The organism is Algoriphagus sp. Y33, assembly GCF_014838715.1.
Lineage (GTDB): Bacteria > Bacteroidota > Bacteroidia > Cytophagales > Cyclobacteriaceae > Algoriphagus.
Genome location: NZ_CP061947.1, coordinates 6,002,468 through 6,117,810, shown reverse-complemented (window position 1 = coordinate 6,117,810; position 115,343 = coordinate 6,002,468). Strand labels below are relative to the sequence as shown.

Genomic DNA, 115,343 nt, shown 5'->3' with positions numbered 1-115,343 from the left:
GTCTCAACTCTTCATGATAATCATGTAATGCATCATAAACGGGCATTATCGCTCCTCCGGGATATCCGAAGATTATTTCCGCATTCTCGGCAATGAGTGACCTAACAACTATGTCAGCTCCTCTTATCATTGAATCCTTCATGGGCTTAGAATTTGTCTGTTACGCAACCTTCGGATGCGGTAGATACTAATTTGTTGTATTTCTTTAATGTCCCCTGCAAGTCAGAAACGTCTTTCTGCTTCCAAGATTTTTTTCTTTCGGCTAATTCCTCCTCGGAGACTGCCACGGAAAGCTTCAATCCTTCAGCATCTATGGTGATAATATCTCCATTTTGTACCAATCCTATAGGTCCGCCGCTCCAAGCCTCAGGGGTAACGTGCCCCACCACAAATCCGTGTGTGCCACCAGAGAATCTTCCATCAGTGATCAATGCAACATCCGCTCCCAATCCAGCCCCTATAATCATGGAGGTAGGTTTTAGCATTTCCGGCATTCCGGGACCTCCTTTTGGCCCTATGTTCCGGATGACAAGCACTTCACCTTTTTGCACTTTGTGATCCCGGATTGCATCATTCGCTTCCTGCTCCGAATCGAATACATGGGCGGGCCCCGTAAATGAGCTGCCTTCTTTCCCTGTGATTTTTGCCACAGCTCCTTCCGGTGCCAAGTTCCCCTCTAGTATACACAAGTGTCCTGTGGCTTTAATTGGTGTTTCTAATGGGTGAATCACATTCACCATAGAAACTGTGACCGGCTCTATGTCTTTTAGGTTTTCCTCCAATGTTCTTCCTGTCACAGTCATACAGTCACCATGCAAGAATCCATTAAGCAGCATGTACTTCATAAATGCCGGAACACCGCCCTGCTCATGCAGATCTTCCATCATGAATTTACCCGATGGTTTGAAATCACCTATCATGGGAGTCTTGGCATTGATCGCTTTAAAATCCTCAATAGTAAAATCAACACCTGCGGTTCTTGCTATTGCGATGATGTGCATTACTGCATTTGTACTCCCCCCCAAAGCAATGGCAACTGTAACCGCGTTCTCTATGCTTTTTCTGGTAATGATATCACTGGGTTTGATATCCTGTTCCAACAGTATTCTCATGTATTTATTAACCTCGCGGCACTCTCGGAGCTTCTCCTGAGAATTGGCAGGATAGGAAGCCGAATAAGGAAGAGACATCCCCATTGCTTCTATCGCAGAAGACATGGTATTTGCGGTGTACATTCCACCACAAGCGCCTTTCCCGGGACATGCATTGCGGATGACACCATCATAGTCCTCATCTGAGATATTCCCATTTACCCGCTTACCAAAGGCCTCGAAAGCAGATACGATATTCAGCTTTTCACCTTTATAATTGCCTGAAGCTATAGTGCCCCCGTATACCAAAATACCGGGTCTATCGGTTCGTATCATCCCCATTAATGCTCCCGGCATATTCTTGTCACATCCAGCGACTGCCACGCAACCATCGAAAGAATGCCCTATGACAAATGATTCAATGGAATCAGCAATCACTTCTCTTGAAACCAATGAGTAGCGCATTCCCAATGTGCCCATGGTAGTCCCATCAGAAATCCCTATGGTATTAAAAACCAAACCGGTCAGATCATACTCCTGTGAGGAGGTTTTGATCAGACCGGCGAAGTCGTTCAGGTGCATATTGCAGGGATTACTCTCATAGCCACAACTGGCTATCCCTACAAATGGCTGTTTCATTTTCTTGTCACTCATCCCGGTGGCATACAACATTGCCATGCCTGCCGGATGCTCAGGATTGTCGCTTATTTCCCAACTGTGTTTTTTCAGGGTCATATTCATGGGGGTATAAAAAAAGTGCCTCAGGTTAGTGAGGCACTTCAGATTTTTTTTTATTTCATTATAAAGAATAGTCTAGTGCCTCACATTTAGAATCCAATGAGAATAATTACGCTTAGCAAAATGACTACTTTATACATACTGTTTTTCGAGCTTGGTTTCGACGTTATGCCGAAGTACGGGACAAACTTAAAACCGAATTTTCAGACTTACAATATTTAATTTTACATTTTTCTAGTATCTCAGATAAAAAATGTATGGAAATTTTATTTTTTCAAAATATAAGTTCACAACACCCTCAGTTTTCCCCTGTTTTCCAGCAAATGATTTGTTCAAAATTTCAATTCTCAAAATTTTGTACTGATTTTTGATTTTCTCAATTATTAACAAAAGTTATTCTCTTTTTTTTAATAAGAAAAATGATATACCACATTTCCTTCAACAAATGCTAGATTTTTTACCGAATTATCAACGGAGGAAAATCACTATCCCCTAAAATTTGTTCTAATTTTGATCAAACTTCAAATTCAATGATTTCATTTCCAAACGCTAAGATCAACCTAGGCTTACATATCACTGCAAAACGAAAAGACGGTTACCATAATATTGAGAGCTGTATGATCCCGATCCCACTTACCGATGCCTTAGAAATGATCACTGACAGCAAAAAAACAATTTTTACAGCTAGTGGCTTCGATATCCCGGGAGATTCGAAGGACAATCTCATTCTCAGAGCTTATCAGCTGCTGAAGAAAGATTTTCCAAACTTGCCTCATGTATGCATCCATTTGCATAAAAACATCCCAATGGGAGCCGGGCTTGGCGGTGGATCAGCAGATGCGGCATTTGCATTAAAGTTGATGAATAATCTCTTTGACCTGATCTTAGATGATTTCTTGCTGGAAGAATATGCGGCCCAACTTGGAAGTGATTGTGCTTTTTTTGTAGAAAACACTCCTAAAATTGCCAGAGGAAGAGGCGAGCTACTGGAACCCGTGGAATTAGACCTTTCCGGAACCCATTTGGTTTTGGTCAATCCCGGAATTCATATAGGTACCAAAGAAGCTTATGCGGGAGTCACTCCTGCTCCCCCCAAAATAAAACTTGAAGAGGTTTTAAAAGATAAAAGCAGATGGCAGAGCGATCTTGTAAATGACTTCGAAGCCAGTATATTCCCCAACCACCCCGAGATCGCTGCCATAAAAAGTAAACTCTATGAAAACGGGGCTTATTATGCTGCCATGTCAGGTTCCGGTTCTTCGGTTTTTGGGCTTTTTGAGGAGAAGCCTACTTCACTTGAATGGGAAGACAGCTATTTTAAGTTTGAAGAAATATTATAAAACACTGAAAGTAAGCTTGCTACTTATTTTATTGTATTTTATATTTGTAAAATATAAATACAAAATACAATGGCGACTTACACTAGTACCCTACCCGATGACCTCCTTCGGAGGCTTGCAGATTATGCCAAAAAGCTTTCTCTTCCAAAAAACAAATTGGTAGAAAATGCCCTCAATCTCTATCTCGACCATCTCAAGAGAGCTGAATATGTCAAATCATATAAGCAGGCGGCTCAAGACGATGACATTCTCATGGTGGCAGAAGAAGAAATGGACAATTACCTAAAGCAGATTGAAGATGAAGCAAGGTGAGATCTGGATGTCCGATCTCAATCCCGTGATGGGATCCGAGCAGGCCGGCAGAAGACCGGTTGTTATTCTGAGCGGAAATCTGATGAATAAATTCCTGCAGGTGGTGATTACCGCTCCTTTGACTTCCAAGGTCAAAAACTATCAGGGAAACCCAATCCTAGCACCATCTCTAAAGAATGGTTTGAGGCTGAAATCTGAGTTGATGGTTTTTCACATCCGATCCATTTCTAAGAATAGGCTGATCGAAAAAATAGGAGAAATTTCAAATGAGGAGTTAAAAATGGCATTGGCGACTCTTAAGGATATTACAATGCTCTAGATTTTTATCATCCCAGTGGACGTACAGGTTTCCTCCTTCTGTTCAAGTAATTCAAAACGGGATAGCTCAACACCGACATCAAAATGATCCCAGTACCCAAGTAAAACTGCGGAGTCATTTTTTCGCTTTCTCCAAAAATCAACACTGCCAACACAATCCCATACACAGGTTCCATATTTACTGTCAGGTTAATGGAAAAGACCGACAATCTCTTCATCAACTCCACCGACACAGAAAAAGCATACACCGTGCAAATCCCACCAAGAACAAGGAGCCAAAACCAATCGTAGCCGCCCCATGCCAAATTCAATCCTTCCCCTGTCAGGAAACCGGAATAAATAGGCATAAATAATACAGTAAATAAGCATGCCCCAGCCATCTCATAAAACGTAATCTGATAGGGGTTATGCTTATGGGTAATCTTGCTATTCAAAACAGAAAAAACCGCACCACAAAATGCTGAAGCCAAAGCCATGCCCAATCCCAACCAATAGCCTGATTCAAAGCTGAAAATCACCAGCAAGCCTGAAATCGCCATCAGGCCAAGCCCTACTTCATACCATTTGACTTTGGTACTATTGAACAATGGCTCCACAAATGCTGTCCACAGCGAGATCGTCGCCATCCCCGCCAAACAAACGGAAGCAGTGGAAACTCTGGCTGACCAGAAAAAGAGAATCCAGTGCATAGCAATCACAAACCCTACCCCCATGACTTTAATCATGTCCGGAAAAGGCAGGAGCAGATTTCTCTTTTTCAACAAGAATAACACTGCCACTCCCACAGCCGCAATCAAGGTTCTATAAAAAACCAATTCTATTGCCGGTAAACTGATCAGCAATCCCAGAATAGCCGTAAATCCCCAAATGAGTACAATCAAATGGAGCATTAGGTAATCCTTAATCGTAGCGTTCATTTAGCGTGGGACTGTTTTATAGAGCAAAAGGCCGGTTGCAGCAAAAATGATATTGGGCAGCCAGACTGCAAAAATCGGGTATGAGGTGCCGTTTTCAGCAAAGGTTCTGGACAAAATAAATAAGATGATGTAAACAAATGCGAGCAAAAAGCCCATAGCAATTTGGAAACCCGAACCTCCACGGGTTTTTCTTGCCGACATGATCACCCCAATAAAAGTCAGAATTATTGCAGCAAAAGGTGACATAAATCTCACATAACGTTCAATTTTATAAAACTCGACATTATCTGCTCCACGCTCTTCCAATATCTTAATCTGCCTCCCCAAGTCAGGAAGCTTCAAAGTCTCATGGTGCTTCTCGGGCAAATCAAAATCTTCCGGCCGAATAGAAAGCGTAGTATCAAGATCCTCTCCTACCGTATAGACTTCTCCCCGTTCGTTTAGTTCCCGCAGTCTCCACTTGCGAAGAGTCCAAACCCGCTTGGCGGTATCCCATTCTATTCGGTCCGAAGAGAGCTTGGCCAGCAATTCTCCATCTTTAATAGTCTCCAAAGTGAAATGATACCCTGTATTTGCAGTGTTATAAAACCGGCTTATGTAGGCGTAAGAATCCGCTCCTACTTTGATATGAAGATTAGACTCGGAGGAAGTTTTCTCTTTGTCCAAATAGGTCATTCGGAATTTTGTTACTCCCGCAGTAGCGCCGGGAAGAACCCATCCGTTCAATAAAAAGCTAGCGCCGCCTATCATGGCTGCGGCAAAAAGGAAAGGCCTTAGCATTCTCATAAAACTTACTCCACTGCTCAGTATAGCTATGATCTCCGTCCTTCCTGCCATTTTGGAAGTGATAAAAATAACCGAAATAAACACAGTAATAGGAGTTAAAAGATTGTTCAAATACAAGCCATAATTAGCCATGTATTTAAAAATCTCACCGGAAGGCACTTCATTCCTAATGTAAGTGTCATTCTTTTCCGTAAAATCCAAAACCAAAACTACCAGAACCAGCATGACCACTACAAAAAAGTAGGTCTTGAGAAAATCCTTGATTATCAGTTTGTCCAGTAGTTTCATGTGTTTATATTTTGTCTTTCAAAGGCCACATGGAATCTCACACGGTTTATAATCATCCCAATGTGTGACTTTTGAGTCATGTCTGCCTGACGGTAGGCAGACTCGATTTCATATCACAGTCTTGTACTCACTTTTTTCACCATTTGATCTTTCCAAACGGCAAAATCACCGGCAAGGATATGTTCCCTAGCCTGGCCCACAAGCCAAAGGTAAAAACTCAGATTATGAATACTCGCAATTTGCGCAGCCAAAATCTCCTTACTGATCGTCAAATGCCTCAAATATGCTTTGGTGTAAAAAGTACTAACATAGCCTCCTATTGCCGGATCAATCCCGGTAAAATCATCCTTCCACTTTTCGTTACGAATATTAATGAACCCCTCAGAAGTGAATAGCATGCCATTTCTGGCATTTCTCGTAGGCATCACGCAATCAAACATATCCACACCTAAGGCAATGCATTCCAAAATATTGGCAGGCGTGCCCACACCCATCAAATACCTGGGCTTATCCTGTGGCAAAATATCAGTGACCAACTCCGTCATCTCATACATCATTTCGGCCGGCTCTCCCACTGAAAGTCCGCCGATGGCATTACCTTGCCGGTTAGTCGAAGCGATGAATTCGGCACTTTGCTTACGCAGATCCTTATACACAGATCCCTGTACAATAGGGAAAAGCATCTGGTTGTATCCATACCTCCCTTCAGTTGCATCAAAACGTTCAATGCAACGAGTCAGCCAGCGATGGGTCATTTCCATGGAATTCCTCGCATAGCCATACTCACATGGATAGGGGGTACACTCATCAAAGGCCATAATGATATCCGCTCCTATTGTCCGCTGGATATCCATGACATTTTCCGGTGTGAAATGATGCTTGGAACCATCTATGTGGGACTTGAACATCACACCATCTTCCTTGATTTTACGGGTGCCTGAAAGTGAAAAGACCTGATAGCCTCCACTATCGGTCAAGATTGGTTTCTCCCATCCATTGAATTTATGGAGTCCGCCGGCTTTTTCAAGCACATCAAGACCGGGACGTAAATACAAATGATAGGTGTTCCCAAGTATAATTTGAGCCTTGATATCCTGATCCAATTCCCGCTGATGAACAGCCTTCACAGAACCCGCAGTACCCACAGGCATAAAAATAGGAGTTTGGATATCACCATGATCGGTTTTCACTACACCTGCTCTGGCTTTACTTTTGGAATCTTGATGGGCTAAGGTAAACTTCATGTCGCTAATGGGTTGCTGGAGAGACATTCTACACATTGTCTCAATCAGCCTACAAAAATATACGCTTATTCTTAAATGGTTTGCTGAATTTGATTTTATATTTGCCGAGCAAAAGCGACCTATGGGCCTATTTTTACTTTGGTTTTTCTTCGGTATCGGAATACTTATACAAGCAGTTTACCTCTTGTTTATTTTTGGGAAGACAGCCTTTTATGCCTACAATCCCCCCCCATCTACATCCAAAAATGAAGCAGGCGTAACTGTGGTAATCTGTGCGCACAATGAATTTTCCAATCTCAAGACACTCATCCCTAAGCTTTTCGAACAAGACTATCCACTCTTCGATGTCATGATCGTCAATGACCGGTCTTCAGACAGAACCAATCGACTATTGGAGAACATGATGGAGAGTTACCCCAAACTTCGGTCCGTCACGATCAAGTATACCCCCCAGCATGTCACAGCCAAGAAGTATGCACTAACGCTTGGCATAAAAGTATGCAAGCATGACATCATTCTCTTGACTGATGCAGATTGCATGCCCGAGACCAACCAGTGGATTAGAAAAATGACAGCTCCGGTGAGAAATCAGGGTAAAACTTTTGCCGTTGGATTTTCAGGATATAAACAAAAACCCGGGTTCTTGAATAACTGGATTCAATTCGAAACTTTGCTTACGGCACTTTATTACATTTCTTTTGGGCTATGGAATAAGCCCTTTATGGGGATTGGAAGGAATCTATGCTATCGTAGGGATTTCTTCTTGAATGTAAAAGCGTTCAAAGGAATTTGGCATATTGAAGGAGGCGATGATGACCTTTTTCTAAACCAGTATGTGAGCGGTAGAAATACCGCAATAGTTTTGGACCCGGAAGCGAACACGATTTCCAAACCAAAAGAAACGCATAAAGAGTATCTTGTTCAGAAAAAAAGACATCTGCATGTGGGGAAATACTATCGTGGAGTAGACAAGCGGAAAATTGGATTATACTCCTTTTCCCATGCATTATTCTGGCTTGGAGGAATAGGATTACTTATTTATACCGGTTTAGCCCACAGCTGGGAACATTTTTCCATAGTTTTCGGTATTATCCTACTGAGGTCTATTCTTATAACGCTTACTTTCAAAGCGGCGGAGAAAAAGATCCAAGGAACTAAACCACCGAAAAACATCTGGATGCTGGATTTCTTGTATTTAGGTTATTTTTGGATTTTAGGGACTATATCCCATCAGGCAAAAGACATCCAATGGAAATAAACGAACGCGGTTTTTCTAAAAAAGCACTCGAGGATTTTGAGTTAATTGATCAGGCTGTACAACAGAAAGATCAGCAGGCGTATGCCTCTTTGATGAAGCGCTATAAAAAGGCCGTTTACTACATGATCTTAAAAATGATCCGGGATGCGGATGATGCTGAAGATCTTACGATGGAGGCTTTCGCCAAAGCTTTTAAAAACCTCCATCGATTTAAGAAGGATTATACCTTTTCTACCTGGCTGTTCCGCATAGCTACCAACAATACTATTGATTTCATCCGAAAGAAGAAGCTCAAAACCATGAGTCTGAATACAACCATGTCTGATGATGGAGGAAACTCAGTCACCATTGACGTGGAAGATGATGACAATAATCCACAGGATGAGTTCATCCGCACGCAACGGATCGAGATGGTGAGGATTTTCGTGGACAAGCTACCTGCTAAATACAGAAAACTGGTACAGCTACGCTATTTTGACGAGCTTTCTTACGAGGAAATTGCACAAGAACTTGAAAAACCGTTGGGAACTGTGAAGGCACAACTCCACCGATCCAGGGAATTACTTTACGAAATTGCCGCCGGCAAACAAAAACACATTTGATGAACTCTGGTACCCAGCTTATCCATTCCTATTTCCCTAACCTTTCTGAAGCTCAGCTTGCACAATTCGACAAGCTTCAAGAGCTATACGAGGATTGGAACTCCAAAATCAATGTGATCAGCCGCAAGGACATGGAGCATTTCTATGTGCATCATGTGCTGCATTCTTTGGGAATAGTGAAAGTAATGCCATTTGAGCCCAGGTCGAAAATATTGGATATCGGTACGGGTGGTGGTTTCCCCGGGATTCCGTTGGCGATTATGTTTCCCGAGACACATTTCCATTTGGTGGATTCTATTGGGAAAAAGATCACAGTGGTGAAGGATGTGGTGAAGCAGTTGAAACTTTCCAACGTGGAAGCCCAGCAAGCAAGAGCTGAGCAGCTAATTCGCAAATACGACTTTGTGATCAGTAGGGCTGTGACCCGTATGGCTAATTTTTATCCATGGGTGAAAAACAAAATCCGTAAAGAAGACATCAATGAGTATCCCAATGGCATCCTTTATCTCAAAGGCGGTGAAGTCGATGAAGAAATGGAGGAATTGGGCAAGTCCTATGTCGTTTACCATCTCGAAGACTACTTCAAAGAAGAGTTTTTTGAAACCAAAAAGGTGATTTATATGCCTTGGGAGGATAAGAGATAAATTCCTGTACCTCTTGAGATACACAAAACCTCTCAATTTGTACCTTAGAAGATACAATAAATTAAAATATATGCATCTTCGAAAGTACAATGCAGCAACTCATTCGTAGATATCAAAACTTACTTCCGGGAATTCAATTGGATTTCGAGAGAACTCTTTCGGCTAAAGTCAACTTCAAAATGCGGACATGAATGTCACACACCCTTCGAAAGGCGACTTTATGGTTAGCAGCGAAATCCTTTTAGAAATAGGCGGTAAGAATAAAACCCCATTTCACTAGCTAAACTGTACAAATTTGAAATCAAGTCTGTACAATTTCAAAATGAAACATGTACAATTTCAAAATACAACTTGTGCAATTTCAAAATTAGACGTTAATTTGTAGCAAATGAACGTTATTAATCGACGGATATACAGCGCAGTACGGGAATATCAAAATAAATACCCCATACTTGCAATCACCGGCCCACGACAGTCAGGAAAGACAACGCTTTTACGTACCCTCTTCCCTGACTATCGCTATGTCAGTCTCGAAAATCCAGACAACCGGGACTTTGCTCTGAAAGACCCGAATGGATTTCTCAACGAATATGATGATCAGGTTGTTTTTGACGAAGTGCAACAGGCTCCGGCAATTTTTTCCTACCTGCAGACCATCGTGGATAACAGATCTGACAAAATGGGAGGTTTTATTCTTTCCGGTTCGCAAAATTTTCACCTGATGGAGCGAATCACTCAAAGTCTGGCGGGAAGAGTGGCTATATTTAAGCTTTTACCTCTAGATATCAAAGAGTTAGAAGCATCGGACTTATTAGCAGACGACCCTTTTAGTCAATTGATTCATGGGTTTTATCCAGCTATGTATGATCGAAAGATTTCGTCCAGTGTATTCTACCCGAATTATGTCCAGACATACGTTAACCGCGATATCACTGAACTAATGGTCGTAAAGGACCTGAGGCAGTTTCAAAACTTCTTGGGGCTATGCGCCACTCGGGCAGGTCAACTATTAAATCTAAGTGCCTTAGCAAACGAAGCGGGGATCACCCAGCCCACAGCCAAATCCTGGCTCTCTGCCCTGGAATCCAGTTACATCACATTTCAATTGTATCCCTTTCATAAGAATTTCAGCAAACGGGTGGTAAAGACACCCAAACTCTATTTTTACGACACTGGGCTATTGTGCCACTTACTCAAGATCACCAAGAGAGAAACGTTACTTACCCACCCCGTCAAAGGGGCGTTATTTGAAAATATGATAGTAGCAGAATTCTTCAAGCAAATGCATCATAGTTATCAAAATCAAAGTCCATGGTTTTGGAGGGACAACCATGGCAATGAAGTAGATCTACTGCTAGATCAAGGGCTTAGCCTGGACATTTATGAAATCAAAGCCAGCAAGACAGTCCTAACAGAAAACTTCAAAAGCTTGGCGAAGTTCGAATCGATTTCTACCATTCCTATATACTCAAAAGGACTGGTGAATGCTGGAAGTCTGAACCAAAAAAGATCTTATGGAAACGTGATTTCATGGAAAGATTTTCCGGAATTCTCCTAATCTTCATTTTCACCTGAAAACCAATCTACCTCCTCAGAGATTAAAAGTCCCAACGTGATACCCATGACTTGTAATTCAAGCTAGGTGCCAGGAAGGCAGTGGTGAAAAGGCTCGCCAAGTCCAGCTTTTAGAGATAGCAAGAAAATCGTGATTAAGCTGTGCCTTCTGTGTACACAGTGGTTAAATTCGACTCGGATAAAAATTCCCCGACAATTACCCCCACTCCACTTGTCTCCTTTCAGAGATTAGCCCTAATTTGAAGTCTCAATTCCCCAAGCTGTATGTATTTAATTTTTGACACCGAAACCACAGGTCTTCCCCGCGATTACAATGCCCCCATGTCCGATGTGGACAACTGGCCAAGGCTAGTCCAACTCGCATGGCAACTGCACGATGCTAAAGGGAATCTGATTTCGAATCACAACTACATCATCAAGCCCGAAGGCTTTACCATTCCCTACAATGCGGAGAAAGTGCACGGGATTTCGACCAAGCGTGCTTTAGCCGAAGGCCATGACCTGAAGCAAATCCTTGGAATCTTTGAAGGAGATGTGAAGCAAGCCAACTATTTGGTGGGACACAATGTCGAGTTTGATGTCAATGTAGTAGGCTCGGAATATTACCGGGCGGAAGCTACTATGCCGCTGACGGCAAAACAGCTGGACACAAAAGATATCTCTACGGAGTTTTGCGCACTACCTGGCGGTCGGGGCGGCAAATTCAAATGGCCTACACTAACGGAGTTGCACCAAAAACTTTTTGGCAAAGGCTTTGGTGACGCCCACGATGCGGCTTATGATGTGGATGCTACAGCCCGCTGTTTCTTTGGATTGATCGCCCAAGGAGTACAAGCACCCGAGGCTGGAATTACAATCCCTGAAGTAATCTACGAAGCTCCAAAGCTGGAGGAAGCTAATTTTGCGCAAGCAAAAGATGCTCAAAAAGCCGCCGCAAAAGATGTACTGAAACAGGCAGGTAAAGCGGATATCTCTGATCTTACTGACATTCCATTTACACACCTGCATGTCCACAGCCAATATTCGGTACTTCAGGCTACTTGTGAGATCCCTGCGATGGTAGCTCGGGCAAAAGAGCTCGGAATGCCTGCAATTGCGATGACGGATCATGGTAATATGATGGGCGCTTTTCACTTTGTGAAAGAAGCTATCGGTAAGGACATCAAACCTATTTTGGGGTGCGAATTCAATCTATGTAGAGACCGAAAAAATAAATCCAACAAAGACGATGGCTACCAAACCGTCTTAATAGCAAAAAATAAAGCGGGGTACCACAACTTGGCGAAATTGGCTTCCTACGCCAATATTGAGGGATTTTATTATTTACCGAGAATAGATAAAGAGGTCTTGGTTCAATACAAAGGAGACCTAATCGCTACGACCGGCGGACTTTGGGGAGAGATACCATTCTTGATTTTGAATGTGGGAGAGACTCAAGCTGAGGAAGCTTTTGTGTGGTGGAAAGAGCAGTTTGGAGAGGATTTCTATGTAGAGCTAAACAGACATGGAGTTCCGGAAGAAGAAAAGGTAAATGAGGTACTCTTGGAGTTTGCCAGAAAATATGATGTGAAATATTTCGCCGCAAACAATGCCTATTATGCTGATAAGCCAGATGCAAAAGCACATGATGTACTCCTATGTGTGAAAGACGGGGAACTCTACGACAAACCGAAAAAGTACATTGGCAAGCGGGGACGTGAGTTCCGCTACGGCTTCCCAAATGATGAGTTTTACATCAAGACTCCGGATGAGATGAAAAAACTCTTCGCGGATCTGCCGGAAGCGATCGAGTGTACCAATGAGATCACTGAGAAAATCGAGACCTATAAACTTGCCCGGGAAGTGCTTCTTCCTGCATTTGAAATACCTGAAGAATTCAAACATGCAGAAGATGATGTGGATGGGGGAAAACGTGGGGAAAATGCCTTCTTAAGACACTTGACTTACGAAGGGGCAAAAAAGCGCTATAAGGAGATCACTCCCGAAATCGAAGAACGTTTAGACTTTGAGCTCGCCACTATCCAAAATACCGGATACCCCGGTTACTTCTTGATTGTACAGGATTTCATTGCGGAAGCAAGGAAAATGGGAGTTTCGGTTGGCCCGGGACGGGGATCCGCAGCAGGATCTGCCGTGGCCTATTGCACGGGTATCACCAACATTGATCCAATCGAATACAATCTCCTTTTTGAGAGATTCCTTAACCCGGATAGAGTTTCACTACCCGATATTGATATTGACTTTGACGATGAAGGCCGTCAAAGCGTGATTGATTATGTAATCAAAAAGTACGGTTCTAATCAGGTAGCCCAGATCATTACTTACGGTACGATGGCTGCAAAATCAGCCATCCGGGATACAGCAAGGGTATTGAATCTTCCACTTGCAGAAGCAGGGCGATTGGCCAATTTAGTACCTGATATTAAATTGAAAGCACTTTTTGGCTTGGCCGGCAATAGAGCTGCACTTTCGGACAAACTGAAAGGTCAGGGCGAAATGATTGCAAAAGCTGATGAATTGATCCGAATCTCGAAAGGCCAGGACGAATCAGCCAAAACCATCAATCAAGCCACAATGCTGGAAGGATCTGTGCGAAATCTTGGTATCCACGCCTGTGGAGTGATCATCACTCCTTCTGACATTACCAATTTTGTCCCGGTAGCCTTGGCCAAGGATTCAGACATGGTTTGTACGCAGTTTGACAACTCTGTGGTAGAATCAGCAGGTCTGCTTAAAATGGACTTTTTGGGTCTGAAAACGCTGACTCTTATAAAAACCGCAATCCGGATTGTAAAGGAAAGGCATGGTATCGAGCTAAACGCAGATCATTTCCCTATTGATGATGTGAAGACTTATGAGCTTTTCCAGCGAGGTGAGACAGTAGGTATCTTCCAATATGAATCTGCCGGGATGCAGAAATACATGCGCGAACTGAAGCCTACGGTTTTTGCGGATTTGATTGCAATGAATGCTCTTTACCGACCGGGACCGTTGGCATATATACCTTCCTTCATTAAGCGTAAGCATGGGACTGAAACCATCGAATACGATCTGGAAGACATGAAGGAATACTTGGAGGAAACCTACGGAATTACGGTTTACCAAGAGCAAGTGATGCTTTTGTCGCAAAAACTCGCCGGTTTCACCAAAGGTGAGGCGGATGTATTGCGTAAGGCAATGGGTAAAAAGCAGAAAGATGTACTGGATAAGATGAAGCCAAAGTTCGTAGAGCAGGCTTCTGCCAAAGGCCATGATGCCAAGAAATTGGCGAAGATCTGGACTGATTGGGAAGCATTTGCTTCTTATGCCTTTAATAAATCCCACTCCACCTGCTATGCGTGGATTGCCTATCAGACGGCCTATTTGAAAGCCCATTACCCGGCTGAATACCTTGCTTCGGTGCTGAGTAATAACATGAATGACATCACTCAGGTGACATTTTTCATGGAGGAATGTAAGCGGGCAGGAATCCCCGTATTGGGACCGGATGTAAACGAATCCAAAAATGGATTCACAGTAAATGCTGCGGGAGAAATCCGGTTTGGAATGGCCGCGATCAAAGGAGCCGGCTCAGCAGCCGTGGACGCAATCATCGTGGAGCGTGAAAAAAACGGACCTTATAAAAATATTTTCGATTTTGCGAAGCGCGTAAGTTCCAAAGCCCTGAACAAGAAAACCATGGAAGCTCTCGCGATGGCAGGAGGTTTTGATTGCTTTCCTCAACATCACAGAAGGCAATATTTGGAATCTGCGGATGGGGATTTGAATTTGATCGAGAAGGCAACCAAGTACGCCCAGAAAGTACAGCAAGAAGAAGAAAGCAATCAGGTGAGTCTTTTTGGTGGGGGAGCAGGTAGTATGGAAGTTCCTCTTCCTACCATTGCTCCGATGGAACCTTTCACCCAACTGCAACAATTAAATATTGAAAAGGAAGTAGTCGGGCTTTACATATCGGGGCACCCACTTGACCAGTTTAGATTGGAAATCGAATCGTTTACCAATGCTTCTTTGCCTGATCTGAATGACTTGGAAAGCTTAAAAAGCCGAAGTGATATCAAACTGGCAGGTTCAGTCTCCAGTTTTGCCCATAGAACTACCAAAAACGGAAAGCCATTCGGAACACTTACGGTGGAAGATTATCAAGGGGCATTTACCTTCTTTCTGTTTGGAGATGATTACGTGAAGTTCAAAGAGTATTTTATGCCCGGTTGGTTTTTATTCATCAGTGGATCGGTAGCAGGCAAGCGCTGGGCAGAAAATGAACTGGAATTTAAAATCGGCAACATCACGCTTCTAGACGAGATTCGTGGCAAAATGGTAAAAGGTCTTCGGGTTAATATTGACTTGGATGATTTAACACTTGATTTGATGGAGAAACTGCAGGCAATCACAGAGAAGTATAAGGGAGATGCCAAGCTGTATTTTGATGTAGTGGATCGTAAGGAAAATATCGCTTTAGAGCTTTTCTCTAAAAGATTCTCAATTGATCCTAGTGCAGAAATGATAAAGGAACTGAAGGAAATACCTGAGGTGGCTTACCGGGTGGTTTAGGAGAATTCTCGGCTTAAGTTCTACTTTCTTAAGAGAATACATAGTTTCATGAATAGTATCAAGTAGTTAGGGCATGCTGAAAAACGCCAATAATAGATCAAAAGCTATCATATTGAATGATTAATCCATTTTTGCTGAGAACGGTTTTTCAGCAAGTGCAAGCTTATTGACCATAATAGGTCTTTATCCATGCATCAGAAAATCCCAAAATCGGGATTTTCAAGCTAGCCCTAGTTAGTAGCTAGATGTAAGGCAGAGAATATTTTGAGTCTTGGCACTTATTCCTAATACTCTTCTATATCACTTGGTATTCATCTACTAAGGACCGCCGTCAAGAATGATAGTATTGTGTACAATATATAAGCTAGTTTCTATCGTTTTCCTCAATGCCCCATAGGCAAAAAAAATAAATCCTTCGGAACTTATTAATACGCTATTGGCTTTTGCACATATATTTGAAATCTCAGAAATTAAAAACCAAACATACAATGGCAAAAGCAATAGAAATTACTGACGCAAACTTTGAAGAAATTATCAAATCCGAACAACCAATCCTAGTGGATTTCTGGGCAGAATGGTGTGGTCCTTGTAAAATGATCGGTCCCGTAGTGGAAGAATTGGCTGGAGATTACGATGGCAAAGCAGTGGTAGGTAAAGTAGATGTGGATGCAAATCCAGCTGTAGCTCAGGCTTTCGGTATCAGATCTATCCCAACACTTCTTTTCTTCAAGGGTGGTGAAATCGTGGACAAGCAGGTTGGGGCAGTTCCAAAATCTGTTTTGTCACAAAAATTAGATGCGCAACTTTAAGAGTTGACTATATTGCATACAGAGCCGCAAGGAATTCCTTGCGGCTTTTTTTATCTTCATACGTTATGGCGGAGCAGTTAATTTCTTTAGATGATTTTTGGAGTTTACGGAATCAGTTTCCTGTGATAGATGCGCGCAGCGAAAGAGAGTTTGACCAAAGCCATATACCAGGCTCCATTAACATTGCCATCCTTAATAATAATGAGCGAATTCAAGTTGGGACACTTTATAAAGAACGAGGTCCAGAAGAAGCAACTATTAAAGGGTTTGAGTTAGTCGGTCCAAGATTTCATTTAATTTTAAAAGACGCTATAAAGCGATTCCCTGAGAAAAAAATAATAATCTATTGTTGGCGCGGCGGGATGAGGAGCCATATTCTTTCTTGGTTATTAAGCATGGTGGGCTTTGAAATCTTCCGCCTTGTTGGAGGCTATAAAACTTATAGGACCTACAGTTATGAACTGGTCCGAAAAGATTGGAATCTAATTGTTTTAGGAGGAAAAACAGGAAGTGGAAAAACTAGATTACTAAAAAAACTCAATGAAGCTGGTGAGCAAATCATCGATCTCGAAGGACTTGCAAATCATAAGGGTTCCGCATTTGGGGCTATTGGACAACCCGTCCAACCTTCAGTGGAGCAATTTGAAAATGAATTTGCAGAAACTTTACAAAATCTTGACCCCGATAAACCCAGCTGGGTGGAAAATGAAAGCCGAAAAATCGGAAGACTAATTCTCCCTGATAAATTCTACCATCAGATGCTTACCTCACCACTGATCGATATTTACAAGACTGACCAAGAACGAATTGATTTGATTGTAAAAGAATATGCAAGCTTACCTCAGGATGAGTTGATTCTCGCTGTTTTACGTATCAAAAAACGTCTGGGGGGATTGCGAACATCCCAAGCGATACAAGCAATTATTGATGGAAATCACGAAGACTGGATCTCAAACATGCTAATCTACTATGATAAGGCTTATACATTTGATCTTGATAAACATCCTGATGGGAAAACGATCCAGTTAGACCTTTCCGGAATTGATGAAGACAAGGCTACACAAATACTACTTGAAGCAAAATCCCAATTTTATGGAAAATACACCTACCCGACTGACCGAGTGGAGTGAAGGCTCAGGCTGTGGTTGCAAAATCGCACCAGCAATTTTAGACCAAATATTAAGTTCAAGTGGATCCTTTTCCCAATCCGACCCAAATTTATTGGTAGGCAATTCGGGAAAGGATGATGCTGCCGTTTATCAGGTGTCAGAAGATTTGGCTGTCATCAATACAGTGGACTTCTTCACTCCTATCGTAGATGATCCTTTTGACTTTGGAAGAATTGCAGCTTCAAATGCACTTTCGGATGTCTATGCTATGGGTGGTAAACCGATTTTCGCGAATGCTATTCTAAGTTGGCCGGTAGAAAAACTTGCGCCTGAACTCGCAGCCAAGGTAATGGAAGGAGCAAAATCTATTTGCAAAGCTGCGGGAATCGAATTGGCCGGTGGACATTCCATAGCTGCAAAAGATCCGATTTTCGGGCTTTCAGTAAATGGCGTTGTCCATCCCCATAAAATCAAAAAGAATCAAGGCGCTAAAGCCGGAGACATCATTTACCTGACCAAACCACTTGGTGTGGGCGTATTGGCTACGGCACTAAAGCGCCAAAAGATATCTGATAAGGACTACATCAGCTTAATCGATACTGCTTGTAGGTTGAATTCCATAGGAGAAATAATCGGCAATCACGAAGAAGTTCATGCCATGACAGATGTGACAGGTTTTGGGCTTCTGGGTCATTTGATAGAAATGTGCGAAGGATCGGGACTTTCCGCAGAGATTGCTCTCTATAAGCTCCCCATGATAGCAGGTGTTCAAGAATACATCAATCAGTTTATTTTTCCTGACAATACTTATCGTAACTGGAATGCTTACAGCGCCAAAACAAAAGGAGTGGTGGGCATGGACTTGGTCAAACTTTGTGATCCTCAAACTAGCGGAGGGCTAATGCTGGCTGTAGATCCTGGAAACCGGAACTGGTTTGAAGAAGCTATGAAGCAGCACAGTCAAGTGATTTGGGAGATAGGTCGCTTCACTGAAAAGAATGAGCAGGTGGTAGAAGTTTTACAATAAGTTTCATTTCAGTTCCTTATATTAATATGAAACTGAAAATAAACCCATCATGTCCAACCTACAAACACTCTTTACTGTTACATTTCTAGTTTGTTCATTCTCACTTTTTGCGCAGCAAGCCCCAGAAGGAACGACGAGTGAATTGGTAATTCTCAATGTAAAATCCGGAGAACAAAAAACTGTCCTTAAGGAAGTAAGGCACTTTGAAGCGCCAAATTGGTCAAGAGACGGAAAATATCTCATTATCAATTCTGGTGGGCAACTTGAAAAAGTAGATTTTGCAGGAAAAAAGTTAGGCAAAATCTTACCTGATAAAATCACCCGTGCAAACAATGATCACGGACTAAGTTTTGACGGTAAATTACTGGTGGTCAGCAAAAGTGATGAGAACTTTGGTTCCCGGATTTATACCGTTCCTATAACTGGTGGTGAGCCAAAATTAATCACCCCAAATCACCCTAGTTATTGGCATGGAATCAGTCCGGATGGACAAATATTAGTTTACTGTGCACAGCGAAATGGAGCTTGGGACATCTACTCAATTCCTACTGCTGGAGGTACAGAGAAAAGGCTCACCACTTCAGAAGGACTAGACGATGGTCCAGAGTATTCCTATGACGGAAAATGGATCTATTTCAACTCAAACCGTACTGGTAGAATGCAAGCTTTTAGAATGAAGCCAGATGGATCCGGAACTGAGCAGCTGACTCACGATGAACTGGACAATTGGTTTCCACATCCATCGCCCGACAATAAATCAGCTGTAATCATTTCATACCTAGAAGATCAAAAAGGAGCTCATCCTTTTGGCAAGGATGTCAAGCTTCGTTTGCTGAATGTGGAGACAAAAGGAATAAGAGACCTAACAGAAGTATTCTATGGTGGTCAGGGTACAATCAACGTCCATAGCTGGTCACCCGATGGTGAATGGATAGCTTTTGTGAGGTATCACAAGCCTTAATCAAATCAAAGGAGAAACTCCTCCCGATACCATAAATTTCATCACATCAGAGCTTTTCACTCCCACTAGCGGAGTTACTTTGTCTTTGGGAACCAAGAATACATTTCCCGAAACATTGTAGCTATGCGGGAAATAAACGGCTACCATCTCCGGTTCGCCTACAATATCCATGCTTTCCTGAGTAATAAATCCCAACCTGATAAGAGTGTCGCTGAGCTGTACTTTGACAGGAGATGAAAATTTCTTTTTATCGCCCACAAAAGCCCCCATCAAATCCTTGATGCTGGTATAGATTAGGTTCACGAGCGGAATTCTGATCAAACCACGCTCGAACCAATCAAAAATGGGCTTGGCAAAGAAAAGGCTTGCGAGATAACCTACAAAAGTGATCAAAGCCAAAACCATCAAAATCCCGATTCCGGGCAGTGGTACCGGAATCAGATTATCCAGAAAAAGGATGGTTTGATAGATAATATAGAGTGTCACTGCCACCGGTGTGACGAATAGCAGCCCTCTAAGAAAGTACGATATGATTCGTTTGTATGTAAATGCCATGGATGTAAAATGAAAATCCCGATTATTACTCAATAATAATCAGGATTTCTACTTCAAGATACTTTCTCTCCGAATTAATCCGGAAGAATTTTAACTTTTACGCTTTTGAAATAGATTACTGACTTGGGATCGTGAGCCTGAAGGGCAATAGTTCCGCGATCTAGTTTTTTAGTACCTAGATCTCCTTTACGGTTTTCATCTTTCGATTGATCGTAAATATTGATCGTTTCCCCGTTGATTTTCACAGTCACCACATCACCTTCTACGATAATATGTTCAGTGTACCATTCTCCATCCTCCACATAGACTTCTTTTACGTCTTGGAAAGAATAAACGCTGCCTGTTTTTCTCCAATCACTATGGCTTTGATTTACTTGAATCTCATAGCCTACATTTGGCCAGCCTTCTTCTTGGTATTGGGTATGGATGAAAATACCGGAATTTGCCCCAGGCATGGTTTTCACTTCAGCAATCACTTCGAAATTATTGAAGTCATGATCTGCTACATCTCCAGCATAGAAAGCATGTCCGCGCGGACCTGCCACTTTGATCACTCCATCCTCTACCTGAAAGGATTGAGATTGTTCAGAAATTTTCCAACCATCCAGGTTTTTGCCGTTAAAGAGTTCAATCCATTCGCCGGTCTGGGCAGAGACCGAAAATGTAAGTGCCAGAAAGCAAAAGCAGGTAACTAAGATTTTCATAAGAGTCAGGGTTATTGATGAACTAGTTTGAAGGTCAAAAGTTACTAGGTAATGGACAAAAATCAATTACCGTTAAAAACAAAAGCCCTGAGATACAATCCCAGAGCTTTTGTCTATATTCTAATCTTAATGTGATTACAAATCAATACCCATAAAGGACATAAAAGCGAGCCCCATTAATCCGGTTAAGAGCATAGTAATGCCCAAGCCTTTCAAACCATTTGGCACATGGGAATATTTTAGCTTCTCACGGATAGCAGCAAGTGCCACTATAGCCAAAAAGAAGCCTGTTCCAGAGCCGAACCCATAAACTGCGGATTCAGCAAGTGTATAATCTCTCTGTGCCATGAAAAGTGATCCACCTAGAATTGCGCAGTTAACCGCTATCAAAGGAAGAAAGATCCCCAAAGCTCCATAGAGAGCAGGAGCAAATTTCTCAACCACCATTTCTACAAGCTGGACCATGGCAGCGATGATGGCAATAAACATGATAAATCTCAAGAATGTCAAGTCAATAGAGGCAAGGCTACCACTTACCCACGACAAAGCTCCTTCTTTCAATACATACTCATTCAAAAGCCAGTTGACAGGCACGGTCACCGTCAAAACGAATATTACAGCCGCTCCAAGTCCTACTGCTGTACTTACTTTTTTGGACACTGCCAAGAATGAACACATCCCTAAAAAGTAAGCGAAAATCATATTGTCGATAAAGATCGACCGGATTCCTAAATTAATTAATTCCATTTCTTCAGCTGATTTTAATGTTCAACATAGCCTGTTTTGGTACGCTGGATCCAAATAATTAACCCAAGTACCATAAATGCTCCCACTGGGGAAACCATCAGCCCATTAGTGGCCAATTTGAAGTCAGGTCCGAATAAACCTGAAATATATTCGTACACAGGCACGCCAAATACTGCTCCTGATCCCAACAATTCTCTAAAGAAGGCTACTGTAAGTATAATCCATGAATAGCCCAAAGCTGATCCAAAACCATCAAGAATAGAATCATAAGGCTTATTGCCTAAAGCGAAAGCCTCAAGACGTCCCATTACAATACAGTTAGTAATAATCAACCCTACGAATACGGAAAGTTCTTTGTACATATCATATGCAAAAGCCTTCAATACCTCATTAACCAAGGTAACCAAAGTGGCTACTACAGCTAACTGAACGATGATACGTACTCTGCCGGGAATTGTATTTCTCAGTAATGAAATCAGCAAATTGGACATCACCACCACGAAAATCACAGCGATGGCCATTACCAAGGTAGGTTTCATTTGCGTGGTGACAGCCAATGCAGAACATATACCCAATACCTGAATGGTAATTGGGTTGTCATCAATCAGCGGATCACTAACAAGTTTTTTTCTGCGTTTGGAAAGCAGCGCCTCTGCAGGCTTTTTTTCAATAGTTTCAGCACTCATATTTAAATAATTCTTGAGTTGATGTTTCGATTAAAGCACAGCTACTGCTGAGGAAGATTTCTGACTCTTAATGTATGCTTCATAATGCCCCAAATAATTTTTAAGCATATTATTTACACCTTTAGCAGTAATCGTTGCCCCAGACATCCCGTCCACTTGATGGGGGTTATCAGAATAATCTTTCCCTTCGCCCTTTTGCATTTCTACTGCGATTAATTCGCCGGATTCATCATAGATAGTCTTACCTACATAACGTTCTTGTACTCCCTGTTCAGTAATTCTCGCCCCCAGCCCCGGAGTTTCTCCAGCGTGGGCCAAGGTAATTCCTCCCACGGTGTTCATATCAGTTTCCAATGCGACATAGCCCCAGATTGCATCCCATAGACCTGCACCATACAGTGGAAAAATATAAGATTTAACCTTATCATTATCCCCTTCTTCATGGTAAATAAACACAGGATAAAGTCTTTCTTCTGCCGGCTTTTTATAATTTTTTGCAATATCCACACCTTCAGCAGTGACAGTGGCCCCGTCTCTCTCAGTCACTTCCTCCCCATTGACGTCTACCACGATAGAGGCAATATGACTTTCATAGTACTTATTCACCTCTTCAGGTTTCATTGCATCGATTTCTTCCACAGGAATCACCGCACCCAAGATTTGCTTCTTAGTGTCCAGGGCAATGGCTTCCTTCTGCATTGGCCCCAGCACTTGCGAGGTACCGGATAGAAGTAATCCCAAAACTACCGTCAAGATGACGGAGAATGTAATAATATAAGCGTTAGACTGTTGCACGTTGTAACCTCCTTGTTTTGTTTGCCTTAACTACATAATAATCGATCAATGGGGCGAACACGTTCATGAATAGAACCGCTAGCATAATTCCCTCAGGATACGCCGGGTTTGTCACACGTATGATCACAGTGAGCATACCGATCAAAAGACCGTAAATCCACTTCCCTGTCTCAGTTTGTGAAGCAGATACCGGATCAGTTGCCATAAAGACAATTCCGAATGCCAGACCTCCCATTACCCAGTGATACTGAGGGGGTAATGCCATGTATTCATTTACCGCCAAAAGGTTCATCACAAATCCCATGATATAAGCACCCGCAAATCCTGAAACGATAATTTTCCAGCTTGCCACACCGGTCGCAACAAGTATGAATGCTCCGATCAATACCATCAAAGTAGAAGTTTCTCCAATCGACCCCGGAATCCACCCCATGAAAAGATTAGCAAATTCATATAGACCCGAACCGAGCACACTGTTATGACTAGCTAATGCCTCTACAGCAGTTTGTGTTCCATCTACTCCTGCATTGTATACAACGGAAAGAGCCGTGGCTCCTGAAAAACCATCTACTGCGGCTTTGTCTCCTAGATAAGTCCATACCTGGTCACCGGAAATCTGAGCAGGGTAAGCGAAGTACAAGAATGCTCTTGCGGTCATGGCTACGTTAAGGATATTCATCCCTGTCCCACCAAACACTTCTTTTGCAATCACTACTGCGAATACAGTGGCCAAAGCCACTTGCCACAGTGGAGTGGTAGCAGGTACCACCAACGGAATAAGCATCCCTGTCACCAGAAAACCTTCATTAATGGGGTGTTTTCGGATCACTGCAAAAACTGCTTCTACAATACCCCCTGCAGCATAAGCTACGATGATAATAGGTAAAACCAATTGTACTCCGAGCCAAGTTTTGTCACCGAAATCTTCCCAAAGCCCCGCTGTTCCTCCGGTAGCCAATAAATGCTGGTGTCCAGTGTTGTAAATACCAAAAAGCAAACAAGGAATCATGGCGATTACCACCGTGATCATCATCCGCTTTAGATCAATCGCATCTTTTACCTGAGCTCCTTTAATACCTGTAGTATGCTTAGGGCTAAACATAAACGTCTCCCCCGCCTCAAATGCGTAATATAGACTTTCAAGCTTTCCCCCTTTTTCGAAAAGTGGCTTCTGCTTGTCCAATAAATCTCTTAGAAACTTCATATGGATTAACTGTATTGGATTAATTCAATTCCTTTTCTCACCAACTCCTGCACAGGATGTTTTGAAACATCCACAAACTCGCAAAGAGCTAAATCTTCTTCCACGATCTCATAGATCCCCAATTCTTCTATTTCGTCAAAATCCTCAGCCATAATAGCTTTCAAAAGATAAACCGGAAGAATATCCATCGGAGTTACTGATTCAAATACACCAGTCTGCACGAATGCTCTCTCCTCTCCCCTGCCATTAGAATCCAAAACGAATTCTTTTTTCGGCGTAAGGAAGGACAGCAACCCCAATGCCCTGTGGTAGCTCAGTCTAGTGGTAGGCTTTGCCCATCCCATAAACTCATAATAATCTCCCTCAGGAATAACTGTGATCTGATTATGATAATATCCTAAGAATCCTTCTAGGGCGATTTTTTCACCTGTAAGTACATTTCCGGAAACCACTCTAACATGACCTGAATTAAGGTTACCTTTTACAAAAGTGGAAACACAAGCTCCGCTGTAGGTTTTTACATAAGCAGCTTTTGTCAGCTCAGAGCCGGTCACCGCGATCACTTTGGAAGCATCATAAATACCTTCCAAAATAAATTTACCAATCTGAGCTACTCCATAAGGAGAGACAGTCCAGGCAATTTCACCCTTGTTGATCGGATCAAGATGGTGAATCTGTACACCTACGTTACCGGCAGGATGTGGTCCTGAGAATTTATTTATTTGCGCGCCTTTCAAATTTGAAAAAACCGCAGGGGTGGCCTTAGAACCATCTACATTTAAGTGAACTTTGCCGCTTGTAAGTTTTGCCAAAGCTTCGATGCCCGCTTGAAGATATCTCTCTTCTCCCTGCAATGCAAAAGCATAATCAGGAGCTAAGGGGTGTGTATCAAAAGCAGATATGAAAATACTCTTTGGAGTATCAGCAGGATTTGCAACTATGCCGAAAGGTCTTTGGATGATATTGGGCCATGCGCCACTAGCTGCTAGCTTAGCTGCCAAGGCATCTCTGTCGAGAGAAGCGATATCAACTTGGCCAAACTGCTCGTGGGTGATGGTAGCATCCGCCAAAATACCGATCTCAAGCAATTTGCGACGATCCCCTCTTTTCACTTCGACAACTTTGCCGGAAACAGGTGCCGCATAAATTACTTGATCCAATGCTTTGTCGATCAGGATCGGAGTACCTGCCTTTACGGTATCTCCTTCATTGACAAGAACTTTCGGGCGTTGCAGCCCGATGAAGTCTGTCGGCTTAATTGCGAAGGTTTGAGCAGGGGTGAAATCAGCTAGCTCTTGCTTAGCCTTTCCCACCATATTGATGTCAAAACCTTTCTTAAGCTTCACTATTTTAGACATATCTGTTTTTGAACTATGAGCTTTTGAAAAACGCCCCAAATCTAATAAATAACCTTTTTAATTTGAGGGTATATGAACTTTAATGTTTGAACTTTTGGAAGAATGGCTTCCTAAGATTTTAAATAACTCTATTTTATATGGAAAGCACTCCTTCTTCAAGTGATTCCACATAGGATTTCACTTGCTCCATCAACCACATGGGCGTGGAAGTCGCTCCGCAAATTCCTACTTTTTCATCTTTATGAAACCAGTCAGGATTGATTTCTGTCTCGTTTTCTATAAAGTAGCTTCTAGCATTTTGTCCAAGGCAAACCTGATAAAGTGCTTTACCATTGGAGCTTTTCTTGCCTGACACAAATAAGATTACGTCATTTTCCTGAGAAAAACGATGTAACTGCGGCTCACGATTAGAGACTTGGCGACAGATCGAATCATTTGGATTGAATGTATCCCTGTTCACTTCTTGTTTGGCGGCCTGGATACGCTCTTCGATTTTCTGAGAAATCTCATAAAAGCCTTTCGTACTTTTCGTGGTCTGACTGAAAAGCGTCACAGGCCTGGAGAAATCTATTTTATCCAAATCGGAATCCTCCATCACCACAATAGCTTTTTCCAGTGTTTGACCGGTCAAGCCGATTACCTCAGCATGGCCTTTTTTGCCATATATGACAATCTGGCCTTCCTCACGTTCCATCTTATCAAAAGCACTCTTCACCCTGTGCTGAAGCTTCAACACTACGGGGCAGGAAGCATCAATTAACTCAATATTATTTTCTATGGCAGTTCTGTACGTTTCCGGAGGTTCTCCATGAGCCCGTATTAATACCTTACAATCATGCAATTCTGAAAGTTGCTCACGATCTATCACTACCAAGCCCTTTTCACTAAGGCGGGAGACCTCCATATCATTGTGTACGATATCACCTAGACAATACAGCTGATCGCTTTGCTCCATCTCATCCTCGGCCATCTTGATGGCAAACTCAACACCGAAGCAATACCCTGAGTTTTTATCAATGGTTACCTGCATAGCTCTGTTGTTTATCAATGATTTGTCGTGCCGTGTGGACTATCTTCCCCACTTGCTCTGCAAAGGTACTATTACTAGTATCCACCTCCACCGCATCAGGCATTTTCTTAAGAGGGCTTTCTGATCTGGAAGAATCTACCCGATCCCGCTCGGCCAAGTTGTCTTTGATGTCTTCAAGATCGACTAGCTCCCCTTTTTCCAACAATTCCGCTTGTCTTCTGATTGCTCTTGTTTCCAAATCGGCTGTCATGAACACCTTCAGATCTGCATCAGGAAAAACCACTGACCCAATATCTCTGCCGTCCATTACCACTCCTTTTTTCTTTCCAAGACGCTGTTGCTGGGCTACCAACTCTTTTCTGATAGCAGCTACGGTGGCTATTTCACTCACTTTATTGGAAATTCGCATGGTACGAATTTCATCTTCTACATTCAATCCATTCAGATAGGTCTCTTGTTTAAGAGTATCAGGATTGAGGTGAAAAGAAATTTCCAGTGATTTCAACCCTTTTTCCACATCATGCGGATTGGCAGGAGAAAGAAAGTGATTCAAAAAATGTAAAGTCGCCGCCCGATACATTGCCCCGGAATCGATGTAGGTATATCCCAGATCCTTTGCAACTGCTTTGGCCGTGGAGCTCTTCCCACACCCCGAATATCCATCAATGGCGATGACGATTTTATTCATTCAAAAAACCTGCTTGATTCGTTTTTTTATTACTGCGCAAATATAGTAGTTTTAATCTAAACCAATCCCCAACCCATGGCGGTGAATCGCTTATACAGATTCTATCCAATTAATTTTCCTTTACATTTTCATGCAAATTCCAGGTCAACTCGTAGATATCCCAAACCGAGAGATTTATACAGTTTCTCTCACAATTGAAGACGGTAGGATTTCCAAACTGGAAAAAATCCAAACTGACTCTTCCTTGCCTTATTTGATGCCGGGATTTATTGATGCTCATGTGCACGTAGAATCTTCAATGTTGGTGCCTTCCGAATTTGCCCGGCTGGCAGTGGTGCACGGCACTGTGGCTACAATATCCGATCCGCATGAAATCGCCAATGTCTGTGGAATGGAAGGGGTGGAATACATGATAGCCAACGGAAAACAGGTCCCTTTTAAATTCTATTTCGGTGCGCCTTCCTGTGTACCTGCAACACCTTTCGAGACGGCAGGTGGAGAAATCAATGTAGCTGATATAGAAAACCTGATGTCACGTCCCGAAATTCATTACTTGGCAGAAATGATGAACTGGCCTGGAACAGTGAATCGGGACGAACTGGTGATGGAGAAAATCCACATCTCAAAGAAATACGGCAAACCCATCGACGGACATGCACCTGGACTGAAAGGCGAAATGGCAGAGAAATATGTCAGTGCCGGCCCAAGTACCGATCATGAATGCTTTACAGCGGAAGAGGCGTTAGGAAAATTAAAGCTAGGAATGAAAATCGCTATCCGCGAAGGTTCCGCTGCCAAGAACTTCGAAGCACTAATCGATCTTATTGATGAATATCCAGAGATGATTATGTTTTGTTCGGATGATAAGCACCCCGATAATCTTGCCATTTCGCACATCAATGCCCTTGCTGCCCGGGCTGTTGCAAAGGAAAAAGATATTTTTCACGTGCTCCAAGCTGCATGTCTTAATCCCATTGCACACTATTCCATGAACGTGGGACAATTAAAAGAAGGGGATCCCGCTGATTTTATTTTAGTAAAAGATTTAAAAGATTTCCAAGTCATGGGTACGTATATCAATGGGGAGAAAGTGGCTGAAAATGGCAAGACATTGATCCCTTCTATCAAAAATGAAATCATCAACAATTTCAATACTTCACTTAAGAAACCAGAAGACTTTCAGCTCAAAGCCAGGGGATCGAAAGTCAGAGTGATTGAAGCCCTAGACGGGCAACTGATCACTCCGGAAATCAGTGGAGAGATCCTGATCAAAGAGGGTTTTGCCGAATCAAACCCATCCCAAGACATCCTAAAAATCACCGTAGTCAACCGCTACGAAGATGCTTCACCGGCGGTAGCCTTTATTAAAAACTTTGGATTGAAAACCGGAGCAATCGCTTCTTCGGTAGGTCACGACTCACATAATATCATAGCAGTCGGTATCGATGATAAATCCATTTGCAAAGCAGTCAATCTAATTATAGAAGCTAAAGGTGGAGTTTCTGCCGTATCAGCAACTCGGGAAGAAATCCTGCCCCTTCCTGTCGGCGGAATTATGTCTGCCTCCGATGGATACGAAGTGGCAGCAGCATATACTAAGATCGATAAACTGGCCAAAGATATGGGCGCAACGCTAAACTCTCCTTTTATGACGCTGAGCTTTATGGCATTACTAGTGATCCCTGACCTGAAACTCAGTGACAAGGGTTTATTCAATGGGCAGAGATTCGAGTTTGAAGAAGTGTTTTCAGAAAACAGTCCGAAGACAGGTGACCGAATGACCTTGACCTAAAGCGAAGCTTATTCTAAGACGCTCATTTTTGTCTAAAAAGTCAGGCATTTTATTATGAAAGATAGAGACATCGATGTTTTATCTCAAATCCAAAAAGCCCATTCAATTGGAATGTAGAAGGACAAAATTTCAAGAAACCTGCCAGATTTTGAAAATCTGGCAGGTTTAGTGCATCAATACTCCGAAGTAAAATGGAACTCTATCTCAGGATAGTTGTCCATCACCATCTGAAGCCAGGCTTTTGACTCGGCCATAAAAACCAGCTTACCGTCCTTATCATGAGCGATGTGACGGTTTTTGGAGCGGACAAATTCATCCAGCTGTTTTTTGTCCTTACTTGTGATCCAGCAGGCTTTATAGAGATTCATCGGGTGAAACTCCACGGTGGCGTTGTATTCATTTTTCAATCGAAACTGGATTACTTCAAACTGGAGCTGTCCCACTGTACCCACTACCTTTCTAGAACCCATATCAAAGGTAAAAAGCTGTGCTACTCCTTCTTCCATCAGTTGCTTCAAGCCTTTTTCCAGTTGCTTGGTCTTCATGGCATCCTTGTTCACCACTTCACGGAAGATCTCCGGAGAGAAACTCGGAATACCTACAAACTGCATATCCTCCCCATCAGTCAGCGTATCACCGATTTTCAGATTTCCGGTATCATAAAGACCTACAATATCTCCCGGAAATGCTTCGTCGATCATTTCCTTATCCTGGGCCATAAATTGGGTCACATTAGAAAAGCGTAAGGGTTTTGGCCCACGCACATGATTGTATGGCTTATTCCTTTCAAAAGTTCCGGAGCAAATTCTTAAGAATGCGATTCTGTTTCGGTGATTTGGATCCATATTGGCATGGATCTTAAATACAAAACCCGAGAACTTTTTTTCATCAGGCTTTACTTCACGATCCTCCGTCCTACGACTTTTGGGAGCCGGAGCTATTTTGATAAACGTATCCAGCATCTCATTGATCCCGAAATTATTTACAGCTGAGCCAAAGAAAACCGGAGCAACTTTCCCCTCCAAGTACTCCGTAGGATCAAAATCGGGATAAACCCCCTCAATCAATTCCACATCTTCCCGGAGTTGGTCTGCATAGCTTTTCCCTATCAGTCCTTCCAGTTCCGGATCATTCACGTCTTCAAATGATTTCCGCACATCACTTAGCTTTCGCTGAGAAGGTGTAAAAAGGTTGAGTTTATGATCAAACAAATTATAAACACCTTTAAAAGTTTTACCCATCCCTATAGGCCAGGAAAGCGGCCGACACTGAATGTTGAGCTTTTGCTCCACTTCCTCTATCAGTTCATAAGGATCCCGTCCTTCTCTATCGAGCTTATTGATAAAGCAGATCACGGGTGTATTTCTCATACGACAAACTTCCATTAGCTTCTCTGTCTGAATCTCCACACCTTTCACGCAGTCAATCACCATGATTACAGAATCGACAGCTGTCAATGTACGGTAAGTATCCTCCGCAAAATCTTGGTGTCCGGGAGTATCGAGTAGGTTGATCTTGATGTTCTTGTATTCGAATCCCATGACAGAAGTCGCTACTGAGATCCCCCTTTGCTTCTCTATCGCCATCCAGTCAGATTTTGTAGCGGTATCGATTTTATTCGATTTCACAGCACCCGCTGTCTGTATTGCACCTCCAAAAAGCAACAACTTTTCCGTCAAAGTGGTCTTTCCTGCATCCGGGTGGGCAATTATGGCAAAAGTTCTTCGCTTCTGGATTTCTTCTTTCAAACTCATGGGAGACATCAAATTAAGGGTGCAAAGGTAAACAAAAAATAGGTGGGAAGGAGGGAATCTTGAAAGTTGAAATTTTGACTTTTGATTTACGAAGGACGATTTACGAGATTTTCGATAGTGTTAATATCTTTCTACAATTTTGAGCTTTGTGACATAAAGAATAAAATCCAAGGCCAGAGGTTCTTAGTCTGTTAAAACTTCATTATTCCTCATTCTAAATTCACCATTAAAAAGCTAACCATTATCAAAAATGCCCGAAGTTCCAATTGAACTCGTAAATCCAAAATCGTATATCTGAAATCAATACTCAAGGATTCCCTCGGTAACAAACTGCGAAGCTCCTTCATGACTTCCATGAATCAAAATCCTAAAAGTAGTCCCTTTCCCCACTTCGGAATTTTTGACGAAAATTCTCCCTCCATGATAGCCTTCCACAATTCTCTTGGCAAGTGTCAAGCCCAGCCCCCATCCTCTTTGTCTAGTCGAAAATCCAGGATTAAAAACACGCTTATACATCCTCTTCTCCATTCCTTTACCTGTGTCGGTGATATCCACGATTACAAATTTGTCACTGTCCTGCAGGATAGAGATATCAATTTTCCCTTTTCCCCGCATTGCATCCACCGCATTTTTACAGATGTTTTCGATAACCCACTCAAAAAGCGGCTTGTTCATCATGGCTTCCAGATCTTTAGAATCGGCATGGATATTCAACTCCACCTTAGTAGAAATTCTTGGCCGTAAATAAGTGATTGTATCTTCGATCACTTCATAAAGATTCTCCGCCTGAATCACAGGCTTGCTTCCAATGCTGCTGAACCGTTCTGTCACCATCCTCAATTTCACCACATCCTTGTCCATTTCAGTGATAATCTCTTTATTTTCATCCCACACAGGGGAATTCCTCAGGTAATCTATCCAGGCCATGAGCGAGGCGATTGGGGTTCCAAGTTGATGGGCAGTTTCTTTTGTCAGTCCGGCCCAGACACGGTTTTGCTCGGCAATTTTGCTTTGATTGAAAAGTGCATACGCCAAAACGCCGAAAATCATGATAATCCCCAACTGCACATAGGGGTAGTACTTCAAATTAATCAGCAATTCAGAATTCCTATAATAAACCTGAATGTCAGCCTCCGGAAGCAATATAGGTTCATATTCCGCACGCATTTCTTCAAGCTCCTTCCTTAGCGTTTCCAATGAATCTTTGGCATTTGAATTCTTCTTAAAGGGAATATTCCTAAATTCTATTGGATTTGCAGAAACATCTACCATAATGATAGGGATGGAATAATTCTGCTGAATAATCTCCTGATTAATAAAAGTCAGATTTTCCATGGTAGTGGCCGCATATTCCAATGCACTGGATAGCAACTCTATCTGCCGTCTTTCTCTCTCACGCAATTCCTCCACCAAGCTATTTGTGTACCAAATTGAGCCGGCTCCTATTATCAAGGACGCCGCAATCACCAGCCATTTGACTTGCTTTTTATTTGTATAGAAATCTAAAGAGGTAAGGTCTTGAAATCTTTTTTTCATTTATCAAATATGAATTACTATCGTTACTAACTTCCCAATCACATAGATAGTATGAGTTGGAGATAGATTTTATCAGTTGGGAAGGTATCGACCTTTGGAGTAAATTTATACTTTAATTCAAGCAGAGAAAATTAAACAACTGAAATATGAAAACGAACGACATCGGATTAGAAATCAAAGAAAGTAAGGTGTTGGTAGAAAAGCTTAATGACTTGCTCGCCAATTATCAGGTGTATTACCAGAATTTGAGAAATTTTCATTGGAACGTCACGGGCCAAAACTTCTTTGAGCTTCATGCCAAATTTGAAGAGCTATACAATGCTGCCAATGAAGCTGTGGATGTGACTGCTGAACGGATCCTGACATTGGGAGCAAGACCGCTTTCCTCGTACCAAGAATATATCGATACTGCCACGATCAAAGAAGCCAAAGAGGTCAGTGATCCTACCAAAATGGTGGAGACCGTGAAAAGCAATTTGAACACCTTGTTACAACTGGAAAGAGAAACATTGGAGGCTGCTGGAGCTTCGGGCGATGAGGGAACTTCCTCCCTGATGAGTGATTATATCACTGCTAAAGAAAAGGTCGTTTGGATGCTTTCTGCATATTTGAGATAGGAACGCTCAAAACAAAAATCCCGATCAGAAGTAGATCGGGATTTTCTGTTCTATTTCATTTTTACAGCGTCTTGATTCTAGGCTCTAAAATCTAGATTCTTAATTATCCGTCTTGATCCACTTCCAAAGTGTTTTATAACTCGGTTTTGTCCCATGCATAAGTATTCCAATTCTGTAGATTTTCCCTGCCACCCATGTAGTGAACAGAAAGCCGGCAATCAAAAGCCCCATGGACAGCATTAGCTCCCAAATTGGCACCCCATAGCTCATCCTTCCCATCATCGCAATTGGTGAGGTCAGCGGAATCACTGAGAGCCAGAAAGATGTTGTACTGGAAGGGTCATTCAGCACAAACACAAATAGTCCCATATAGGCGACAATCAAAGGAATAGTCACTGGCAGCATAAACTGCTGTGCATCCGAAGGTGCATCTACAGCAGATCCTATAGCGGCAAACAAAGCTCCGTAGAGCAAATATCCTCCCAGAAAGTAAAACACAAAACTCAATACTATCTCTACGTAGTTGATACCGGAGATCACCTGAAGAATATCCCCCATATCTGTATCTTGGGACAAGCCCTGAGCCAATTCCGGATTGGCAAGTTCCATCGCTTGCTGCTGTGGCATTTGCATTCCCAGAAATCCTGTCACAATCGTAGTCAATGTACCTATGAGTACTATCCAAATCAAAAGCTGCGTTAGCCCCACGCCTGCTATCCCTATGATCTTGCCCAGCATCAGTTGAAAAGGTTTCAGGGAGGAAACTAATATCTCAACTATGCGACTTGATTTTTCCTCGATCACCCCTTGCATAATCTGATTGCCATAGATGAAAATAAACATGTAAATCAAAATGCCCGCAACAAACCCAATTGCATAATTAACGGTGGCATCACTCACCGTCTCCATACCCTGTTCATCCAGCTTGATCGATTTGATAGCTACTTTTGTTCTTACCTCATTGATGATTTTGGGATCAATCCCACTTTCAAAAAGCCGTTGTTCTTCGATTTTCTTTCGAAGATTGTTCTCCAAGTAGCTGATCAAACTCATGCTTGGATTATCCTCCCCATAAAATGAAATCCCCGTAGGATCCTTTATGTCAAATTTCGGGATATGCAGAAAACCATAGCGATTTCCCTCCTTCACTAGATTTTTGGCTTCTTCGGGGTTTGCATCCGAAAATGAAAAAGCATATTGTTCTGAACTCTCCAGAAAAAACAGTTTGTTTTCGTCCACCACCTCGATGATCCGTAAGGCCTGATTATCCTCTTCTTGCAAAGCTATCCAAACAAAAATCCCCATGATGGCAGGAAAAATCAACGGAGTCAGCAAGGTGACTAGTAAAAATGATTTCTTTTTGACACGCGATACATACTCACGCTGAATCACTAACCATATTTTATCCATTCTCTGTGGATTTTACCTGGTGGATAAAAATTTCTTCCATACTGGGAATTAATTCTTGAAACCGATTCACTTGCCCGTATTGCATTAATTCATTTAACAGTTCATTGGGATCCTTCCCACTCAGCGGCAGGGTAAAACTATAGCTCCCCTCATCCTCTTTTGATATCCACTCAGTAGGCAGATCCCTAGTGAGGTGATCCAGCGTAATGGAATAGACTTCAGGTCTATAGATAGATTTCACCTGTTTAATTGTGCCATCCAGAATTTTTTTTGAGCGATTAATCATAGCCACCTGGTCGCAAAGCAGCTCTACAGATTCCATTCTGTGTGTACTGAGAATGACAGTTGTTCCCTTGTTTTTTAGTTCAAGAATTTCATTTTTAATAACCTCTGCATTTACGGGGTCAAAACCCGAAAATGGTTCATCCAGGATTAAAAGAGGAGGATTGTGAATAATGGTAGAAATAAACTGGACTTTCTGAGCCATTCCTTTAGAGAGGTCCTCGATTTTTTTGTCCTTCCAAGTCCCCATTTCAAGTTTATCCAACCAATATTTGATCTTTATCTTGGCTTCTTGTGGGCTAAGTCCTTTGAGTCTTGCGAAGTAAAGCATCTGGTCCCACACTTTCATTTTCTTATACAGTCCCCGCTCTTCGGGTAAATACCCAATCAACCCAATATGCCTAGGGGCCAAGAGCTCACCTGCTATATAAACCTCACCGCTATCTCCATCAATTATCTGATTGATTATACGGATTAAGGTAGTTTTTCCTGCACCGTTTGGACCGAGTAGACCAAACACTACGCCTTCGGAGACATTCAGATACACATCCGTCAGTGCCCTATTGGGCCCGTAGGATTTATTAAGCTTTTCTATTTTCAGCATGTTCCAAAAAACAGGAATTATTCTACAATTAAAGATCCTACTCCGACATCAATGATCAATTCCATCAATCTCGGATCGTCAGCATCGTAGCCTTTGGTGACATAGATCCCTTTTTCCAAAGTTTTTAAATATTTCGGCAAAGAGGTTTTACACATAGCCGTTGTTCTCATTTTAATTTTGATGGGAAAAGAGTCCGAAGGTAAGTGTAGATGGAGGGATCCTGCACCTACGGCGGCAATCACATGACTTGCATTGGGCATTCCTTCAGAAAAGGACAAATCAATTTTACCATAGTTTACCTCAAAGATCATCTTTTTGGCATTGGTGAAATTGGCCTTTTGAACCACAACTGTCCCCATATTCAAAGTCACCAGCAAGGTGTCCATCTGAACTTGGTTTGGAGAATCGCTACCGTAACCTATAGTCACATCAGCACTTGCACTTTTTACTTTCAGCTGATTGATAGTCAGGCTTGACAAGTCAAAATCAGCCTTACCCATCCCAAGATTAAAATCAAGATGATAAAGGTAATTGGTACTTAAGCCTACGTCCCAACTATGATCAAAATCCTCTGAAGATCCTGAAAAAAGTTTTGAAGTGATACTCTTTCCCAGATTCTCCGACTCAATATTTTTATGAATCAGAGAGGTCTGAAGCACACGCTTGGATATTTTCTTAGAAAAAACAGGGATAATATTCATCTTATCCAGATGACCATGAATATTGACGGGATCTGAAGACCTTGTTTTTCTCAATTGAGTTGCACTTTTATAAGTAGTGAACTCAAGAGCAACCATATCAAAACCTTCTTTTTCCGTCGATCTAAATTCCTTGACTAGTTGCGCCCTACTCACAGCTACCCATCCAATCATCATCAGAAAAAGCAGACACAATTTTCTAAGCATACGGTAAGGTTACGAGGCGACTATAAAAAGGTTTTTTAAAAATATAAAAAAAGCCAGAATTGCTTCCGGCTTAATTTATATTAAAAGAACTCTTTCATCTTATCGAAGAATGATTTTTCGCTGTTTCCGGGGTCAGGTTTAAAATTATCCGAATCCCGAAGACCTTCCAAGGCCTCCTTTTCCTCTCTGGACAAATGCGTAGGCGTCCACACATTTACCATGATAAGCTGATCCCCCTTAGCATACCCATTGATATCTTTGATTCCCTTACCTTTCAACCGTAGCATTTTGCCACTTTGAGTTCCTTGATCAATCTTGATCTTAACTTTTCCTTCAATAGTGGGAACTTCCACAGAAGCTCCCAGAGCAGCATCGATAAACGAAACATATAAATCATATATCACATTGTTTCCGTCCCTCTGCAGAACTTTGTCTTCAATTTCCTCGATAACAATAAGTAGGTCTCCGGGAATTCCGCCGGGAATCTCGTTTCCCTTCCCTGACATACTGAGCTGCATTCCTTCCGCTACTCCACCGGGAATATTAATGGAAATGACTTCCTCTTTTACTATAAGACCTCTGGAATCTGCATCTACAGGCTTTTTGTCAACTATTTGACCGCTTCCTCCACAAACCCCACAAGTACTGGCAGAAACCATTTGCCCTAGCATGGTATTGACCACTTTCTTCACTTGTCCGGATCCTTGACAGGCAGAGCAAGATTTGAAAGTCACTCCATCCGCTATCAAATGACGCTTCACTTTGATCTTCTTCTCTACGCCATTGGCTATTTCAGCTAGAGTCATTTTCATCTTCACTCGAAGATTTGTCCCTTTCTTGGTACGTCGGCTACCGCCGCCACCTCCGAAGAAAGAACCAAAACCTCCGCCCCCACCGCCGAAAATATCGCCGAACTGGGAGAAGATATCATCCATATTCATTCCGCCGCCGCCAAAGCCTCCGGCACCGCCTACTCCCTGATGGCCAAACTGATCGTAGCGCTGTCTTTTCTCAGGATTGCTTAGCACCTCGTAAGCCTCTGCCGCCTCCTTGAATTTATCTTCAGCTTCAGGATTATCAGGATTTTTATCCGGGTGAAATTTAATCGCCAGTTTCCTGTATGCCTTTTTTATTTCATCAGCAGATGCTGACTTTGCAACCTCAAGTACTTCGTAATAATCTCTTTTCGCCATAATATTATGCTCCTGTCACCACTTTTGCGTAGCGTACTACTTTATCTCCCAAAACGTAACCTTTCTCTATCACATCTATTACTTTCCCTTTCATATCATCACTTGGTGCCGGTATCTGGGTTATTGCCTCTTGGGTCTCTGCATCAAAAGGCATACCTATAAGCTTATCCATAGGCTTTAGCCCTTTGGATTCAAGAATTTTGGCCAATTTTTGGAATATCAGAAGATTACCCTCCCGGACTTTAGACGCTTCAACTTCATTCTCACTTGCTCTGAACGCACGCTCGAAATCATCGACTACAGGAATCAGATCTTTTATCACTTCCTCAGAGGCAGTCGTTATCAGATCCAATCGCTCCTTAGCTGTTCTTTTTCTGTAGTTTTCAAAATCGGAATACAGACGAAGGTATTTATCTTTCAGATCGGCTACTTCGTATTCCAATTTATTCTCTTCTGATTCGGCTTGAGGTTCTCCACCTTCAAACTCTACTCCGGCAGAAGTGTTTTCAGCCGTTTCTTCGTTCAAATTCTCGTCCTTAAGATTCATTTCCTGATCCACTTGTTCTTTATTATTCATAACTGAAATAGACAATAGTTGGCAATATGGCTTTATCAATATTGTTGCCATTGCACTTTCCCTGACAAACTGACATCTTAACCTTCTTGGATAGTCTGCCAGATTAAGTCTTTGAGACTGTCAAGATTGTACTGAGAGACTGAAGAAAGAAATACATGGGGAACTCCTTTCGGCACTTCCTTTTCCATTTCTTTCATGAGTTCTTCATCCAGCATATCTGCTTTGGATATAGCCAAAAGCCTTCGCTTATCGAGAAGTTCCGGATTATACTTTTCTAATTCACCTAGTAATATCCTGTACTGCTCTGCTATATCAGCAGCGTCGGCCGGTACCATAAATAACAATATAGAATTACGCTCAATATGTCTTAGGAATCGAATCCCCAAACCTTTTCCTTCAGCTGCCCCTTCGATAATTCCCGGAATATCTGCCATCACAAAGGATTGGTCTCCCCGATAGGCCACCACGCCAAGATTTGGAACTAGCGTAGTAAATGGGTAATCTCCTATTTCAGGTCTAGCTGCCGAAATAGATGACAGCAAAGTGGACTTGCCTGCATTTGGAAATCCCACCAACCCAACATCTGCCAAAAGTTTCAACTCAAGGATTATCCATTCTTCAATACCTTCTTCGCCAGGCTGAGAGTAATGAGGAGCCTGATTAGTGGAGGTCTTGAAATGGTCATTCCCCAAACCTCCTCTCCCGCCTTTCGTCAGAATTACTTCCTGACCATCTTCTGTGATCTCAAAGCGTTTCTCTCCGGTCTCAGCATCCCTTGCAATAGTCCCCAATGGTACTTCTAGAATAATATCCTTTCCGTCTGCTCCAGTTCTTCTCCCTCCTTCACCACTTTTACCCGCCTCAGCTATCACATGCTTTTTGTATTTCAAATGCAGCAAAGTCCACACTTGCGTAGTACCTCTTATTATAATGTGTCCACCCCTTCCTCCATCACCACCATCGGGACCTCCTTTAGGAACATGCTTTTCTCTTCGAAAATGCGTCGATCCAGGTCCGCCTGCACCTGATCTAGAGCAGAACTTTACGTAATCTATGAAATTTGAATCAGCCATTTTTGATAAAGAAAAAGGCTAAGCTTAAAAGCCTAGCCAACTATGAATTGCAAAATTAGGAAAATAAAGGGAATCAGTAGCTATCTATCACCGAAGTGATGTCAGTGAAGATTTGGTCAATTTCTCCTACACCATTGATTTTCTTAAGCTTGTCTTGTGAAGCATAGTAATCGGCCACAGGAAGTGTTTCGTCAAGATAAACTTTAATACGTGTATTGATTTTCTCATCGTCTTGATCATCCACCCGGTTAGAGGTTTTGCCTCTCTCCTTGATTCTAACTCTCAACACCTCTTCGGGAACGTCAAGAGCAATCATTCCACTGATTTCGAGATTATGGTGCGAAAGCATTTCATCCAGTGCTTTTGCTTGAGCCGTCGTCCGTGGAAATCCGTCAAAAATAAACCCTTGAGCATTTTTGGTTTCATTGATCTTATCCTCAACCATTCCGATCACTACTTCGTCAGGCACCAAACGTCCCTCATTCATGTACTTCTTCGCGAGCTGGCCCAGTTCCGTACCCTCACCAAGATGCTTTCGGAAAAGATCCCCGGTGGATAAGTGTGTTAGTCCATATTTCTCAATAAGTTTTTCACTTTGAGTGCCTTTGCCTGCACCCGGAGGGCCAAATAATACTATATTATACATTCGTAAGTCTATTATTTAAGGAGTACTGAGTTGATAAATACCGGGCAAATTCCTGCCCAAACCATCGTAATCAAGGCCATAACCAACCACAAATTTATTGGGAATTTCAAAACCGACATAATCCAACGTGTAATTAAACTGAAAAGCATCCGGTTTATGAAGCAATGTAACGACCGAAAGTTTGGCGGGATTTAATTCAAAAAGTGCCTTTAACAAATAATCCATGCTGATTCCGGTGTCCACTATATCCTCCACAATAAGAACATTTTTACCTTCGATTTTTTCTTCCAATCCCAAAATAGAACGAACACTTCCAGTAGATTCAGTTCCTGAATAGCTGCTGACTTTGATAAATGCAGCCGTAAGAGGCAAATCAATATGCCGGCAAAGATCAGCCATGAATACAAAGGATCCATTCAAAACCCCGAGCATTATCAACTCTTCTCCTGCAAAATCCCGTGCGATCGCTTGCCCAATCTGAGAATTGCGTCGACTAATTTCCTCAGCACTTAGGCAGATTTCAAACTCCTTATCTTTAATTTTCACTTTCATTCCATCATATTTATAATCTTTCCATTAAATACGGATAAATATCCAACATCGCTTCCAAATCGGCTAAGGAGACTTTTTCATCAGGTGTATGCACATTTTCCTCCGCAGCACCAATAAAGCACCAATCTATCGCATAAGGAGAAAACTGAATTTCTCTCCCATCGCTGCCTCCATACTCCTCTACTTCAAGCTGAAATGGAATCCCGCTCTCTTTTGCCATGTTGATAATTTTATCAATAAACTTTTTTCTGGGAATGAACTTGTCCCGGATAGAGATTACAACCCCATTATGAAAACCAACCCCTTCAGTAATCCAAGTAATGTCGGCAATTAACGCTTGCTTAATGGGAGAGATTCTCTGTATAAATTTGATCAAAAAAGGCATACTACCACCGCCATGCTCCTCATAAGTGGTAAAAACCACCCAACCATCAGAAAGAGTTTCACAAAGTTTCAACGCAGTATACACTCCCAGTCTATTGTCCAAATAGGCCGCTTGAATGAATTCCCCATCTATTCTGATGTCCTGCACAAAGGAAAGCCGTGTTCCAGGGTCAATCCCACGTGGAAAATCATGAGAAATATCATTTTCATCACCCTTTAATTTACAATTTATTTCACCTAAAGAGTCCCTACCAACTAATTTAGTACCTTCAACTATCTCGGGGCCTCCAACGCTAATCAGTTGATTATTATACCTTGACATGAAGCCGATGGTATCTATATGGGCGAAAACAGCGGTTCTAGGCTCTCCGAATTTCAGTAAAACACAGTCATGAAATTTTTCACCAAAATAGATTTCGGGTATAACATTCCAATAATTCTTTCGTTGGTCTATATATTGCAGGAGGAAAGCGGAGATTTCAGACTCATCACCTGAAACACTATGTTTCTTGAGGATTTCGAACAAAAATTTCATTTTGGCATAAATTATGTTAATATTTCATCACTATATTTGAAAAAAGACAAGAATTAATTTTTTATCCACAATTGGGTTTTAAATTATTCAGCTAGATTTGTAGTAAATTAAAAGTTTATAAATTTGTATTCACATCAATCAACACTTAAAATTTGAACAAAAATTTTTTGTTATGAAAAAACTAATACTATCAACAATTATGGCAAGCGCTCTGGCATTCGGAGCTAATGCACAGGAATTCGACAAGTTCTCTCTTGAAGTGGGCGGAGGTTTTAATAAACCTATGGCACCAATCACCCCCGGATTCCTTTCTCCTTCTTTGAACCTCGGTCACATGGAAGTAGGAGCCAGGTATATGTTCAACGAGAAGTTTGGTCTGAAAGTAGATTATGGCTTCGGATCAACGAAAGAATCAGGAGCAGATGATGCGGCTACAGGTACATTTGATACCAGATACTACCGCTTGAACCTTCAGATGGTCACCAATTTAGGCAGAGTGATGAATTTCGAATCATTCACCAGATCGATTGGCCTCTTGGGTCACTTTGGTGCAGGCATTGGAAATGTGAAGCCTCAAGAAAATCTTTACAGTGGTGAAACTGACAAAGTCTATAATTTCATCGTAGGACTTACTCCTCAACTGAAATTAGGCAAGAGTGTCGCCTTAGTAGGTGACATCAGTACCATCATCAACGGTCGCCAATCGATGAGATGGGATGGTGCTTCTATAATAGGCCCTGCTGATCAGGGATACTATGGTGCAAATGGCACTTGGTGGACAGGTTCAATTGGACTTCAGTTTTACCTAGGTAAAAATGAAGAGCATGCTGACTGGTACATTGCAGCTGACAAATACGCTACAAAAGAAGAGCTTGCCACTCAGATCAACGGAATCAAAGATATGTTGAAAGATTCTGACGGTGATGGTGTTCCTGATTATTTGGACAAAGAACCTAACACTCCTGCCGGAGCACGAGTTAACTCTTCCGGTATGACTTTGGATTCTGACGGTGATGGTACTCCTGATCATATGGATAAGTGTCCATTCCTTCCTGGCCCGGCATCTACTAACGGATGTCCTGTTGAAGAAGTAGATGAGCAGGTTGATTTCTTTAAGAAAGCTATCAACGACGGTTATGTAAATGTTTACTACGCTTTCGATAGCTCTAAACCACTTGGATACTCTATTAGCGCAGCTAGCTATGTATCTAACTTCCTTAAGAAAAATCCGGGTGTAAGTGTTGAAATCAAAGGTTATGCTGATGAATTAGGCCCTGAGGATTACAACATGAAACTTTCAGAAAGAAGAGCTAAGTCTGTCTATGATATCCTAGTAGCCTCTGGAGTAGATGCTTCAAGACTTTCTTACAAAGGATACGGTGAAGACACCAGCGTAGACAAATCTTCTGCTGATGCTAGACAAATGGCAAGAAGAGCTAGCTTCGAAGTGAAGTAATTAGCACAGAAATACACATATAGCAAAAGAGCTCGATATTGTATCGGGCTCTTTTTTTTGCTTTCATTATTGTAATGAAGAATGGGCTGATTTTTTTGAAGGATAACTTTCTGGCATTAATTTATTCCATATTACATTCCGCTGATAAGCAGATCCTTATCTTATCCATTACCCCTGTCAAAACAAATACAGATTACCGGCAATGATACCAAAATCTCAATCCGGCTACATAGAAGCCCACAATCTTCGAAACCAATCAGCAGTGAGCACAAGAGGTATATTCCCAAAATTATTTCACTGAAAAAATATATTGATAAAGCGCATTATTACACCTGCTTTTCAATCTACTTTTGAGAGATTTTTGCGAGCAAAAAAAGCTTTCAAACAAAAATCTATGCACTATGATCCTTCAAAGTATCCTTCTCCTTGCCGGACTCTTGTTATTGGTAAAAGGAGCTGACTGGCTTGTAGATGGGGCCTCCGTTTTAGCAAAAAAACACAAAGTCTCTGACCTTGCTATAGGCCTGACGATTGTAGCTTTTGGCACTTCGGCTCCCGAACTGGTGGTCAACTCCGTTGCGTCTGTAGGTGGCTATCCTGATATTGTCTTTGGTAATATCATCGGTTCCAATAATTTCAACTTATTTATCATTCTTGGCATTGCCGGACTCATTACTCCGCTTGCAGTAAATTCAAGTTCAGTATGGAAAGAAATCCCCTTTTCTCTTTTAGCTGCCATTGTCCTATTATTCCTTGCAAACAATTATTTGAGTGAAGAAATCCCAGGACTTTCGAGAATAGATGGAGGTATATTGATCCTCCTGTTTGCAGGTTTCCTATATTACGTTTTCACCCAACTCAAATCGGAACCAACTCAGGAAGAAATACAAGTTAAAAACTATCCCAATCTGAAGATATGGGGATTAATCCTCATTGGATTGGCAGGACTTGTTATTGGAGGCAAAATAGTGGTAGACACCGCAGTATCTATGGCTCAGTCACTTGGAATAAGTGAGAAAATTATTGGGCTTACTATTGTAGCAGCAGGCACTTCTCTCCCTGAACTAGCCACATCAATAGTCGCGTCAATGAAAAAGAACAATGATATCGCAATCGGCAATATCATCGGCTCTAACATATTCAACATATTTCTGATTTTGGGCGTTAGTTCACTGATCCAACCGCTGAATTTTAAACCCGCATTCAATCAGGATATTTACATACTTATAGGAGGAACGGTCTTTTTATTCCTTGCCATGTTCGCAGGTAAGAGGAAAACACTGGATAGATGGGAAGCCGCATTACTATTAGTCATGTATTTAGGTTATACCACATACTTAGTCGCTTTAGAATTATAGCCACTTATTTCAGACTTTATGATACCGTTCTCAATTTTTTCCATTGAGCTACCCATTACCAATCCAGTACTCAAGTTTCTGGTGATTTTACTCATCATTCTTCTAGCTCCACTTTTACTTAACCGTATAAAAATCCCTCCTTTACTCGGGCTGATTATAGCGGGAGCAATAGTAGGCCCTAATGGATTAGACATGATCGAAAGAGACGGCGGCATTATTCTTTCGGGAACTGCAGGGTTGCTTTATATCATGTTTCTGGCCGGGCTCGAAATAGACCTTGTTGACTTCAGGAAGAACAGTAAAAAGAGCTTTGTTTTCGGAATGTTCACATTCTTGATTCCTATGGGATTGGGGATTTTAGCGGGTTTGTACCTGTTGGATTTTGGCTGGGCAACTTCGATTTTACTTGCCAGTATGTTTGCTTCACACACGCTTATCGCCTATCCAATGATTTCAAAAATGGGTATTGCAAAAAACAGGGCAGTGAACATTACTGTAGGAGGAACTTTAATCACTGATACCCTAGCTTTATTGGTATTGGCAATTATAGTCGGTATGGCCCACGGAGAAGTTAATGCAGCTTTCTGGACTAAGCTCGGACTCTCACTTTCTCTATTTGTCATCATAGTTTGGTTTGTCCTTCCGCAAATTGGACGCTGGTTTTTTAAGAAATATGAGGGCAACGTGTCTCAATACATATTTGTATTAGTATTGGTTTTTGCAGGAGCTGCTTTGGCAGAATGGGCTGGAGTCGAGGCTATTATTGGAGCATTTATGGTCGGACTAGCAGTAAATCCATTGATCTCACATACGTCTCCGCTGATGAACAGGATAGAATTTGTAGGTAATGCGATTTTCATCCCTTTTTTTCTGATTGGAGTTGGTATGTTGGTCGATTTTCGTGCATTTTTCCAAAGCAAGGAAACAATTATTGTGGCGATAGTAATGACACTCGTAGCGACTACTGCTAAGTATCTTGCTGCTTTGGCTACCCAAAAAACCTTTGGCTTTACAAAAGATGAACGCAAGATCATGTTCGGCCTGAGCAATGCACAGGCCGCCGCCACTTTGGCTGCTGTGTTGGTCGGCTTCAATACGATCATTGGCACAGATGCAAGTGGAGAGCCTATGAGACTGCTTTCAGAATATGTACTGAATGGCACCATTGTCATGATTCTGGTGACTTGTACCATTGCTTCTCTAGAAGCCCAGAAAGGAGCCAAACGAATTGCCATGTCCGAGTCTCCACTTAATGAAGAGAAGAGTGAAGATATTGCAGAGCGTATACTGATCCCCGTCCGAAATCAAGAAACTTCAGACGAACTCATTCATCTGAGTATGATGCTGAAGTCGCCACAGAAAAAAACAGGACTGTATGCATTAAGTATCATCAACCCGGAAACGGAGGATACAGGAGCTGAGATGAAAGCTCAAAAAACATTGAATCAGGCTAGCAAAGTGGCAGGGTCTACCGATCATTTCCTATATGAACTATTGCGCTACGATACCAATGTGGAGCATGGGATTTCCAGTGTGATTCGTGAAAATAAAATTACTGATCTAGTTCTTGGACTCCACGAAAAGCGTGGGATGGATGATAGTTTTCTTGGAGATCTGACTGAAGGACTACTCAGCAAATGCGCGACAACTACTTTTATTTACAAGCCGTACCAACCATTTGACACACATAAACGACATTTGGTATTCATTCCTCCAAATACGGAGAAGGAACTGGGCTTCCCATTTTGGTTGGTCAAAGTCTGGAATATTGCCAGAAATTCAGGAGCCAGGATGATTTTTTACACAGGAGAAGAAACAAGGACATCTCTCTTGGAAATTCTCCAAAGACACCCTATACGCGTTGATTTCCGCCCTTTCCCCACTTGGGAAGAACTGGACAAACTAGACATTTTACTCAAACCTGATGACAACATTATTATGGTGCTCAGCCGTCCCGGTGAAACATCTTATCACCCAAAAATGAGGCAAATCCCTCATCTGATCAACATGTGGCTCAAAAACCACAGCTTTATTCTAATCTACCCTAATCAACCAAAAAACGGTGCAATGCCAGTGATGGACATGATACATGGCTCATTGATTGGACCTATTGAGAGGTTGGACTGGATCGGAAGAACTGTCTCTAATCTTTTAAAAAGAAAATAGGCACCGGAACTAAACTGTAAGCTTTAATCAGTCTGTCCTTCAAAATACACCTTTGGTCATTTTTATGCTGATTTTCCTAAAAAATCGAAATATATTTTCATGATTCTAAATGAAGACATGATTTGATTTGGAACTATATTAACCCAAACCTATACCTAACCAGACATCTAATGTCCACTTATTACCATTTACCATTTCGAAAAATTACAATTTCGATTATACTGAGTATCCTTTTTTGCCCTCCTGCTTTCTCACAGCAAGAATCCAATATCAAAATTACGGGGGTCGTCCTCGAAGAAGGTTCAAGCACCCCGCTGCCCTATGCCTCAATTGGCATTTATAATACAGCAGACAGTCTTATTTCCGGAGGGCTTTCAGATGACAGCGGCAAGTTTCAAGTGGACATTTCCATTGGAGAATATTATGCGTCTGTTGAATTCATGGGTTACGAGCCTTTTAAAACTGGTTTGTTTACAATTTCCGGAAATTCATCCTTACAGGACTTGGGACAAATCCATATGAAAACCACTGCTGAAAACCTTGATGAAGTAATTGTTCAGGGCGAAAAAACCATTATGGAGCTCTCATTAGACAAGCGAATTTTCAATGTGGGAAAGGACCTGGCAAATGCCGGAGGCAATGCAAGCGATATCCTGATGAGTCTTCCTTCCATTGCGGTAGATCCGGAAGGAAATGTACGCTTAAGGGGTTCGGACAATGTCCGAATACTCATTGATGGGAAACCCTCCGGGTTGGTGAGCTTCAAAGGCAGTGCCGGCCTGCGTCAGTTGCCTGCCAATATGATTGAGCGGGTGGAAGTCATCACTAATCCCTCTGCACGCTACGAAGCCGAAGGGATGGCAGGGGTAATTAATATTATTCTAAAAAAGGATAATAACCAAGGATTTAATGGTTCATTCGAATTGGTCGGCGGCTCTCCTACCAATCTGGGCTTCACAGCAAACCTTAATTACAGACACAAAAGGATTAATTGGTTTATCAATTACAGCCTTACCCATCGCCGAGCCCCAAATGTGGGAGAGTTATATCAGGAAACGTACGGAGAAGACACTACTTTCATCTTAAACCAAAGAAATAAAGGATTGGTAAAAAGCCTTAACAACAATATTAGGGGTGGCTTGGATTATTACTTCAGCGAAAGCAGTATACTCACACTCTCCTACCTGTGGAGAAGAAGCGATGCTCACAGAATTACAGACATTCGCTACGAAGACTCTTGGAATACTTTGGGCAATCTCCAGAGTTATACGCTACGGAAACAGGATGAAACGGAAGAGGAACCCAACTCGGAAATTTCTATGAACTACAAGAAAACCTTCGACCGCAAAGGACATGAACTGACAGGAACACTGACTTATTTGAATTATTGGGAAAATTCCGATCAACTATTTACCCAAGACGGGTACACACCTCAAGGGAACCCAATCGCAGGCTCATCGGTACTCCAAACTTCCCTGAACGATGAATACGAAAATCAATACCTTGCTATGCTTGATTATGTCCAACCATTTGGCAAAGAAGGAAAATTCGAGAGTGGGTTTCGGACAAGTTTTAGGGAAATGAAGAACGACTACCTTGTGCAGCAAGCAAATGAAAGTGGAAGTCTTGAGCCTATTCCCGGTCTGGACAATATTTTTCTATACGATGAAAACATTCTCGCAGCCTATGGTATCATTGGAAATAGCACTAACAAATGGAGCTATCAAGGCGGGCTTAGAATAGAATATACAGATGTAGAAACTACATTGGAAAAAACCATGGAGGTAAATCCCAGAAAATATACAGATCTCTTTCCCAGTGCCCATCTGACCTACAATATTTCAAAAGAAAATGCCTTTCAAATCAGCTACAGTCGCAGAGTACGACGGCCGGTTTATAATGATTTAAGCCCTTATGTAACACTTTCGGATGCGCGGAATTTCTTCAGTGGAAACCCCGACTTAAATCCCGAGTACACCAATTCTTTTGAGCTGGGCCACATCAAGTATTTTGACAAGGGAACTCTTTTCACCACAGTTTATTACCGGAGCACAAATGACAAAATCGAACGGCTACGCGATGTGGACCAAGATGGAAATTCTACCACATTACCTTTCAATCTGAATGGAGAAAATTCATTTGGTGTGGAACTCAGCAGCGACTATCAACTATTCCCTTGGTGGAAATTGGACTTCAATGCGAATTTCTTCCATGCTGATATCGATGGAACTAATATTCAGAATGGATATGAAACCAAAACTTATTCTTGGCTTTTTCGACAGACCTCCAGATTTACATTGACACAAGGACTTGACCTACAGCTTCGCGCAAATTACGAAGCTAGACAAAAAACAGTACAGGGGGTTAGAAAGGGGATTTTCTTTATGGATTTTTCCGCAAGTAAAAATATCCTACAGGATAGAGGCTCCTTAGTTTTTAATGCTACCGACATTTTCAATTCGAGAAGAAACAGGTACATCAGTGAAGGATCCAATTTTTATGCCGAGGGAGATTTCCAATACCAGAGGAGGCAGTTTATTTTGACCTTAAGCTATAGATTAAAGCAATAAAAGTTTATTTATTTTTTTCATTAACTTAGCTGTAGCTTATAAAAAAATTACTTAATATTTCGAGAATAAACCCTTATCAGCATTATAAGTATGCCCCCATGCGTAATCTGATTCTTCTTTTGCTGTTGGGAATGGCCAACACGACGATACTTTCAGCACAGAAAATCAACAATTCCTATCGACTACATATTCAGAAAGCCTCCTCTGAAATCCTGATTGACGGAGCTTTGGATGAGCAAGCGTGGTTGGATGCGGAAGTGGCCAAAGATTTCTTTATGATCACGCCGATGGACACGAGCTTTGCTCAGGTAAGAACTGATGTGAGAATGACTTATGATGATGAAAATCTATACCTCTTGGTAGAGAATTTTCATGCCGTCGAAGGCCCTTATATGGTTGAATCACTTCGGCGGGATTTCAACTTTGGCAAGAATGACAACTTCCTACTCTTCATGGATCCATTTGATGATCAGACAAATGGGTTTTCCTTTGGTGCCAATGCGGCCGGTGCACAGTGGGACGGAATCATGTACAATGGCGGAAGTGTGGATCTCAGTTGGGATAATAAATGGAGTTCCAAAGTCACCAATTATGATGACAAATGGGTTTTTGAAGCAAAAATCCCATTCAAATCCATCCGTTACAAAAAAGGAATTACAGAATGGGGAATCAATTTTTCCCGCCTTGACCTGAAAACTACTGAAAAATCAGGATGGGCCCCAGTTCCACGTCAATTCCCATCAGCCTCTCTCGCTTACACTGGAATACTTGTTTGGGACGAAGCTCCTCCCCAGACGGGGGCAAATATCTCCGTGATTCCTTACGCTTTGGGAGGAGTAAGTAAGGAAGTGTCATCAGGAGGTGAGGCAGAATACCGAAAGGAGATAGGAATGGATGCAAAAATCGGCTTGACTTCCTCGCTCAACTTGGATCTTACTGTTAATCCTGATTTCTCACAAGTAGAAGTCGATCGACAAGTCACCAACCTAGATCGGTTTGAATTGTTTTTCCCAGAACGACGCCAATTCTTTCTGGAAAATGGTGACTTGTTTGCAAATTTTGGATACAGCACGATCCGCCCATTTTTCTCCAGAAGAATCGGATTAAATGCTCCAATTCAGTTTGGTGCTAGACTAAGCGGAAAAATCAACAAGAGCTGGAGAATCGGTGCCATGAATATGCAAACCGGCCAAGTGGAAGAAGATAAGTTGCCTTCCCAAAATTTTACAGTTTTGGCACTTCAACGACAAGTTGGAGCAAGATCCAATATATCCGGGATTTTCATCAATAAGCAATCGCTAAACTATAATCCGGATCCGACTGTCGAAGCTCCGATTTATTCCCAATTCAACCGCAATGTAGGATTAGAGTACAACCTAGCCTCTTCGAACAACCTTTGGACCGGCAAAGCAATGGTTCTACAGAGTTTTGGGCCGAATAATATTGGCAATGGCTTTGTCCATGCCGCCAATTTGAAGTACACTGCAGGGAATCTCTCATGGAACTGGCAGCATGAATATGTGTCTGAAAATTACACCGCAGAAGTGGGCTATGTGCCGAGAACAGGGTTTTACAAAATCAGCCCAGGGGCAGGCTATCGCTGGTTTCCGAAAAGTGAAAAAATCTTGAGCCATGGGCCGGATTTTGGCACAACATTCTTTTTCAATAAAAGGGGAGAACAAACAGACAACACTACATTTCTAGCATATAATCTAAAGTGGAGAAGTCAAAGCACGTTTATGCTATGGACGAGTACAGATTATGTAAAGCTACAACATCCCTTTGACCCAACAAATTATAGTGGAGATACTCTGGCAGCGGGTACAGCTCATCAATGGTATGCGATGGGGGCTGAATACGCCTCTAAACCGCAAAGTGTCTTAACTTATGCTTTTTCTATGCGCTTAGGCGGATACTATGCGGACGGCGAGCGCTATAATTTGATAGCTGAGCTTGGCTATAGGTTCCAGCCCTATGTGAGCATTACGATGAATGCAGGCTATAATGCCATTCATTTACCTGAACCGTGGAATACTACAAGCTTTTGGTTGATCGGTCCCAGAATAGATGTCACCATGACAAATACCCTATTTTTCACCGCATTTGTCCAGTATAATGAGCAAATTGAAAACATCAATCTAAATACCCGCTTCCAGTGGCGATTCAAACCCGCTTCAGACCTGTTTTTAGTTTACACCGACAATTATCTTCCCGCTCCATTTTACACCAAAAACCGCTCGCTGGTACTGAAGTTTACCTATTGGTGGAATGTATAGAGACCACTCTCCCTCTCGATTGATGGATTGCGCTCAAATATTAGCCCTTTCATCCCATTTAGGAGATATAATTTTACTTTAGCAGTACAGAAAGCTAATTCCATTCTCATGAACCGCTCATTTAAAAAGTCAATTTTTATCTTTTTGGCATTTTTCGCAATTGGTGAATTATCTGCCCAAAGCTCCGAACTCCTTACCCTCGACAGAATCTACAGCTCGGGAGAGTTTGCACAAGAAAGGCTCCAACCAATCCAATGGATTGAAAATGGGGCTGCCTATGTGACTGTGGATAATGGAAATGAGCTGGTAAGATGGGATAGCAAAAATTTGGAGAAAAGTGTTTTTGTCCCTAAAGAAGCTTTGCAAAACGCTGAAAAATCTATTGCAATTGAATCATTCACGCTATCAGATGACGGATCAAAAGTCCTGATTTTTACCAATTCCAGCCGTGTTTGGAGGTCAAATACAAAAGGAGATTACTGGGTTTATGATTTAGAAACAAAGCAGTTAAAACAACTGGGAAACGAATTTGAGCCTTCCTCCCTTATGTTTGCAAAATTTTCGGCCGATAATAAATACGTAGCCTACGTGCATCAATTCAATCTGTACATACAAAACTTTACTACAGGTGAAATCACACAGCTTACCAATGATGGTACAGGCAAGCTCATCAATGGAACCTTTGACTGGGCTTACGAAGAAGAGTTTGGGAAAAGAGATGGGTTTTCCTGGAGTCCCGATGCCGCGTACCTTGCTTTTTGGCAGATCGACGCATCTAGGATCGGCACTTTTTACATGATCAACAATACCGACTCGGTTTATTCCCGTCCGATTCCTTTACAATACCCAAAAGTGGGTCAGGAACCTGCGGGAGCCAAAATCGGCCTGATTGATATGGTTTCGCAACAGACTAAGTGGATACCGATTCCGGGTGGAGAAAAAGAAAATTATCTTCCCGGTATGCAGTGGATCAATGCTGATTTACTCTTGATTCAGCAAATGAATCGTAAACAGAATAAGCTTACCGTATGGACCTACAAACCTTCCAATGAAGAGCTGAAAGAAATCTATGAAGAAACGGAAGAAACCTGGGTGGATTTGGCTTATCCTGATCTATCCCGATATGGCTGGAGCGACAATAGTTTACCTCTCGTCGATAAAGGAAAAGCTTTTCTCAGAATGACAGAGAATGATGGCTGGAGACATATCTATAAAGTCGAAATAGCTACGGGACGGAAAACGTTGGTCACGCCAGGTGAATTTGATGTTGCTTCATTTGGAGCTGTGACCGAAAAAGAAATCTATTTTATTGCCTCTCCTGACAATGCCACCCAACGTTATTTGTACGCTATTGATTTGGCAGGCAAGGGAAAACTCAGAAGAGTAACACCGGAAACTTTTGAAGGAGTAAATACCTATGACATTGCTCCCAATGGTCAAATCGCTGTACATAATCATCAAAGTACCGCTATTCCACTTACTACGCGATTGATTTCTTTGCCAAAGCATGAAACCATAAAATCCCTGGTTGAAAATAAAGTGTACAAGCAAAAACTGGCATCACTCAAAACTCCCGATATTAAATTCACAACAGTGACCACTTCCGAAGGAGTGACAATGGATGTGAGAGTGATCTATCCAATTGATTTTGATGAATCTAAAAAATACCCCGTGCTCTTCCACGTCTATGGGGAGCCTTGGAGCACTGTAGCTACGGATACTCAGGTTGGACTTTACAATATTATGCTGGCGCAAAAAGGTTATTTCATCATTGATATGGACAATCGGGGCACACCAACTTTGAAAGGGAGCGATTGGAGAAAAAGCATCTATAGAAAAATCGGAGTAATCAATGCCCAAGATCAAGGGCTGGCTGCCAAAGAACTACTGAAGCTTCCCTATCTGGATGAAAGCCGGGTTGCAGTTTGGGGATGGAGCGGCGGAGGCTCCATGACACTAAACCTGATGTTTAAATTCCCTGAAATCTATCAAACGGGTATGTCCGTTGCCGCAGTATCGAATCAACTGATTTATGATAATATCTACCAAGAAAGATACATGGGCCTACCTCAAGAAAACATGGAAGATTTCATAAACGGATCACCGATCACTTATGCTAAAAACCTAGAAGGAAATCTATTGATCGTACATGGCACCGGCGATGACAATGTGCACTATCAAGGAGCTGAAATGCTAATGAACGAATTGATCAAACACAATAAACAATTCCAGATGATGCCTTATCCTAACCGTTCCCATGGGATTTATGAAGGTGCTGGAACGAGCTTGCATTTATACACTCTGCTGACAAACTACCTGATGAAACATACGCCAGTCAATTAACTATCAGAAGATTAGGATTTATGAACTATTTTGTTTTTCTTACTATTAAAATTTAGTAGTATTATGAAAAACACATTGGACAATTCCCACAAACGCTACCAAAGGAAGCTAAGAGTTGGTTTTCTTACAGCCATTTGCTTATTCATTGGAGGAATAGCATTTTCCATTTCAAAGCTCACTGCTGCTCCTGATGCGGGACAACTTATAGCTGATAAAACTGTAAAAGGACTTATCCTTACCCCAGAAAGGAAACCCATTCCGGGTGCGGTCATCCTTGTCAAGGATACAACTACTGGAACCGTAACAGATATAAATGGAGTTTTCACCATGGACTTGCAATACTTCAAAGAAGAAAATGTAACTCTAAAAATCTCTATGGTTGACTACGAATCCATAGAAATGGTGGTGAACACAAACAAGCTCCCAAAAGAGCTGGGTAAAATTACACTTCAAAAAGAAACGGACTAAAGATTGCATTTAAATCGACACCGTTAACTTTCTTAGGTATTACAAAAGCAGCTGGAGTGATCACTCTAACTGCTTTTTTTGTCCATTTTCGATCTGCAATTTTGCCCAAAACTTTTATTCCATTCTGCAACTCTTTATCTAACGAACCAATAGGAAGAGGGCGAGCAGTTAGCAAATCAAAAAACCAATTCTGAGAGCTGTGATTTTAATTAAGAGAACGGGCACTGGAACCGCCGCTGATATTAATAGCTACTTTGAACTAAATATCTATAAATCGTCACTTTAGTGACCACTTATTCAGATTCCACAAATATTAAGGCGGATGTCAAAACATCCAAACTCCCGAAGGATCTTGGACAGATCAAATTTAATAAAAATAAGAACTGACGATATTTACATTAATTAAGACAATAAACTGACGGTATTTACATTAATTTCATCAGTAAGCTGACGGAATTTACATTAATTGAGTCAGTTATATATTAAAATCAAGTAAAAAATTATACATTGCACTGTATTTCAATCCGATAGACAGTGCAAAATATCCCGAGAGCTTTACAAGCCAATTTCCATCGCAAACTCAAGCCAAACAAGGTATTGATGATCCTTGGCCCGAGAAGGTCTGGGAAAACTGCGCTTGTACGGCAATTTACCAAGGATGTCGATCCGCAACAAAGCCTGATCCTCAATGGAGAAGATGTGTTGGATGCAGCGCTCTTGCAGGAAAGGTCAGTGGCCAATTATAGCAGATTGCTGGCCGGCAAAAACTTGTTAGTCATCGACGAGGCGCAGCATATTCCGGACATCGGACTCATTCTCAAACTAATAGTGGATAGTATCGATGGGATACAAGTGATCGCTACCGGTTCCTCTTCATTTGATATGCACCAGCAGGTGGGAGAGCCTTTGGTAGGCAGAAAGAACACCTTATTTCTTTATCCACTGGCACAGATGGAATTTGCGAAAATAGAAGATTTCAAAACCACATTGGAAAACCGTGAAGAACGCCTGATTTTCGGAGGCTATCCGGAACTCACGCGCTATCCCGACTGGAAGGACAAGGAAGATTACCTCTACCAGATCATGAACGACTATCTTTTGAAAGATATTCTGATGGTCGATGGGGTGAAAAATTCCGACAAACTCTACTCATTGCTTCGGCTGATAGCTTTTCAAGTGGGAAAAGAGGTTTCTCTGGAAGAACTCGGCAAGCAACTGGGAATGTCAAAAAATACGGTAGAGCGCTATTTGGATCTGCTGTCCAAAGTATTCGTGGTGTTCAAGATCGGCGGATACAGCAGAAATCTCCGCAAAGAAATCGTGAAGAACAGCCGTTGGTACTTCTATGATAACGGTGTCCGAAATGCCATCATCCAAAATTTCAACCGCTTGAATATGCGGGCAGACGTGGGAGATCTATGGGAAAATTACTTGGCGGTAGAACGGAGGAAATTTCAGAATTATAGTCAAATGCACTGCACTAACTATTTCTGGAGGACATACGATCAGCAGGAAATCGACTGGGTAGAAGAAGAGGGAGATTTGCTACGTGCTTTTGAATTCAAATACCAACCCAACAAACCTCCCAAAGCGCCGGCGGCTTGGGCAAAAGCTTATCCTGAAGCGAGCTATGAAGTTATTCATCCGGTGAATTACCTGGATTGGATCGGGGGATAATCATCCAAAAAAAACCCTTGAAGCCTTACTGGCCTCAAGGGTTTTGAATAGTTGAGTAGACTACTGCTTACAACTCAGCAGTTTCCACATTTTTGAAATACACATGATTATCCGCATCCAGGTCCACCAACACTGCAGAGTCATTTTTGATATAGCTGGATAATATTTGCTTGGACAACTCATTCAGCACCAATCGCTGCATGGTTCTCTTCAGGGGTCTTGCGCCGAAGTTAGCATCAAAACCAACTTCACCCAAGTAGTCCAGCACTTCTTTAGTGGCTTCGATTTCTATACCTGATTCAGATAGTCTATGCTGAATTTCTCTCCATTGGATGTCCACTATCTTGCGGATGGTATGCTTATTAAGCGGTTCAAACATGATGGTTTCATCTATTCTATTCAGGAATTCAGGACGTACCGATTTTTTCAAGAGCTCATAAACTTCTGTTTTTGTCTTTTCCAAAATCTCATCTTTATTCCATTCTTCTATTTCAGCAAACCGCTCCTGAATCAAATGTGAACCTATATTGGTTGTCAGAATGATGATGGTATTCTTGAAGTTCGCCACACGTCCTTTATTATCAGTCAATCGACCATCGTCCAAGACTTGCAAGAGAATGTTGAACACATCAGGATGTGCTTTTTCAATCTCATCCAGCAAAATCACTGAATAGGGTTTTCTTCGAACCGCCTCAGTCAATTGCCCTCCTTCATCGTAGCCCACGTAGCCCGGAGGCGCTCCCACCAGCCGGCTGACGGCATGTCTTTCTTGGTATTCAGACATATCGATCCGCACCATAGCGTTTTCATCATTGAAGAGATATTCCGCCAATGCTTTCGCAAGCTCAGTCTTACCTACGCCGGTAGTCCCCATAAAGATAAAGCTACCGATCGGACGCTTCGGATCTTGCAGCCCAGCTCGACTTCTGCGGACAGCATCGGACAACGCTGTAATCGCCTCTTTTTGGCCAGCTACTCTCCTTCCAAGCTCATCTTCCAGATGCAGTAACTTTTCCCGCTCAGATTGAATCATTTTATTCATCGGGATACCTGTCCACTTGGACACTACCGCAGCAATATCCTCCTGGTCTACTTCCTCTTTCAGCAATGGTGAACCGGCCTGCATCTCTGCCAATTGAGATTTGAAAGACTCCAACCTCTGCTCAGCCTCGCCTATTTTACCATAACGGATCTCTGCTACTTTACCAAAGTCACCGGCTCTTTCAGCCTGTTCAGCTTCCAGCTTATAATTATCAATACGCTCTTTCTCACGCTGTATTCCGGTGATCACGGCTTTCTCACTTTCCCATTTGGCTTTTACGCTGTCCCGCTTTTCTGCCAACTCAGCCAGTTCTTTGCTTAGAACAGTTTCCTTGTCCTTATTTTTCTCTCTGCGAATTGCTTCCCGCTCGATCTCCAACTGCATGATTCTACGGTTTAGCTCATCCAACTCCTGTGGCAATGAATCAATCTCCATTCTCAATTTAGCCGCAGCTTCATCCATCAAGTCAATTGCCTTATCCGGTAAAAAACGATCAGAAATATACCGCTGCGAAAGCTCTACTGCTGCAATAACCGCATCATCCTTAATTCGTACACCATGGTGCAATTCGTATTTATCCTTAATCCCCCTAAGAATAGAGATCGCGTCTGCAGCATCCGGCTCATCCACGATTACAGACTGGAATCTACGCTCCAGTGCCTTGTCTTTCTCAATGTATTTCTGGTATTCCTTAAGGGTGGTCGCTCCTATTGCATGGAGCTCTCCTCTAGCCAAAGCAGGCTTTAACAAATTGGCCGCATCCATGGCTCCTTCACCGCCCCCACCGGCTCCAATGAGTGTGTGAATCTCATCGATGAAAAGAATAATCTCTCCCTCTGCATCCGTGACTTCTTTGATCACGGCTTTTAACCGCTCCTCAAACTCCCCTTTATACTTGGCTCCTGCGACAAGCAACCCCATATCCAGAGAAATCAATGTCTTGGATTTAAGATTTTCGGGCACATCACCGGACACTATCCGCTGGGCAAGTCCTTCGACGATAGCAGTCTTACCCACACCTGGTTCACCAAGTAGAATCGGATTGTTCTTGGTTCTACGGGCCAAGATTTGAAGTACTCTCCTAATCTCTTCATCACGGCCTATCACTGGGTCAATCTTCCCCTTCTTGGCCATTTCATTCAGGTTTTTGGAGTATTTCTCCAATGCCTGATATTTGCTTTCTGCATTTGGATCAGTCACTTTATTTCCTTTTCTAAGTTCTTTGATAGCTTCGATCAAAGGCTTCTCGGAAATCCCCTGATCTTTTAAAATTTTTCCCGCAACATCTGCATTTGCCAGAATAGCAAGCAACAGATGCTCAATTGCTACGTACTCATCACCAAAGGTTTTGAGATAATCCTTGGCTTTGATCAGCACCTGATTGGAATAATTGGAAAGGTAAGGCTGCTGGCCACCACTTACTTTAGGCAATTTAGCCAATTGCTCATCCACTTTTTGGGTGATCAACTGCTTGCCCGTACCGAATTTTTTAAATAAAAATTCGGTTACATTCTCATCTTCCGAAAGGAGTCCTTTGAGCAAATGTACCGGCTCAATATTCGGCTGTCCTGCCGATGTTGCCAACTCTAAAGCCTTTTGGATGGCCTCCTGAGATTTTATTGTGAATTGTTTGAAGTCCATATAGTTGGGTTATTAGTGGTATCTAAATTTACAGGTTGAGGTTCTAAGATTCTCTTTAGCGCACCTTCATTTCTCACTCTGTATTATCAAACCTACTTCCAATTACTTTTTTCGGTCAAAATGGCTGAAAAACAGGGCATTCAAAGCAGAATACGGAAAATTTGACGGGATTTTATTCGAGGTACGGTCATTTCACGACATTATGAATGTTTAAAATTCCGGATTTTCCTATATTAGATTTACACTTTTTATAATAACCACATCTATGAACGAACTTTTAAACGAAGAGCAGGTTCTCCAGCTCATCCACAAAATCCGCCAACAAAAAGTTATGCTGGATAGTGATTTGGCAGAAATGTATGGTGTGGAGACGAAGCGTCTCAATGAGCAAGTCAAAAGAAGTATTGATCGATTTCCTGAGGACTTCATGTTCCAGCTTTCTTCAGAAGAATGGGAAAACTTGAGGTCGCAAATTGCGACCTCAAGTTGGGGAGGCCGTCGTAGTTTACCGTACGTGTTTACAGAGCAAGGAGTAGCGATGCTCTCATCAGTTCTCAATAGTCCGCGTGCTATCCAAGTAAATATCTCCATTATCCGGATTTTCGTAAAGATTCGAGAATGGGCTTTAAATTATTCAGAATTGCAGGACAAAATTCAAGCATTGCAAGATGCTGAATCCAATCAAAACGAACACATTAATCACATCTATCAGATGATGGAAGAGCTTTTGAAGCCAAATCTGGGAAAGCGAAAGCAAATAGGGTTTAAAAAGTAAAACCCTGCTTCAGTCGAGAAACAGGGTTTATAAGTTACAGTAAGTAATCAAAGTTACTGTTGGCTAGCCGCATAATCCTCCACAGCGTTCCAGACTCTAAACACATTTTTATAACATATCTTTTCTATATCATCTCTGGTGTATCCCCTCTTTAGAAGCTCTGCAATCAAATTTGGAAACATAGAAACATCCTTCAACCCAGTGGGCAAAGAGTCTCCCACCCCATCAAAATCAGAACCCAATCCTATATAATCTATCCCTACCAGATTTTTGACATAATCGATGTGGTCTGCAACCCGATGTACCGTAGGAAAAGGATTGTTTGCCGCCGCATATTCAGCAGCATAAGCTTGAAATACAGAATCACGACGGCTCAAGTTATTCTCTGCCATGTAGTTTACCAAATGCTCCCGCACTTTATCAGTACCGGCCGAGTAGGCAGAATCTATAAAAGACCCACCGAAATTGATCATCATCACACCTCCATTTTTAGCCATAGCCTGAATCAATTCATCACTCATATTACGCTCAAAACCCGGTGTAAACTTCCTGACAGAAGAATGGGAAGCGATGACCGGCACTTTGGTAATAGCCAATGCATCTTTAAACGTATCATCCGAAACATGCGAAAGATCAACCATAATCCCTACCCGGTTCATCTCAGCAACCACCTGCTCACCATATTCGCTCAGTCCATTGTATAATCTAACAGTATCATAGCTACTGTCACCGATCAAATTCGCTTTTCCATGGGTAAGTGTAATGTATCGTATGCCTCGTCCATGAAAATACGCCACATTCGCAATATCGTCTTCAAGAGCAGATCCATTTTCCATCCCCATGGGAAGGGAGACTTTGCCTGCATCAAAATTAGCTTCTATATCAGCCGGACTATAGGCCATCGCAAATTTATCCGGAAATGTCTCTGCCAACCGCTCCGTCATCAGTATTAAAGAATCTGCCAGAGCTTTTGAGGAACCTGGGGTCTGCTGAAGACCTGCCGGAATATAAATCGACATAAATGGAGCATCCAGCCCACCTTCCTTCGCTCTTGGAAAGTCAAAGTTGCCATCAGGAGTGCGCACCGAAACATCCAACACTTCACGCTGAAGAGTAAATCCCCCTACTTTCATCCGGTATGGCAAATCCACGTGCCCATCTACCATGATAGTTTCATGGGCAATTTCGGTAGCTGCTTCCAAACGCTCTTCATCAGAAAGTGCAGTATAATCAATAGCTTCCTCTTGTTCTTTAGCCGTACATGCCAGAGCCAGAACGGACAGTACTACAACGTTTAAATATTTTCTCATAAGTTGGTCGGTTAGAATAATTTCTAAGATACGGGGTTTTTACTATTGGATGACACAATAATCCATCAATGGACTTTTCTGCAGAATTTCACCCCATTTCACACAATACAAAAACCATTTTATTTGAATAAATATCTTAATCCATAAAAAACACACCATGAATCATCCATATACTAAAAACAGATCAAAAACAGACCTTAGCTAAACTCTTTATTTTTGGCTCTGGCAGAACTAGGCTCTTTCTAATATCTTTGACACAAAAGTTCTTTTGTTGTAACTTCTCACCCTGAAGAGGAACTAACCGACCAGCAATCAAAATCCTTCTTGGATAAAAAATCAACCATTGAAAACCAAAATTCGAACTCATGAACATTACGCTAAAAACCACCATTCTAGGCATATCATCAGCGTTACTTTTCGCACAATGTAGCCCAAAAGAAACCAAAGAAACTACCGAAGAAACAGTAGTGCAAGAAGTAAAAACCCCAACCCTAACCAAAATTTGGGAAACCGACACCACGCTGACCACCAACGAATCAGTGCTGTATGATGCAGCTTCAGGAAAAATATATGTATCCAACATCGAAGGTGACCCCAGAGGAAAAGATGGGAAAGGATCAATCTCAATAATCGACAAGGAGGGAAACATAGTTACTCAAGAATGGGTAACTGGCCTCAATGCGCCGAAAGGCATGGGCATCGCCAACGGAAGCTTGTACGTTACCGACATTGATCAGCTTATAGAAGTAAATCTAGAATCAGGCAAAATCAGTAACAAATACCCTGTCGAAGGAGCCGGTTTCTTAAACGATCTGGCAACCGATGATGGTAAAGTATATTTCACAGACATGAATACAGGTAAAGTCCACCTACTTGATGCAGGTAAAATATCCACCGTCACTGAGGGACATGAATCAATCAACGGCATTGCCATCGGAAATGATGGAGCAATCTATGGGCTGGACAAATCAGGTTTGAAGATCCTTAATGCTGATGGTAGTTCTGAAATTGTGAATAAAACTGTCACTGGCGGTGATGGCTTGGTGATCTTGGCCGATGGCAAATACATTGCTTCCCGATGGGCTGGAGAGATTTACTTTGTCAATGGCGAAGAAGAAACTTTAATGCTGGATACAAAAGACATGGAGTCAAACACAGCTGACATCGGATTCATTCCTGAAGACAACGTTGTATTGGTTCCAACTTTCTTCAAAAACAAAGTAGTAGCATACAAACTAGATTATTAGTAAGTTATTCCAAGCTCTTTTAAAAGCCTTCTTTCCTGGCTTTTAAAAGTTTGATGAACCCTGAGAGCTTAAATTCGCTTATACTTATAGAGTAAGTGCCCTAAGGAATTTCTACCTAGCCTAAGGCTAACATGAGCAAAGCATAAAAAAACACACATCTCACCCCTTGACTGGCCCAGTTAATGTTTTGTATGTGGGTTACTTATGGAATTCCAAATCATTGATAGGCACTTTCTATCAGGAATTAGTCCATTTGTGAGTAAATTTGTCCTAATTCAAAACCGAACCGAGTTATTCTTAATTCGGACCTAAATTTATCCATGATGAAATCAGGAGAAATAAATTACGAACTAGAAAAAAATATAGAGGTTATCTCCCAATTGGATGGTCTTGTAGGCGAAGCTGTAGACAATATCCTAGTGGATCCAGATAAGTGCTGGCAACCCTCAGATTTCCTGCCTGATTTTGGAAATCCTGATATTCACGATGAAATTAAATTCCTCCAAAAAAGATCTGAAGGCATCCCTGACACAGTATTGACCTCTCTTGTAGGTAATATGATCACTGAAGAAGCTCTTCCAAGTTATCAGACCTACTTCAATCTTTTAGAAGGAATCAATCCTGAGAGAAATCTGCTTTCGCCTTCCGGCTGGGTAAGGTGGTCTAAATCGTGGACTGCTGAGGAAAACCGTCATGGTGATCTTCTCAACAAGTACCTCTACATGACGGGAAGAGTGGACATGAAAGCCGTAGAACAAACAATCCATAGATTGCTGATGAATGGATTTGACCCTAATTCCGGAGGCGATCCTTATCAGGCGATTGTTTACACTTCGTTTCAGGAAAGAGCCACAAAAATCTCTCACGTCAATACAGGAAAGCTTGCTGACATTGCAGGAGATTCTGTATTGGGAAGAATCTGTAAGCAGATTGCAGGTGATGAGGCTAGACATGAAAAGGCCTACAAAAGCTTTATGTCTGCCATATTCGAAATTGATCCGAATGGAGCAATCATCGCTTTTGAGAAGCTTATGAGAAAGCAAATAGTGATGCCTGCTGTATTGATGGGAGAAGGCGGATCCAATCCTTCTTTATTTACCCAATTCTCAGCGATTACCCAGAAAGTCGGGATTTATACCGGCTGGGACTATGCGAGAATCATAGAACACCTAGTCAGTCTTTGGAAAATAGAAAGCTTGACGGGACTAAATGATGTAGCCTCTAAAGCGCAGGACTACCTTGTCAAACTATCTGACAGATACATGAGACTGGCGGATAGAATGAAGGCTCCTGAAGAAGTAAAACTCGCATGGCTTAAATAATCCGTCATTAACATTATTCCAAATCCTTTCCATCTCGGAAAGGATTTTTTGGTTGAATACACTAAGCCTAGCCTAAAAGGCATTCAATAGCTTAGTCAATCAAAACTTCATAATCAAAATATCTTATCCTGCCAATCCAATCCGAACAAATGGACAATACCCAAGTAGAAAACATATCGCTATCCTATCTTCAACCCTCGGACTATAAAGACCTCAAAGCCGCTATGATCGAAGCATACAGAAGTATGCCCGGGTCGTACTGGGCTGAAAGCCAGATTGAAACATTAATCAATAAATTCCCTGATGGACAGGTAGTTATCAAAATAAATGATCAATTGGCAGGCTGTGCACTCTCTATCATCGTAAATGATGCTGAATTGGAAGGTGAACATACATACAAGGGCATTACCACAAATTTCACTTTTGACAATCACAACAATTCCGGCGACATGCTTTATGGAATTGATGTCTTTATCAAACCTGAATTCCGAGGGCTTCGGCTGGGCCGAAGACTATATGATTACCGAAAGGAGCTCTGCGAAAAACTGAATCTAAAAGGAATTGTCTTTGGCGGACGAATCCCCAATTATCACAAGTATGCGGATAAAATGGAACCAAAAGAATACCTGGAAAAAGTAAAACTCAAGGAGATTTACGACCCCGTCTTGAATTTCCAACTGGCGAATGACTTCCATCCAGCACGGATTATGAAGAATTACCTCGAAGGGGATGCTGCATCTAGTGAATTTGCTGTAATGCTGGAGTGGAATAATATTTACTACGAAAAACCCAACAAAAAGGCATCTACCAACAAAACCATCGTACGTTTAGGGCTGATCCAATGGCAAATGCGTTTGTATGATAATTTGGATGAACTCATGCAGCAGGCAGAGTATTTTATAGATGCGGTATCTGGATATCGATCCGATTTTGCGCTTTTTCCCGAGCTGTTCAATGCGCCACTGATGGCAGAATTCAATCATTTAAGCGAAGCACAGGCAGTGCGTGGGCTGGCAAAATATACCGACGAAATTGTCAAGCGATTTGCACAGCTGTCCGTCTCCTACAATATCAACATCATCACAGGCTCCATGCCAAAAATCAAAAATGATAAACTGTATAATGTAGGCTATCTCTGCAAACGGGACGGATCTATTGAAACCTATGAAAAGCTTCATATCACACCGCTGGAGGCCAAAGTCTGGGGGATGCAGGGAGGCAGTATCTTAAAAGCATTTGATACGGATTGTGGCAAAATCGGGATTCTTATCTGCTACGATGCCGAGTTCCCGGAATTGAGTAGAATACTTGCCGATGAAGGCATGGACATTCTATTTATACCCTTCCTTACGGATACGCAGAATGGCTATTCCCGCGTCAGAAATTGTGCGATGGCGAGAGCGATTGAGAATGAATGCTATGTAGCTATGGCGGGAAGTGTAGGAAATCTGCCTAAGGTTCACAACATGGACATGCAGTATGCCCAATCCATGGTAATCACACCATGTGATTTCCCTTTTCCAAGCAATGGAATCAAAGCTGAGGCCACTCCAAATAATGAGATGACGCTGATCGCAGATGTGGATCTTTCGCTCCTGAGAGAATTGAATGAATTTGGCAGTGTACGAAATCTAAAAGACCGGAGAACAGATTTGTTCGAACTCAGACTGAAATAGGATTCCAAATTTTTCAGGAGTAAAGGAGTGATAATTCCTCCAAAATCATTTAATGATTATGTGAAAACACTTTCTTAGCAGTAAGCAATAGAAGCATCATAGGCTTCTGAACACACCAGGGCCGAGGAGTGACCTTCGTCCACCTGTCTTCCGTACGGTAAAACAATGAAAATAGCTACCGCCATCATTCAGGATAATCATGTAATGTATATACATCAATTGGAAAAAATTATGCGAATAATCAAGAAAATACATAAGGCAGAGTATAGACCCATAGCTGACTTGCTGACCTACAGCGCGATGCCTTCACGTACACTTGACCATTTAGATCCGTTTATATTTTTAAACCATCACGGCTTCCAGACTTATCCGGCTCACAACCGGGGATTGCCTTTCGGGCCACATCCGCATCGTGGAATGGAAACTGTCACATTCATCCTGGAAGGGGACATTATGCACTTGGATTCATCGGGTCACGAGTCTGTCATTGGCCCCGGCGGAGTGCAATACATGACTGCGGGAAGCGGCCTCATCCACTCAGAAGTAAGCAGCTCTGAGTTCAAAAAGAAAGGGGGAGATCTGGAAATCCTTCAGCTTTGGTTGAATCTGCCCGCAGATAAGAAAATGATGAAACCAAGTTACGTTGGCCTTCAAAAGGATAAAATCCCAACTTTTACACTAGACAGTGGGAGAGTAAAGATTCAGCAGCTATTTGGAGAATGGAACGGAAGCAAAGGAGCTTTCGAAGGTAATTTTCCGATCACAATGAGCACGATACACTTAGAAGCAGGTGGGAAATTTGAAAAGTCAGTTGCTGAAGATGAAAATATTTTCTTTTATGTTGTTCGTGGAATTCTCAAGGTCAATGACAAGGAAGTCAATTGTCGAAATTTGATTGAATTTGAAAATCAAGGCGATGTAATCCATGTTGAAGCCGCCGAAGATGCGGTGATAATTTTAGGACATGCCTTGCCCTTCAATGAGTCTATGGTCGCTCAAGGCCCTTTCGTAATGAATACGCAAGCCCAAATTCAAGAAGCATACGACGATTATGAGGCAGGAAAATTCGGAACTTGGTCGCACTGATCAGCTATCAATAATATCCTGGGAGATCAGCCGGTAGATTTCAGCAATACCTTCGTTGTAATTTAAAAACCGATGATGATCTTCTAGGGTTTCATAATCTCCCCGTATCGCAGGACCTGTTTGAGCTGCTTTTGCACCCATTTGAAGGCTTTTGGAAATCGTTTCAATAATCAGCGGTTTCAGCATATCGAAATCCAGCCCTTGTCTCCGCATCACCTCTTCAGCGATTCTTATCATATGATTGGAGAAATTGCTGGCAAAAACCGCTGCAATATGCATGGCTTTCCTATCCTTGGACCGCACAATATACGTAAGTGGAGACAGGCTTTTAGCCAATTTTTTTAGTTTTTGAAGTGTCTCCTCATCATCAGATTCCAACAAAAACGGCACTTCACCAAATTCCATTTTCCGCCCTTTGGTAAACGACTGTAAAGGGTAGAAAATACCGGTGTAGGTTGCAGAGCTATAATTCAACATATCTAATCCAACGGAACCTGAAGTATGCACCAAAATGCTATCCTCCGGCAGAATAATCTCATCCGCCAAGTCTAAAATTGCAGAATCTTTCACAGCCATAATAAAAATTTCTGCTTCACTGGCTGAGAAATCCAAGTCATCTTTGGGCTCACCTGCATATACCCGATCTGTGATTTGTTCTGCGCTTTTGATCGTTCGGGCGTAAACTTCCGTAACCACATGTCCCGCATCTTCCAATGCGGGCGCAAGGTGCCAAGCTACATTTCCGGCACCCAGAATAGCAATTTTAAACTTCATGATGGAAGTAAACTATTTTTCCCCAAAAAGAAAAAAACCATCCGAATCTCTCCGAATGGTCTCTTCTATAACTCTATTTTCTACCTTAAATATGCAGTGCTCTATTGTCTGTAGCAGCCAAACAAGCTTCTTTGAATGCTTCTGTGTAAGTCGGGTGTGCATGGGACATTCTGGCGATATCTTCCGCTGAGGCCCGATATTCCATAGCCACCACAGCTTCAGCGATCATATCCGCAGTTCTTGGGCCGATCATATGTACTCCCAGAATCTCATCCGTCTCAGCGTCTGCCAGAACCTTTACCAATCCATCTGTATCCATAGACGCTCTTGCACGTCCGGAAGCCATAAATGGAAACTTCCCCGTTTTGTACTTAATGCCTTTTTCCTTCAGCTGTTCCTCAGTAAAACCTACAGCCGCTACTTCAGGCCAAGTATATACTACACCGGGAATCAGATTGTAATTAATGTGTGGCTTTTGACCTAAAATGGTTTCAGCCACAAATACGCCTTCCTCTTCAGCCTTATGCGCTAGCATGGCACCTTTCACCACATCTCCTATCGCATAGATATTCGGTACATTGGTCTGTAAATGATCATTGACTTCGATCTGACCTCTATCAGTGATCTTCACTCCGGCAGCTTCAGCATTCAAGCCATCAGTGTATGGTTTTCTGCCGATAGAAACCAAGACATAATCCCCTTTCACCTCGATCGTTTCTCCCTTAGAGTCTTCAGCTTTAACAGTAACTTCTTTGCCTTTGGCTTCCACTGCAGTCACTTTATGCTTTAAGAAAAATTCAAAGCCGATTTTTTTCAAGGACTTTTGGAGTTCTTTGCCCATGGTACGATCCATGGTAGGGATAAGCGAATCCATAAATTCAATCACAGAAACCTTTGCTCCCATTCTCGCATAGACAGAACCCAATTCCAAACCAATCACACCACCGCCGATCACAACTAGGTGTTTTGGTATCTCTTTCAGGTTCAACGCTTCAGTAGAGGTGATCACTCTGTCTTTGTCCAGCTTGATGAAAGGCAATGAAGAGGGCTTAGACCCAGTGGCTATGATTATATTTTTACCCTGAATATCGGAAGATGATCCGTCGTTCTTGGTGACTTTCACCGTGGTTTTATCCACGAACGAACCAACTCCCTGATGAACGTCGATTTTATTCTTCTTCATCAGGTACTGAATACCATCTGTGTTTTGCTTTACCACATCATCCTTTCTAGTGATCATCTGTTTCAGATCTACTTTCAGGTTGCTTAGATTTATCCCATGGGTCTTGAACGTATGAGCCGCATTGTGGTAATGCTCAGAGGAATCCAAAAGTGCTTTGGAAGGGATACAGCCTACATTAAGACAGGTACCTCCAAGCGTAGGATATTTTTCGACAATGGCGGTCTTCAACCCTAGCTGTGCGCATCGAATTGCTGCGACATATCCACCCGGACCGGAACCAATTACTATAACGTCATACATGTTTTTAGATTTTAGTAGCAAGTATCGAGTATCAAGACCTCCACTTACTTTAAATTGAAACTTTTATGCATCAAAATAGGAAAGCTTTCCAGTACACTCACTTAATAAGCTACCTACTTGATACTTTGTACTGGTTACTAGATATTTTTTAAACTCCAAACAACAACCTGGTCGGATCTTCAAGCAATTCTTTCACCCTTACCAGAAAGCTCACTGACTCGCGCCCATCGATGATTCGGTGATCGTAAGAAAGGGCCACATACATCATCGGAAGAATGACCACTTCTCCATTCACAGCCATGGGGCGCTGCACGATGTTGTGCATTCCCAGAATGGCTGATTGCGGAGCATTGATAATCGGCGTGGACATCATCGAACCGAAGATACCACCATTTGTCAGGGTGAATGTTCCACCAGTCATCTCCTCGATAGAAAGCTTATTGTCCCTGGCCTTACCGGCTAGTCTTACCACTTCTTTTTCGATCTGGTCAAAACTCATGGCTTCAGCATTTCTGATCACCGGAACCACCAGCCCTTTTGGAGCGGATACAGCAATAGAGATGTCGCAGAAATCATTGAAAACAATCTCATTTCCGTCAATTTTGGCGTTAACGGATGGCCACTCTTGAAGCGCTACACACACCGCTTTGGTGAAGAAGGACATAAATCCAAGCCCCACACCATGTTTCTCTTTGAATTGCTCTTTGAATTTGGATCTTAAATCCATAATTGGCTTCATGTTCACTTCATTGAATGTAGTGAGCATTGCTGTCTCATTTTTCACTGACACCAGCCTTCTGGCAACAGTTTTTCTCAATGAGGACATTTTCTCCCTGCGCTCATTTCTAGATCCTGCAACCGGAGCGGGAGCTGAACTTACAGCAGATTTGCTTTCAGCTTTTGCCTGAGCAGAAGCCGGCTTTTGAGCCGATTGGGCATCTTCTTTTGTAATTCTACCGTCTTTGCCTGTTCCTTTCACAGATTCGGGAGAAACACCTTTTTCAGCCAAAATCTTGGACGCTGCAGGAGAAGCATGTCCTGTAGCATAATTTGTGTTCCCTGAACTGGCTGAAGGTGCCGGAGCAGTCGGAGATTCCGAAGAAGCTACTTCTGTCGGCTCACCTTCTGTTACTTCTATCTTACAGATCATTCCACCGATCTCAAGCACATCACCCTCTTGGGCTACATGGCGAAGAATTCCCGATGCCTCAGCGGGTAATTCAAAAGTCGCTTTATCGGAATCTACTTCCGCGATTATTTCATCCAACTTCACATAATCCCCATCACTTTTTAGCCAATTAGCCAAGGTAACCTCAGTGATGGATTCACCTACGGTAGGAACCACCATCTCCTTCACTTCCCCTGTAGATTTAGTGCCTGATGATTTGGTTTCTTCTTTGGCTTTTTCCGAATCTTCAGCCGACTTACTCTCCGCGGATTTACCCGGAGTTCCAGCCTCATCAATCTCGCAGATCACAGCTCCTATTTCCAACACATCTCCTTCTTGAGCTTTGATTTTAAGTACACCTGCCGCTTCTGCCGGCAACTCAAACGTGGCTTTATCGGATTCCAATTCACATAGAACTTCGTCCATTTGAACCTCGTCTCCATCTTTTTTAAACCATTGGCCGATCGTCACCTCCGTGATGGACTCTCCTACAGCCGGAACTTTAATTTCTTTGCTCATAAGTTTTTCTTTTTTTCCCTTTTATTCTTAAAAAGAGAGGAACAAAATGATACGATTATTTTGGATGTCTTAATCAAAAGAGCTGTAATTATTTCAATTTAAGTGCTTGAGCTATAATACTTTTTTGCTCTTCCACGTGGACTTTATTATAACCCGTCGCAGGAGAAGCACTGGCTTTTCTGGCAATCACTTCCATAGGCAACTCCTTGTAAAGCAGTCTAAGAATATAATTCCAATAGCCCATGTTTGATGGCTCTTCCTGAACCCAAACTATCTCCGCTTCCGGATAACCGGCCAGTACTTCCAACATTTTCTTTTTTGGAAGTGGGTGCAATTGTTCTATTCTAACTAGTGCTACATCTTTTACTTTTTCCTTCTCACGGGCTTCTTCCAAGTCGTAATAGATTTTTCCCGAACAAAGCACAACGCGTTTCACTTCTTTTGCATTCACCGTGGTATCAGGAAGCACTTCCCTGAAGGAACCTTCGGTAAACTCGGAAAGTGGGGAAACTACTTTCGGGTGTCTCAAAAGAGACTTGGGAGACATTACGATACATGGCTTTCTGAATTCCCACGCCAACTGTCGTCTTAGCAAGTGAAAGAAATTCGAAGGCTCCGTTACATTTGCAACTATCGTATTATACTCTGCCGCCAGCTGAAGGAACCTCTCGGGTCGGGCATTGGAATGCTCCGGACCTTGACCTTCATAGCCGTGAGGGAGCAACATTACCAACCCATTCATTTTCTGCCATTTTGATTCCCCGGAAGTGATAAATTGGTCGATCATGGTCTGTGCGCCGTTGGCGAAATCACCAAACTGAGCTTCCCAGATTGTTAATGCATTTGGGTTTGCCATGGCGTATCCATATTCGAAACCCAATACGGCATATTCAGAAAGCAGAGAATTGTAAATGTAAAAGTCCCCTTTTCTGTCCTTCATTTCCTTTAGGGAATTGTAGGCTTTATTGGTATTTGCATCATGAAGTACCGCATGACGGTGAGAGAAGGTACCTCTTTGCACATCTTGACCTGTCAATCGGACTGTCTTTCCCTCCAGAGTCAAAGAACCATAAGCTAGCAGTTCAGCAGCAGCCCAGTTCAAAGTTTTTGATTGGAAAAACATTTCCTTGCGCTGTTTCAGCTGCGCCTCTATTTGCTTCAATGGCTTGAACCCTTTCGGGATCACGGTAAGTGCTTCAGCAACTTTTTCGATCAACTCTTGACTAATCCCGGTTTCCGGAGATTGATCAAAGTCTTCCGGCTTGGATCTTCTCAAATTGCTCCACTCCTGCTCAAAGCGGGTAGCCTGATAAGGAAGCGGCTTTTCCTTCACCAAATTCAGACGATCCTGTAATAATTGTCTGAATTCCTCATCCATTTGCGAAGCCAATTTTGCCTCCACATCACCACGCTCTGCCAATCGTTTCACGTAAATCTCTCTTGGATTCGGATGCTTGGAAATGATATTATAGAGTTCCGGCTGCGTGAATTTCGGCTCATCAGATTCGTTGTGTCCATGACGTCTGTAGCAAACCATATCCACAAAAATATCACGGCTAAACTTCTGCCTGAATTCCGCTGCAAGTTTGGCAGCAAATACTACAGCCTCCGCATTATCACCATTCACATGGATTACCGGGGCATCGATGATTTTAGCTACATCAGTACAGTAGATAGAAGATCGTGCATCGTCAAAATCCGTTGTAAACCCTACTTGGTTATTAATCACAAAGTGGATAGTACCACCCGTATTATATCCTTTCAGGCTCTCCATCTGAGTCACTTCATAAACAATGCCTTGTCCCGCGACAGCTGCATCTCCGTGAATCAAAATAGGAAGCACTTTCGAAACGTCACCTTTGTATTCAGAATCGATTTTTGCGCGAAGGAAACCCTCTACCACTGGATCCACTGCCTCCAAGTGAGAAGGGTTTGGAGCCAATTTCAAGTGAACCTTGTTTTCTGAATGTGTAACAATATCGCTGGAATAGCCCATGTGGTACTTCACATCGCCGTCACCCATAGTCAAATCCGGCTTTGCCGTCCCTTCGAATTCAGAAAAAATCTGTTCGTAGGTTTTGCCCATAATATTAGCCAGCACATTCAGACGCCCCCGATGGGCCATCCCAATCATTACTTCCCTCACCCCCAACAGGGAAGAAGTATTGATCAAAGCATCCAAAAATGGGATAGTACTTTCCCCTCCTTCAAGAGAGAAGCGCTTCTGACCAAGGTATTTGGTATGCAAAAAGTTCTCAAAAACCACTGCCTGGTTTAACTTCGACAGAATCCTCTTTTTCTCTTCGTGAGTAGGATTAAAAGCCAAAGCTTCTTTTTCGACTTTGGTTTTAAACCAATCCAACATCTCAGGATCACGTATATATAAGTATTCAAATCCCACTGATCCTTCATAAATAGACTTCAGTGAATCCAATATCTTTGACAATTTGGCATTTCCGATTCCAATCTCATTTCCAGCTTGGAATTCCATATTCATGTCCTCTGGGCCTAAACCAAAATCCTGAGGGTCAATTAATGCTTTTCTATCCCTACGTTCCCGTACAGGGTTGGTCTTCGATCTCAAGTGAGCTCTGGAGCGATACGCATGTATCAAAGCTCTAACCTTAATTTCCTTTGGCAACTGCTCCATGTCCATGATGGTGCCAGGAGTGGCCAATGCTCCATTCTTAGCAGGAACAACAGCCTTCCCATTTGATGAAGCCATGTTTTCTCCATCACCATAATTGGTCAGCGCAAAGTCAAAGCCGTCGAAAAATTCTTTCCAGCTTAGGTCGATTGATTCTGGGTCACTCTTATAAGAAGAGTAAAGCTCATCGATGTAGGACACGTGAGCATTAGCGATATAAGAAAACTTATCCATATTTAATTCTTAAAGAAGAATTCAAAGCTAAGCCCTTAATTCAACAATAAAAAACTGCTTATTTGCCTTACCGAATACTTACTCATCCTTAAAAGATAAATTATGTGAAAAATCCTTAAACTGAACAATAAAACTGTGGTATTGCCTATAGAAACTCCAAAGCCCTGTAAATAAGATTCAAGCTCCCTCACGAAATAGGCGAACACTAACTCCTTTCGTAAAAAGTACATGCCTAAAGGAACTTGACGCTAGATTCACTTCAGGTATACCAAAACACTGTTGCCCGAGAATTGTTTGGTCCTAAACAAGAATGAAAGTAAACCTCAGAGCCATACCTCAGAATATCACACTGACGCTTAGAAAGATGCGGTTATCACTCCAATACTAACACCCCTCAATGAACATTCTACCGTATCCACATTTCAATTACGCCCTTTAATCTAAAATAGGCTTTAATAGAAAAAGGCAGCGCCCTTCAGCGCTGCCGATTAAATCATACTATCATTTCAATATAGCCTTACTCACATTCCACATCTACAAAATACTGAAACGGAGAATCATAAAATGGGGCTCCCGCAATATTCCCGGACACATTTCCTCTATTGAATGACCTTCCAAATTTATCAGTCAAGTTCAAGCTGAATTCAAAGACATCATCGCAGGCTACATAGTCATTAGTCATTCCGATAGCAGCCAACGCCTCAGCTGCCGTAATCACAAAGCTAGTTCTCAGGAATCTAGATTCATCATTTGGACTAAAATCAGAAAGCTGTAGCGTTTTAATCAATACAGGAGCTGCTGAAGGGGTATATTCCAAGCCCACATCAGGAATCAATCTTCGGTGCTGAACCATGATCTCTACCGTCTCTACGGTAGCACCGTCTTCTATATCTACCGCCTCAAGTGTGAGTGCAAATGTGGAGTTTTCCAGATCACCAAGATCAAAATCTACACTTGTTCTGTCAATTGTCCTTAAATACGCCCCTGTATCAAATTCAGAGTAAGGGATATTCGGATCCACAAAATCACGACAGGAACTTAGTAGCAGCGTAGCGCATAACAAGACTCCCAAATTATATTTTATCATTTTCATAGTGTATCAATTTTAGTGATTAGTAAATCCAAGCATTGCCGGCTGGATTTGTATCCCAGAACACCTGTGCACCCAAACTGGATTTCTGAACAGCATTGTTATTTGTAACCATGTAGTTATTAGGGTATAAGAATGAGCGGGGAAATAATCCTGGATCTTCTTCAAGTCCCGGCTGCATGCCTTGCGGCTGGCCAGTCCTCTTGTATAGGTTTAGAGACTCTACTCCGTTACCAAACAATGACAACCAGTATTCGCGGCCAATGATGTACATTTTATTTGAAGCAACATCGTATTCATTGCCCACGTAAGTAAGATAAGAAGCAACCTCCGCAGAAATATTACGGTTTTGGCTGGCATAGAAATCCGATACATTAGCGGATTCCCTGGAAGAAGCAGCAAAATCAGTCACAAAATCCATGTGCTTCTCCACCGCAGAAAGCATGTAAGATTTAGCAGCGGCAGCATCTGCATTAAGAGTCAAAGCTGCCTCAGCCAGCATAAAATCAACGTAAGCAGCCAGCATAATAGGATATAGACCTGCGCCTTGAGCCCCCAACGAAGGATTGTTTGTAGGAGCACCGGAATCGTTATCAAATCTACCACCTGCAGGATACAAGCCCCACACTGTTCTTTTCAACCCATCCGGCGGTACACCGTCTGGATCTAGGTGATCACGACCCCAGTAACCTCTTTTACCCGGAAGACAGTAGATGAAATTACCCACTAAATATTGAGGAGGCGCAATCTGAGTAATACATTCGATTTCATCAGGATTGGTAGAGTTTACCGTTACCTGACGGTACCAATAGTACCTAGCTCTTGGGTCATCAAACCCCTTAGCCTCAGTCATATGCCACATGTAATAGGTAGAGTGATAAGTACCTCCACCTGAGGTATATGAGCCGGTAAAGCTTGGATGTCTTGAGTCAGGGTTAGCATTTGAGGTGCCAAATCTGAATACGAAATCATCGCCCCCTTTAAGCATATTACCCTCTGCAACCAAAGCACTGATCCCCGCAGTAGATGCAGCCTGATTCACCAACTTAGTATTGATGTAATATCTCAACTTTAACGTATTCACCAGTCTAATCCATTTCGCATAATCTCTACCGTAATAATAATCATTTAGCGGAGTAGTATCCATGGAGGTAGTGGCCGTAAAATGTACAGCAGCTTCATTCAAGGCCATAAATGCAGCTTCATAAACCGAAGCACCAGGGTCTACCTTTGGAAAGTAATTTAAAGGATCAAGTGCCTCACTCAATGGAACATCACCATATGAGTCCACTAGATTAAAAAGCACCATTGCTTTTATTGTTTTTGCAATGCCCAGATGCCTTTGGTAGTTTAACTCCTCTGCCAATGGCACTAGAAAGTTAATATCCGCCAGGATATTTGCATAGGAATTAGACCACCAACCATTTGTCGACTGTGGCGTATAGGCACTTTCGTATTGAGCACTTCCCTGATTGACAATTCGGGTCAAGCTCATACCTGTGTTACTCAATGCATTATAGAAATCCTTATAATCCAACTGAATACGATTCAGCAGAAAATTAGGAGACGCTAATGTTGGTGTTACTTTGTTAGGATCATCCAATAGATCAAGCTCACAGGAAGAAACCAAAAGCAACATTACTGCGCAGATGAGACTATATATATATCTTTTCATTTTAGTATCTGTTTTTGGTATTTAGAATGTAAGTGTTACAGTTCCGCCAAATCTTCTGGAGCTTGGACCGGTTACGAAATCAAAACCAAGACCATTACCAACACCTGTCCCCAGTACATCTGTATCAAAATTCATGTTTGGAGGAAAATTAAGCGCCTTAAACCACAAGTTTGTTCCACTGACTGCCACTGAAGCTCTTTTGAAAGGTGTCTTTGCAATCAAGCCCTTTGGCAATTCATACCCCAAAGAAACCTCACGAAGCCGGATGGTGGAGCCGTCAAAAAGGTTAGGCTCATTGGTTCTACCCTGATAACCTGAGAAAAAGTAATCAGAAGCACTTATCTGAATATCGTTTTTAATGTAGCGCGGAGTACCGTCTTCATTTACACCGTCCTGTCTCACACCGGGCATGATGAACGCAAGTTCTCTGTCTGCAACAGGATCCTTAGTCACCCCTCTGGCTAATGTAGATGTCACAGTGGTGGAATAAATATCTCCCTTGTGCCTGTACTCCATCATCGCAGTCAAACTAAATCCTTTGAAAGAAACAGTGTTGATCCAAGAACCCGTCCATTTAGGATTAGGATCACCGATTATTTTCACATTTGGATCAGCCTGGTATATCCCATCAGATAGTACAATAGGATTGCCATCCGGATCTCTGGCAAAGCCTGTTCCTTTGATAACGTTGAAAGGTTCACCCGGAATCGCAAAGTTACCCAGTGCAGTGCCACCCGAAACAACAACCTCAGTTAATCCGGCACCCAATTCTGTAGTAACCGATCTGTATAAACTCCAGTTTACGATAGAGTTCCAAGTAAACCCGGATGCTGTAGAAACAGGATTCACGTTAGCCTGAAATTCAACACCTCTAGTTCTGATATTACCAATATTGATAAGCGTTGTGGTAAAACCAGTAGCAGGATCAATAGGCGAATCCGTGATCAAATCATTGGTGTTTTTCTCAAACAATGAGATATCAAAGTTTAATTTCCCGTTGAACATCGCTGCTTCTACACCAAACTCCAGTTCTTCAATCAATTCAGGTTTTAGGTTTGAATTTCCCAACTGGTTTGAAACAGAGTGGGTCTGGGTCACGGAACCGTCCCTCGCAAATGCTATCGCATTCTGATCCAATGTATTTCTCGTTCGATACGGAGAAGGAAAACCAGCCGAGGTTCCATAGCCCAATCTTAATTTAAGCTCATTCAATGTGGCAGAATTCCAGTTGAAAGCTGAAGTCGGTATGAAGGATACAGAAGCTCCCGGGTACAGGATTCTGCGATTATCTTCTTCAACGGTAGAAGTCCAGTCATTTCTTGCAGAAATGTTTAGATAGAGGAAGTTGGAATAATCCAAAGTAATAGTCCCATATATCCCCAATCTTCGCTGTTCTTCGGTAGTGTTCAGACTTCTTCCCCCAAATGCTGATGGCTCTGTGGAAGCGGAACTGGTAAAGTTATTGTGTCTGAATAACCCAAAAGCCAGTTGTCCCTGGGAAGCAATTCCATTTTGAGAGTAGGTATCATACCTGCTGTTCCCTCCAAGCAAAGCACTGAAACCAAGCTTATCCGACAATTCCTTCTTCCAATTAAACACCAGATCTTGATTCCAAATAGTGTTTACAATATTAATAGAACGATAATAACCGGACTGAACAGCGGCATCACCACTTCCCGCCCCCTTATTATACATAGCTTCCTGCAACTCGGAATAAGTATCTAAACCTACCCTATAGGTAGCAGAGAAGTTGTCATTGAAATCATATACCAAAGAAGTAGCATTAAAAAACCTCTTTACATCAGAAGTGTTTTTGTAATATTTCACCAGCCAAAGCGGATTGACGATATCATTACCTCCTCTAAAATATACCGAACTATTATCTATTGGATTTTCGAATGGCAAGCCTCCAAGGTCCACAGATCTAGGGGTATACAGTACGTGCGCAAATACAGAGGGCACACCGTTATCAGGACCGGAACCCCGCGCCGCATTTACAGGAGGTGTCTCAAGATCTGTAATAGCAAATGTAAACGAGGAATTAATACTCAGTTTATCCGTGACAGCCGAGTTCACCCCTAAACCAAAATTATACTTAACCAATTTATTTCCCGGGGTAAAGCCTTCGTCATCAGTATAACCAAAACTGGCACTGTAGCCCGTTTTGTCAGAGCCACCTGCAATCTGGACGGATGAATTACTTACTAATCCGGTTCGGAAAAACACTTCCGAAGGATCTGCATATGCCTTGTATTCATATTGGATAGGAGTTCCTCCCACTATACCATCCACCCAGAACTCAGGGAATGCATTTCTGATAGCTGCAACGGAGGAGGATGCGATCGGGTGATTGATCGTACGCCCTTCATCCAATCTAGGCCCAAAGTTGGAAAAGAAGAAGCCGGGAGCCTGCTGGAATCCATTTCCATACTCAGTACCAAAGGTGGGCAGAGATGCAGCCTTATTTGAAAAGAAAGACTGGTTGATGGTCACCTCAGCACTTTTCCGCTTGGAAGAACCTGATTTGGTAGTAATCAGGATTACACCGTTTCTGCCCTGGTCACCATACAATACTGTAGCAGACAAGCCTTTTAAGACCGACATACTCTCGATGTTGTTTGGATCTATATCCAAGAAACGGGAAGAGGTAGTCGCCCCCCCTGTACTAAAGCTGTTGGTGGCATTCGTACTCGTGTTGAACGGCACGCCATCTACTACAAACAAGGGCTGGTTTGAACCCGTGGCAGAGGAATAACCCCTTATTACCATGTTTGTACCTGATCCAGACATTCCATTGGTAGAGGTTATACTCACTCCGGGAACTTTCCCCTGTAAAACCCGTGCGACATCCTGCTCCGGTCTGTTTTCCAGCTGCTCACTTCCGACGGAGGAAACCGCATAACCCAGCGCCTTTTTCTCTCTTTCAACACCTATCGCCGTCACAACTACTTCATTGAGCTGCGCCGCATCGGTCATAAGAGTAACATTAATAATCGATCTGTTACCGATTACTTCTTCTGTGGATTTTAAACCTACAAAAGAGTAAACCAATACTCCAGAACCGTCAGGTACTGCAATGGAATAATTACCATCCAGATCGGTGGTAATCCCCAGTGAAGTGCCCTTTACGACCACGGTTGCTCCAGGCAGGCCGAGACCGTCCTCTTCGGAAATTACCGTCCCGGTAATTACCCGCTGTTGCCCCAAAGCCTCAAAACAGAGGACTGTAGTCAGAAGCAAAGCAGCACTTAGTAAAGCTTTTTTCATAAGGTATTTATTTGGTTGATGCCTAAATAAAATCCCTTTCAACTGAATAAAAAAATATGGCTCAAATCGTCATTAACATTAAATAAAAACTAAAATAAACAAGATTAATACAATAAAAATACTTAAAAACAATAAAAATCATATCTAAAAGAATCAAGGGTAAAAAATCTGAGCATATTCCGATTAACCGGTTATTTTATTGTATTAATGGCTATTTCAAGTAATTAATCTGCTAATCCATTTAAAACACCAAAAAAATCATGTTTCAAGCACCAGACAGAAACGAATTCAGAATTATATTCCGAAAATGGAAAAAACAAAAAATATTAAGATTTTTTAATTTTTCTTCAAAAAAATAAAACATAGGGTATTATTTAAGCAAAGAATCACATCAATTTATCCAAATTAGAAAAAGTAAGTTAAACTTTAACTTAGTATTCCTATTCAAAACGAAACTTTACTCAAATTCGGTATATTAGTAACTCAGTAAATGAATTAACTTAAATGGAATAATATTTTACACACACCATCTCAATCAGCGGCAGGAGTTAAGAGACACCGGTATTATTCGCAGTGAAAATTGTACCTAATAAATAAATGGCAATCTCCGCCCAATAAGCATTTATTTCAAAGCTGTCAATAACTTGGAGTACACCAAGAAATGACCTCCTTGCTTTACATTACACATCCCAAAAAACTCTTTTCCCAATTTTTTAATCTCTACTTTTACGCCTTTGCAAGTACAATAACCATGGAAAAGGAAGCACTACCTGAAACCCTAAAAATCACATCTGAAAATATCGCACAGTGCATTGCTGTGTTGGAAGGCTTGAATGCGGATACGGATCAAATTTTTGACATCCCAAAGGAAAGCAGGCTTGCTTTGTTTAAGGCTGCCGGGCAATTTTCCCGACCAAGCAAAGAGGAATTAGCAGAGCGAAAAAAAGGAGCAAAAAAAATCTACCGAAAAAAAATCGCAGCTAAAGACAGTTCTGCCCGCAATGCTACAGGAATTCGCTCCGCACGGGATGCCTCGATTTTCATAGCTCCCCGCATGCTGGACTTGACAGGCAAGGAAGCAGATAAAGCTCTCCAACTTGAATCTCCCAGAACGTGTTATGTTTGCAAGGTATCCTTCGACCGACTTCACCATTTCTACGACACCATGTGTACGAGTTGTGGAGACTTCAATTATGCCAAGCGCTTCCAGACGGCAGACCTGAAAGATCAAGTGGTTTTGGTCACAGGTTCCCGGCTGAAAATCGGCTACCAGATCACGCTAATGATGCTTCGCTCCGGAGCTACGGTGATAGCCACGACAAGGTTTCCCGTGGATTCTGCATTGCGGTATGCCAAGGAGCCTGATTTCAGCGAATGGGGTGACCGTCTTCACATTCATGGACTGGATTTGAGACATATCCCTAGTGTGGAGATTTTTTGCAATTACATCGAGCAACGATACGCAAGACTGGATGTGCTAATTAACAATGCCGCCCAGACAGTCCGAAGACCAAGCGGTTTCTATCAGCATTTGATGGAAAACGAATCCTTGTCCCGGTCTGATCTTTCTTCGGCTTCGCAAAAACTACTTTCCGATCACCATGCTTGCCTTCAAGAGATCCGCATTCTGAGCCAGGAATTTGCCGAAGGAGAGAACAAAAACCTGCCTGTATCCTGGCATGGAAAGCAATTGGGAATTGGACTTACTTCCTCTGCCAAGCTCACACAAATCCCCTATAGCATTGACGATTCTTTAAGTTCTGAAGAAATTTTTCCACTCGGAAAACTCGATGCAGACCTTCAGCAAGTGGACTTACGAAAAACCAACAGCTGGAGGCTGAAACTGGGAGAAATCCACACCAACGAAATGCTGGAAGTACAGTTGGTTAATTCTGTTGCACCTTTTGTGCTTTGCAATCGCCTAGTGAACATTATGAAGAAAGACTGTACGGGCAAAAAGCACATCATCAATGTCTCGGCAATGGAAGGGAAATTCCATCAGTTTCATAAGGAAGCCAGACACCCCCATACCAACATGGCCAAGGCCGCATTGAATATGATGACACTGACTTCTGCAGCTGAATTACCTAAATTTGGGATTTACACCAATGCTGTGGATACAGGCTGGGTAACTGATGAGGATCCTGTGGAACTTGCTAAACGAAAGCAAGAATTGCACGACTTCCAGCCCCCACTGGATATAGTCGATGTAGCAGCCCGGGTGCTGGATCCACTCTTTGATGGGATTAATACGGGAAAACACTGGAATGGCAAGTTTCTGAAGGACTATAAGCCTACTAGCTGGTAGACAGGTGTTATTATCTCCCGCCATGGCGCAAAATAGCAACTTAGTCCAGCTTCTGGAGAAGCAGGACAACTATGAAAAGCGCTCACAGTGAAGATGGAGATTACCGCAGAGAGTACGGTTAATGAACCACCCCCATTCTAAAAAAGGCTGAAAGCCCTAAATACCCTCAGGGTTGGGTTATGTTGAAATTCAATTGTCTCCAAAAGCTCTGAATGAGAGAAATAAAACATGCATCCCCATACCTGACACCTTATGCTCAGAATTTTATCCTATCGTAAAATTGAAAAATATTAGCATTTGCACAGAAATAGGTAAACTCTATTCTATGATCTCTATGTGGCTATACGGTTACAAAAATCTAGTCCTGCTTTTGGAAAAGTAGGACAACCATTGAGTTTTTACCTTCAATCTATCTCTATCTGCCTCACCACTTCCTTGATAATTTCGGCCATCATAGGCTCTGCTTTAGCGGCAGCTGCAAGTACAGCTGCGATGGTAACAGGTTCAATTTTGCCTTCTACACCTAAGTCGGTGATCGCAGAAATCCCAAAAACCTCTATCTCCATTTGCCTAGCTACAATCACTTCAGGCACAGTACTCATTCCCACAGCATCAGCTCCGATACCCCGTAGATACTTGTATTCTGCGGGAGTTTCCAGATTTGGCCCCTGCACTCCCACATAAACCCCCGTATGCACCCGGAAATTATTTTCTTTTGCAAATCCAAGCGCAATTGCAATCAAATTTGCGGAATAAGCATCGCTCATGTCCGGAAATCTCGGTCCAAACTCATTGTAATGCTTCCCTCGAAGAGGGCTTTCGGGAAACAAATCGATTTGATCACGGATCAACATCACATCCCCTACTTCCTGATCAGGATTGAGCCCTCCGGAGGCATTTGAGACGAGTAAGGTTTTCACCCCGAGCTGCTTCATGACACGGATGGGAAAAGTAACTTGCTGCATAGAATAGCCTTCATAGTAATGAAACCTTCCTTTCATCGCCATGACCTTTTTGCCTGACAGTTCCCCGAAAATCAATTTCCCTGAATGACTTTCTACTGTAGCCAGTGGGAAATGGGGGATATTAACATATTCAATTTCTTTCTCAATGGTGATCTGATCTCCCAAATGTCCAAGCCCTGTTCCAAGAATGATAGCGATTGACACATCACTGGTATATTGCGAACGAATAAACGAAGCTGCTTCTGAGATTTGAGTTAGGTAGTTCATAGAGATTAATTTGCCAGCCCTAAATATATAAATTACCGAGCATCTTCGAACTTTTGCAGAGCCAAGAATGTAGTTCTTTCATAAAAAACAAAAAAATGATCAAGATAATCGTAGGAACCAACCGCAAAAATTCTGTTTCCAAAACCATCGCTGAGCTCTATCAAAGCATTTTAAAGGAAAGAGGGGTGCAATCCGAAATCTTGGAATTGGAAAATTTACCTGGAGATTTTGTTGAGAACGCCTTGTATGAAAATAACGGGAAACATGAATTGTATAACGAGTTTCACGATCAGTTGGTTAATGGGAAAAAGTTTGTTTTCATTGTGCCTGAATACAACGGTTCTTTCCCGGGAATACTAAAAACTTTCATCGACGGGATGACTTATCCTAATACATTTAGGAATAAAAAATGTGCTCTAGTGGGCATTTCTTCCGGAATAGGCGGCGGTGGCATCGCAATGAGCCACCTTACCGACATCTTCCATTATCTGGGAATGCATGTCCTCGCTCTTAAGCCAAAACTGGCTAAAATAGAGCAAAATATGTCAGATAACCTGCTCACCAACAGGTTGTACTTGGACTTGCTGCAAACCCAGGCAGACATGCTACTTGATTTTTAGGACTTAGTCCACATTATCATGCAGGAATCTATTATTTCCTAGAATCTCATTGTCATCGCTCAAGTTGTACTTGCTGATGCTTGGCTCAGAGCTATGCTGAGGTTCGTTTAACACGACATTTTTGCGCTGATAGGCAGGCACTTCCATTTTCTCTTTCAATTCTTCAGGAGTTGGATTGAATGCACGGTTGCCTTTTAGCTTTTCGAAACGCTCATGTGCTCTTTGAATAGCTTTTTGTTTCATTTGCTCATAGTAATCATTTGCAAAAGCCGGAGAGGCAGGCTCTTCTTTTTTAGTTTCTTCCACAGTTTTCTTTTCTTCCTCTTCCTCAAAAAGATCGTGTACAATTTTCTCCTGAGCAGGCTTTGGCGCTTCAGCTTTCACTTCTTCCTTAGGCTTCATGAAAGTAAATAGGCTTTCTTTCTTAGGAGACGGCATAGGCGTTTCTACAGACTCCTTCTTTGGAGTTTCAGTTGTCGGCTTCACTTCAGCCGCAGAAGTTGGTGAAGGAGTTGAAGTTTTTGGCATAGAGAACACGAAAGTCGATCCGTTTGCAACCGGCTCTTCCCTTACTTTCTCAGATTTTCCTGAATCCAAATTGATCACAGTTTTCTCCTCTTCCACTTCTTGCACAGTGCTAGGCGCAGGAACAGGAATTGTCACAGCCTTTGGCGCTTCTACTTTCTTTCCTGTTCCTTCAAGTCGATCCATCTCAAAACCTGTAGCAATCACTGTCACGCGTATAGCTTTGCCCAGTTCTGCGTCGATACCTTGGCCGAAGATCACTTCTGCATTGTCACCCGCTTTTTCTTGGATATATTCAGTGATTTCGCTCAATTCGTCCATAGACAATTCCTCGTCTTCTCCGGACATGATAGAAAGCAAGATCTTCTCAGCTCCTTTGATGTCCACATTGTTTAGCAAGGGAGAAGAGATGGCAGCACCTGCAGCACGGATCGCACGTCCCTCGCCTTCCTCAGTGGAAGAACCCATCACAGCTGCACCTGCATCTTTCATTACCGTCTTCACATCTTCAAAATCCACGTTGACATCCTGATGAACAGTGATGATCTCAGCGATAGATCTGGCAGCAGTAGATAGAATATCATCTGCTTTGCTGAAGGCAGTTCTTATAGCAAGATTGCCATAGATCTCTCTTAGCTTGTCATTCAAAATCACCAGTACAGTATCGCAATTTTCCCGTAATGCTTCAATACCGGCCTGGGCAACATTCATTTTCTTTCTTCCTTCGAACATGAATGGCGCGGTCACAATACCCACTGTCAGGATATTAAGTTCTTTCGCAATTCTAGCAACTACGGGAGCTGCACCTGTACCGGTACCTCCACCCATTCCGGCAGTGATAAATACCATTTTCGTATTATCAGCCAATAGCTCACGGATCTCATCCTCTGATTCTATGGCTGCATTCCTTCCTTGCTCAGGATTGGCACCGGCACCTAGACCTTCGGTCAAATTGGCACCAAGCTGCAATCTAAGCGGAACCGGGCTAGATTTAAGCGCTTGGGCATCTGTATTGACTACCACAAACTCCACATCCTTAATCCCTAACCCAAACATGTGGTTCACGGCATTGGAGCCGCCTCCCCCTACACCGATTACTTTAATAATCGACTTGGGGTTTTTCTGTAAATCAAATCTGTAATCTTTCATGTTATCTGACATATTTATATTTATTGGTGAATTTTCTATGGTTGCACTAGTGTTTTTTTAAAAAGGGAAATTGGCAGCAAAGCCAACAATCTCCCCCAATCATAAGCCCTAGTAGTTAATATCGTCGCCGATATCATCACTGAGAATTCCTTTCAGTCTTCCGGCTATTTTATCGAAAATATCTTTTGGACTGATGTCCATTGGTTTTTGTCTTTTAATGGTTCTTCCGTTTGCCGTTCTGTTGGCATAACCTTGATCTCTGTCGTCAAGTGCTTTGAAACCTGCAAGTACAAGACCTACAGAAGTAGCGTACATTGGGCTCTTCACCTCCTCAATTACTGACTTACCCAAATGCTCATTCGGATAGCCAATTCTCGTATCAAGTCCCGTCATGTATTCAAATAGCTGACTGATAAACTGTAATTGTGAGCCCCCCCCTGTCAACACTATTCCACCGGCCAGTTTTTTGTAATGTCCGCTTTGCATAATTTCATTCTGCACGATCTCAATAATCTCTTCCATTCTTGCCTGAATAATTGAAGCTAGGTTTCGGATAGAAATTTCCTTGGGAGCTCTATTTCTCAGACCGGGTATTGATACGATTTCATTGGGATTTGCTTCTTCTGTGATGGCTTTGCCAAACTTGGTCTTCAGTAGTTCAGCCTGATTCTGCATCACCATGCAGCCTTCTTTGATGTCTTTGGTGATGATGTTTCCACCCAAAGGAATCACGGCGGTATGACGGATAATATTCTCATAGAAGATGGCGATGTCTGTGGTTCCGCCCCCTATATCTATCAAACAAACGCCCGCTTCTTTCTCATCATCGCTCAATACAGAAAGTGAACTTGCCAATGGCTCAAGAATTAACTGCTTGGATAGTAATTCTGCACGGCGTACACATCTGTTGATATTGTTGATAGCGGTAGTCTGGGCTGTGATGATATGGAAATCAGCTTCCAGACGAGTGCCGGACATCCCTACAGGATCTTTGATCCCCCCTTCATAATCCACGGTATAATCCTGCGGCATTACGTGAATGATGGTATTGCCCGGAGGAATAAGAATGTTTTCCATTTCGCTGGAAAGTCTCCTTACATCTTCAATGGTGATCTCATCATCCGTAGGCTGGCGCATGATACTGCCACTTTGGATCTTGCTTTGGATATGCTGACCGGCTATACCCACTATGACATCTGCGATATCCACGTTTGCCATTTCGGATGCCTCTTCAACTGCCTTTTCTATTGCATGGACGGTCTTGTCTATATTGGTAACCACACCACGATCAACCCCGTCCGAAACGGCCTTGCCCATACCCAAGACTTCGAGTTTGCCATACTCATTTTTGCGGCCCACGATAACGCAGATCTTGGTTGTCCCAATATCCAGTCCTACTATTAGTTCTTTATTTTCCATATCCAAGCTATTATTCACAGACAATTTGATCCTTAAACCTTACACTTACCCTGTCGTAAGCATTCCAACCCTTGCGGGGTAGTATTTCCTTATAAAAGACCGCTATTCGGTCAAACTTATTTGCTATATCATGCGCATCCCCAAACTCAATAACCTGCCTTCCCACTTGCTGAAAAAGACGGATATTATCCTTGGAATTCACTTCAATCTCGGTTATCTGCGCATTCCAAAATTCATCTGTAATGATGAATTCTATCAAATCCATCAACTCTGGCATATCTGCATTTATATCACCTTTGTCCATAAGCATCTCCGCATAATCCCCTTCAAGAATCAATACTCTACTCGTGTATGAAGTCGAAGTAGGAATCACTTTTCCTTCCGTGGTGATGTATCCATCAGCCCCCATTGGCTGTGCAATTCTTGCAATCGGCTGATGCTGGCTAATCTTCAAATTCAAAATACCTTTCTGCCCGATCATTGCTTCCACAGACTTCACAAAAGGATGTCCAAGCAGCCTAGATTCAATTGCTTTCATCGGCACTTCGCTCAGCATCACACCTGGTTTCAAATCAGGAAATGCCTGAATGAGGATTTTAGTGATTTCAGCATCCTCTACGAAATAGACTCCGCTCACTCCCTCAATATCTATTTCCGTACCCTGAAACGTTTTATATAAGGTCTGCTTCTCCACAAAACCTATAAAGCCTACCACTATAACAGTTAGCACTACAAAAGCGAGTATTTTCTTTATGTTTGCCTTTTTCATAGTGCGTATCGGTTAAGTCTTTCTTTCATCCAAGAAGCTATCACAGGCACCAAGCGATCTATATCCCCTGCACCCAGTGTGACCAAAACCTCCGGAAAACTCTGATCCAAACGGCTCATCAAATCCTCTTTTGCCACTAACTCTTTCCGATCGGCATTAATCCCGCCAAGCAGTATCTCTGAAGTTATTCCCTCGATAGGAAGCTCTCTCGCCGGATAGATGTCCAGCAAAATCACCGAGTCTGCAAGTGAAAGACTTTCTGAAAAGCCTTCGGCAAAATCCCTTGTCCTAGTAAACAAATGAGGTTGGAATACCACTGTCAACTTCTTTGTCGGAAACATCGCTCTCACCGAACTCAGACAAGCTCTGATCTCTTCAGGATGATGCGCATAATCATCAATGAAGACATGACTACCCTCGTTCACATGAATCTCAAATCTTCTCTTAACTCCCTTAAAAGAGCTAATCCCTTTTCTGATCTTCTTCTCTGATATCTTATGATCCAATGCTATTGCAATCGCAGCCAATGCATTTTCCACATTATGAAACCCCGGTATAAACAGCTCCAGCCCTTTGATCTCCTGCTTACCATCCAAATAATCAAACATAAAGGAGCCGGGCTTCGCTTGAATATTTTCAGCACGTATTCCTGCCGACCTCAATCCGTACTCCCGTGTAGATACTTTCGGGAGTTTATCTAGCCCAAGTCTTTGCATAGCATGCTGCTGTAAGTATAATCTCCCTTTTCTGTCTACCAAATTGACAAATTCCAAGAATCCTTCTAAAATGTGCTGCTCATCTCCATAGATATCCAAATGATCCGGATCCGCACTTGTTAGTACTATTTCATTGGGATGAAGTCTTAGGAAAGAGCGGTCAAACTCATCCGCCTCCACCACTACCAAAACCTGTTCTTTTGACTTTTTGCCCCCAAGAATCAAATTGCTTTGATAGTTTTGAGTAATCCCACCCAGAAATGCCACTATGGGCTTTCCAGCGGATTTTAGCACATGGGCAATCATGGAAGAAGTAGTGGTCTTTCCATGGGTTCCCGCTACCGCAATGGTGTAGTAGGAGTCCGTCACCATACCCAGTACTTCTGATCTCTTCTTGAGTTGGAAGCCATTTTCCATAAAGAAATTCAGCATTTCGCTATCCTTTGGCATTGCAGGAGTCCAAATTATCAATGCTTTGTCTGCACCATTTCTGATAGTGTCGGGGATAGCTTCCAATTTGTCCACAAAGGAAATTTGCATTCCTTCAGCGATCAATTCATCCGTAAGTGACGAAGGTGTACGGTCATAGCCGGACACAGCATATCCTTCATGACGGAACCATCTGGCCAAGGCACTCATGCCTATGCCTCCGATACCGAGTAAATGGACGCTATTTATACCTTCGAAACTCATGCAATCAACTGTTCTATTTCCTTTACTATGGCATTGGCCGCATTCGGTTTAGCCAGATTCTTTATATTTTTTCCTAATAACTCAGACAGCTGTCTGTCTTTCATTAGCATAGTTACCTTTTGCGCCAAAGCACCTTCTGCTGCCGAGTCCTTCAGCAGCAAAGCCGCTTCGTGATTCACATAAGCCATGGCGTTTTTGGTTTGATGATCCTCGGCCACATTAGGAGACGGGATGAAAATCACCGGCTTACCCACAAGTGAAAGTTCTGAAACCGAAAGTGCTCCAGCTCTAGATACAATCATATCTGCGGCTGCATAAGCCAAATCCATTTCCCGGATAAATTCATTCAGGTGAATTGTTGTCAGACCTGAATCGGCAAGCTTGGATTTCATTTCTTGGAAATAAAACTTGCCACACTGCCAAAGCACCTGAAAGCCTTCCTCGTCCAGTTTTTGCATATCCTTCAGCATCGCTTGATTGAGCGTTCTGGCACCCAAAGATCCCCCCAAAACCAGAAGGGTTTTCTTAGCCGGATCCAGTCCAAAATGCGCTATGGCTCCTTCTTTTTTTCCCGATAATTCAAGAATGTCCTTGCGGACAGGATTTCCTGTATAGGCAATTCTATCTGTGGGAAAAAAGCGATCCATCTCCGGATAAGCAACACAGATTTTTTTGGCTTTTTTAGCCAAAATTTTATTAGTCAAACCGGCATAGGAATTTTGTTCCTGAACCAGTGTGGGAATACCATTTCTTTGTGCAGCATAGAGCACAGGTCCGCTTGCATAGCCACCTACTCCCACCACTGCATCCGGTTTAAAATCAGTAATGATTTTCGAAGCTTTGGACAGACTTTTTAATAGCTTGAAAGGGAATTTGAGATTCTCTAGGGATAAGCTTCTTTGCAGACCTGCAACCGGAAGCCCTTTGATTTGATACCCCGCCTCAGGAACTTTCTGCATCTCCATTTTACCCAGAGCACCTACAAACAAGATCTCGCTGCCAGGATGCTTTTCCATCCAGGCATTGGCAATAGCGATAGCCGGATAGATATGCCCTCCGGTACCTCCACCACTGACCAAAATTCGATATTTGCGCTGTGCGTTAATAATTATGCTGTTTTAAGTCTTGTCCTATTCCCAAAAGCGGTGCTAGTCTGCGATTCGTCTTGGTGATCACCACGACTTACCGAGAGAATAATCCCCAAGGATATCCCGGTAAACACCAAGGATGTCCCCCCCATACTCAGAAGAGGAAGCGGCAGCCCTGTAATCGGCCCCAATCCAACTGCCACTGCCATATTTACCAAGGCTTGAATCACCAAAGCGAAACTCAATCCTGCGGAAAGTAATCCTCCAAATGCTTTATTTGAATTTGCTACGATTCGCATTCCTCTATAAAGAAGTGCGAGGTAAAGGAAGAGCACAGAAAAACCTCCGATCAACCCATATTCCTCGATGATAATGGCATAGATAAAATCCGAATAAGGATGCGGAAGTGAATTTCTTTGCTCACTGTTTCCCGGGCCTTTTCCGCCTATGCCACCGGTAGCAATAGCGATATAGGACTGCTCTGCCTGAAAAGGAATTTCGTCCTTGTTCATAAAGTCCTCCACCCGTGACACGAGCGTAGCACCTCTTTGTCCTATAAATCCTGCCGCAATCAAGCCCAACATTCCAACCATCAAGACCATCGCCAGATACTTCACCGGCACTCTACCGATAAACATGATCAGAAGGCACGTCATCAAAAGCAAAATGGCTGTGGAGAAATTGGCCATGGCTATCAACCCACTGATCAACCCTATAGCAATGATAATAGGCACAAACGTGCTCTTAAAGTCTGTAATGTTGTTTTGCCGCTTGGCTAACATTCCTGCAATAGATGCGATCAAAGCTAATTTTGCCAAATCCGAAGGCTGAAATGCCTGGTTGATTACAGGAATAGTGATCCAACGATTAGCCTCATTGATATTGGAGCCAAATAAGTACGTAATCAGTAAGAGCGGGATAGAAATAATGACACCCAACCGGGCATAAACTGCATACTTTCTATATGGCACCTTATGTGCAAGCCACATCACCACCAGTGACACAAAAATCAACGTGGAATGTCTAATCAAGTAGATTTCTGTATTGCCACCGGCATATTTATACGCCAAAGAGCCCGTGGCAGAATACACCACCAGAATACTGAATAAAGACAATAGGATGACAATCCCCCAAATAATTGGGTCGCCTTTGAAATTCCTATCTATCCATGCTTTAAACTGATTCATGCGATAGCTTTCGGTTTTAGTTTCTCTACTGCCACGCGGAATTGTGTTCCGCGATCTTCATAATTTCTAAACAAGTCAAAGCTGGCACATGCCGGGGACAGCAAGACTACATCACCCGGCTTTCCAAGTTCTTGACCCCAAGCTACAGCCTCAGTGATATCGCGGGTCTCCCTGATATCGGATATTATCGAGGCAAAAGCTGTTTTCAACTTTTCGTTGTCTTTGCCTAAACAGATCAAAGACTTTACTTTCTCACTAACCAGACCGGAAAGGACTGAGTAATCATTCCCCTTATCCACACCTCCTGCAATCCAGATCAATGGGTTTTCATAGCTCCCCAAGGCATATACCGTAGCCTCCACATTGGTTCCTTTGCTGTCGTTGATGAACTTTACGCCATCCACTTCTCTGATCTGTTCCATTCTGTGCGGAGCATTTTTGAAAGTCCGGAAACCCAGCATCAAATTCACTTCACGCACACCTGCAATCAATGCAGCCGAGCCCGCGCAAAGTGCATTGAGTAGATTATGCTTCCCTTTGACAGAAAGCGTATCCACGGGTACTTGGACGGACTTTCCCAAAACGTCATATGTCAACGTATCTCCATCTGTCCATGCCCCTGCCTGCTGTACTCCCAAAGCTGAAATCCACAACTTGGAAGCATTTATAGTATTTGCCTTCAGGCCTTTCTTAGTCAAAGCATCTTCCGCAAAAAGAATTGCCTGATCATCTGAAGTCATATTCTTAAAAATCCCAAACTTGGAATCTATATACTGCTCAATTTTGTACTCATACCGATCCAAGTGATCAGGCGTGATATTACAGAGGATCGCTACTGACGGTCTGAAATCCACAAATCCATCGATCTGAAAACTGCTGCATTCGATTACCCACCAGGCATGATCTCCTTCCAGCAGTTGAGCGGCCCAGCTCTTCCCTACATTTCCAGCCAGTCCCACATCCAATCCTGCTTCCTTCAATAGGTGATAAGTAAGAAGCGTCGTAGTGGTCTTGCCGTTGGTACCGGTGATGGCGATCACTTTTCCATTAGTATAGCCAAATGCAAACTCCAGCTCATCGATAATCGGAATACCTGCCAACGATGCCTTGGCTACCAGTTCAGTCTTAGGTGATATTCCCGGGCTTTTGATAATCAAGTCGGCATTAAGAATCTTCTCTTCTGAGTGTTTCCCTTCTTCAAATGAAATATCCAAGCGTTCCATTTCAGCTTTTCGAGTTGCTGAAATCTGACCTGAATCTGAAACCAAAACCGCATACCCCTTCTGTCTGGCAAGCATCGCTGCTCCCAATCCGCTCTCTCCCGCACCCAGAATGGCCAATCGTTTCATGTGTTTATATTTTCTTTTCAGTGGTCACATGGAATCTTTGACGATTAAAATAATCATTGCCCTGTGTGTATAATGATGATTTTAATCGTGTCGATTTCATGTGTTTATAATTGATTTTTTATGGTCACATGGAATCTCGCTTTTAATTATCATTTCTTCTCGTGACGATATCCTATAGCTCGATTTCATTTCTTTTATCTCAGTTTAAGTGTTGCCAAAGTGATTACTGCCAACAAGATCCCCACAATCCAGAACCGCGTTACGATCTTAGCTTCGGGAATATTTTTCTTTTGGTAATGATGATGCAATGGTGACATCAGGAAAATTCTCTTGCCTTCGCCGTATTTTTTTCTAGTGTATTTGAAATAGCCTACCTGAAGCATCACACTTACATTTTCTATCACGAAGACACCGCACATCAATGGAATCAGCAACTCCTTGCGAAGTGTCAATGCCAATACTGCTATCACTCCGCCTAGCATCAAACTCCCTGTATCTCCCATGAATACCTGAGCCGGATAAGCATTGTACCATAGGAACCCAACACAGGCTCCGATAAATGCCGAAGCGAAAATCACCAGCTCTCCAGAGTTGGGGATATACATAATATTGAGGTAGGAAGAGAATATCGCATTACCACTGAGGTAGGCAAAAATCGCAATCGTCAATCCTATAATGGCTGAAGTTCCTGCCGCCAGACCATCTATTCCATCCGTAATATTAGCACCGTTGGAAACGGCCGTGATAATAAAAATCACCACAAAAATGTACAGGATCGGAGTCATCGCTTCGCCCATAAAACCAAGCATAGTCTCGTAATTCAACTCATTGTTTTTGGTGAATGGAATGGTGGTTTTAGCCACTTTCACGTCTCTGAATGCAGGCGTTTCTACTACTCCTTCTTCTATGGACACCGGATTTGTGAATTCCCGGATGACGACGCTCTCATGGAAATACAACGTGGAACCCACGATAATACCAATTCCTATCTGCCCGATAATCTTAAATCTACCGGCAAGCCCTTCTTTGTTTTTCTGAAAAACTTTGATGTAGTCATCTATAAAACCTATTGTCCCCAACCAAACGGTGGTGATAAGCAAAAGAATGATATAGATATTGTTCAGATCTGCAAAAAGCAAGGTCGGAATCAGAATGGCAGCCATGATCATCAAGCCCCCCATTGTAGGAGTGCCTTTCTTTTGGTTTTGCCCTTCCAATCCCAGATCTCTTACCGTCTCCCCTATTTGCTTGTTTCTGATCCAAGCGATGATTTTGTGACCAAAAGAGATGGTAATGATCAAGGAAAAAAGCGCAGCCATGCCCGCACGAAACGAGATATACCTAAACACCCCAGTTCCGGGGATATCAAGCACTTTGTCCAAATAATCAAAAATTGGATATAACATCTCAGCTCTGCGTCAATTGTTGTAAAAACTCGGTTACTACTTCAGTATCATCGAAGTGATGCTTCACTCCCTTGATTTCCTGATAATCCTCATGGCCTTTGCCGGCGATCAGGATAATGTCGCCTTTTTGCGAAAGCATACAGGCTGTCTTAATCGCCTCCCTGCGGTCCACAATAGTCAATGTTTTTCTGATTTCAGACGGACCTACACCCGCTTGCATATCTTTTAGTATTTCCGACGGCTCCTCAAATCGGGGATTGTCAGAAGTAAGAATTGCCTTATCACTTTCCTGAACAGCAATTTTTGCCATGACAGGACGCTTAGTCTTATCTCGATTGCCTCCACAGCCCACGACCGTGATCAGCTGCTCACCGCCTGTCCTTGCGCCGTTTATTGTCTTAAGCACATTATCCAGCGCATCGGGAGTATGTGCATAATCCACAATGGCTGTAATGCCGGCAATAGAAATCCTATCGAAGCGGCCTTTGGCTCCGCGGATGCCCGAAAGTTCACGAAGAACCTCGTCCTCTTCCTCACCCAATAACACAGTGACGCCCAGAACTCCCAGAAGATTATAGGCATTGAAAGCACCGATCATTCTGAACCAAATCAGCTTGCCGTTGATGTCCAACTCAAGTCCCTCCAGAGTATTCGAGATGATCTTGGCTTTGAAGTCTGCCGGGGATTTAAGTGCGAATGTCTGATGAGAGGCTTTGCAATTTTGAAGCATTACCGCCCCCCGCTTGTCGTCACCGTTTACCAGTGCAAAAGCGTCCTTTGGGAGCTCATCAAACAACTTTTTCTTAGCCTTGATGTATTCGTCAAACGTGCCATGATAATCCAGGTGATCGTGGCTGATATTGGTAAAAACAGCTCCCGCCAGCTTCAATCCTGCTATTCTCTCCTGCACAATCGCATGAGAACTCGCTTCCATAAAGCAATGCGTACAGCCGTCATCGGCCATTTTGCGAAGCAAAGCCTGCACACTCACCGCATCAGGTGTAGTGTGGGTCGCATGGATTACTGTTTCATTGATTTTATTTTCTACTGTAGAAAGCAATCCCGTACTATAGCCCATCCGCATAAACAACTGATGCAAAAGCGTAGCAGTGGTCGTCTTGCCATTGGTTCCTGTGATTGCCACTACTTTGATTGTTTCCGAGGGATTGTTATAGTAATTGCTTGCCATGATACCCAAGGCACGTGCAGAATTCACCACTTCTACATAAGTGACTCCATCCAGAAGTTTTTCCGGCAATCGCTCACAGACAACACTCTGAGCCCCCAGTCCAATGGCTTTTTCAATAAATTCATGTCCATCTACCTGAGTACCTTTAATTGCCACAAAAGCACTTCCCTCCGTCACTTGACGGCTATCAAAGACAATATCTTTCACCCCCAACTCCATGTCTCCTGTCGTAGAGGTTAGCGATACTTTATACAATATGTCTTTCAGTACTTTCATTTATCCTAATACCAGATTTATGGTTGCGTTTGGTGTTAATTGGGTTCCGGGAGAAATCGATTGTCCTTTCACCCGGCCTTTGCCTGAGTAATTGACCTTCATCCCTTTATTCTCCAAAATGAAAAGTGCATCCCGAAGCGGTAGGCCTGACACATCCGGAACAAGCGACTTGTCCGTATCATTGACATTCATTTCTACGCCGGTAGCGTTAGACACTGTCTTCACCCACTCTTCCGGATTGGCAGCGGTGGACTTCAATCCGAGCTTTTGGAAAATCCCCTGCAGTTCTTCAGCCTTCCCGGCTTTGACAAAGGGCAATTGCTTTTCATCCGATTCCGCTCTTAAAATCCCCTTTTGATTGCCAGGATTCAATTCAATGTCCAGTGCATATATTTTGTCGGCAATCTCTTTGAAGACAGGCGCCGATACGTCACCCCCATAAGCAGCAAAGCCTTTTGGGCTATCAATTACCACCACCATGGAGTACTTTGGATGATCAGCCGGGAAATAACCTGCAAAACTGGTGTAATAATTTCTAGTGTATTTTCCATTGACTAATTTCTGAGCTGTACCTGTTTTACCCGCGATTTTATAATCAGCATTAGCAATATTCCTTGCAGTGCCACGCGCTACCACTCCTTCCAAAAGTTCTTGGAGAAGCTTGATGTTTTTTTCTGATGCGATTTGCTTTCTCACCACCTCAGGCTCATATAGCTGCTCAATTGTATTGCCTTTAGATATTGACTTTACGATGTAAGGCTTCATCATTTTGCCTCCATTTGCCACCGCATTATATAAGGCAAGCGTATGAAGTGGGTTCAGCTTGGATTCGTAACCAATAGAAATCCATGGAAGTGAAGTACCATACCAATCTTTATTTCCCGGCTTTTTATAAAAAGGCTTGCCCTCACCGATCAATTGAAACCCAAAAGGCTCTCTCAAACCTACCTTATCTATATAAGCCATGAATTTGGACGGGCTTGAGCCAAAGTGCTCATCTACCAATTTGGAGATGCCTACATTAGATGATTTCTCAAATGCCTCTCGAATTGTCAATGTGCCAAAACCGCCGTTCTTTGCATCACGCATTACTTGGTTATAGAATTTATGAGCCCCATTACCGGTTTCCACTGTTTCTTCCAGTGTAACCTTATTCTCTTCCAAAAGCGCAAGCATGGAAAGTAATTTGAAAGTAGACCCAGGCTCGGTATTGCCCTGATCACCGATGGCATAATTGTAATTCTCACCATAGCCATTGCCGCTGGTATTGCGCTGCAAATTGGTTATAGCCTTGATCTGTCCGGTTTTCACTTCCATGACAATCACCGCTCCGAATTCGGCATCTCTATCCGTCAGCTGTCTCCTCAATGCAGTTTCGGCTACGTCCTGAATATTCACATCCAAGGTAGTGACCACGTCAAAGCCGTTCTCGGGCTTCACATCCTCCGCATCAAACACAGGCTTCCAGCTTCCCCCTGCCAAACGCTGGAAAAGTGCCTTACCGTCCTGGCCCTGTAGGTAATTATTGAAACTGTACTCTATACCGGCACCGTATTCATCTTCATTCAAAAAGCCAACGGTACGGCTGGCAAGGGAATTGAACGGACGATATCTTTTCTCTACTTTCTCGAAGATTACTCCACCTCCCAATCTACCTTGTCGGAAGATCGGCCAAGTTGACATTTCCTGCATGCCCTGGTAGCCTATCTGCTTTCTGTTCAATATCAGATAGCGCTTATTGTCAAGCCTGGCATCATTGATCATCCTTTTATAGGAAGCCGCTGACTTATCCTTATAATAAGAGGACAGCAATTTTGCGAGTGAGTCAATACCTGCTTTGTATTGATCAGACTTAGCGATGGTGGGATCGAGTGCCACTCTGTAGAAAGGCAAACTTGTAGCCAGCAAACTCCCGTCACTAGCGTAGATATTGCCTCTAGTAGCAGGCACCTCTCTGTACTGGAAATTGATGGTTTCCGCTTTTTCGCGCCATACGTCTCCCTCCGCCATTTGCAGCTTGGCGATTTTATACGGGATTAGTGCTGAGCCCAGCGCTATCAGGATGAACACCACCCGTACACGGATCAATATGGATCGCTTAAAATTCACTTTTCTACCTCTATTTTTATCGGTGGTTGATTCAGTTCAAATATTCCTTTACCAGCTACTCGCTTGGCTACTTCAGACTGCATGCTACTGAGCATATATTCCGCTTCCAACGTGGTGACGTCAGCACGAAGATCCTCCACCTCTTGCTGCGCTTTTTCGATCTGCCGCACCATATTCTCTGCTCGGTGATTGCTCCAGATATAGATCAAAGCCAATAAAGCCACAAATCCAACCGGCGGAACCAATTGGACAGGCACTCCCTCACCTAAAACCCCGGTGACATCCAGCTTCTCTTCCATCCAGCTAAAAATGGATTTACGTGGACCGCCTTTTGGCTTATTGCCCGACTTCAATTTCTTTTTGAATGTGTTATTACTCATCCTTTTGTCTTTTTCGCTATTCTGAGCTTTGCACTTCTAGCCCTTGGGTTGGAGGCAATTTCCTCTGCATCCGCCACCACAGCCCCTCTGCTTATTGGTTCCAAAGGCCGAATAAGATTTCCATAGAAATCCTTTTCTACCTCACCTTGAAATTTGCCTTTGATCATCAGGTTTTTCACCAATCGATCCTCTAGACTATGATAGCTCATCACCACCAATCTGCCCTCCGGCTTTAGCACTTCCACTGCTTCCAGCAGCATTTCTTCCAATGCCCCCATTTCGTCATTCACCTCTATTCTCAAAGCCTGAAAGACTTGAGCATAGTATTTAAAGTCTTTGCCGCGGGGAGCGTATCTTTTCAAGAAGGCGGTAAATCCTTCTGTAGTTTCAAATGGTTGGGCTGTCCTTTCAGAGACGATGGCTTGGGCCAATGTCTTGGCATTTTTCACCTCTCCATAAATCCCGAGAATCTTATGAAGCCTGCCCTCATCGTATGTATTCAACACTTCTTTGGCCGAGACATCGGCAGATTGATTCATACGCATATCCAAACTGCCGCTGAATCTGGTAGAAAACCCTCTGCTTGGCTCATCTATCTGATGAGATGAAATACCCAAGTCAGCCAACACACCGTCGACTTTCTTCACACCATGAAGTCTTAGGTACTTTTTCAAATCCCTGAAATTGGCGGCGATAAAGGTGAAATTATCATTGACTGGAATATTGGCCTCCGCATCCGCATCCTGGTCGAAGGCATACAGATGCCCCTTATCCAGGTACTTCAGAATCTCTCTTGAATGCCCGCCCCCACCAAAAGTCACGTCTACATAAATCCCATTGGGATCAATAGACAAGCCTTCAGTGCATTTGGCTAGCATCACTGGAATATGGTAAACCGACTCTGTCATGAGATTACGAGAGATATTTTTCCATCAGACTGGATAAGTCTGCCGGATCCACTATGATATTCTTGCTATAATTTTCTTGATTCCAGAATTCGATCCTGCCTCCGTTTCCTATCACGATCACATCTTTTTCAAGACCGGCATAGGTCTGATAAGCCTTTGGGATCAGCAAGCGGCCCGCACTATCCAATTCTACATCAACTACAGAATTGAAAAAGGAACGCTGCAACATTCTTTGCTCTGGATTATGAATAGAAAGAGACTTGATTTGATTTTCAAGTTTCTTGTATTCTACCATGGGGTAAAGAGCCAAACATCTATCTTCAGCCATTCGAAGCATAAGCGTAGCTCCATTAGCCTCCGGAATTGCCGCCTTGATCTTGGCCGGCAACACCAGACGCCCTTTGGGATCTAGCTTGCAATCGTATTGACTGTTGAACATAATTTCCTGAACTCTTTAGAATGATGAGCATGTAGTAAAGACAAAAGTAATAAAATGACTTTCACTTTCTACCACTTTCCCCCACAAATTCCCACTTTCACTTAAAAGTAGGCAAATCTTTATTCCATCCCAATATTTATCTGTAAAAAAACACTGATTTTTTCGGAGGTATTCTATTGATTAGAAAGAGGTTAGATATTCCCCAAATTGGGGTAAAACTGTTCGTATTTCAGGGTTTTCGCAGCTCACAAAGAATCTGAATGCGATAGAGGACACAACTTGAAAAGGAAAATGGAAGAAAATCCCATAAAACAGATTAGAATCCGTAAGGGAGTGTGGAGAAATCCCGCACCCACGGTTGACTATTATTTAAAAATGCAAAAACATACCTTCTCTATTTAAAAATAGTGGTATGCAAACCAGAACTTGACACATCGTAGACGAAAAATATGCTGAACTTGCCGTACTCACGTCAATACCTCGGCACAAGGGTAAACATGTATGGTAATAAGATTTTCGGAAGAAGTTCTATGCAAAAAAGACCAGCCCAAAGGACAGGTCTTTTTCAAAGCATCAACACACAATTTCCTTTTAATAATGCATTGAAAGAAGAAGAACAATAGGTCTAGTGTAGTGTTAACCAAAACCTTTCAGATTTACACCATCGATTTTTGATAAATAAGTAGATTCTTACGGAAGTAGGCTCTTATAGATCTAATAACAAAACCTGACAGGTTTACCCGGTACTTTTTACACTTGACATAGCACTAGTTGTTATCGCCTTTTTTCTCTGATTCTTGTTTAAGTTTTTTCTGATATTCTTCGATTTTGGCAGCATTCTCGTTTTGCCAAGCTTCCATTTTACGTTGATATTCCTCCATCTTTGGCTGCATCTCTTTTTCCCATGCCTTCATCTTCTCCTCATATTCCTTCATTTTTGGCTCATTCGCATCTTGCCAAGCCTGCATCTTAGCTTCGAACTCCCTCATCTTTGGCTCATGAGTTCTCTGCCATTCTTCTATCTTTTCATCAAATTCCTTCATTTTTGGCTCGTAAGCTTTCTGCCATTCCTCCATTTTTTTCTCATAAGCTTCCAATTTCGGCTTCATGGAGTCTTCCCAATTCTTCATCTTTTTAGCATACCCCTCAGCAAGTTTCTCCATCTCTTGTTTCCATTTATCCTTCTCCGCCTTAGTCATATTTACAGTGTCTTTCGGAGAATAAATAGCAGGGCTAAAATCGAAAACAGGTGGAGAAACCATAAAATCCATAATTGGCATATTACCCATATCAAAGTCCACTGCTGGCATAGACCCCATATCAAAGCCCATCATTGGGACCATCCCGAAATCCATTGGAGGCATGGGAGCCATAACGAAATCCATAACAGGAGCCATGGCTTCAGCTGGGAACGGCGGCATAGGAGTAAGCTCAAGGCCAGGCACACTATCTAAAACAATAGTCCTACCGTTGTGTTGATACACAAATGACCCTTTATTAATATTCTTGATTATAAGTGTATCACTACTCGAGATAATCGTATCAACAGACATATTGACTTCGGTGTTGATATTCTGATTAAGATTAGTAACTACATTCCGGTCAATTTCGACAGACTGACTCTCATTGACATTTACATCCACCGAGATCGGTTTTGTTTTTTCCACAGAGACAGAAACGTCCTGCTGTGCCATGGCCATCAGGCCAGCACTCAATAATAGTGTAAGTAACATAGGGATAGAGATAATAGGGTTTTGTGGATAAGTCTGGGCAGGATGACCCAAAATTCGTTTGATCCGCTGCAGTGTGGGATTTCTTTTTCCAGTAGCCGCCAAAGCTAATTCAGGAGGGTTTTGCTTTGAAAAGTTTAATACTTCAGCCAAGCTGTAGGCCAATTCCTGAGGTGAAATCCCGATTTTCACGGCTATATCATCAGCAGCATTTTCTCTCAATTCTTTGACTGTCTGATTCATCCACCAATAGCACGGATGATAGAAAAACAATACTTCCATGGCAGACTGTAGAAGATTTGCCAGATAATCGTTGCGTTTCACATGTGCCAACTCATGGGCAATGATCGCTTCCAACTGGCCTGGAGTAAGTTGAAAAATAAGACCTACGGGAATAAGAATAATTGGTTTGAGATAGCCGAAAGTAATTGGCGAAACGCCGTAGGAGGTAAGTTTAATCTCCACATTTTTCGAAATGTTCATTTTTTCCATTAACCGATAGAGCATTTTTTCCAACTGGAAACCCTGCGGGTTAGCTGATGATTTTCTAAGCATTCTAACCTCCGACAGGCTATTAAATAACCTAAAGAGAAAAAGTAATGCGCCGACAAACCAGAAGTTCACCAAAAGCGGCAACTGTAGTTCAATCCAGCTTATCATCATTAAGACCACGTCCTCCACTCCCATACCTGCTGAAGCCTGGATCTCACTTAGTATAATTCCTTCAAATGCCAGCCTCTCCAAAAGCGGGGATGGGCTAAAACTAGCTAGTTCATAAATAAACGTGGCAATCGAACAAAGCAAACTGACTCCCAAACTGCCCAAAGCAAAATCATATTTGATCCTAGGACTACTCTTGTGAAAAACTTTCAGCAGTAACCACAGAGCTGCCCCGATCAGCACTAACTGCCAAAGTGAATGCACTAGTGTCCAACCCATGGCATAAAGCAAACTTTCAGAAATCCAGTCGTTCAAAAGATTCATTATTTCTTGTTTTCCAGTTGATCCAAAAATGCTCGAATTTCATCCAGTTCCTCCTTGGAAGGTTGCTCCTCTCCCAATGCTTGGAGCACCAATTTCTGGGCAGAGCCACCAAATGCAGTAGTAACCAAATTTCTTAGCAAAGACTTCTGGGTATCTCTTTGATTGGTAGACGGACTGTAAATATGAGTCCGTTGCTCTTCATTTCTGCTGACCATCTGCTTGGCATACATATTTTGCATGGTCTTAAGCGTGGTCGTATATCCGGTATCTTTCGTCTCAGCCAGCCGCTCATGAATCTGGCGGACACTGGCCTCTTCCATTTCCCATAATAGGGAAAGTATTTCTAATTCTGATTCTGTCGGCTTACTCATGGGACTTTATACGATAACTTTCGTACCAAAGATATACGAAGAGAATCGTAATTTCAAAAATTATACGAAAACAATCGTATTAAAAATTGTTAACCAATTTATTTACAGTTAATTAAGTCCAAAATAATTTCTAAAACACTGCAAAGTTTATACAAAATGAGCTACAATACCCCAGTCAATCATCTCATTTGATTTAAATTATGAAATATTTTTCGACTGAATGCGCTAAAAGGCATAGTCTTTCCTTCACATAACTTCTTTATCAATTCTAGAGCTAAAAGGGAACTTAACACTCCTGACATTAGTTGTATAGACATTGAATTTTTATTTTAGAATCAAACCAAGTATCACCATGAATAACGATCAGCCACTATTAAAACCCATAATCCTATCAGGAGGGCTAAAATTAAAAAATAGAGTTTGGATGGCTCCAATGACAAGAAGCCGTGCTGATAACCCTGCAAATAAGCCATTTGATATTCACGAGAAATACTATTCACAGCGAGCTTCAGCCGGCCTAATTATTACCGAAGGCTCTCAGATATCGAAAGAGGGGGTAGGCTACATCAATACTCCCGGGATATATTCTGATGCACAGATAGAAGGATGGAAAGGTGTAACAAAAGCAGTCCACGAAAAAAGTGGTCATATATTCATCCAATTGTGGCATGTAGGTAGAATTTCCCACCCTGATTTCCACAATGGAAGCCTACCTTTAGCCCCATCGGCTATCAATCCCAACGAAAAATCCTACACGCCTGAAGGTTTCAAAGAAACTGTTACGCCAAAAGAAATGACACGGGCAGAAATCAAGCAGACGATCGAAGATTTTAAAAATGCAGGCAAAAATGCGATGGAAGCAGGGTTTGACGGAATAGAGATTCACAGCTCCAATGGATACTTGCTGCATCAGTTCTTCAATGCCACCAGTAATGTAAGGAGAGACGAATACGGTGGATCGATTGAGAATAGGGCAAAAATTCTTTTTGAAATCATCGATGCCCTGAAAGAGGTGATGCCGGAGCAGAAAATTGGATTAAGGCTAAACCCATCGCTAAACGGCGTTTTTGGTATGACAGCAGATGAGGAAACCATACCTACTTTTGAATATATCGTCAAAAAACTGAATGATTATGACTTGGCTTATTTGCATCTCTCGGAGCCATTTTCTGACGTTTCCGATATCCCTTATTTGGTAAGCCATATTGCCAAGCACTTTCGACCGTTATATAAAGGTACATTGGTCATCAATGCAGGTTTTGACCGGGAAAAAGGCAATAAAGTAATCGAAGCGGGTGATGCGGATGCCGTGGCTTATGGCACCTTATATATCTCGAATCCAGATTTAGTAGAGCGCTTTGCCCAACATTCGGAGCTGGCAAGCCCGGATAAAGACACGTTCTATACGCCTGGAGAAAAAGGATACACCGACTACCCTAGCCTTGAAGAAATAAAAGTTGGATAATCACCCCAAAGGCCGGAAATTCCGGCCTTTTCTTTCTTATTTTTAGCCATGTGTTTAGTAGCTTTTTCCTGGAAATCCCATCCAACGTATCCATTGATCATCAGCGCAAACCGTGATGAATTTTTTTGGCGTCCTACCCAACCCATTCACCTTTGGGAATCAGGAATCTATGCAGGGAAAGACCTAAAAAGCGGCGGCACCTGGTTTGGCATTCATCCCAATGGCAGATGGTCATTGTTGACTAACTACAGAGATTTCATACATCAGCGTGAATCAAAAATCAGTAGAGGAAAACTTGTACAGAATTTTCTTGAGTGCCAAATCGACCCTGAAGTCTACCTGAAAAAAATCGAACAGGAAAAAGCCCTTTATGATGGGTTTAATCTGCTTGTATCAGATGGGAATCGGCTTTTCTATTACAGCAATTTTGGAGAAAAAATCAGAGAAATCGAGCCTGGAGTCTACGGCTTGAGCAACGGACTGCTAGACGATCCTTGGCCTAAATCACAGCTGGCACAGCTACAGTTAGACCAATTGCTAACACAGCAATTTGATGAAGACAATCTGTTGGAGATTCTAAAATCTACAGACGCTGCAGATCCTGAACTCCTTCCCTTTACAGGAATTCCCCCTGCGATGGAAAGCGCACTTTCCTCCCAGCTAATTAGAATTAACGATAATTACGGCACTGTTTCCGCTACGGCTGTGTTACAGGACAAATCCGGATTGACCAAACTTAAAGAGCGGACTTTCGAATGGGATTATCACAAGTTTGAAGACCGTAAATTTCAGTTTCATCCGGAAAAACCTATGAAAAACAAATGACGAAGATATACGAGATGCTGATCATCGGCGGGGGACCTATTGGTCTGGCCTGCGGCGTAGAAGCAAAAAAAGCCGGGTTGGACTATGTGATTATAGAAAAAGGCGCACTGACCAATTCTATTTACAATTACCCGATCAATATGACTTTTTTTTCCACCTCTGACAGATTGGAGATGGCAGGGATCCCCTTTATGTCGATAGGAAACAAACCCAATCGTACCGAGGCATTGGAATATTACCGTAGAATTTTCTCCCACTTCGATCTCAATGTCAAGCTGTATGAAGAGGTAAAGGTTCTTGAGAAAAAAGAGAGGGAATTCTACGTCAAAACTTCAAAGGGAGAATACCTTACAAAAAACATAGTAATGGCCACAGGCTTTTATGATTTGCCAAATCTGATGAACATTCCAGGCGAAGACTTGCCAAAGGTTCACCACTATTATAAAGAGCCTTGGCCATTTATCAATCAAAAAATCGTGGTTGTAGGCGGAGCTAACTCCGCTGTGGATGCCGCATTGGAAACATGGCGGAAAGGTGCTGAAGTAAGCATGGTGCTACTCGACGAAGAAGTGGACCAGGCTGTAAAGTACTGGGTACGCCCGGACATTGTCAATCGCATCAAAGAAGGCTCTATTAAGGCTTTCACCAAATCAAAGCTCAAGGAAATCCGCAAGCATGAAGTGGTAATCACTACACCTGACGGCGATGTAACCGTAGAAAATGACTTTGTTCTGGCTATGACGGGCTACAAACCTAATTTCGGATTATTGAATCAGCTGGGCGTAAATCTGAGTGAAGATGAGAAATGCCAACCCCAGTACAATGAGCTAAGCCACGAATCGAATGTACCGGGAGTTTATCTTGCCGGCGTAGTTTGTGGCGGATTGAATACCCGGGAATTCTTTATCGAAAACAGCGTGGTGCATGCGGAGACTATTGTAAGAGACATTGTCAGGAAGCTAGAAAAATAAAGCGTCTGATCAACTAGATTAATCAGACGCTTTATTTTTAAGAAGTTTCCCTACTCTTTAATCTCTATCACCTTAAACTCAGTTCTTCGGTTTATCTGATGCTCTTCCTCGGTGGATGCATTTTCTATGATCAACTGACTTTCACCGTACCCTTTGGCTACTAATCTATCTTCTGCTATACCCTGAGACACGATGTAATCAACTGCCGACTGGGCTCTTCGCTGGGATAGATTTTGGTTATATGCATCACTCGATCTGTCATCTGTATGAGAGCTAAGCTCAATTCTGATCGCAGGATTATCTTTCAGTATCTGAACCAATTTATCCAATTCAAAGGCTGCATCGGCTCTAATCTCAGCTTTGTCCAGATCATAATAGATATTCTCCAAGACTATCGAACGATCGAGTACAAGCTGATCCAACACTATTGTAGTATCCAGCGTAATATTGGTCACATCTTGTACAAGGGTGGAGATATCCGGGGTCTTGCCTCTTGTAGTATAAGGGATCGACTTAGAGAAATAGCCATTCTTGGATGCGATGATGGTAAAGTCAGCATCAGGAGTCAGCGTAAATCTCACCCGCCCATTTGTATTGGAAAAATCACCGCCAGCCTGCTTGTTGTTTCCATCATATAACACTACTCTCGCCTGCTCCAACACTGCATCATCCTCACCTGCGACACGCTGCTTCGTGAATACATTCAGCAAGACATTGATGATTTTCGGCTTAGGGGTTTTATCCTCAAAGAAATAGATATCATCATCGCCTACCCCTCCCTCACGGTTAGAGGAAATAAAGCCCGATTTAGGATATTCTGTAAAGAAAAGAGCGAAGTCATCATTCAGACTGTTGAAGTTTTCTCCCAAGTTTTTGATAACCTGATTACCCGACTCATCTTTTTCAGCCACGAAAAGGTCTAGCTTTCCATAGCCGGGATGTCCATCTGATGAGAAGAAAAACTTACCGTCCCCCATAGGTCTAGGGAAAAGCTCATTTCCGGGAGTATTTATATTCGGACCAAGGTTAGTAGGATTCCCAAAATCCCCATTTGCCAATTTGGTTGCTTTATACAGGTCTATTCCTCCAAAACCTCCCGGTCTATTGGAAGAAAAGTATAATTCTTCCCCGTCCTCTGAGAAAGCAGGGGTAGAGTTCCACCACGTTTCGTCTTCATTCACCGGCATCCATATCGGCTGTGTAAATCCTCCTCCTCTGAAATATGAAACAAAAAGCGCTGTTTCGGGAAGGTCTTTATCAGAAGTAGAATTCCCTCTTGCGTAGATAATTGTATTACCGTCAGGACTGATTGCGATTGCGGCTTGATTCAGCCCTTCTTCATTCTTAAATTCCGGAAGAGGCTGAGCACCACTTACATCAATACGAAGTCCTTCTGCCCTTGCCCTGAACAATTTGGTATATGGAGAACCGTCAGCAGGGTAAAGGCCACTTGCCCGGCGCCCTGAAGTAAAATAAAGAAAATCCTCGCTGATCACAGGAGCATAGTCCGGCCCTGCAGTATTGAGTTCTTTATAATTGGCCAGTACATGATTAGGCCAATAATCGGCTATCCCTTCAGCTAGTTTGATGGCTTCAAGCTGACGCTGCGTTTCTGCTAAGTAGGCTTCATCCTGCGTATAGCCTTTTGCTTTTTCGAAAGCTTCTTTAGCCTCTTCATCTTTATCCAGAGCCTTCAAACTCAATCCCAGACGATAGTAACTGTCAAAAGTAGGATTTTCTTCTACTAACTTTTGATAATAAGGGGCTGCATTTTCAATTCTATTAGACAATCTATAGCTCTCTGCAACAACCTGATTGGCCTCTACGTTTTCGGGGTCATCCGCCAAGATTTGTGAAAAGGAATTGATGGCATATTGGTACTGACCGGAAAGAAACTGGTCATTACCTTTTTCCTGAAGGCTTTTGCAAGAGCTTACCCCAAAGAGAAGTAAAGCACAAATCCAAAAAAAATGGTTTTTCATCTGAGAGAGCTATTGATGATCTATTCTGAATATTACTAAATTAATTTGGAAAGTATCTGCTCAGCCAACTATTCCCTGCCAAAATCCACACACTTTCTAAGTCTTTTTTACTTTGAACCTGCGGATTGATCACAAGAGTTTGAAAACCGATCTCTCCGGAAGTGACTTTTGATTTGATTCCCAAAGCAGAAACTACGCTGATTTCACCCGAAATGGATTTGAAAGTCACTTTCCCCTGATCCGTGATATTATTTTCGATTTCATCTTCCAGCTCACGCAAAGTCCTCACGGAGCTATCGATCGAGCATCCACTTGCTCCCAAACCTGATTCATCAACAGCCAGCACCAAGATCTGATCGTCCAAAATCTCAAAAGATGTCGGCATTCTGTTACCGTGCGTGTTCCATCCATCACAGAAAATGGACAACTTAGATGCTATTAGCTCTTTTTCGTGCCCGGAAAATCGACGTGCAGCCTGGTAAATCCAAACCCGTGAGTCTTCCGGCATATCTTTAAATTCAATGTACATAATTGCTTGCTACGTATTGGTAAAGAAAAACCCTTTCTACCTAACGGCAAAAAGGGTCAAATTGATTCATGGAAAAACTTAAATACCCATATCCTTGGCGATCATTTCTGCCAGATCGTAAACCTTCACTTCAGCTTCTTTCTCCTTATTCTTCACACCGTCTGTCATCATGGTAAGGCAGAAAGGACATCCTACAGCAATTGTGCTGGCTCCGGTCGCCAAAGCTTCTTCAGTCCGCTCCACGTTAATATCTTTATTGCCCGGCTCAGGCTCTTTGAACATCTGTGCTCCACCGGCACCACAGCAGAGTCCTTTGGTCTTGCAGCGCTTCATTTCCACCAGTTCTACATCCAAGGCTTTAATGACATCTCTCGGCGCCTCATACACATTGTTTGCTCTGCCCAAGTAGCAAGAATCGTGAAAAGTGATCTTCTTCCCTTTGAATCCTCCCCCTCCTTTTAGCGTCACTTTACCGTCATTGATCAGTTGCTGGAGAAACTGCGAATGATGGATCACTTCATAATTCCCGCCCAAGGCCGGATACTCATTTTTAATTGTATTAAAGCAGTGTGGGCAAGCAGTGACCACCTTTTTGATGTTGTAACCATTCATCACCTGAATATTTGCAACAGCTTGCATTTGGAAAAGAAATTCATTCCCAGCACGTCTGGCAGGATCGCCTGTACAGGCTTCCTCCGGGCCCAGCACAGCAAAACTTACACTCACTTTATTTAGGATTTTGACAAAGGCCTGAGTCACGGCCTTATACCTGTCATCGAATGATCCGGCACAGCCCACCCAGAACAACACTTCCGGACTTTCTCCCTTACCGGCCATCTCGGCCATGGTTGGAACTTTATATGTAGACATAATTTAGAATTACGATTTGAGAATTACGATTTACGAGCACAATCTCTAATTCAGAAATGGCCTCTGCTCAGAAACCTCAAATTCTTTATACTATTTATTTCACTTCACTTACCGAGTCTGCCTGTCTACTGAAACTGATGACTGAGACTGATAACTGCTTACTCCATTTCCTCATCCTTCACTTTCTCTGCCCAGTTGAATCGATCTGCAGGACTAAATTTCCATGGTGCAAAGCTGGTCTCCATATTTTGAAACATCGCATTCCACTGAGCCGGGGTGCCGGATTCTTCCATCGCCACGTAGCGTCTCATTTCCAGAATGATTGCAAGTGGGTCAATATTCACCGGACAAGCCTCCACACAAGCATTGCAACTGGTACAGGCATTTAATTCTTCCTTGGTGATATAATCGCCCAAAAGCGATTTCCCATCCTCAAACCCTTTCCCACCTTTATCCAGACTTTTCCCCACTTCCTCAGCCCGATCCCTCACATCCATCATGATTTTACGTGGAGACAGCTTCTTACCGGTCAAGTTGGCCGGACATTCAGCCGTACATCTACCGCATTCGGTACAGGAATAGGCATTCATTACATTGATCCAACTCAAATCATTGATGTCTTTGGCTCCAAATCTAGCGATTTCGGCAGGAGGATCAGTCGGGGTATCCACAGGAATACCAAGCATCATATTCACTTCATTGGTCACTGCCGTCATATTCTCCATCTCACCTTTGGGCTTTAGATTCGAATACCATGTATTTGGAAAGGCCAGAAAAATATGCAAATGCTTAGAGTAGGTCACGTAAATAGCAAAGGCCAGAATCCCGATTATATGAAACCACCATGCAATTCGCTCGACAAAAATCAGAAAACCGGAACTCATGTTCTCGAAAAACGGATGTAAAATCCCACTAAAAAACAGGTCTCCAACAACTATATAATGCCCTACTCCTCTTGAAGCCAGAATCTGATCGGCAGCATTCATTTTCAGGATTGCTATCATCAACACAATCTCAATACATAGGATCAAATTACCATCCATCGCCGGCCAGCCTTTCATCTCGGGCTTGGAAAAACGTGGCACCTTGACCACATTTCTTCGGATCAAAAAGATTACGCAGGAAATAAGGACTGCCACTGCCAGAAATTCGAAAATGTTCATTGCTGTCAGATAAAGACCACCTAGATAGGGAGCAAATAGGCGGTGGGTGCCAAAAACCCCATCCAGAACAAATTCCAGGACTTCAAGATTGATCACCAGAAATCCGACATAGACAAAGAAGTGCAAAAATGCAGGGATAAATCGCTTAAACATCTTCTGCTGGCCAAAAGCCACCAAAAGCATAGTCTTCCAACGCCTATCCTGCCGGTCATTTCGCGTCTCAGCCTTGCCCAGTAAAATATTCCTACGAAGGAATTTTACACGTTTGACCAAAAAGAAGCCGGCAGCTGCCAAAATGATCAAAAATATTAATTGAGATAAAAAGCTCATAGTGATGATATTAGCGTGTTTCTTGGGTTTTAGTCTATATTTTTTTCTAAAATGGCTTGCTTCAAATACTCAAATACCTACCTTTGCATCACTTTACAACAAGGTGATATAGCTCAGTTGGTAGAGCATCGGACTGAAAATCCGTGAGTCGGTGGTTCGAGTCCACTTATCACCACAAGCCATGAAGCAATTCATGGCTTTTTTTATGCGCTTTTGTGAGAGATTTCCGTGTACTTTTTCCATAAGACATTAGCAATTTACGAAATAGTAGGCATGCATACTATTTCCGGTTCTAATTTAGAAGCAATTTAGTCTAGCCAGCCCTCTTAGCCAACCCATAAATTATTGAGCGTCTTTCGGCTCTCCTTTTTTCAGTAAGTTTAAAAACTCATACTTTTTTTCTTCTCAACTGTAACATTTGTCTTTTCCATGCATTACCGTATTAAATGAAGTCATTTTTTGAAGCACATATCTGGCCGCAAAGAGGCAGGCTCTACAGGCTGGGTTATCTCTGGGTGAGGGATCGATCCCTCACTGAGGATATGCTTCAGAATGTCTTCGAAAAATCTTTTGGACGGCAAACGGAACTTCAAGATCATCCAAATCTGACCGGCTGGCTGGTTAGCAGTTTGAAAAATGAAATCCTAATGCACTTTCGACAAACCAAGAAACTAGAATCATTAGAAGGCCTGGAAGAATTGAGGATGGAAGAATCAGTTTCTGAAGACACAAAGGACTCTGTCAGACAAGTAATGAACCTTGTAAAGACCTTGCCTTTGCGGCAGCAGGAAATTTTCCACCTAAGAGAAGTGGAAGGAATGAGTTATGAAGAAATCACAGAGTACCTGGACATAAGCCTGGATCAGGTGAAAGTAAATCTTCACAGAGCCAGAAAAAGCATTCGAGAACGGATGCCCAACCAAAAATCAACCAAATGAAACCGAACCTGACGGTAGGCAGGCATGACGAAAGCGTCACACAATGGGATGATTACAGACCTTGCGAAGATTCCATAGCCTGTCCCTAATAATCGGGGTGCTAACAGAAAAACAATTATACACACATGAATCAGCGAATAGATGAGTTACTAGACAAGTACTGGGCAGCTGAGAGCAGCCTGGCAGAAGAACAAGAACTAAAAACCTTACTTCAAGCCTCCGTTGGCTATGAAGATGAGAAAGCGTTGTTCTTAGGCATTAGCACCCTCTCTTCCGAAGAGCCTAATCTGAAGATGCCTACCAAAACCATAAAGATCAAACCGGCAAATTGGATGAATTGGGCAGCCTCGGTAGCGATTCTGATAGGTTCTGTATGGGGATGGACAGTATATGAGCAAAAACAAGCTGAGCAGCGGGCTTATACGGAAGTGATGCAGGCCTTTGCATTGATCCAAACCAATCTCTCCAAAGGACAGGAGGAAATGAATGTGATGAATGATTTGAAATACCTGAATACGACAAACCAATTATTTGGCAACTCCATAATTAAATAAGCCATGCAAAAATTTCTTCTAATTCCACTTTTGGTCTTCGCCTTTGTCATAAAGGCGCAAGCTCAGGATGATGCGATTCAGCGATTCTTCTCCAAATACATGGATGACGACAGATTCTCCAGAGTATATATCAGCCCCAAGATGATGCAGATGGCTGGAGGATTCCTGAAAAACAACGCAGGTACGGATAAAGACTCTGAGGATCTGGGATCATTGATATTAAAAGTTAAAGGAATCAGGATTCTTTCTTCGTCCGAAGTGGACGGGCTGACCTTCTACAAAGAGGCAATGGGGAAACTTAGTCAAAATAAGTACGAGGATTTAATGATCGTGCAGGACAAGGAAAGTAGCCTGAAGTTTATGGTTCGTGAAGAAGGAGGATTGGTAAAGGAACTAATGATGATTTCCGGCGAAAAAGGTGATTTCACACTTTTATCCATGCTTGGGAATTTCACTTATGAGGATTTGAACTTGCTTGCTGAGAAGACGGATATACCGGGAATGGATCTGTATGGCAAAGGAGGTAAAGGACCGAAGGGAAGCAAGTAATGAAGTATCAAGTAATGCGAAACTGGATGTTAAATGACAAGGTTTCAGGAATTGAAAATCATTTAAACTAACCATACTATAAAAAGACTATGAAAAAACTAATTCTAACCCTAGCACTAATCGGGACGGTGATAACCGTACAGGCACAGAGCAAAAGTGTGAAAGCACTATACGAAAAGTATAAGAGTGAAGATGATTTCTTCCACATGGAGCTGGGAGGGAATTTCATGAACTTTGCCAATGGCTTCAAAATCGACATCGACGAAAATGACATGGCTACTGTAGCAAAGTCTATAGAGAAACTGAATTTTTTCACACTACCTGATCATGCAGATGATGCACTCCTCGAATACAAAACCTTGCAGAAGGGATTGGAAAGAGAAAGATATGAGCTGTTGATGGAAGCTTCCGAAGGAAAAAAAGGCGGGGTAATGGTATATTCTAAAGGAGGGAATAAAATTTCGGATCTAGTCGTCCTCGTGGGAGGTGATGATGGCGACCTAATAGTGGTGGAACTCAAAGGATCATTTGACCAAGAATTGGTAGCCAAAGCGGCAAATTATAAGGGAAGAAATTAATTCTTCCAAAAAATCAGAAATCACAGAAAACCTATTTTTCGTAAGAACTCATTAAACAGGTTTAGAAATTCAATTCTAAACCTGTTTTTTTTGCCCAATCTTAACTAGTAGGGTAAAACGAACACAAGAATACAGATGACAAGGAACTAAATTTACCGAAAGAGGATCGATTCTAGTGTCAAAAACCAGTCGTTATAAAATATTTTTATTTTTTTTTCACAAAATTTCTATCGGAATTGAAAAGAAAAAGATCAGTATATCGGTAATTTAATTTTGAATTTTTAGAAAAAACAGATTTTTATTCCTTAAAACAAGAAAAAATCAAAATTCAACGAGTTCCGCTATCGATTGCGGAAGCATTTTATTAAATCCATAAATATTTCATTATTCTGTTACGAAATCATTAACAATGATCTTTTTTTATTGAAGTATTTGCAATTAATGTTTTCCGTCGTACCTTTGAATCATAATAACAAACCAATCGGTTACCCCGATGGAAAATGTAACCCAAAATATCCCTTCCAGAGACGAATCAGCCGTCTGGCGGTTACACAAAATTTAGAACCTATTCAAACCAATTATTAAAATGAAAAAATTATTCACATTGCTTTTTGTAGCGGGGATCGCTGCAGGAGCGTTTGCAAAATCTGAAGGTACAGCTGTTCAAATCAGACAGACTGAAACCACTAAGGTAGCAGTAGCTTTCAATGAAGCACCACAAGGTATCGTGATTGTGAAAATCACGGATTCCGAAGATCGATTGATCTTAAGAGACAGAATTAACAAGACAGAGGCTTTCGCTAAGAAATATGATCTTAAAGCACTTCCTCAAGGAAGCTACTCTGTAGAAGTTATGGATGAATCAGGTGTTTTGAGAACTGCTTCTTTCAATAACTATGTAGCAAAATCTCCCGCTGTATTCTCTAGAGTATCTCCTATGGGTGGAAACAAATACAGATTGCTTGTAAGCAACCTTGAAGCAAAAGATATCGAAGTTATGATCTACGATGGCGATAAATTGATCCACACAGAAAAAATCGACAATCCTCAAGGTCTTCACAAAATCTACACTATCGACAAGGTAAGTGGAGCAGGCATCAACTTTAAAGTAAAAACTGCATCAGGATTTGAAGGATATGTAACTAGCCTATAAGCTAAACCAACTTTCTTAACTAGCCCCGCTTGATTGCTCAAGCGGGGTTTTGTTTTATATTTTTTGGTAAACCGCAATGGTCACGGGTTAACACAGAGAACACAGCCAATGATTTTACTTTCCGCCAACATAAACTGAAATCTCTGATCTAAGAAAAAAGGATTACTATCTATTAACCTTCTCCACTATATAAGGTTAGTAATCTCAGCTGCCTTCGCACCGGCTTTTCGGCTTTCGCTTTTTGGACTGACAAAAAGGTATTCTCTCCAAATAGCTCTTAATCACTTGTAAAATCCAGATAAGAGGTATTATCAAAAATGGCAGCCTACATGTAAGGCTCCGTGACCATTGTGGTTAAACGCTATCATAAAAAAGCCATTCGTGTGACACGAACGGCCGCGATGGATACACTAATCTGTGTCTTCTGTGCCCCTGTGGTTAAAAAAATACGGAGCATTGCTGCTCCGCATTCCATTTATATCAGCAAAAGTCATTCAAATGACACCTCTGGCTGAACATATTTTTTCTTCTCTTCATCAAAAGTAAATCAACTGATCACTTCGTCTACATTCTTACTTCTTCCAGCTTGCCTTTCCTCCCTTTGCAGAGTCCACGGTAATGGAATAGTTAGATCCTGAGGATACAATCCACTTCACTTTCACTCCGGTCATGCCCGGTATATTCGCTACTGAGATCTTTTCAGGGGTTAGTTTCTGCTCAGCAAACTTGTTGAAGTCTTCATCTTCTACCACAAAACCTGCGACCACTTTGGCACCTGATATAGTGACGTAGTCAGGTCTTTCGATTTTGTATTTGAGATCCTGGCTCGCATGAGTTGGCATCAGCCGTTCGTTGAAGATCGTTGCGGTAATAGCTTTCAGACCTCCCCCCAGCTCTTCTTCTTTCACATCCATTACAGACAGCTTGGGAGTGTGGTATGCATGATAGATTGTGAAAGCAGTGTTCCTATGCGCATCCTGCTCAAGCAAGAACCCCGGATGAGCACGCCCAAAGTTTTTCTTAAAGCCTCCTATTTCTACTGTTCCGAATTGTGGATGCTTATACTCATGCCAATTAACAAAAGCATCCCCCATCGTCAATAGCTCATCTACTTTAAACATTTCGTCCTGTCCCCGCCCCTGTGATTCTTTATGAAAATAGAGGTAGGAATTCATCAGCTCGTTAGAATAGGTGAATACACCCCGAACCCCATAAAACCAATCCAACTCCCCGCCAAACACTGAATAAAGATCCTTATAAACAGTAAGATACCTATATCCCGGAATCATCTCTTCCCCTTTCTGTGCGATAGCGTCATAGATCCTGATATCATCCCGGTTGTAAGTATCCACATCTTCTTCTGCGCCCGGGCCACGAAGGATCATTCCACCAGAGTTGTGGAAACTTTGAGCTCCTGCTATATTCGGGTGTTTCATCACAAACTCCATAATTGACCTGTTTTCAGGAAGTGTAAATGGGTACTTCAAAGCTCCACGCTGGATGTAATCCGGCTGCCAGTTCCAGCCCCAGTCCCGGTTGGGGTCATAATATCCTATGCCGTCGTCATTCACACGTCCATCACCATCCAGATCAGTCCCTTCCTGCCCAAGCATCTCATATTCTCCAACCTTATCCGGCCCCACCATAATTAACTTTCTCGGATCCTGGGGATCTTTGATATAGCGACCGGTGGATGACTTTCGGATCATCATCGTAATGTGGCCATCTCCATCCAGATCATCCATCATATCCTCCCCTGCTTCTCCATCCCCGTCATTGTCCAAAATCATCATTCCGGATCGGGGAGAATTGGCAGTATTAGGTTCTAAAAAAAAGTTGTTTCGTGCATCAGGATTAATAGTAGGTGTGATGTAGAAGGTTTTATCCTTGAGCAATTGCCGGATAAACTCGTTGTCTGCATACATCTCTGTAAGATACCAAGCTCCATAAAGTGAGAATTCTCCACCCTGAATTTCATTGGAGTGAATATTTCCATCAATCCACATACCCGGTTTGTCTGTGTCCTTTCCCGTGGAAAAGTCCGTAATCGTCAGCGTCATAATATCACGGCCTTCATACGATTTCCCTATTGATTCGAGCCTGGCTATAGTGGGGTGTGCTG

At 42.4% G+C, this 115,343-nt stretch carries 92 protein-coding genes and 1 tRNA gene (2 of these 93 running past the window's edge); 38 read left to right on the top strand and 55 right to left on the bottom strand.

Annotated features, from left to right (window positions below; translation table 11 throughout):
• Positions 1 to 142, bottom strand: partial view of a biosynthetic-type acetolactate synthase large subunit gene (gene ilvB / locus ID165_RS25225; protein WP_192348151.1) — the beginning only. Its footprint begins 1,553 nt before the window's first position; only the first 142 of its 1,695 coding nucleotides appear in the window; its start codon is at positions 140 to 142; its stop codon lies off the left edge, out of view.
• 4 nt (positions 143 to 146) lie between these two features.
• Positions 147 to 1,826, bottom strand: coding sequence for a dihydroxy-acid dehydratase (ilvD, locus tag ID165_RS25220; protein ID WP_192348150.1), 1,680 nt, complete (start codon positions 1,824 to 1,826; stop codon positions 147 to 149).
• Between the two features lie 533 nt (positions 1,827 to 2,359).
• Here ilvD and ispE point away from each other — a divergent pair.
• The 3 genes from ispE to ID165_RS25205 all read left to right on the top strand — a co-directional run bounded on the left by ispE (position 2,360) and on the right by ID165_RS25205 (position 3,800).
• Positions 2,360 to 3,169, top strand: a complete 810-nt coding sequence (gene ispE, locus ID165_RS25215; protein WP_192348149.1) for a 4-(cytidine 5'-diphospho)-2-C-methyl-D-erythritol kinase — start codon at positions 2,360 to 2,362, stop codon at positions 3,167 to 3,169.
• Between the two features lie 69 nt (positions 3,170 to 3,238).
• Entirely contained in the window at positions 3,239 to 3,481 is a 243-nt protein-coding gene (locus tag ID165_RS25210) for a CopG family transcriptional regulator (protein ID WP_192348148.1), read from the top strand.
• Positions 3,468 to 3,800: a type II toxin-antitoxin system PemK/MazF family toxin gene (locus ID165_RS25205; RefSeq protein WP_192348147.1), complete on the top strand. Its 333-nt coding sequence runs from the start codon at positions 3,468 to 3,470 to the stop codon at positions 3,798 to 3,800. The genes ID165_RS25210 and ID165_RS25205 overlap by 14 nt, the downstream gene beginning before the upstream one ends.
• A gap of 7 nt (positions 3,801 to 3,807) precedes the next feature.
• Here ID165_RS25205 and ID165_RS25200 read toward each other — a convergent pair whose 3' ends face one another.
• From ID165_RS25200 to tgt, 3 genes are all read right to left on the bottom strand, one after another.
• Positions 3,808 to 4,716: a DMT family transporter gene (locus ID165_RS25200; protein ID WP_192348146.1), complete on the bottom strand. Its 909-nt coding sequence runs from the start codon at positions 4,714 to 4,716 to the stop codon at positions 3,808 to 3,810.
• On the bottom strand, positions 4,717 to 5,790 hold the full coding sequence (locus tag ID165_RS25195; protein ID WP_192348145.1) for an LptF/LptG family permease: 1,074 nt from the start codon (positions 5,788 to 5,790) through the stop codon (positions 4,717 to 4,719).
• A gap of 113 nt (positions 5,791 to 5,903) precedes the next feature.
• Entirely contained in the window at positions 5,904 to 7,034 is a 1,131-nt protein-coding gene (gene tgt, locus ID165_RS25190) for a tRNA guanosine(34) transglycosylase Tgt (protein WP_192348144.1), read from the bottom strand.
• Between the two features lie 7 nt (positions 7,035 to 7,041).
• Between tgt and ID165_RS25185 the strand changes: the two genes are divergently transcribed.
• The 9 genes from ID165_RS25185 (at position 7,042) to ID165_RS25145 (ending at position 19,570) form a co-directional block, all read left to right on the top strand.
• Positions 7,042 to 8,292, top strand: coding sequence for a glycosyltransferase (locus ID165_RS25185; RefSeq protein WP_370539719.1), 1,251 nt, complete (start codon positions 7,042 to 7,044; stop codon positions 8,290 to 8,292).
• Positions 8,283 to 8,894: an RNA polymerase sigma factor gene (locus tag ID165_RS25180; protein ID WP_057939687.1), complete on the top strand. Its 612-nt coding sequence runs from the start codon at positions 8,283 to 8,285 to the stop codon at positions 8,892 to 8,894. The genes ID165_RS25185 and ID165_RS25180 overlap by 10 nt, the downstream gene beginning before the upstream one ends.
• On the top strand, positions 8,894 to 9,538 hold the full coding sequence (gene rsmG / locus ID165_RS25175) for a 16S rRNA (guanine(527)-N(7))-methyltransferase RsmG (RefSeq protein ID WP_192348143.1): 645 nt from the start codon (positions 8,894 to 8,896) through the stop codon (positions 9,536 to 9,538). The genes ID165_RS25180 and rsmG overlap by 1 nt, the downstream gene beginning before the upstream one ends.
• A gap of 388 nt (positions 9,539 to 9,926) precedes the next feature.
• Complete coding sequence (locus tag ID165_RS25170; RefSeq protein ID WP_192348142.1) at positions 9,927 to 11,096, top strand: ATP-binding protein; 1,170 nt, start codon at positions 9,927 to 9,929, stop codon at positions 11,094 to 11,096.
• Between the two features lie 281 nt (positions 11,097 to 11,377).
• Positions 11,378 to 15,664, top strand: coding sequence for a DNA polymerase III subunit alpha (gene dnaE, locus ID165_RS25165; RefSeq protein ID WP_192348141.1), 4,287 nt, complete (start codon positions 11,378 to 11,380; stop codon positions 15,662 to 15,664).
• Positions 15,665 to 16,152: 488 nt separating this feature from the next.
• A complete protein-coding gene (gene trxA, locus ID165_RS25160) occupies positions 16,153 to 16,473 on the top strand; it encodes a thioredoxin (RefSeq protein WP_192348140.1) in 321 nt (106 codons plus the stop codon).
• 65 nt (positions 16,474 to 16,538) lie between these two features.
• Positions 16,539 to 17,603, top strand: a complete 1,065-nt coding sequence (gene mnmH / locus ID165_RS25155; RefSeq protein WP_192348139.1) for a tRNA 2-selenouridine(34) synthase MnmH — start codon at positions 16,539 to 16,541, stop codon at positions 17,601 to 17,603.
• Positions 17,566 to 18,609 carry a selenide, water dikinase SelD gene (gene selD, locus ID165_RS25150; RefSeq protein WP_192348138.1) on the top strand — a complete coding sequence of 348 codons (1,044 nt, stop codon included), beginning with the start codon at positions 17,566 to 17,568 and terminating at the stop codon, positions 18,607 to 18,609. The genes mnmH and selD overlap by 38 nt, the downstream gene beginning before the upstream one ends.
• Positions 18,610 to 18,658: 49 nt before the next feature.
• Positions 18,659 to 19,570: a PD40 domain-containing protein gene (locus tag ID165_RS25145; RefSeq protein ID WP_192348137.1), complete on the top strand. Its 912-nt coding sequence runs from the start codon at positions 18,659 to 18,661 to the stop codon at positions 19,568 to 19,570.
• On the opposite strand, the gene ID165_RS25140 is transcribed toward ID165_RS25145, so the two are convergent.
• The 9 genes from ID165_RS25140 to cmk all read right to left on the bottom strand — a co-directional run bounded on the left by ID165_RS25140 (position 19,571) and on the right by cmk (position 27,337).
• A complete protein-coding gene (locus ID165_RS25140; protein ID WP_192348136.1) occupies positions 19,571 to 20,125 on the bottom strand; it encodes a DUF502 domain-containing protein in 555 nt (184 codons plus the stop codon).
• 74 nt (positions 20,126 to 20,199) lie between these two features.
• A complete protein-coding gene (locus ID165_RS25135) occupies positions 20,200 to 20,829 on the bottom strand; it encodes a DUF1080 domain-containing protein (RefSeq protein WP_192348135.1) in 630 nt (209 codons plus the stop codon).
• Positions 20,830 to 20,964: 135 nt separating this feature from the next.
• A complete protein-coding gene (nqrE, locus tag ID165_RS25130; protein WP_192348134.1) occupies positions 20,965 to 21,576 on the bottom strand; it encodes an NADH:ubiquinone reductase (Na(+)-transporting) subunit E in 612 nt (203 codons plus the stop codon).
• Positions 21,577 to 21,590: 14 nt separating this feature from the next.
• Positions 21,591 to 22,262 carry an NADH:ubiquinone reductase (Na(+)-transporting) subunit D gene (locus tag ID165_RS25125; RefSeq protein WP_192348133.1) on the bottom strand — a complete coding sequence of 224 codons (672 nt, stop codon included), beginning with the start codon at positions 22,260 to 22,262 and terminating at the stop codon, positions 21,591 to 21,593.
• A 30-nt stretch (positions 22,263 to 22,292) separates the two neighbouring features.
• The gene (gene nqrC, locus ID165_RS25120; RefSeq protein ID WP_192348132.1) at positions 22,293 to 23,057 is read right to left on the bottom strand and encodes an NADH:ubiquinone reductase (Na(+)-transporting) subunit C; all 765 of its coding nucleotides are present in this window, start codon (positions 23,055 to 23,057) and stop codon (positions 22,293 to 22,295) included.
• Positions 23,044 to 24,261, bottom strand: a complete 1,218-nt coding sequence (locus tag ID165_RS25115) for an NADH:ubiquinone reductase (Na(+)-transporting) subunit B (RefSeq protein ID WP_192348131.1) — start codon at positions 24,259 to 24,261, stop codon at positions 23,044 to 23,046. Before ID165_RS25115 ends, nqrC begins: the two co-directional genes overlap by 14 nt.
• A 5-nt stretch (positions 24,262 to 24,266) precedes the next feature.
• Entirely contained in the window at positions 24,267 to 25,619 is a 1,353-nt protein-coding gene (locus ID165_RS25110) for a Na(+)-translocating NADH-quinone reductase subunit A (protein WP_192348130.1), read from the bottom strand.
• 133 nt (positions 25,620 to 25,752) lie between these two features.
• Complete coding sequence (locus ID165_RS25105; protein WP_192348129.1) at positions 25,753 to 26,649, bottom strand: 4-hydroxy-3-methylbut-2-enyl diphosphate reductase; 897 nt, start codon at positions 26,647 to 26,649, stop codon at positions 25,753 to 25,755.
• A complete protein-coding gene (gene cmk / locus ID165_RS25100; protein ID WP_192348128.1) occupies positions 26,633 to 27,337 on the bottom strand; it encodes a (d)CMP kinase in 705 nt (234 codons plus the stop codon). Before cmk ends, ID165_RS25105 begins: the two co-directional genes overlap by 17 nt.
• 130 nt (positions 27,338 to 27,467) lie before the next feature.
• On the opposite strand from cmk, the gene ade reads away from it, so the two are divergent.
• A complete protein-coding gene (gene ade, locus ID165_RS25095) occupies positions 27,468 to 29,129 on the top strand; it encodes an adenine deaminase (protein ID WP_192348127.1) in 1,662 nt (553 codons plus the stop codon).
• A gap of 173 nt (positions 29,130 to 29,302) precedes the next feature.
• Here ade and ID165_RS25090 read toward each other — a convergent pair whose 3' ends face one another.
• Positions 29,303 to 30,883, bottom strand: a complete 1,581-nt coding sequence (locus ID165_RS25090; RefSeq protein ID WP_192348126.1) for a peptide chain release factor 3 — start codon at positions 30,881 to 30,883, stop codon at positions 29,303 to 29,305.
• Positions 30,884 to 31,183: 300 nt separating this feature from the next.
• Positions 31,184 to 32,419, bottom strand: coding sequence for a HAMP domain-containing sensor histidine kinase (locus tag ID165_RS25085; protein ID WP_192348125.1), 1,236 nt, complete (start codon positions 32,417 to 32,419; stop codon positions 31,184 to 31,186).
• A 146-nt stretch (positions 32,420 to 32,565) separates the two neighbouring features.
• Here ID165_RS25085 and ID165_RS25080 point away from each other — a divergent pair, with 146 nt between their 5' ends.
• Positions 32,566 to 33,036 (top strand): Dps family protein, encoded by a 471-nt coding sequence (locus tag ID165_RS25080; protein ID WP_192348124.1) that lies wholly within the window; start codon positions 32,566 to 32,568, stop codon positions 33,034 to 33,036.
• Positions 33,037 to 33,135: 99 nt separating this feature from the next.
• Here the strand turns inward: ID165_RS25080 and ID165_RS25075 are convergent, their stop codons facing one another.
• From ID165_RS25075 to ID165_RS25035, 9 genes are all read right to left on the bottom strand, one after another.
• On the bottom strand, positions 33,136 to 34,446 hold the full coding sequence (locus ID165_RS25075; RefSeq protein ID WP_192348123.1) for an ABC transporter permease: 1,311 nt from the start codon (positions 34,444 to 34,446) through the stop codon (positions 33,136 to 33,138).
• Positions 34,439 to 35,332, bottom strand: coding sequence for an ABC transporter ATP-binding protein (locus tag ID165_RS25070; protein ID WP_192348122.1), 894 nt, complete (start codon positions 35,330 to 35,332; stop codon positions 34,439 to 34,441). The genes ID165_RS25075 and ID165_RS25070 overlap by 8 nt, the downstream gene beginning before the upstream one ends.
• A gap of 17 nt (positions 35,333 to 35,349) precedes the next feature.
• On the bottom strand, positions 35,350 to 36,237 hold the full coding sequence (locus ID165_RS25065) for a hypothetical protein (RefSeq protein WP_225586892.1): 888 nt from the start codon (positions 36,235 to 36,237) through the stop codon (positions 35,350 to 35,352).
• Between the two features lie 80 nt (positions 36,238 to 36,317).
• On the bottom strand, positions 36,318 to 37,430 hold the full coding sequence (dnaJ, locus tag ID165_RS25060; protein ID WP_192348121.1) for a molecular chaperone DnaJ: 1,113 nt from the start codon (positions 37,428 to 37,430) through the stop codon (positions 36,318 to 36,320).
• A 4-nt stretch (positions 37,431 to 37,434) separates the two neighbouring features.
• Complete coding sequence (locus ID165_RS25055) at positions 37,435 to 38,007, bottom strand: nucleotide exchange factor GrpE (protein ID WP_192348120.1); 573 nt, start codon at positions 38,005 to 38,007, stop codon at positions 37,435 to 37,437.
• Positions 38,008 to 38,084: 77 nt separating this feature from the next.
• On the bottom strand, positions 38,085 to 39,080 hold the full coding sequence (obgE, locus tag ID165_RS25050; protein ID WP_192348119.1) for a GTPase ObgE: 996 nt from the start codon (positions 39,078 to 39,080) through the stop codon (positions 38,085 to 38,087).
• A 73-nt stretch (positions 39,081 to 39,153) separates the two neighbouring features.
• Entirely contained in the window at positions 39,154 to 39,726 is a 573-nt protein-coding gene (locus ID165_RS25045) for an adenylate kinase (RefSeq protein ID WP_192348118.1), read from the bottom strand.
• Positions 39,727 to 39,741: 15 nt separating this feature from the next.
• Positions 39,742 to 40,278 carry a hypoxanthine phosphoribosyltransferase gene (gene hpt / locus ID165_RS25040; RefSeq protein WP_192348117.1) on the bottom strand — a complete coding sequence of 179 codons (537 nt, stop codon included), beginning with the start codon at positions 40,276 to 40,278 and terminating at the stop codon, positions 39,742 to 39,744.
• A 10-nt stretch (positions 40,279 to 40,288) separates the two neighbouring features.
• Positions 40,289 to 41,197, bottom strand: a complete 909-nt coding sequence (locus ID165_RS25035) for a M20/M25/M40 family metallo-hydrolase (protein WP_192348116.1) — start codon at positions 41,195 to 41,197, stop codon at positions 40,289 to 40,291.
• A gap of 172 nt (positions 41,198 to 41,369) precedes the next feature.
• On the opposite strand from ID165_RS25035, the gene ID165_RS25030 reads away from it, so the two are divergent.
• From ID165_RS25030 to ID165_RS24995, 8 genes are all read left to right on the top strand, one after another.
• A complete protein-coding gene (locus tag ID165_RS25030; RefSeq protein ID WP_192348115.1) occupies positions 41,370 to 42,653 on the top strand; it encodes an OmpA family protein in 1,284 nt (427 codons plus the stop codon).
• A gap of 401 nt (positions 42,654 to 43,054) precedes the next feature.
• Positions 43,055 to 44,011 (top strand): calcium/sodium antiporter, encoded by a 957-nt coding sequence (locus tag ID165_RS25025; RefSeq protein WP_192348114.1) that lies wholly within the window; start codon positions 43,055 to 43,057, stop codon positions 44,009 to 44,011.
• Between the two features lie 18 nt (positions 44,012 to 44,029).
• Positions 44,030 to 46,177 (top strand): cation:proton antiporter, encoded by a 2,148-nt coding sequence (locus ID165_RS25020; protein WP_192348113.1) that lies wholly within the window; start codon positions 44,030 to 44,032, stop codon positions 46,175 to 46,177.
• A 170-nt stretch (positions 46,178 to 46,347) separates the two neighbouring features.
• Positions 46,348 to 48,747 (top strand): outer membrane beta-barrel family protein, encoded by a 2,400-nt coding sequence (locus ID165_RS25015; RefSeq protein ID WP_192348112.1) that lies wholly within the window; start codon positions 46,348 to 46,350, stop codon positions 48,745 to 48,747.
• A 98-nt stretch (positions 48,748 to 48,845) separates the two neighbouring features.
• On the top strand, positions 48,846 to 51,023 hold the full coding sequence (locus tag ID165_RS25010) for a DUF5916 domain-containing protein (protein WP_192348111.1): 2,178 nt from the start codon (positions 48,846 to 48,848) through the stop codon (positions 51,021 to 51,023).
• A gap of 108 nt (positions 51,024 to 51,131) precedes the next feature.
• Positions 51,132 to 53,366: a DPP IV N-terminal domain-containing protein gene (locus tag ID165_RS25005; RefSeq protein ID WP_192348110.1), complete on the top strand. Its 2,235-nt coding sequence runs from the start codon at positions 51,132 to 51,134 to the stop codon at positions 53,364 to 53,366.
• Positions 53,367 to 53,429: 63 nt separating this feature from the next.
• Positions 53,430 to 53,834 (top strand): carboxypeptidase-like regulatory domain-containing protein, encoded by a 405-nt coding sequence (locus ID165_RS25000; protein WP_192348109.1) that lies wholly within the window; start codon positions 53,430 to 53,432, stop codon positions 53,832 to 53,834.
• 534 nt (positions 53,835 to 54,368) lie between these two features.
• Entirely contained in the window at positions 54,369 to 55,511 is a 1,143-nt protein-coding gene (locus ID165_RS24995) for an ATP-binding protein (RefSeq protein ID WP_225586891.1), read from the top strand.
• Between the two features lie 67 nt (positions 55,512 to 55,578).
• Here the strand turns inward: ID165_RS24995 and clpB are convergent, their stop codons facing one another.
• Positions 55,579 to 58,194 (bottom strand): ATP-dependent chaperone ClpB, encoded by a 2,616-nt coding sequence (gene clpB / locus ID165_RS24990; RefSeq protein WP_192348108.1) that lies wholly within the window; start codon positions 58,192 to 58,194, stop codon positions 55,579 to 55,581.
• 265 nt (positions 58,195 to 58,459) lie between these two features.
• Between clpB and ID165_RS24985 the strand changes: the two genes are divergently transcribed.
• The gene (locus ID165_RS24985; RefSeq protein WP_192348107.1) at positions 58,460 to 58,969 is read left to right on the top strand and encodes an ORF6N domain-containing protein; all 510 of its coding nucleotides are present in this window, start codon (positions 58,460 to 58,462) and stop codon (positions 58,967 to 58,969) included.
• A gap of 53 nt (positions 58,970 to 59,022) precedes the next feature.
• Here the strand turns inward: ID165_RS24985 and ID165_RS24980 are convergent, their stop codons facing one another.
• Positions 59,023 to 60,279 (bottom strand): dipeptidase, encoded by a 1,257-nt coding sequence (locus tag ID165_RS24980; protein ID WP_192348106.1) that lies wholly within the window; start codon positions 60,277 to 60,279, stop codon positions 59,023 to 59,025.
• A 365-nt stretch (positions 60,280 to 60,644) separates the two neighbouring features.
• Between ID165_RS24980 and ID165_RS24975 the strand changes: the two genes are divergently transcribed.
• The 4 genes from ID165_RS24975 (at position 60,645) to ID165_RS24960 (ending at position 65,610) form a co-directional block, all read left to right on the top strand.
• The gene (locus tag ID165_RS24975; RefSeq protein WP_192348105.1) at positions 60,645 to 61,526 is read left to right on the top strand and encodes an SMP-30/gluconolactonase/LRE family protein; all 882 of its coding nucleotides are present in this window, start codon (positions 60,645 to 60,647) and stop codon (positions 61,524 to 61,526) included.
• A gap of 320 nt (positions 61,527 to 61,846) precedes the next feature.
• Positions 61,847 to 62,848, top strand: a complete 1,002-nt coding sequence (locus ID165_RS24970) for an acyl-ACP desaturase (RefSeq protein WP_192348104.1) — start codon at positions 61,847 to 61,849, stop codon at positions 62,846 to 62,848.
• Positions 62,849 to 62,997: 149 nt separating this feature from the next.
• Positions 62,998 to 64,524: a carbon-nitrogen hydrolase family protein gene (locus ID165_RS24965; protein ID WP_192348103.1), complete on the top strand. Its 1,527-nt coding sequence runs from the start codon at positions 62,998 to 63,000 to the stop codon at positions 64,522 to 64,524.
• A gap of 231 nt (positions 64,525 to 64,755) precedes the next feature.
• Complete coding sequence (locus ID165_RS24960) at positions 64,756 to 65,610, top strand: pirin family protein (RefSeq protein WP_192351760.1); 855 nt, start codon at positions 64,756 to 64,758, stop codon at positions 65,608 to 65,610.
• Here ID165_RS24960 and ID165_RS24955 read toward each other — a convergent pair whose 3' ends face one another.
• The 7 genes from ID165_RS24955 to ID165_RS24925 all read right to left on the bottom strand — a co-directional run bounded on the left by ID165_RS24955 (position 65,611) and on the right by ID165_RS24925 (position 78,467).
• Complete coding sequence (locus ID165_RS24955; RefSeq protein WP_192348102.1) at positions 65,611 to 66,384, bottom strand: Rossmann-like and DUF2520 domain-containing protein; 774 nt, start codon at positions 66,382 to 66,384, stop codon at positions 65,611 to 65,613.
• 85 nt (positions 66,385 to 66,469) lie between these two features.
• The gene (lpdA, locus tag ID165_RS24950; RefSeq protein WP_192348101.1) at positions 66,470 to 67,867 is read right to left on the bottom strand and encodes a dihydrolipoyl dehydrogenase; all 1,398 of its coding nucleotides are present in this window, start codon (positions 67,865 to 67,867) and stop codon (positions 66,470 to 66,472) included.
• A gap of 148 nt (positions 67,868 to 68,015) precedes the next feature.
• Complete coding sequence (odhB, locus tag ID165_RS24945; RefSeq protein WP_192348100.1) at positions 68,016 to 69,554, bottom strand: 2-oxoglutarate dehydrogenase complex dihydrolipoyllysine-residue succinyltransferase; 1,539 nt, start codon at positions 69,552 to 69,554, stop codon at positions 68,016 to 68,018.
• 88 nt (positions 69,555 to 69,642) lie between these two features.
• On the bottom strand, positions 69,643 to 72,435 hold the full coding sequence (locus tag ID165_RS24940; protein WP_192348099.1) for a 2-oxoglutarate dehydrogenase E1 component: 2,793 nt from the start codon (positions 72,433 to 72,435) through the stop codon (positions 69,643 to 69,645).
• Positions 72,436 to 72,952: 517 nt separating this feature from the next.
• Entirely contained in the window at positions 72,953 to 73,528 is a 576-nt protein-coding gene (locus ID165_RS24935) for a hypothetical protein (protein WP_192348098.1), read from the bottom strand.
• 19 nt (positions 73,529 to 73,547) lie between these two features.
• On the bottom strand, positions 73,548 to 75,200 hold the full coding sequence (locus ID165_RS24930; protein ID WP_192348097.1) for a SusD/RagB family nutrient-binding outer membrane lipoprotein: 1,653 nt from the start codon (positions 75,198 to 75,200) through the stop codon (positions 73,548 to 73,550).
• 21 nt (positions 75,201 to 75,221) lie between these two features.
• On the bottom strand, positions 75,222 to 78,467 hold the full coding sequence (locus ID165_RS24925; RefSeq protein ID WP_192348096.1) for a SusC/RagA family TonB-linked outer membrane protein: 3,246 nt from the start codon (positions 78,465 to 78,467) through the stop codon (positions 75,222 to 75,224).
• 751 nt (positions 78,468 to 79,218) lie between these two features.
• Here ID165_RS24925 and ID165_RS24920 point away from each other — a divergent pair.
• Entirely contained in the window at positions 79,219 to 80,775 is a 1,557-nt protein-coding gene (locus ID165_RS24920; protein WP_192348095.1) for an SDR family NAD(P)-dependent oxidoreductase, read from the top strand.
• A 404-nt stretch (positions 80,776 to 81,179) separates the two neighbouring features.
• On the opposite strand, the gene ID165_RS24915 is transcribed toward ID165_RS24920, so the two are convergent.
• Positions 81,180 to 82,007: a purine-nucleoside phosphorylase gene (locus tag ID165_RS24915; protein WP_192348094.1), complete on the bottom strand. Its 828-nt coding sequence runs from the start codon at positions 82,005 to 82,007 to the stop codon at positions 81,180 to 81,182.
• 95 nt (positions 82,008 to 82,102) lie between these two features.
• Between ID165_RS24915 and ID165_RS24910 the strand changes: the two genes are divergently transcribed.
• A complete protein-coding gene (locus ID165_RS24910; RefSeq protein ID WP_192348093.1) occupies positions 82,103 to 82,627 on the top strand; it encodes an NADPH-dependent FMN reductase in 525 nt (174 codons plus the stop codon).
• Positions 82,628 to 82,630: 3 nt separating this feature from the next.
• Here ID165_RS24910 and ftsZ read toward each other — a convergent pair whose 3' ends face one another.
• From ftsZ to ID165_RS24835, 15 genes are all read right to left on the bottom strand, one after another.
• Positions 82,631 to 84,301, bottom strand: a complete 1,671-nt coding sequence (gene ftsZ, locus ID165_RS24905) for a cell division protein FtsZ (protein ID WP_192348092.1) — start codon at positions 84,299 to 84,301, stop codon at positions 82,631 to 82,633.
• Between the two features lie 108 nt (positions 84,302 to 84,409).
• Entirely contained in the window at positions 84,410 to 85,720 is a 1,311-nt protein-coding gene (gene ftsA / locus ID165_RS24900) for a cell division protein FtsA (protein ID WP_192348091.1), read from the bottom strand.
• A 10-nt stretch (positions 85,721 to 85,730) separates the two neighbouring features.
• Positions 85,731 to 86,489: a cell division protein FtsQ/DivIB gene (locus ID165_RS24895; RefSeq protein ID WP_192348090.1), complete on the bottom strand. Its 759-nt coding sequence runs from the start codon at positions 86,487 to 86,489 to the stop codon at positions 85,731 to 85,733.
• Positions 86,486 to 87,898, bottom strand: coding sequence for a UDP-N-acetylmuramate--L-alanine ligase (gene murC / locus ID165_RS24890; RefSeq protein WP_192348089.1), 1,413 nt, complete (start codon positions 87,896 to 87,898; stop codon positions 86,486 to 86,488). The genes ID165_RS24895 and murC overlap by 4 nt, the downstream gene beginning before the upstream one ends.
• Positions 87,895 to 88,977: an undecaprenyldiphospho-muramoylpentapeptide beta-N-acetylglucosaminyltransferase gene (gene murG, locus ID165_RS24885; RefSeq protein ID WP_192348088.1), complete on the bottom strand. Its 1,083-nt coding sequence runs from the start codon at positions 88,975 to 88,977 to the stop codon at positions 87,895 to 87,897. Before murG ends, murC begins: the two co-directional genes overlap by 4 nt.
• 29 nt (positions 88,978 to 89,006) lie before the next feature.
• Entirely contained in the window at positions 89,007 to 90,173 is a 1,167-nt protein-coding gene (locus ID165_RS24880) for an FtsW/RodA/SpoVE family cell cycle protein (protein WP_192348087.1), read from the bottom strand.
• Positions 90,170 to 91,522, bottom strand: a complete 1,353-nt coding sequence (gene murD / locus ID165_RS24875; protein WP_192348086.1) for a UDP-N-acetylmuramoyl-L-alanine--D-glutamate ligase — start codon at positions 91,520 to 91,522, stop codon at positions 90,170 to 90,172. The genes ID165_RS24880 and murD overlap by 4 nt, the downstream gene beginning before the upstream one ends.
• 194 nt (positions 91,523 to 91,716) lie before the next feature.
• Positions 91,717 to 92,928 (bottom strand): phospho-N-acetylmuramoyl-pentapeptide-transferase, encoded by a 1,212-nt coding sequence (gene mraY / locus ID165_RS24870; protein ID WP_192348085.1) that lies wholly within the window; start codon positions 92,926 to 92,928, stop codon positions 91,717 to 91,719.
• A 1-nt stretch (position 92,929) separates the two neighbouring features.
• Positions 92,930 to 94,393 carry a UDP-N-acetylmuramoyl-L-alanyl-D-glutamate--2,6-diaminopimelate ligase gene (locus ID165_RS24865; RefSeq protein ID WP_192348084.1) on the bottom strand — a complete coding sequence of 488 codons (1,464 nt, stop codon included), beginning with the start codon at positions 94,391 to 94,393 and terminating at the stop codon, positions 92,930 to 92,932.
• Complete coding sequence (locus ID165_RS24860; protein ID WP_192348083.1) at positions 94,394 to 96,502, bottom strand: penicillin-binding protein; 2,109 nt, start codon at positions 96,500 to 96,502, stop codon at positions 94,394 to 94,396.
• The gene (locus ID165_RS24855; protein ID WP_192348082.1) at positions 96,499 to 96,882 is read right to left on the bottom strand and encodes an FtsL-like putative cell division protein; all 384 of its coding nucleotides are present in this window, start codon (positions 96,880 to 96,882) and stop codon (positions 96,499 to 96,501) included. The genes ID165_RS24860 and ID165_RS24855 overlap by 4 nt, the downstream gene beginning before the upstream one ends.
• A complete protein-coding gene (gene rsmH / locus ID165_RS24850) occupies positions 96,879 to 97,790 on the bottom strand; it encodes a 16S rRNA (cytosine(1402)-N(4))-methyltransferase RsmH (protein ID WP_192348081.1) in 912 nt (303 codons plus the stop codon). Before rsmH ends, ID165_RS24855 begins: the two co-directional genes overlap by 4 nt.
• Positions 97,791 to 97,794: 4 nt before the next feature.
• A complete protein-coding gene (gene mraZ / locus ID165_RS24845; protein ID WP_192348080.1) occupies positions 97,795 to 98,229 on the bottom strand; it encodes a division/cell wall cluster transcriptional repressor MraZ in 435 nt (144 codons plus the stop codon).
• Positions 98,230 to 98,996: 767 nt separating this feature from the next.
• Entirely contained in the window at positions 98,997 to 100,943 is a 1,947-nt protein-coding gene (locus ID165_RS24840) for a M56 family metallopeptidase (RefSeq protein ID WP_192348079.1), read from the bottom strand.
• Positions 100,943 to 101,314, bottom strand: a complete 372-nt coding sequence (locus tag ID165_RS24835) for a BlaI/MecI/CopY family transcriptional regulator (protein WP_192348078.1) — start codon at positions 101,312 to 101,314, stop codon at positions 100,943 to 100,945. Before ID165_RS24835 ends, ID165_RS24840 begins: the two co-directional genes overlap by 1 nt.
• A gap of 352 nt (positions 101,315 to 101,666) precedes the next feature.
• Here ID165_RS24835 and ID165_RS24830 point away from each other — a divergent pair, with 352 nt between their 5' ends.
• From ID165_RS24830 to ID165_RS24820, 3 genes are read left to right on the top strand one after another with little or no spacing between them, the layout of a single operon-like run.
• Positions 101,667 to 102,779, top strand: a complete 1,113-nt coding sequence (locus ID165_RS24830) for an alkene reductase (RefSeq protein ID WP_192348077.1) — start codon at positions 101,667 to 101,669, stop codon at positions 102,777 to 102,779.
• A gap of 48 nt (positions 102,780 to 102,827) precedes the next feature.
• Positions 102,828 to 103,604 carry an NRDE family protein gene (locus tag ID165_RS24825; protein ID WP_192348076.1) on the top strand — a complete coding sequence of 259 codons (777 nt, stop codon included), beginning with the start codon at positions 102,828 to 102,830 and terminating at the stop codon, positions 103,602 to 103,604.
• Complete coding sequence (locus ID165_RS24820) at positions 103,601 to 104,575, top strand: YpdA family putative bacillithiol disulfide reductase (RefSeq protein ID WP_192348075.1); 975 nt, start codon at positions 103,601 to 103,603, stop codon at positions 104,573 to 104,575. The genes ID165_RS24825 and ID165_RS24820 overlap by 4 nt, the downstream gene beginning before the upstream one ends.
• A gap of 50 nt (positions 104,576 to 104,625) precedes the next feature.
• On the opposite strand, the gene ID165_RS24815 is transcribed toward ID165_RS24820, so the two are convergent.
• The 4 genes from ID165_RS24815 to ID165_RS24800 all read right to left on the bottom strand — a co-directional run bounded on the left by ID165_RS24815 (position 104,626) and on the right by ID165_RS24800 (position 109,449).
• Positions 104,626 to 106,557, bottom strand: coding sequence for an OmpA family protein (locus ID165_RS24815; RefSeq protein ID WP_192348074.1), 1,932 nt, complete (start codon positions 106,555 to 106,557; stop codon positions 104,626 to 104,628).
• A 40-nt stretch (positions 106,558 to 106,597) separates the two neighbouring features.
• On the bottom strand, positions 106,598 to 107,086 hold the full coding sequence (locus ID165_RS24810) for a hypothetical protein (RefSeq protein ID WP_192348073.1): 489 nt from the start codon (positions 107,084 to 107,086) through the stop codon (positions 106,598 to 106,600).
• A gap of 78 nt (positions 107,087 to 107,164) precedes the next feature.
• Positions 107,165 to 107,956 carry a (Fe-S)-binding protein gene (locus ID165_RS24805; protein ID WP_192348072.1) on the bottom strand — a complete coding sequence of 264 codons (792 nt, stop codon included), beginning with the start codon at positions 107,954 to 107,956 and terminating at the stop codon, positions 107,165 to 107,167.
• 158 nt (positions 107,957 to 108,114) lie between these two features.
• A complete protein-coding gene (locus ID165_RS24800) occupies positions 108,115 to 109,449 on the bottom strand; it encodes a 4Fe-4S dicluster domain-containing protein (RefSeq protein ID WP_192348071.1) in 1,335 nt (444 codons plus the stop codon).
• A 102-nt stretch (positions 109,450 to 109,551) separates the two neighbouring features.
• On the opposite strand from ID165_RS24800, the gene ID165_RS24795 reads away from it, so the two are divergent.
• From ID165_RS24795 to ID165_RS24770, 6 genes are all read left to right on the top strand, one after another.
• Positions 109,552 to 109,624, top strand: a tRNA-Phe gene (locus tag ID165_RS24795).
• Between the two features lie 271 nt (positions 109,625 to 109,895).
• Positions 109,896 to 110,387 (top strand): RNA polymerase sigma factor, encoded by a 492-nt coding sequence (locus tag ID165_RS24790; RefSeq protein ID WP_192348070.1) that lies wholly within the window; start codon positions 109,896 to 109,898, stop codon positions 110,385 to 110,387.
• Positions 110,388 to 110,512: 125 nt separating this feature from the next.
• Positions 110,513 to 110,941 carry a hypothetical protein gene (locus ID165_RS24785; protein WP_192348069.1) on the top strand — a complete coding sequence of 143 codons (429 nt, stop codon included), beginning with the start codon at positions 110,513 to 110,515 and terminating at the stop codon, positions 110,939 to 110,941.
• Between the two features lie 3 nt (positions 110,942 to 110,944).
• Positions 110,945 to 111,490, top strand: coding sequence for a DUF4252 domain-containing protein (locus tag ID165_RS24780; RefSeq protein WP_192348068.1), 546 nt, complete (start codon positions 110,945 to 110,947; stop codon positions 111,488 to 111,490).
• An 89-nt stretch (positions 111,491 to 111,579) separates the two neighbouring features.
• Positions 111,580 to 112,068, top strand: coding sequence for a DUF4252 domain-containing protein (locus tag ID165_RS24775; RefSeq protein WP_192348067.1), 489 nt, complete (start codon positions 111,580 to 111,582; stop codon positions 112,066 to 112,068).
• 586 nt (positions 112,069 to 112,654) lie between these two features.
• A complete protein-coding gene (locus ID165_RS24770; protein ID WP_192348066.1) occupies positions 112,655 to 113,221 on the top strand; it encodes a hypothetical protein in 567 nt (188 codons plus the stop codon).
• Between the two features lie 572 nt (positions 113,222 to 113,793).
• On the opposite strand, the gene ID165_RS24765 is transcribed toward ID165_RS24770, so the two are convergent.
• Positions 113,794 to 115,343: the 3' portion of a M14 family metallopeptidase gene (locus tag ID165_RS24765; protein WP_192348065.1), read on the bottom strand. The gene runs 193 nt beyond the window's last position; only the last 1,550 of its 1,743 coding nucleotides appear in the window; its start codon lies beyond the right edge, outside the window — the gene reads right to left on this strand; the stop codon is at positions 113,794 to 113,796.

Bases quoted from the DNA above. Each gene is read 5' to 3' on its own strand.
- ID165_RS25080 (WP_192348124.1), top strand. From the start codon at position 32,566: ATGAAAACGAACGACATCGGATTAGAAATCAAAGAAAGTAAGGTGTTG.
- ID165_RS24980 (WP_192348106.1), bottom strand. From the start codon at position 60,279: ATGAGAAAATATTTAAACGTTGTAGTACTGTCCGTTCTGGCTCTGGCA.
- ID165_RS25045 (WP_192348118.1), bottom strand. From the start codon at position 39,726: ATGTATAATATAGTATTATTTGGCCCTCCGGGTGCAGGCAAAGGCACT.
- ID165_RS25075 (WP_192348123.1), bottom strand. From the start codon at position 34,446: ATGGATAAAATATGGTTAGTGATTCAGCGTGAGTATGTATCGCGTGTC.
- mraY (WP_192348085.1), bottom strand. From the start codon at position 92,928: ATGTTATATCCAATTTTTGATTATTTGGACAAAGTGCTTGATATCCCC.
- ID165_RS25105 (WP_192348129.1), bottom strand. From the start codon at position 26,649: ATGCAGGTAACCATTGATAAAAACTCAGGGTATTGCTTCGGTGTTGAG.
- ID165_RS24865 (WP_192348084.1), bottom strand. From the start codon at position 94,393: ATGAAAGTACTGAAAGACATATTGTATAAAGTATCGCTAACCTCTACG.
- ID165_RS25170 (WP_192348142.1), top strand. From the start codon at position 9,927: ATGAACGTTATTAATCGACGGATATACAGCGCAGTACGGGAATATCAA.
- ID165_RS25015 (WP_192348112.1), top strand. From the start codon at position 46,348: ATGTCCACTTATTACCATTTACCATTTCGAAAAATTACAATTTCGATT.
- ID165_RS24925 (WP_192348096.1), bottom strand. From the start codon at position 78,467: ATGAAAAAAGCTTTACTAAGTGCTGCTTTGCTTCTGACTACAGTCCTC.
- ID165_RS24965 (WP_192348103.1), top strand. From the start codon at position 62,998: ATGGACAATACCCAAGTAGAAAACATATCGCTATCCTATCTTCAACCC.
- ID165_RS25090 (WP_192348126.1), bottom strand. From the start codon at position 30,883: ATGAGTTTGAAAGAAGAAATCCAGAAGCGAAGAACTTTTGCCATAATT.
- ID165_RS24880 (WP_192348087.1), bottom strand. From the start codon at position 90,173: ATGAATCAGTTTAAAGCATGGATAGATAGGAATTTCAAAGGCGACCCA.
- rsmG (WP_192348143.1), top strand. From the start codon at position 8,894: ATGAACTCTGGTACCCAGCTTATCCATTCCTATTTCCCTAACCTTTCT.
- ID165_RS24835 (WP_192348078.1), bottom strand. From the start codon at position 101,314: ATGAGTAAGCCGACAGAATCAGAATTAGAAATACTTTCCCTATTATGG.
- ID165_RS24770 (WP_192348066.1), top strand. From the start codon at position 112,655: ATGAAAAAATTATTCACATTGCTTTTTGTAGCGGGGATCGCTGCAGGA.
- ftsZ (WP_192348092.1), bottom strand. From the start codon at position 84,301: ATGAAAGATTACAGATTTGATTTACAGAAAAACCCCAAGTCGATTATT.
- ID165_RS25185 (WP_370539719.1), top strand. From the start codon at position 7,042: ATGGGTTGCTGGAGAGACATTCTACACATTGTCTCAATCAGCCTACAA.
- ID165_RS24855 (WP_192348082.1), bottom strand. From the start codon at position 96,882: ATGAGTAATAACACATTCAAAAAGAAATTGAAGTCGGGCAATAAGCCA.
- ID165_RS24895 (WP_192348090.1), bottom strand. From the start codon at position 86,489: ATGAAAAAGGCAAACATAAAGAAAATACTCGCTTTTGTAGTGCTAACT.
- ID165_RS24790 (WP_192348070.1), top strand. From the start codon at position 109,896: ATGAAGTCATTTTTTGAAGCACATATCTGGCCGCAAAGAGGCAGGCTC.
- ID165_RS25020 (WP_192348113.1), top strand. From the start codon at position 44,030: ATGATACCGTTCTCAATTTTTTCCATTGAGCTACCCATTACCAATCCA.
- ID165_RS25005 (WP_192348110.1), top strand. From the start codon at position 51,132: ATGAACCGCTCATTTAAAAAGTCAATTTTTATCTTTTTGGCATTTTTC.
- ID165_RS24960 (WP_192351760.1), top strand. From the start codon at position 64,756: ATGCGAATAATCAAGAAAATACATAAGGCAGAGTATAGACCCATAGCT.
- ID165_RS24935 (WP_192348098.1), bottom strand. From the start codon at position 73,528: ATGAAAATGATAAAATATAATTTGGGAGTCTTGTTATGCGCTACGCTG.
- ID165_RS25070 (WP_192348122.1), bottom strand. From the start codon at position 35,332: ATGCTGAAAATAGAAAAGCTTAATAAATCCTACGGGCCCAATAGGGCA.
- ID165_RS24780 (WP_192348068.1), top strand. From the start codon at position 110,945: ATGCAAAAATTTCTTCTAATTCCACTTTTGGTCTTCGCCTTTGTCATA.
- ID165_RS25135 (WP_192348135.1), bottom strand. From the start codon at position 20,829: ATGAAAATCTTAGTTACCTGCTTTTGCTTTCTGGCACTTACATTTTCG.
- ID165_RS24840 (WP_192348079.1), bottom strand. From the start codon at position 100,943: ATGAATCTTTTGAACGACTGGATTTCTGAAAGTTTGCTTTATGCCATG.
- ID165_RS25000 (WP_192348109.1), top strand. From the start codon at position 53,430: ATGAAAAACACATTGGACAATTCCCACAAACGCTACCAAAGGAAGCTA.
- ID165_RS25065 (WP_225586892.1), bottom strand. From the start codon at position 36,237: ATGCTTAGAAAATTGTGTCTGCTTTTTCTGATGATGATTGGATGGGTA.
- tgt (WP_192348144.1), bottom strand. From the start codon at position 7,034: ATGAAGTTTACCTTAGCCCATCAAGATTCCAAAAGTAAAGCCAGAGCA.
- ID165_RS24915 (WP_192348094.1), bottom strand. From the start codon at position 82,007: ATGAACTACCTAACTCAAATCTCAGAAGCAGCTTCGTTTATTCGTTCG.
- ID165_RS24940 (WP_192348099.1), bottom strand. From the start codon at position 72,435: ATGGATAAGTTTTCTTATATCGCTAATGCTCACGTGTCCTACATCGAT.
- ilvD (WP_192348150.1), bottom strand. From the start codon at position 1,826: ATGACCCTGAAAAAACACAGTTGGGAAATAAGCGACAATCCTGAGCAT.
- rsmH (WP_192348081.1), bottom strand. From the start codon at position 97,790: ATGACAGAGTCGGTTTACCATATTCCAGTGATGCTAGCCAAATGCACT.
- ID165_RS24920 (WP_192348095.1), top strand. From the start codon at position 79,219: ATGGAAAAGGAAGCACTACCTGAAACCCTAAAAATCACATCTGAAAAT.
- ID165_RS24820 (WP_192348075.1), top strand. From the start codon at position 103,601: ATGACGAAGATATACGAGATGCTGATCATCGGCGGGGGACCTATTGGT.
- dnaE (WP_192348141.1), top strand. From the start codon at position 11,378: ATGTATTTAATTTTTGACACCGAAACCACAGGTCTTCCCCGCGATTAC.
- ftsA (WP_192348091.1), bottom strand. From the start codon at position 85,720: ATGGAAAATAAAGAACTAATAGTAGGACTGGATATTGGGACAACCAAG.
- ID165_RS24970 (WP_192348104.1), top strand. From the start codon at position 61,847: ATGATGAAATCAGGAGAAATAAATTACGAACTAGAAAAAAATATAGAG.
- ID165_RS25145 (WP_192348137.1), top strand. From the start codon at position 18,659: ATGTCCAACCTACAAACACTCTTTACTGTTACATTTCTAGTTTGTTCA.
- murD (WP_192348086.1), bottom strand. From the start codon at position 91,522: ATGAAACGATTGGCCATTCTGGGTGCGGGAGAGAGCGGATTGGGAGCA.
- ID165_RS24955 (WP_192348102.1), bottom strand. From the start codon at position 66,384: ATGAAGTTTAAAATTGCTATTCTGGGTGCCGGAAATGTAGCTTGGCAC.
- ID165_RS24975 (WP_192348105.1), top strand. From the start codon at position 60,645: ATGAACATTACGCTAAAAACCACCATTCTAGGCATATCATCAGCGTTA.
- ID165_RS24815 (WP_192348074.1), bottom strand. From the start codon at position 106,557: ATGAAAAACCATTTTTTTTGGATTTGTGCTTTACTTCTCTTTGGGGTA.
- ID165_RS25140 (WP_192348136.1), bottom strand. From the start codon at position 20,125: ATGGCATTTACATACAAACGAATCATATCGTACTTTCTTAGAGGGCTG.
- ID165_RS24810 (WP_192348073.1), bottom strand. From the start codon at position 107,086: ATGTACATTGAATTTAAAGATATGCCGGAAGACTCACGGGTTTGGATT.
- ID165_RS25030 (WP_192348115.1), top strand. From the start codon at position 41,370: ATGAAAAAACTAATACTATCAACAATTATGGCAAGCGCTCTGGCATTC.
- ID165_RS25125 (WP_192348133.1), bottom strand. From the start codon at position 22,262: ATGAGTGCTGAAACTATTGAAAAAAAGCCTGCAGAGGCGCTGCTTTCC.
- ID165_RS24930 (WP_192348097.1), bottom strand. From the start codon at position 75,200: ATGAAAAGATATATATATAGTCTCATCTGCGCAGTAATGTTGCTTTTG.
- mnmH (WP_192348139.1), top strand. From the start codon at position 16,539: ATGGCGGAGCAGTTAATTTCTTTAGATGATTTTTGGAGTTTACGGAAT.
- ID165_RS25110 (WP_192348130.1), bottom strand. From the start codon at position 25,619: ATGTCTAAAATAGTGAAGCTTAAGAAAGGTTTTGACATCAATATGGTG.
- nqrE (WP_192348134.1), bottom strand. From the start codon at position 21,576: ATGGAATTAATTAATTTAGGAATCCGGTCGATCTTTATCGACAATATG.
- ID165_RS25035 (WP_192348116.1), bottom strand. From the start codon at position 41,197: ATGAAATTTTTGTTCGAAATCCTCAAGAAACATAGTGTTTCAGGTGAT.
- mraZ (WP_192348080.1), bottom strand. From the start codon at position 98,229: ATGTTCAACAGTCAATACGATTGCAAGCTAGATCCCAAAGGGCGTCTG.
- odhB (WP_192348100.1), bottom strand. From the start codon at position 69,554: ATGAGCAAAGAAATTAAAGTTCCGGCTGTAGGAGAGTCCATCACGGAG.
- ID165_RS24805 (WP_192348072.1), bottom strand. From the start codon at position 107,956: ATGTCTACATATAAAGTTCCAACCATGGCCGAGATGGCCGGTAAGGGA.
- murC (WP_192348089.1), bottom strand. From the start codon at position 87,898: ATGAGTTTCGAAGGTATAAATAGCGTCCATTTACTCGGTATCGGAGGC.
- lpdA (WP_192348101.1), bottom strand. From the start codon at position 67,867: ATGTATGACGTTATAGTAATTGGTTCCGGTCCGGGTGGATATGTCGCA.
- ID165_RS25210 (WP_192348148.1), top strand. From the start codon at position 3,239: ATGGCGACTTACACTAGTACCCTACCCGATGACCTCCTTCGGAGGCTT.
- selD (WP_192348138.1), top strand. From the start codon at position 17,566: ATGGAAAATACACCTACCCGACTGACCGAGTGGAGTGAAGGCTCAGGC.
- obgE (WP_192348119.1), bottom strand. From the start codon at position 39,080: ATGGCTGATTCAAATTTCATAGATTACGTAAAGTTCTGCTCTAGATCA.
- ade (WP_192348127.1), top strand. From the start codon at position 27,468: ATGCAAATTCCAGGTCAACTCGTAGATATCCCAAACCGAGAGATTTAT.
- ispE (WP_192348149.1), top strand. From the start codon at position 2,360: ATGATTTCATTTCCAAACGCTAAGATCAACCTAGGCTTACATATCACT.
- ID165_RS25025 (WP_192348114.1), top strand. From the start codon at position 43,055: ATGATCCTTCAAAGTATCCTTCTCCTTGCCGGACTCTTGTTATTGGTA.
- ID165_RS25205 (WP_192348147.1), top strand. From the start codon at position 3,468: ATGAAGCAAGGTGAGATCTGGATGTCCGATCTCAATCCCGTGATGGGA.
- trxA (WP_192348140.1), top strand. From the start codon at position 16,153: ATGGCAAAAGCAATAGAAATTACTGACGCAAACTTTGAAGAAATTATC.
- ID165_RS24800 (WP_192348071.1), bottom strand. From the start codon at position 109,449: ATGAGCTTTTTATCTCAATTAATATTTTTGATCATTTTGGCAGCTGCC.
- ID165_RS25085 (WP_192348125.1), bottom strand. From the start codon at position 32,419: ATGAAAAAAAGATTTCAAGACCTTACCTCTTTAGATTTCTATACAAAT.
- ID165_RS24825 (WP_192348076.1), top strand. From the start codon at position 102,828: ATGTGTTTAGTAGCTTTTTCCTGGAAATCCCATCCAACGTATCCATTG.
- dnaJ (WP_192348121.1), bottom strand. From the start codon at position 37,430: ATGGCGAAAAGAGATTATTACGAAGTACTTGAGGTTGCAAAGTCAGCA.
- ID165_RS25180 (WP_057939687.1), top strand. From the start codon at position 8,283: ATGGAAATAAACGAACGCGGTTTTTCTAAAAAAGCACTCGAGGATTTT.
- ID165_RS25195 (WP_192348145.1), bottom strand. From the start codon at position 5,790: ATGAAACTACTGGACAAACTGATAATCAAGGATTTTCTCAAGACCTAC.
- ID165_RS25010 (WP_192348111.1), top strand. From the start codon at position 48,846: ATGCGTAATCTGATTCTTCTTTTGCTGTTGGGAATGGCCAACACGACG.
- ID165_RS25200 (WP_192348146.1), bottom strand. From the start codon at position 4,716: ATGAACGCTACGATTAAGGATTACCTAATGCTCCATTTGATTGTACTC.
- clpB (WP_192348108.1), bottom strand. From the start codon at position 58,194: ATGGACTTCAAACAATTCACAATAAAATCTCAGGAGGCCATCCAAAAG.
- ID165_RS24775 (WP_192348067.1), top strand. From the start codon at position 111,580: ATGAAAAAACTAATTCTAACCCTAGCACTAATCGGGACGGTGATAACC.
- ID165_RS24910 (WP_192348093.1), top strand. From the start codon at position 82,103: ATGATCAAGATAATCGTAGGAACCAACCGCAAAAATTCTGTTTCCAAA.
- ID165_RS24830 (WP_192348077.1), top strand. From the start codon at position 101,667: ATGAATAACGATCAGCCACTATTAAAACCCATAATCCTATCAGGAGGG.
- ID165_RS25115 (WP_192348131.1), bottom strand. From the start codon at position 24,261: ATGAAGTTTCTAAGAGATTTATTGGACAAGCAGAAGCCACTTTTCGAA.
- hpt (WP_192348117.1), bottom strand. From the start codon at position 40,278: ATGAAAGTGAAAATTAAAGATAAGGAGTTTGAAATCTGCCTAAGTGCT.
- ID165_RS24985 (WP_192348107.1), top strand. From the start codon at position 58,460: ATGAACGAACTTTTAAACGAAGAGCAGGTTCTCCAGCTCATCCACAAA.
- ID165_RS25055 (WP_192348120.1), bottom strand. From the start codon at position 38,007: ATGAATAATAAAGAACAAGTGGATCAGGAAATGAATCTTAAGGACGAG.
- cmk (WP_192348128.1), bottom strand. From the start codon at position 27,337: ATGAATAAAATCGTCATCGCCATTGATGGATATTCGGGGTGTGGGAAG.
- ID165_RS24785 (WP_192348069.1), top strand. From the start codon at position 110,513: ATGAATCAGCGAATAGATGAGTTACTAGACAAGTACTGGGCAGCTGAG.